Origin of the sequence: Actinoplanes sp. NPDC026619, from assembly GCF_040638295.1 — a bacterium.
GTDB lineage: Bacteria > Actinomycetota > Actinomycetes > Mycobacteriales > Micromonosporaceae > Actinoplanes.
On sequence record NZ_JBEZYA010000030.1, the window covers coordinates 1 to 111,833 of the forward strand.

The following is a 111,833-nucleotide window of genomic DNA, read 5'->3' on the forward strand; positions in this document are numbered from 1 at the left end:
GGACGTACACGTGGTGCTGGACAACGCCTCCACCCACAAAACCCCGACCGTCAAACGCTGGCTGGCCGCGCATCCCCGCTTCGTTCTGCACTTCATCCCGACCAGCTCATCGTGGCTGAACCTCGTCGAACGCTGGTTCGGCGAACTCACCACGAAGAAGCTGCAACGAGGCACGCACCGCAGCGTCCGCGACCTCAACAAAGACATCCGGACCTGGATGAAGACCTGGAACGACAACCCCCGGCCCTACGTCTGGACCAAGACCGCCGACCAGATCCTCGACTCCATCGCCCGCTACTGCACCCGCATTAACGACTCACGACAGTAGGAGAACGGCCGGAGTCTTCACAGCGCAGACGGCCGGATCCTCGGCGCGTCGACGCTCGAGGATCCGGCTCTTGGTCGTCGTCTCCCTCAGTCGCTGCCCGTGGCCGTCATGAAGGCGAACACGGTTAGGAGAACCAGAACGGTGGCCCCGAAGGTGCCGCCGCCGGCGAGGACGGCGCCGGCCGGCCGATTCCCCGCCGCCCAGGTCAGCAGTCCAGCCGCGGCGCCGACGATCACCGCGGTGAGGGTGATCAGGGCGAGCCAGAGAGCCCGGTGATCATCCCGCGCGCGGTTCCGCGAATTCGTAGTCAATTTCTTCACCTCCTCTCATCGATGACCCACGTGTCGGCATCGGTGATCGAAGGCGCACTGTCTGGCCAAATCGTATTGTTGGAGGTCTCGGCCGCTCAATGTCGCCGACGGCCAGCTGCGCGGCCGACATGTGGCCGCTCACCCCCGTACGCGGCCACCGAGCCGCGAAAGCGACGGTCGTCACCGGCCGGTAAGGACTGTAGTGTCGTCGATTGTGGTCGTTCGGGCAGCAAAACAACGTGGCATAGAGCCCCTGCAGGCCGAGCTGGTTAGGGCCCTGAGAAGACCGCTTCCCGCCGTGTATCGCGACAGCAGGCACGACGATCCCAAGGAGTTGCCAGACCTCACCCGGATCGTGCGGGCGTTGCAGCCGGACGTCTGGGATATCGATCCGACCCGGGCCTTGCTCAACGTCGTGCGGAGCGCAGTTTCGCGGCTGCCCGATACCGCTCATCCACCCGGCTCCGCCGTCTCGTGGCGGGCGATGGGACAGACAGTGTGCGGATTGCGGACCGGTCTGCCGCCTCGACAGAACGGACAGCCGTACGGCTATCAGGCGTATGTCGAATGGTTCGAGGAGGAGTCCGGGCTTCAGGTGGCGCCGCGGACCTTGCGCCGGATTCTCGCCGAGTTTCGCGACCGGCTGGCCGGAATCCTGGAGATGCTCGAGCGTGAAGCAGAAGTCTCTGGCCGGGATCTGGTCGGCATCGCCGCAGCGGCATCAGTCAGAAGCGGTGGTCCGGCCGATGGCCGAACCTCGTATGTGTCACGCCCAGCCTATGAGCACGCCTTCCAAGCCCTGATCGAGCAAGGCGTCAAGGTCGTCGCGTTGGTCGGCGAGGCGGGCTGCGGGAAGTCACGGCTGGCGGCACAGCTCGTTCGAGGCGATCGCGACCAGCGAACCGTGTACCTCCGGTCAGCGGACGAGAAGCAGGCGTTACTAGATATGACGGCCGAACTGGCCCGTAACGGTGCCTCCACCACCGGTCTGGCGGCCGACGAGATTGTACGGGCTTTTGCGGGGTACCTCTGCTCCTCCGCTGCGCCCGCCTACGTGGTGCTCGACAACCTGGTGACAGCCGATCTTGCCGAGACGCTGGCCCATCCCGAGACGTCGAGCCGAATCGTGATCACCAGCAGGGAAGACCTCCTTCCCGCCGGGATGGCCGCGGTCCTAATAGTCAAGGACATGGAACCGGAGGAGGCGAGGAGCCTTGCGGTGCAGCTGCTCGGGCCAGCGGGCGGCGAGGAAGCCGCCTTGCTGGCTCGGGCGTTACACGGGCGGCCGCTGGCCATCACTCACGCCGCCGCGCTCGTTGACGCCGATGGCGCCTATTCCGTCGCTGACCTTTGCACCGACCTCGAGATCAGCGTTGCGGGTGTGTTATCGCGGGTGCCGAGGCCGATCGAGGAGACGCTGAGCCATGTGTACCGGCGGACTATCGAGACGCTCGAACAGGACGAACGATCCGTCGAAGCGTTGTGGCTGTGGGCCGTGACGGCACGGTTGTTACCGTCGGCGATGCCGACAGGCCTTGTCCGCGCAGCGTTCACCCTGCTGCTTCCCGAGGATAAACGGAGTCTTTCCGGCGCCAGGTTTGCTGGCGCGCTCCGCGAGCTGCAGCGAAGGTGCTTGGTCGAGTCGAAGGGCGACGAGATCTTCGTCCATCCGCTGACACACCGGATAGTGCGATCACACTTCTCCCGCCGGTGGGTCGAGGACGTTTGCATCGCCCTGTTGCGGGCGGCGTCGAGCAAGGTGCACCGTGCCTCTCCTACGGCGGATCCGTTGCTCGCGGCGGACACGATGAGCTGGACAATGAGCATTATCGCGGTGATTTCGGTGTTGCCCGAGATTGAGTTCGAGAAGCTCCGAGAATGCCGACTGCCGATCGTGTTTCTTGCGATGTCGAGTGTTGTCCGTCGGTTTGCCAACGAACCCGTGCTGGATTTGTTGCACTCCAAGTTCGACGATATCTTCCACCACGATGAATGGCGATCCGATGCTGACTTCAAGGAAGCACGCCGTGATCATCTAAACTACCTGTTCGCCAATGCTCGCGTCTCCGAGCCAGAATATCTGCTGCGCATAATTGGAACGTATTCGCGCTCGTTAGAGGGAACCAATGACATTGCCATTACCATCAAGCCTGACGTTGCCCGCGCTTGGCTCGCCGTCGGCGAGCCCGAAACTGCCGCTGAGTGGCTCCTTTCCGTAGAGAGTGCCGACCGGACGGCGCCCGAACAGATCGATTACCTGACCGCCGTAGGCGAGGCGCATGTCCGCCGGGGCGAATGGCGCTCTGCAATGAAGGTACTGCTTCGCGCCATCGAGATATCGGAGTCCGAGCCGGATTTGGTGGGTCGGTTGCTGACTCACGGGCGGGCCGTCCGTGAGCTTGTGGAGTGCCTCCTGCTCTTCGGGCGGCAACCCGATGAGGCGTGGGAAGACCTGCGCGCACTGGCTAGCGGCGTCTCCGCATCCGATGTGTTGTCGAATTTTGACGCGGCCTATGCGGGTGGCGTTCAACACGCCCTTTATCTCCGGCAGGCCATGGCCCGAGTCACCGGCGCCCGTTTCGTTGTCAGCTGGATTGCGGGCGACAGTGAGGAGGCCGCGCTTCGCCTGGCGGAATTTGATCTGCATGCGGACACGGTTCTCGAGACCTATCGGGCAATTGGCAAGGCGCGCGAAATCGGGTCCCTCCATTACGACGTTACAATAATCGACCTGCTTCGTAGTTCAGGTGGTAGCCGGGTGGCCGATTGTCGCCGGTCGGCATTCGAGAACACCTTCGCCCGGATCGCGGTGGGGAAGTACCTCGTCCTGCTGGGGAATCAGCCCCCCGAATTGGCCAATCTTTGGGGTACCTCTCGACATTGGGAACGTCTCTCCTGGGAAATAGCCGAGCAGACCGGGTCGCCGTACTGGTACTGCGAAGCAGCGGCGGTCATGTGCGCGATCGACGCCCAACAAGGGCGAGTGCGGCCCTCCGTCATGGCGGCGCTTAAGGCCGACTACGCCGCGATTGAACGTTCCGACCGGTACGCCCGTCTCGCGAACGCGATCGACAGCGTCGACAACCGTAGAGAGTTCCTGAATCACTATCGCTTCCTACTCTTACCGTGAAATGGCTATTCAGGTAGTGAATCTCGCTATGCCGATGCCATGTGGGTTGCGGAGCGGAAAACACAAGGAAACCGGGTTCCCTGGCGCCATTGTGGTCAGCCTCTTTTTGAAAGCTATGTTGCCTCATCTCGATGGGCGGGCACGCTTCAGAGTGCTGGCGGGATGGACAAGCGTCCGTATATCACGAATTGATTCAGGGTTTGATTAGTAGCTTCCGCACGGAATCGGGTACTTCGAATATAACTTAACTAATCGGGTGCACTATCACCGGATCCGGAAGCCGCTGGACTCGCCTACGCGTCGCATCGAGTAGTCGTTGACCTTGGCGTTAGGCCGTCGTCTCGTCGGCCGAGCGCGCGCACCCAGTTCGCAAGGCCATGATTGCTCTGTACGAGTTGGCGTACGCGGCTGGCAACTGAGCCCGTGCGCCGACACCAGGGTGCCAGCTATCTGGTGTGGCGACGACGAGGGCGGGATCCACCATCGGCGAATTTGCCGGCGGGGCCCCGCCCGTGGAAGTCGGCGTTAGCTTAAGGTTGGCCGCGCGTGGCCCGGCGGCCCTACGTTTCAGGACGTGGCGCTGGCAGTGTTCTCGACTCGGATCAGTCGGCGAATACTGGTCCGAGCTGCGGCTAGATCGTCGTGTGCCTCGTTGAGTTGCCCGGTCAGGTCGGTGATGAGTGCCCGCGCCCTTTCGAGATCGCTTTGGAGCCGCTGGTTCAGCACAGTGAGCTCATCGACGCGAGTGCCGAGATTGGCGGCGCCGAATTGGTCGAGTTGTTGGCCGAGGTTGCGGCGGACCGCGGCTTTGAGGCGGTCCACTTCTTCGCGTAGGCGCCGGTTGTCCTGTTGGAGCAGTTGTTGTTCGACCTTCCATCCTGCCGGGGCGATGACGGCCGCGCGGGCGTCGTTGGTGGCGGCGCGGGATTGGCGGCGGCGTGCAGCGTCGATGTACTCGCGCATGCCCGCGGCGTAGACGAGCCAGTGAGAGACGTTCGCGGCTCGAGCGACGCCGGTGAAGGTGATCGGCTCGTTGTCGGCGAGGAACCGGTCGACCGCCGACAAGACACGAGCGCGTTTGTCGCGGGAGTCCTTCTGGCGCGCATCGCGGAGAACCTCGGCGGGGATTCGGGGCTGGCTCATTGGGGGTTGCTCCGGGCGGGGATGGAGGGGATGGGAAGTAGAGGTAGTGGGGCCGCGGCGCGGGTCTTTCGCAGGACCGCTGAGGCTTCTTCCAAGTGGCGGCGTTCGTCGTCCGGCATGACGGCGAGCTGGGTACGAATCTTGCTGACAACATTTTGGAAGGAGTCGATTTGGTCCGTGAGGTTCCGCACGACGAACTCGGCGACATCCAAGGCGCGAGCGGTCTCGCGGTCGGCTTTGAGCGCCCGGATGTGGTCTTCGACCGCGGGGAGGAAGGACGGGTCGGGCCGGTAGAAGCCGCAGCCAGAACATTGGAATCGGATCGGGCACTGGCCGCCGCCGGCTTTGACGTTGGATGGTTCAGTGCAGTTGCCGAACGGCACGGCGACCGAGCGGGCTTCGTAGGCGGTCGCCGAGGTGGTCGAGGCTGGTTGGCCGTAGCGGTCGACGACGTGTTTGCGCATGGTCTCTACCGCGCTGCGGCGCCGCTGGACGGAGACTTTGAAGTAGCCCAGGGTGGTGTCGGCTGATTTGTGGTCCATGAGGTCACGCAGGGTGTGCAGGTCGGTGCCGGCGTCCGCGTGGCGTTGGGCGTAGGTGTGCCGAAAGGCGTAGGCGAACACGCGGCTGCGGTCGAAGGGCAGCGGCTGGCCGTCCTTGTCGACGGTGTCGGTGAGTAGTTCGGGCAGGCTGTCGACCCAGCGGCGGAGCATCCTGATTACGGTGTCGGCGTCGATGCACGCGTCGTGGCCGTTCTTGGTCGCTGGGAACAGGAAGGTCCGGGAGCGGGCCGGGATTTTCAGCGTCTGCCGTATGGCGAGCCATTCCTGGACGGCGAAGGCGGTCTGACGGCCGATCTCCAGCCGGCGTCGGTTTCTCCGGGACTTGTGGTTGTCCCAGATGAGGACGTACTCGCCGGCGTTGCCGTCCAGGCAGTCGACGCGCAGCCAGCGCACTTCCCACGGTCGGCGACCGGTGTCGCGCAGCAGGATGTAGATGGTGTGGAACATGGCCTGCACCGCCTCGGGCGGAAACTCTCCGTAGGCAGTGTTGCCACCGATCAGATGCGTGTGGGCGTCGAGTTGAGCGATGACCAGTTCGGGGATGGCCTTGCCGGCCTGATCTTCGGAGGAGTCCTCGTAGGGGATCGTGTGGTGCTGCTGACGGGCGAACGCGGAGGCGAGGTGGTCGAGCAACTGGAGGCGGCGGCCGGCGTCGAGCAGCTGGCAGAACGAGCTGAGGATTTCGGAGCGAGAGCCATATGACAGTGGGCCGCTGCCGTCGCGGCGCTGCCGGTTCCGGATAATTGTGACGACGGCGTCCATGTCGGCGGCCTTCAACGCGCCCGGGTCATGACCACCGCCGGGCCGCGCGGCCAGGGCCTGCGATGCCGCCAGGCACGCCTCGAAGGTCCGGCGGAACGCCGCGTTGCTCGGGTTGGTCTGCTTGACCCAGTCCGCTAGCAGTTGGCGCAGCCAGTCCTGGCGTAGCCGGGTGACGTCCAGCTGGCGCGGGTTGACACGGACACCGGAGCGGGTGCGCGAGCGTAGGCCCAGGTCACTCAGTTCCCAGACCGGCTGATCCAGCGGGTCGATGCCGCGGAACCGGCCGAACGCGCTGCGCACCACCCGGACGATGTCGTTCCAATGGGCCTTGCCGTTGCTGTCGATGCGACTGCGACCGGGAAGAGTCTTGTCGATCAGCGCGGCGATCGACTCCACGCCGGCCAGACCGCGGATCACCATCCGGGTCGCGTTCGGACTGAGCGTGTGTCGCTGCTGGTCGCGCTCGACCAGGGCGTAGAGCAACTCGTGGCGCAGCAACTCGGGTAGCCCGATCAGCGAGAACTGGAACCCGGTCAGGTAGGGACTCTGTCCCGCTACCCAGCCGTCCAGATCGGCGTCGATGGGGTTGACCAGGCCCGTCACTTTGCGACGGTGGTGCCACCGGAGCCGGTGGTAGGTGCACAGGGCAGCCGCTGGGTCGCGCCGCTGGTGCAGGCACCCACCCGGCAAGGCAGGTGAGCCGGCCTCGGCTCGGCGTAGGCGCGCAGCCAGTCCTCGAGGTTCAGCGATGTCAGGCCCCGCCGGACCCGATAGCGCCACTGTCCGTGGTGAGCCTGGCAGGCACCTCTGACGGACGCCTCCTGCGCGCACTGCACCCCATCGCGTTCGACCGAGCACGACGGCCGCGTTCCAGGCACCGACCGCACCATCGAGCGTCCGCCGGACGCGACGAACTCCTCCTGGCCCAACCCGCTGGCGAGCAGCTGATCTTCGCAGGAATGGCACAGGCTCCGGGCCCCGAGCACCGCGACGTGACAGCCGGGGCCGTCGCACCGCCAGATGGCAGTCTCCGTCTTCTCCGGATCCCCGGTGAACAGCCAATGTTCGCTGTCCCACTCATCCGGCCGCCAGTTCGACGGCGTGTTCTGCATCAGCCACGCCAGCCATGCATGCCGGTCGAACGGCAGAGCGATCACCTTCGGCGCCGGCGTGTACGTGTCCGTCGCGACGATCACCGGGTCACCTCCCGACGCCGGGCGTCCGCCCGCTCGACCGCGGCCCGCTTCGCACCGTCGGGCACGTGGATATACACGTCCATCGACGAGTCCGATACGTGCCCGAGCAACTCCTTGACCACCGCACGGTCGGTCCCCTGGCGAATCCACTCGGTCGCGGCGCCGTGCCGCAACATGTGCGGCCGCGCGATCAGGCCGGTCCGCTGAGCCAGCCGGTCGAACAAGCCCTTCACGCTCGAGTAGGACATGGCCCGCCCGAGCGGCTCCCGGAACAGGTTCACCAGCACCTGCACGGTGCCCTCCGCCTGCGGCACCATCGCCCGCTCGTGCAGATAGTCGGCGTAGCAGACACCGAGCTCACTGGTGACCGGCACGACCCGCGGACGCCGGGACTTCGCCCAGGCACCGTTGCTGTTCAGCCGACGCCGCACATGCACATGCGGGCCCTTGACCTGACAACCCAGGGCCTGCGAGTCGGCCAACAGGTGCATGTCCTCGCGGTGCAGCCCGAGCGCCTCACCGATCCGGATCCCCGTGCACCACAACAGCAGCACCACGAACTGGTCGCGGGCATGGCAGGTGACATCGACCAGCCGCGCGACCTGCTCGACCGTCAGCCACTCGATCCCCGCATCGACCGACGCGAACTTGATCAACCGGGACCGCACCGTCCGCCGCTGGTCACCCTCACCCGGGTCGAAGCCCGCCGGCAAGAAACGCAGGTAACGTGGCTCGCTCAACTGCCCGAGCAACTCGGGCTCGACCCAGCCCATCCGGACACCGAACCGCAGGAACTCGCAAACCGTCCCGACAATCGCGCTAGCGGTGTTCGCATCGCGGAAGCGGTCCGGCCCTTCACCACCGCGGACGCGTGACGGCAGCGGCGTCTCCACCAGCCAATGTAGAAACCGGGTGAGTTGCCACACCGTGACCCGAGGCCACTCCAGCCGCTGGAACGCGCAGTACGAAAGGAAGAGCGCCGTACGGCCCGCGTACGTGCGCTCGGTGTTGTAGGCCCGGCCGGCCTCCCGCAGCCCGGCAATGAACAGCGAGCCCTCGTGGTGCAAGACGCAGTCGTCGGCTCCCACGACCACCCATCCCGTCCGGTTCTCAGTGAGCTCCGCGCGCTCGGGACGGTACGACGTAACGAACATGCCTGAAATACCGAACACCCCTTGGATATCTATGAATCAGTCGGCCCCGCAGTCATGTACCTGACATGCATGGGGTGAAGATCATCATGAAGATAGGGACACTTGTACGCGCCCTGTGCGAGCTGATTGCCAACGCCCTCGACGAGGACCCCGCCGCCCGCATCTGCTGGGCGGACGGTGTCCTGACCATCAGCGACGACGGCCCCGGCATCCCCGAAGAGGGACTCGTGCTGGGCTACTCGACGAAAACCGACGCTCAGATCGGCCAGTTCGGCGAAGGCAAGAAACTCGCCTGTCTCGTCCTGGCCCGCAGTCCCGACGTCGGTCCGGTGCGCTGCGACACCGTCGGCTACGGATTCACCCCAGCCGTCGAGCGCCGCCGGCTGCTCGACGGCATCGTCCCGTCACGATCCACTGACGGCACCGAAGTCCTCGTCTACCGCTTGCATCGCAGCGAAGGTACGCGTGGAACGGTCTTCACCGTCGCCTGCTCCGAAGACCTCGCCGTCGAGGCCATGAGCCGGTTCAGGGCGCTGAGCGAACCCGGCTACCAGCAGCCGGAGGGACACGGCGATTGCGTGCTCACCGGCCAGCCCGGCCGGGTGTGGATTGGGGGTGTGCTGGTCACCACCATGCCCGGCTTGCTCGCCTCCTACGACCTGCCCCTGGACGCCAAGGGCCTGCAGAACCGCGACCGGGCCGTCATCGAGGCCGGCGCCCTGCGCGACGCGGTCCAGGCCATCCTCGCTGACAGCGAAGACCAGCAGGTCATCGACCGGTTCGCCCAACACGTGCTGGGCGGCGGAAAGCTGCACGAGCCCGAGCAGTACTTCGCTGACATCCGCCGCGCCCGGGCCCGGGCCGCGTGGCGGACGTGGGCGCGCACCCACCTGCCCACCCTGTGCTTCTACGCCGCCTCGGGCAACGAGGAAGCCACGCTCGACCTGGTCGATAAGGGCTACACCGAACTCACTGCCCCGGGCCTGTCACAGCGGCAGCTCTGGGTGTTCATGGACCGTCTCGGGGTCGAGATCGCCCGGACCCGGCGAGTGCGCCACTACGAACGCACCCGGAACAAGACGACATGGGTTCCTGTTCGGCAGCTCACCGCCGCCGAACGCACGGTACTGACCGAGACGCAGCAGCTCGTCCGCCGGGCGATCGGCGCGTTCGCGCTGGACCGGGTCAGGGTGTACTCCGACAGCGACGAATCGCCGTGCTCCGACGGCTTCTACCACCCGCGCACCGGCGACGTCGCCATCCACCGCAATACCCTGGTCAGCTGGCACCGGACCCGTCTCGTCCTGCTGCACGAGGCGGCGCACCGCGTGGCGCACCGCGGCGGCGGCCGGCGGCTGCCCGTCCCCGACTTCCACGACCGCAACCGCGGCTTCGAGGAGACGCTCAGCGATTTCGCCGCGGTGCTGCTGGGCTACCTCGCCGCCGGTGCCGCCCTGCCCGAGCTGCCCGATGCGCCGGTGGCGGTGTCCCACGCCCCGCGCCTGGCTCCTGCAGACGATCCGGCGGTGCCGGCTGTACGCCGCGAACTGGCCCACCTGCTCCTCGACCAGCTCCCACACGCCCTGACCGCTGGCGGCTTCGCCGACGAGAAAGACATGGTCGCCTCCACCGCGGTCCACCCGGACTACTGGCGCACGCTGACGCACCCGAAAGTCGCCGGACACCGCCAGCAACGCGGCGGCCGGGCCTGGGACTACGACAAAGTCGCCTTGCTCGCCCAAGCCGCCGGCGTTCATCCACCAGTCGTCTGGCTCGGCTACCACCTGTGCGAAGGGCCGATCTACGGCCGCGCACGCCGCCACGGACTCCGACTCCCGACCGGGGATGTCCACGGCTGCTTGTGCGGCATGGCTGGCTACGGCGCGCCCAGTCACGATTGCGACCCCAACGGGCACGTGCAGCATCACCCTGCGGTCCATCAGAGCGTCCCCTGGGCGAAGAAGATGCGCGACGCCACAATATGCGCCTGTACCGACCTGCAGTCGATCGGCGGGACCTACGCCGAGCAGGTCCCTGCTCTACACGCCCTGATCGACGGACGGACGACTGCAGCCATTGGGGACGACCGCTGGCACGCCCCCGCTCGGACACTGCTGGCCTTGGAACGCCAGCGTCTGCGGCTCGATCTCACGCCGGCCTAGCGGCGGCGCAGGGTCTGCGGCATCGCCGCCCTGCCGGGACCCGCAACCGACCCTTCCCGGTGCTCTACACCTGGGCGTGAACGCAGCGACACATCGCCGCCGGCTCAGGCCCAAGTGACCCGACCAATCATTCACTTCATCACGGAGGAAGACATGTTGACCAGGCTCGAACGGGTCGAGGCACAACACGACGTCACCGTCCTCGATGCCACAGAGACGTTCGCCATCTCCAAAGATGTCGACAAGCCCGATCCAGACGGCACGTACTCGATCATCACGACCAACGGCGAGGATGGCATCCGGGTCGCCGGCACTGAAGAGCAGCTGCACGGCTGGTTGAACCGCGGCCGCGGACGGCTCAGCGCCAAGACCGGCGGTCCTCGGATCATAAGCGTGCTCGACCTGTCGACGAACCACCTCCCCGAGCAGGTCTGCATTCAGCTGGGCGACTACTTCGGTGTCGCGGCCAACGACACGATCTACGGCTGGCTGCTGGTCGTGCCTGGCGACCTCGCCGCGCACCGCAATCAGCACCCCGACACCGTGCCGGAAGAGGTGTGGCGGCTATGGGGGTACGCGCATCGCTTCGGCGCCGAGTACATCCTGCTCGATGCTGAAGCCGACCGTCTCGATGCCCTGGCTTCATGGGACTGGTGACAGGCATGACACCCACATCGGTGCTGGCGAGTCTGACGGCCGTGGCGTGAACATCGACGCCGAGCTGGCTCGCTTCACCGAGATCGGGCTGCTCCGCCGGTGGCGTACAGACGACGCGGCGGGCAGCTACATCGTTGCGACCGGCGCCGAGGAGATCCTGTTGCGCGATCCTGGAAGGCTCGTGCGTTCATCGCCGGGATGCGCGGGGTGTTCCGTAGCACGCGGCGCACCGAGTTCCTCGAGGTGGTGTCGGCGCCGACACGATGCAGTCCGAGGCGGAACGGTGTGCGACGAAGCGAACGAGTCCGGGCTGGAGAACGACGAGTTCTCAGTCCGGCAGGCCGCCGACGAGCTACGAGCGCGAGCCCTGTGCGTCGCTCAAGGCATCCTCGGTATGCCGTAGGCGCGGCCCGCGGTGACCTGCGATAGGTCACCGCGCGGGCCGTGTGCGGTCGACCGCGCGGGATGGACTGGGCACGGTCCCGCTCGCGCGCGCCGACGTCAAGCCACCGGCCAGCCGTGCCCGCGCAGCATCGCCCGGGGGGTGAACGGCTGCGGCGACGTAGCCAGCCCGCGGGCCGGGGCTGGACACCGGCACCACGCCGGGCGGGCCGGGTCGCGCCGTCCCTCCCGGCAGCCACCGCAACGCTCGGCAGCCGGGACCGCACCGGTTACGGAGGCCGTCCTTGCGCACCATCGATGACAACACCCGCGACGCCCTCACGGGTCTGTCGCTTCCCCTGGACAGCGCCCGACCAAGGCAGCGATTCGCCACGGCGGCGACGCACCACAGCACCTGGCTGTCGCGGTGGTCGGCATGACAGCTTTGAGCGTGGCGACGGTGACGCCTAATGGCGGCAATCCGCGCGAAGTCGTCGTCCAGGTGAGCGCTCTGATCGGCGGCCGCAGTCTGATCGCCGTCGGCCCGGAAGGCACCTCATATCCCGAGCTGCGCGACCGTGTGTACGCCGGCATCACCAACAGTGGCCTGACCTGGCCGGATCGCAAATTCGTCATCTCCTTCGCCCCTGTGGGGCCGTGGTCGGTGCATCCCAGCACCGATCTGGCGGTCACCGCGGCGGTTCTGGCAGCGGCGGGGCACCTTCCCTTCACCGCGCTGAGCGAGACGGTGTTTCTCGGCGAAGTCGGGCTCGACGGCGCGGTACGCCCGGTCCCCGAAACGCTCGCTCTGGTCGCCGCAGCCGCCGAGCTGGAGTGCCGCACGGTCGTCGTGCCGGCCGCTAACGCCCGGCAGGCGATGCTCGTGCCCGGCGTGCACGTGATCGCCGTCAATTCTTTGTCCGAATTCGTCGCCTGGGCCAACACTGGCGCTGAGCCGCCGCTACCCGCCCCGCTCGACATTGGTGCGATGGCAGGTGGCGGACCTGCCGAGGCAGGCCTGGCGCACCTTCCGGCATGGATGTCGCCGGCAAGGTTCGCCCTCGAGGTCGCCGCTGCGGGCCGGCATCACCTCGGGGTCACCATTGCACCGGGGCTGTCGGGGACGCTCATCGCCGAGTGTGTGCGGTCTCTGCTGCCGGATCTCGACGATCGCCAGGCCGTTGAGCTCAGTGCGCTGTACGCCGCCGCAGGCCAACCAGTCGACGCGCTCATCCGGCGCCCACCATTGCAGGCTCCAGTGCCCGCAACATCGGTGACCAGCATGATCGGCGGCCGACGACCTGGCGCGGTCAGTTTGGCGCACCGCGGGGTACTGCTACTGCACGACGCACCCGACTTCTCGCCAGAGGTGCTGCAGGCGTTGCGCCAGCCTCTCGACCGCCGGATCGTTCAGGTGGCTCGCGCACGAGACACCATCACTTTCGCTGCCGACGTTCAGCTGGTCGCCACGTCCAGGCCCTGTCCCTGTTCGACAAGCCACATCCCAGTCGACGGATGCAGCGGGCCGGCTCGCCGGCGCTACCGCAACCAAATGCACTCAATCTCCGACCGCTTGGACATCGGCGTCACCGTCGAACCGGCGGCATTCGGCGGCATCCCGGGTGAGTCGATCACCACCGTCGCGGCGCACGTCGTCACGGCCCGAGCAGCCGCCGCCGCCCGATGGGCACAGGAAGGCTTCTCTACTAACGCAGAGGTATCTATCGACGTCTTGCGGCGGCCCGCTTTCCGCATCCCGGCGTCGGCCACCAGCGGCCTACGGCGGATGGTCGAGGTCGGCCAGGTGACCGCGAGAGCATACGACGCGATTCTGCGGCTCGCGTGGACAGTCAGCGACCTGCACGGCGCCGGCTACCCCGACAAGGAGGCTGTCAACGCCGGCGTCGAGCTTTATCACCCGCGACGACACACGGACTGATCCTGCGGCCCCGGCCACCCTGGTTCAACCCGGCATTAGTACCTCTTGCTGTTCGCCCGTCAGGGGCGCCCATCCACCCGGTGAGCGCGCCCGTTTTGATGCTCAGGAGCACCGTATGTTCCTCAAGGCCCTCTTCCGCATACCCCTTCCATGGCGGCGCGCCGAAAGCCGGACGGTGCGCTCAGCTACCGCTGAACTGACCGTCTGGGCTGATCTGGCCCGGCTGGAACAACTCGTAGCCGACGACACCGATGACGCTGAGTTGCCCAGTCTGTTCAGGCTGACGGACCCTGGCGGCCGTGACTTCGGCACTGAGGTCGCTGCCTTCATCGACCACTGCTGCGAGCAGCAGATCCTCCACATCACGGCACCGGTCACCGCAGTGGGTATCGAGGCGACCGTCGGTGGCGACCACCGCGACGGCGGTTTCCTGGTCATGGTCACTATCGCTGACCGGATCACCGTGGCCTCCGGACAGCTGATCCCGGAGGTGTTCCGTAGCGCCGACGATCTGCCGCAGAAGGTGCTCGCCGTGGTCGTCGACATCGCCGACCACACCTACCGCGAGTTCGTACTCACCGCAGCCGCCGTCGCCGGGATCCCGTCATGACCGCCCGCCAGGTCCTCCACCAAGCCCGGCTCCGTCCGGCTCATGCCACGAACGCCACGCTGCCGCAACGGCATCGTGGAAATGGCCCCTCCGTGCTCGTCGGGGTAGGTCACCATGGCTGAGCATCCCTGCGACGACCACCGGGCCGGCCAGCACACCGCGGCCTGCATGACCGGCCCGTGCGGGTTCTGCAGCACCGACCGGGGCACCACCGCTTCCGGTGAATGCCGCAGTTGCCTGCGCATCGTGTGCGAGATCTGCGACGCCGGCTACGACGCTGACCTCGGGCCGATCTGCCAGCCCTGCCACGACGCCGACAGCACGACAGCGAACACCCCGCCGCCGGATGCCCCCCGCGACCAGCACCGGCGCTGCGTGTTCGACCTCGACCTGTCCTGCGGCCACGTCGTCACCTACGCCGTGACCGGCTGGTACCCCGTGTCAGTAGGGTGCTGTGACCGGCTCGGCGTCACCATCATGGACGGAACGTACGTCGCCTACGACTCGCACGTCGACCACGTCCGGCTGCGTTTGGAGCGCTACGTCGAGGTCCCGGCAAGTACTCCGCCTCGCCCGAGCCGGGTCTTGCGTCGACTCTCGCGGACCGACGATCCCGCACGACCGTCGTATCCGGGTCACCGTGCCAGCACCGGGCGATACCCGGCTCGTGTCGGCGCCGCCTGGACCCTTGACGGGTCGATGCCGCGGCCGTCCTGAGACGTCATCGCAGAAGGCTCACGGCGAGGCAGAGTAACGGCACGTATGAAGCCCCCACCACCTGCTCGCCGATCAGGCACCGTGGGCGGGCTAAGCACCATCGGGAACGGAGAACGACACGGGCAGTTCCCGTCCTACTACCCCTCTCCCAGCGCGGGCGTCGAACGCAACTTTGACAACCGATCAACCGCATGTGTCGAGCTCGGTATGGCATGTCACCCGGCCACCGGGGTCCTCCCGGTCGATCAGCCATTTCTCAGCGTCTGAGGTTCCCGGTTCGGCAAGGCGGGGCAGCGGTGCTGGCCAGGCACGGTGGCCGACCCGGCGCCGGGCGCAAGGCGGTCCGAGAACATCTTGGCCTTCGGCCAGAGATCTTCTCGTCCTTTGCCACCTTGCCGCCCCGGCTGGCCGGGCACGGCCCCGGCACCGGCGGGCCAGCACGCGCTCGCCCCAGCCGGCCGAGGCCCGGGCGGGCGTGCCCGCCGACCGCCACCGTCACGGTGGCGGCCCCGCCTGGAAGGCACGATCTATGACTCAGCCGACGCTCGCCGTGGCACCAAATCGCCATATCGGAATGAACAGCCTGATCACCACACTCAGAGATCAACAAGCCCGGTCGGTGGACATTTACGCCAGCGCCGCCACCATGCACTCCGACGGCGGCAAGCTGATAATTGCCCGCGCAGCACCCGTTCTGACCTCGACGGGTGTGGACCTGACCACGGGTACCTTCGCTCTCTCCGACGTCGCAATGGGCGGTGTCGCCGCGAAGCTCGACATTCCCGTCCCCTATCTCCGCCGGCTGGCAGCCGAGAACGTTCCGCTGCTGGACACCAACGTCAACAGCTGGCTGGAACGCGACGACCGCCGGTTCCTGGTGCGCTGCCTGCGCCGAACCCCCGACAGCGGAGACGGCACCGCACGGGCGTTCCTGTCCGACCGGTATCTACGTATCAACAACCTCGACGTGCTGATGGCGGCGATCAAGGGCATCGAGAAAGCCGGCGTCGCGGTGCAGATCGCCTCCTGCGACCTGACCGACCGGCGCATGTACGTGCGGTTCGTCTCCCCCGACGTGCAGGTCATGGCACCGGAGCTGCTGCGCAACTACCGCTCGCCGTTCGACGGGCGCCGCGGCAGCGACCTGCCGGTCATCTCCGGCGGATTCCTCCTGCAGAACTCCGAGACCGGTGAGGGCCGGTACTCCCTGGCACCGTGGCTGCGCATCGAGGTGTGCAGAAACGGCCAGACCGTCGAACGTGGTGCGGTCGGGCGCACCCACATCGGTGCCCGCATCACCGACGAGGACGGCATCGTCGACCCTTCGGCGGAGACGATGCGCAAGCTGCTGGACCTGATCACCGCGCAGACCGTCGACACGATCCGCGCTTACCTCAACGTCGACTTCGTCGCCCGCGCGGTCGCTGATCTGGAACGCGCGGCCGGCGTCACGGTCCGCAAGCCGGAAGCAACGATCAAGGTCGTCTCGCAGCAGCTGCACTACACCAAGGACCAGCAGGACGCGATCCTCGCGCACTTCATCGCCGGGGCCGACCTCAGCGCCGGCGGCATCATGCAGGCCGTCACCTCCGTGGCCCGCAGCATCGACGACGCGGATGCGGCCTACCGGATGGAGACTACCGCGTCGAAGGCACTGCACCTGGCCGCCACAGCCGCCTAACCCCGGAGCTCGTCGACTTCGCACCGCCTTCCGCTGTCAGGGCGCCCACCGTGTCGGTGGGCGCTCTGTCCTGCGTTCCGGAGGAACTTCTGATGCCGCCTTCGCAGCACATCACTCACCTCGTACCCACCCCCATGCACCCACCATCGAGTTCCACCGCGGCGGGTAGCACCGACCGCCGCCCCGAGAACACTGCAGCCGCACCACCGGCTGGAGGGTTCGCATGCGGCACGTGCGGCAGCCCTCTCGACCGGTACGCCGAGTGGCCCTCCGGTGCCGTGTCATTTCACCACCCTGTGTGGAAGGACGCAGATCACCCGCCGGTGCCGGTGGCGGCCGATGCCCTCGATGCCACCTATGTCTGTGACTTCTGCACCGACGCGAAAATCCTGTACATCTACACCACGGCACAGCGCGTCCTGGTCCAGGTCGACACCGGCCACGGCACCGTCGTGCGGGACTACGGCACCCGCTGGGCGGCCTGCGCCGAGTGCGCCACCCTGGTGGAATCCCGTGACCTGCACGGCCTGCTGGACCGGATCCTGACCCACGGCATGGCCTTCGCCGCCGAAGTGACAGCGCACCTGTCCACCATGCTGCAGCAGGTACTGGCCACGCTGCGGCCCGGCCGCGCCCTGACCGTCGACGGGCGCTGGGAGCCCAGCCCGGTGCCGGCAACAATGCTGCCGAAGATCCGCGACCGGCTGGCCACGCTGATCGCCGGTGACATCGCGTTGCCCTTCGGACTCAGCCAACGCACGGTCCGCGGGCCGCTGGCGGCGAACTTGGCGACCGCCCGCCTGTACTGGGTCGATGAGGAGTTCACCCAGCTCACCCGCAACGCCGCCCAGGCCCTACCCAGGATGGGATTCGTCCCGGGTGATCTACCGGCCGCGCACGGTTTCGTCGCGTGGGCCCTGCCGGTCGATGATCGCCGTCGGTGCGTCGCCGCGTCGTGGAGCAGTCACGGCGACGCGGTGCAGCTCGTCGGCTACCGCAGCGTCGGTGACGGCCTGGCGCCGTCGCCGCTGCAGCAGCTCCGCGCGCAGGTCGGCTGGCTGATCCCCGCGTTCGCCGTCACGCTGCGCCCCGGACAGCCGGTCACCGCCACCCACCCGGCGGCCGCACTGGTGACGACGTGGCGGCTCATCCGCCAGCGCCTCGCCGAAACGACACCGGCGAAAATCGACAGGTCCATCCGCAAGAGCTATCAGCGCGCGAAGCGGCCCGAGCCCGAGGTCCAGCTGGTGCGGATCCGCGGTACGCACACGACCTCGGCACCCACCCGGCACCCCGGCACCGGCACCGTCGGTGAGCGTGACTACCGCTGGTGGGTGACACCCCACTGGCGGAACCAGCCGCACGGACCCGGCCGGTCGCTGCGGGACTGGATCGTCGTGCGACCGCATCTGCGGGGCCCGCAGAACAAGCCGATCAAGGCCACCACCACCGTGCGGGTGCTCGGCACGCTCCCACCACGACCCGGCGCCACCGCGCCGGCGCCGGCTGAAGGGTCTTGACGCCGGTCGGGGCGACGGCCTATCGGCCCTCTCGCCTGCGGCCCGCCGAATGGGAGGGGTGACCACGGCAGGCGTCTGCCCGGCCACGCCCCATGCCGGCGAGACCCATCAGCACGACGCCGAAGGCCATCGGATCTTGGCCTCCCATCACCGGCGCTGACGATCCGGCGCACCTCTTATCCCGTGATCCCGCTCGTCCGCGAAAGGAGCTCTCGATCATGACCGACTCTTTGCCCGACACCACCTTCCGCAGCCCGCAGGACCTGCTCGGCGCGGTGCCGTACCTGCTGGGCTACCACCCGAACGATGAGATCGTCGCGGTCTACCTCGGCGCCGATCAGCGCATCCTCACCGTGGCCGCTGAACCCCTGCGTTTTTCCGCCGAGACGCTCAGCGAGCGCCTGATGTTGCGGGCCCCGGCCAAGCCATGTGCGCAGGTCGCGCTGATCGGCTACGGCCCACCGGCGATGCGGCCCACCCTGACCACGATGGGCCGCATCATCGACCTGTTCCTGCCCCTGCACACGCTGCTGTGGGTCACCGGTTCCCGGTGCGTGTGCCTGCTCGACGGCTGCTCGTGTGAGGCCAGCCGCGGCGTGGACATCGACCCGGTCACCAGCCCGGTCGCCGCCCAGCTCACTGTCGACGGCATCGTGGCCCTGCCGTCGCGGCAGGCTCTGAACACCCTGGTCGCCCCTGACTTGGTTTCGCAGGCAGAGACGGAGGCCGCACTGACGGCCCTGGCACCGGATGTCACCGTCACCGGGCTGCTCGACGACGTCCTGGCCACGGCGAAGAAGGCCCAGCGCCTCAACCCAGGGCAGGTGGCGCCGCTGGCGTTGGCCTTGACCCACCGCGACGCCCTCGAAACGGCATGCGGCGTCGTGTGCGCGTGCATGTGGCAACGCGACCTGTGGCTGGATGTCACCCGGCGCGTCCCGGACCGCTACGTCGCCGGCCCGGCGACGCTGGCCGCCTGGTGCGCCTGGCGGCGCGGCGAACACGCGCTGGCCACCGTGGCGTGCAAACGCGCCATCCACCAAGGTCCCGGTGACCGGCTGACCCGGCTGGTGACCAGCGTCGTGCGTACCCACGTGCCCGCGCACCGTCTCCGGCGACCGGCCCGCACTGATTCCTGCTGTAGACCCGGGCGTTGACCAGCGACCGGCCTGCCAGCGCAACGGGTGCAAGCGGAGGCCAAGCCGCCTTGAAGAGCTGGACGTGTCGTCAGGTTGTGGCTGCGGGTCGGGTGCCGGCGTGGGCTGGCCACTGATCCTGGCCGCCCGCGTCGCGCCCCGCAAGCCCACCCCTACCAGCCACCACCTGGTCGATGTGCCCGCCGGGGTGGGCCCTGCGGGTCACGCCGATCGGCCGGCCCTTGGCGGATCAGGCCAGCCCCGCTCGGGCGCCTGCCCGAGCGCAACTCTCATCACTGCTCTATGTGGAGGTAATTCCATCGTGACCACGATGACCAACGACACCGAGGCTTTCCAGAACACCGACACCGCCGTGGCCGACGAGCTCGACACCACCGCCAGCACCGACCTCGTGGCGACCGATCCCGCACTGATCGGTGAGATCGTCGACGGGCCGGTCCACCTCAACACCGGCCTGGGCGGCACCCCGTTGCCGTTTCGCGCCGGGCTGCTCGACGCTCGCTTCCTGCACGAGCCGAAGGGCTTCAAGCGCACGAAGCTGGGCGACCTGAGCGACCTGATCGCCTCCGTGCGGCTGTTCGGCGTCCGCGGCCCCCTGGTCGTGCGCTCCCTCGGGTTCTTCCCGCCCACCGACGCCGAGGGCAAACCGGTCGAGGACGGTGACCCCGTCGAGCACTTCGCCGTCGTCGACGGGCTGCGGCGCCGCAACGCGGCGATCGAGGCCAAGCGCTTCGACCTGCCGTGCTTCATCGCCGACACCGACGACGACGTCCAGCTCATCCTGCACATGCTGGAGGTCAACGACCACCACAAGGACCTCGAGGGCATCGAACAGGCCGACGCCTACCAGATGCTGCTCGACCTGGGTCTCAGCGAACAGCAGATCGCAGACGCCCGCCGCACCGGCGTCAACCAGGTCCGCACCGCCATCAAGGCCCGGGCCCTGCCGTCCACCGCGCAGCGCGCCCTCAACCAGGGCACCCTCACCCTGGACCAGGCCCTCGCGCTGGAGGAGTTCGCCGACGACCCGGACGCCCAGCGCAAGCTGCTGGACAAGCTGGGCGATCAGTACGACTTCAAGCACGAGCTGTCGAGGCTGCGCGACAAGCGCGCCTACGGCCGCAACCGCGACGTGGCCAAGGCGCGCCTGGTGCTGGAAAGCGTCGACGTGACGCCGAAGCCGCGCGGTTTCGGCTACGACGGCACCGCGGTACCCGCAGATCTGCTCCGGGACGCCGATGGTCAGCCGGTCGACGTCGAGGCGGTCAAAACCCTACCCGGCTTCCACGCCTTCGTGGAGAAGGACGGCGGCCAGGCCCGCACCGTCGTGTACTGCGACGACCCGGACCAGCGCGGCTACACCCGCCGCAAGGAGGTCGCGGCGACGCACCGCGGTCTGAGCCCAGAACAGATCGCCGCCAAGGAACTGGCCGAGCAGCAGGCCGCCGAACGCCTCGAGCGCCTCAAGCTGGCGGCGACCGTACGCCGGGAATTCATTGTCGAGAAGTTCGGCACCGCCAAAGGAGCCCGCGCCCTGTTCGTCCCCGCGCTGCGGGCGGCCACGCTGGGCAAGGTCATGAACCGTTCCGCTGACCTGGACGAGCTATACCGCTCGCTCGGTGGCTCCGACGACGACACCCTCGCCGGCGCCGGCGAGGACCGGCTGCGCCGCAGCCTGGTCGCCAAGTACATCTGCGCGCTGGAGTACAACCTGGACAGCACGACCCAGCCGTACCGGATGTGGATCGACAAGGAGTCGGCCGTCGCGTGGTACGACGAGCTGCGTCAGCGCCGGTACCCGTTGATCGATGACGAGCAGGAGCTCTACCAGGGCTGGACGGCGAAGTCCGCCACTGAGGACGAAGACGACGAGGACGACGACCAGGCCGAGGACGCCACTGCGGAGGACGTCGTGACCCCTGACGTCGTGCTGGGTACCGACGCCGAGGAGATGCCCCGTGCCGACGAGAAGGACGAGGTCATCGAGGTGCTCGCCGTGAGCGGGGACGCGGATGGCGTGGTGATCGAGGCACCGTTCGACCGCACCCCGGTGGGCGCCGACGACACCCACGATCTGCACGACGCCGACGAGCTCTCCGACGCAGCCTGATACGAGCACCGTGCTGCGTCCCTGGCCCAGATGGGGGACGTAGCGCGGTGCCTCACCAGCGACCGTGCCGCGGTGGCGTAAGACGGGGGATGGGCGCTCTGGCCGTTATCGGATGTCCACCGCCGACCGTCGCGCCTGTCGCTTCAGGTAGGCCCACACCAGGGATCGTGCTGCGCGGGCGCCGCAGCATGAGTCCCCAAGCGCCACGGCCAACGCCGTTGATTTCCGTTGCCTGGGCGCCAGGGCCGGTTCCCTGCCGAGCCGTTCGCTGTCAGCGTCCCGCGACAGCCTCCCCGCGGTGGGTCGCATCGCGATGACCCGCCCACCAGAACCTGCCATCCACGGTCCCGGCCCGCCCCTATGGCGGGCTGGGATCTTCATTTCTCGGAGTTGCGCCATGAATCCTTGGTTCACTGCTACCTCACCCACGCCGGCCGTCTCCACGGTTCGGCGTCCTTTGACACCCGCCGAGCTGGAGTCGATCCGTGGGCAGATCCACGGTGACGCTGCCGGCCCACATGAGTTGGTGGAAGCTGTCGTCGCCGCGGTGTTCGACGCCCTGCTGACCGACCAGGGGCGGACGTACCGCGACCACCAGGATGATCCGCTGTTTGACCGCAGCCTCTACGCGATCCCGGTCAGCCAGTGGACCGCGATCGTCACCACCGTGACCGACCGCGCCTACACGTGGGGCGCCGCCACGTCCACCGGCATGAACCTCGCCGCACTGCTACCTAGCAGTTACGACGACCCGGCCGTACCCACCCCGCTGCTGCGGCCCATCGGCGGCAACCCCCACCTGGTACGCCTGGACATCAGTCGGGAGGCCACCGCCGCCGTCGCCTCCTGCCAGCAGCACCTGATCGAGCTGGCCGACGCCTACGGCACCGACAGCGACCACTACCGCGACGCCGCCGCGAGCTGGTCGCTGCAGCTCACCGCCCTGATCAGCGCCCCACCCGGCGTCCACCGGGTGCTGCTCCCCGACGGACCGCTCTCGTTGTATGTCAGCACCGACGACGCCGGCCACTACGGCATCGTCTTCGAGCCCCTCGCCCGGCACTGCACCGTCGCGGGCTGCCACGCGGTGACCGCGGCAGACGGCCAGTGGCAGCCCAGCTGTCCCGATGCCGTCGTGATCGATCACGAACACCAGCCCAGCCATCCGGCCGACGGCCCGCAGCCCGGCCGTTGGACAACCCGGTCCTGACCGCGAGCCGGCCTACGGCACGGCACCGCCACCGCGGCACGCGCCGTGGTCGACGACCGCGTACGGCCGCCGACCACGGCGTTCGCGTGACGGTGACCGCCGCCGGTCACCGTCACCAACCCGGCATCCAGCACTGGCCACCACCGTTCGCCAGTCACACCGGCGGACGAACTGATCGTCGTCGACCTATCCGCCTCCGCGGTCGTAGCGCCGCCGTCACCTAAGGAGCCGTTGTGCCTCGCCCTTGTCGTCTTGCACTCAGACCTGGCATCTGTGATCCGCGTTCGGCGCCGGCGCCGAGGTCGGGTCACCGTTGCTCCGCCGCGCCCTACGGCAGCGTCGTGTCTCATATACGCCTCGCCGGCCTGCTCCAGCGACCTGCGCGTTCGACACCGCGCCTGCTGGTTGCAGGTCGCCGGCCACCCGACCGTGACAGCACCACCAAGCGGACTCTGCAGGTGTGCACCACTTCCCGGCCGTGCCGGCGTTGTGCAGGTGGGCGGTGAACGTCTCCTGGGCTGCCGATCCGGTTGACAACGGTGATCCGCGACCGCCGGTCACGACAGCGGACCTCGTGGCCGCGGCGATCGGCTACGCCGCGGCCGGTATGGCAGTGCTGCCGCTGCACACCCCCGGCGCCGGTGGTGTGTGCAGTTGCCGAGCCGGCGCGGTCTGCGGCTCACCGGGCAAGCACCCCCGCGTGCGTCGCGGCCTGCACGACGCCTCCCGGCAGCCGCAGGTCATCCGGGCGTGGTGGTCACGGTGGCCGGACGCGAACATTGGCCTGGTCACCGGGACGGTGCTGGATGTCTGCGACATCGACACCGCCAGCGGCCTGCATGTCGTTCTCGACCTCCTCGATGTCATCCGCCCGCCAGGACCGCTGATCCGTACCGGTTCGGGGTGGCATTTGTGGTACGCCGCCGGTGAGCTGCCCAGCCGGGTAGCGATCGCACCCGGGGTGGACTGGCGCGGTCACGGCGGCCTGGTCGTCGCCCCGCCGTCGCTGCACACCACCGGAAACCGGTACACATTCCAGCAGCCCTGGCAGCAACCCAACCTGCCAGTCTGCCCACCGCACCTACGCGCCCTGGTCCTTCCGGCACCGCCGGTGCCGGCAGCCCCGCCGGCAGCCCCGATCGCGGACCTGGACCGCTACGTGCAAGCAGCGCTCGACGGGGAAGCCGAACGCGTGCGCCGCGCGCCACGGCCGGTACTCAGCGGCGGCCGGCGCATCAGCGGCGGCGGCCGCAACGACGCCCTGAACCGGGCCGCGTTCCGGCTCGGGCAACTGGCCGCGAACACCCCCATGGACGAGACGGCCGTGCACCGCGAACTCACCGAAGCCGCCCTGAGCGCGGGGCTGGGACGCGCTGAGGTCCAGCGCACGTTGTCGTCCGGGTGGCGAGCCGGGCTGCGTCATCCCCGGCGTCTCGGTGACCGGCAGATTGCCGCCGGACGTCATGTCAGGAGGGCTCCGGTGCACACCTGGCCGGGACCGCACAGCTGACGCCCTCCTGCCCGGCCGTCATCACCGTGGGCAACCAGCTCGGTCTGGCCAGCGGTGGGACGCCGTCCGCCCTCGATGCGGGCGGCGAGGCGACGTGCGCTCGGCCGTTGTACCCGAGACCTGCGGTGCGAGTTTTGGGCCGGCGCAGAGTCGGCCACCCGGCGGGCAGGCGACGACAGCTGTTCCGCGAGGGCTGCGCTCTGCGGTCCTGGCATCCCGGCTGGGCCGGTCCGTGGACGTCGGCTGGTTCCGCTGCTGAGGGACCCGAAGGTCAGCCCACCCAGGCCAGGGGTGCAAGCCCCAGCAGAACATCTTGGCCCACACCGTCTCGCTCCGCTCGACACCAAGATCTTCTGACTCGATCAGGGCTTGCACCCCTCGGCCCACGTGCGGGCTCTGACCGGCCCCGTCAGCGCGGCACCACGGCGCCCGGATCACCCGATCCGAACGGCGTGCATGGGCCGCACCGCATCACCTGAACGGGAGCCAGCACATGTCGCAGTTCACCCTCTCCTTCGAGGGCAACCTCGCAGCCAAGCCCGAACTCGATTACACCGCCACCGGGCAGGCGCTGTGCCGGCTGCGGGTCGCCCACAACCGCCGTCGCAAGACCGAGGGCCAGTGGGTCGACACGACCCCCATGTGGGCCCAGGTCACCGCCTGGGGCGAGCTCGCCGAACGATGCGCCGAGCTGAGCAAGGGCGACACCGTGGTCGTGAACGCCCGCGACGACCTGAACGTGTGGCCGTTCATCCGGCAGGACGGCACAGCCGGCGGCGTCCTGGAGGTCACCGCCGAGAACGTGTCGTTGTCCCTGCGCTTCGCCGGTGCCCAGCCGGTGGCTGACGACCGGCCGGCGACCAACGCCTGGGACCCCACCACCGCTGAGCCCACCACCGCTGAAGCGGAGCGCGAGCTGCAGGACGCCTGACCGCCTCCCGGGGCCGGTCACCCGGCCGGCCCCGGTCTCCCACTGACACATCCGATCCATTCCGGGGAGTCTCGTCATGAGCCAGGAACCGTCGAAGCAGATCTTCAGCAGTCTCATCCAAGGCACCGTTCGTGGCCGCAGCGAGCAGGGGCACACCAACAGCGGCGGGCGGGCCTTCGTCAAGTTCCGCATCGTGCACCGCACCGGCTACTTCAGTAGCGGCAAGTGGGTAGCCACCGCCCCGATGGAGTTCGAGGTGACCTGCTGGGACGAGCAGCAGATGCTGCTCGCCCGCTCACTGCGCCCCGGCACAGACGTCCTCGTCACCGTCAAGAAGATGACTCCGTACCTCGACCAGGGCGAGGAACCCATCATCAATATCACGCCGGCCAACATCACGCCCCTGCCCAGCAGCAACGCCCCCACCCCAAGCGCACCGCGCCGGCAACGCAGTGGCGACCTGGTCGTCAGCCCGCACGGCGAGAAGATCGCCGCGGACGCCTGGCCGGACACCGTCACCGACCCGCAGCTCGTACATCACCGCTGAGCCCATCCGCGCCAAGGCCGGCCCGCACATGCGGGCCGGCCTTTCGTCGTTCAGGAGGTTTGCCCTTATGACCTCGAACCTGAAATCCACCCTGCGTCGAGACCTTGGTCGTGTAGCCCGCTTTGGCCGGGACCGCCGACAGCGCGTCGCCGCCATGCACCGGCTCACGCCGGTCCATGTGCGAGTGGTGACCTGTTGCCGCGGCTGGTACTTCGAGCACAGCGCCCAATGCCGTACGCCGCACGTGTCACGGCCGTGCAGCGACTGCTACGCCGACCCCGGCATTGCGCACATCTACCCGTGCTGCTCTTGGTTCGATGTCGAGCCCGTCGGCGGCCCGGATGAGGCGTCGCTGTGGCCCGATGCTGCCCGCTGGCCGGGCCACCCCATCGCCGAGTAGCCCGCCCTTCGTCGTTAACGATCGGCCTGTTCGGCTTCGCCGCTCAGCGGAGCACCGTCAAGGGCGCGATGCTCGGCGATGTCACCCGATTCACCCTGGCGCCCGACGTCGTGGGCGACAGGCCCCACGGCATCTGCGCGTCGCCACGATCGACCCACCGGACAAGAGTCCGCGCCGCCCACAACACCGCGATGAGGTTGAGGCCCGTGCCGGACCGGCGCCGCGCGATGCAGCCACCCTGGTGCTCACCGGGTGTGTCAGCTCGGCGAGCCGACCGGCGCAGCCGGCCCGGCGAACGCGGTGGCTACACCCGGCCGCCGCGTTCGCCAGTCCTCAGTGATGACCGACCCGGCGACGGTCAGGCAAGCCGGCAAAACATCTTGGAAGCGCAGCACCAACTCTCACTCGCGCCTCCCGTGCTGCGCTTCCAAGATCTTTTGACCTGAGTGCTGGCTTGCCAGCCGCCGCCGTGCCGTTCCCCCCATGGCCTGTCAGCGCGGCAACCCCGGTGCCAACCGGCAGACGCCGCTAACCGGAAGGCAGCGCCATGAACGACAACACCGAGGTCACCACCACCGAGCCGACCACCACCACCACCACCACCACCACCGCCACCACCGACCGCCGGTCGCTGCGCACGACCACCCGTCACCTGACCCACCCGGTGGTGCACGTCGCCGGCCTTCTCACCGCCCACGTCGCCGCGCTGGCGGTGCTGGAGAAGACGCCGCTGCTCGCCCTGCTCTCGCTGCACTGACCTCCCGCGGGTCCTGGTGGGGGTGCCGCATCAGCAGCACCCCCACCCAGGGCCTACGCGCGTGCACGCAGCGCATCTGCAAGCCGGCGTCCAGCGCGCAATCTCCGCAGCGCTGCTACGCCGCGTCGCCGGCATTACCACCGGACCGCCGTCACGCAGAGCCAGCAAGGAAGAGACGATGGACAACGCCATATCCGTGACCGGCCCCTACCCTGCATCACCCACCGTGCGGCACTGCGACGCCGGTGGACACCGGCTCGGCCCCGGCCAGCCATGGTGGCTGATCACCGACCCCAGCCGCGGCTGGCACCACCACACGGGCGCGTCGTGCGCAGCCCATCTCCCCGCCCAAGGCGCCGTGGACCAGGGTCACCTCTACCGCGTCGGCGACATATTCGACGCCGACCGCACCAGTTGGCCGCAAGGCTCACACCTGTGGCTGGACTCCGACGGTGACACCCGGCTGGCCATTTTCCTGACCGACCCGAGCCGGCGTGAAGTATCTGCCGTCGAGTCCGGCACACCACGCTTCGCCTGGACCGAGCAGGACGTCAACGGGTTCCTGTTGTTCAAGTACGGCGACTCACCGTGGAACAACGCCTCGTTCAACCCGCACCGGCTCAGCGAACCATTCACTGCTCAGCCGATGCCGCGCGGCACCCACAGCCGCACCTTCACGTTCCTGGTGCACGCCGACACCGGACGCATCGCCGCGATGCGGATGTTCACCTGGCCCGCCTACTTCCTCAACCACGTCGTCAGCTCCGTGCACCGGCTCGCCGCACGCGACTACAGCGCCATCGCAGCGCACACCGAGTTACAGGACTTCTACCGCCACTACCCCGACGGCCCGTCGCTGTACCGCCTCGTCCGCACACTGCCGCCCGAGGCCACGTGCACAGGCGGACAACGCGAGGACCGTCCTCACTGATCTTCGACACCACGGTCGCCGACCGTGGCGCCTCGACACCGGCGAGCAGCAATTCAGGCTGACCGCCCGCGTCTCCTGCGCCCAGCCAGCAGCAGCCTCGACGCCTGTACATCGCGCACACCCGCAGCGAGCAAACCCCGGAGCGCCTGGAGCCGCTTGCTGAGGAACCCGAGGTCAGCCCACCCAGGCCAGGGGTGCAAGCCCCCGGCAGAACATCTTGGCCCACACCGTCTCGCTCCGCTCGACGCCAAGATCTTCTGACTCGATCAGGGCTTGCACCCCTCGGCCCACGTGCGGGCTCTGACCGGTCCCGTCAGCGCGGCACCCCCAGCGCCGGGATCACTCGATCCCGCAGGGCGGGCCGCATCAGCTACAGCCTGATGGAGGCACCCACCATGACGGAGAACGTCATTGACCAGACAACGTCCGCCACTCCGGTCGACCAGACCTCCGCCAACGGCGACCGCCCGGCCGCTCCGGAGCGCTCGGTCTACCTGTCCGACGTCCTGACCAGGATTCGCCGACACGCCAGCGACAACAGCTGGTGCTCCGATGCCGAGGACGTCACCACCCGGGCCTTGAACGACGGGCTGTCGTTCAAGCCGTTCCGCTCCTCGTCCAGCGGGTGCGGCAGTCCGTCCTGCTCGATCTGCTACCGCCAGGGCGCCGCCGCGACCAACCCGGACCTGGCAGTCGAACGGTTCACCGCGGCCGAGGGCGTCGACCCGTTCGTCACGAAAGCCCGCCTGAAGAACGCGATCAGGAAAGCCTGCGACCTCGGCTACGACGGGGGCCAGTACCGCCACCTGTACCGCGAGCTCATCACACCTACCACCTGGACGAGGTCCCGCTGCCGGTCTCGAAGTACACGGTCACCTTCACCGTCACTGACGAGCACCTGAGCGGACAGACAGCCGACGAGAACGGCATGGCCTATGCCCTGCGCTCCGGAGTCACGGCCGGCTTCACCGTCACGACCGAAGCCACCGAGCGGGCCACCCCCACGCTGCGGCCGTAGTCATCACCGGTTGCCCGGCCGGTTCGTACCCGGCCGGGCAACGCCCCGGTGACCTACCACCGTCCCGGCGCCGAAGCCCGCAGGCCACCACGTCTCGTGCGCTGCGCCCGCGAAGACGTATCTCGCGGTCATCGAGCCGCGCCACACCCCAGAACGAAGGGATTACTCATGAGCGCCTGGATCGTCAGCCGTGACCACCTCGACCTGCTGCTGACCGCCGCCCTCGCGTGGGAGATCACCTCACCAGGTGAAGCCGACGAGGCCGGTCGGATGCTGTGGAAGGAGAACCTCGCCAGCGTCGCCCACCGCTACCCGTACGACCGCGACGGCGACCGGCCCGGCCCGATTGACTTCCGCGACCGGCACGTCGACAAGTACCGCTTCCAGCCCTACCCCGGCCCGGTCGACCCGGAAGTCGTCGCCGCGGCTGCGGCTTCGCTGGCCTACCAATCCTGCGAACACCCCGGCTGGATCTCCAGCACCGCATGCCGGTGGACCACCCAACTACGCGAGCAGGCCACCGCTCGAGTCGAGGCCTACCTCGACGAGCACGGGCCGGTGGATCCGAAGCGTCAGACCCGCGGCGAGCAAGGGTGGTACGTCCTGGTCGACCTGCACGGGCAAGAGCAAGTCCGGTGCGGTGACGGCTGGAGCGTGCCCGACCGCGGCGTCTTCACTCGCGCCATCGGGCTGCGCACCCTCGCCGCGGTCAGGCCATGACCGAGACGACGCCGCCCGCCACTGACGGACACGGCGAGCGCTCCGCCCACATCAACCTGACCGCCGGCGGCGAACCGCCCGCGACCCCGCGCCGGGCACCGAACCTGGCAGACACCCTGCACGTCGTGCAGTTCTCCGGCGGCATCGGCAGCTGGGCCGCCGCCATGCGCGTCGCCGAAAAGCACGGCACCGACAATCTCATCCTGCTCGCCGCCGACACCAAAGCCGAAGATCCCGATCTGTGGCGCTTCGTCGCAGACGCCGGCGCCCACTTCGGCGTCGACCCGGTGATCGTCGCTGACGGCCGTGCCCCGTGGCAGGTTTTCGCCGATCAACGCTTCGTCGGAAATTCCCGCATCGCTCCTTGCTCAGTGCACCTTAAGCAAAAGCCCTGTCGGCGATGGCTGACCGAGTACGCCAACCCGGACCGCACCGTGCTGTACGTCGGGATCGACTGGAGCGAGCAGCGCCGGGTGCCTGCCATCGAGCGGGGCTGGTCACCCTGGACCGTTCGCTTCCCGATGTGCGAGCCGCCCTATCTCAGCAAGGACCAGATGCTCGAGTGGGCGACGGCTGTTGGCCTAACGCCACCGCGGCTGTATGCACAGGGCTTCTCGCACAACAACTGTTTCGGTGTCTGCGTACGTGCTGGGCAACGCCAATGGCTGCATCTGCTTGAGGTGGCGCCCGAGCGGTACCTGGCAGCCGAAGCCCACGAAGACGAACTGCGGCGCTTGCTCGGTGACGTGGCGATCCAGAAGGAACGCCGCGCCGGCGTCAGCTACCCGCTGCCGTTGCGCGAGCTACGTCGTCGCGCCCAGCGTGACGACAAGCCTGCCTGACCAGCTTCAAGACCGCCCGAAGCGGCCGCGTCCGCGACGCCGTGCGCAGATCGTGCCGCGCTAACGCCACCCCATCCACCGGCGGTCATCGCAACTGCACCGGCTACGACCGGGCGACTGAGGCAGACGCTGCGCAGGCAGAGACCGCCACGGTAACAACCGAACCCAGACCGTCCCGACGCTTCTCGGCGCTCGATCCCACCGCGGGTCGGGCGTCGAGTGGTTTCGGCGCACGGCCGGCCACGGACAAGAACCAGGAGTCCGGCCATGAACAACATCGAATGGGGCGCAGTCGAGAGTCAACGCGCTCACCTGATGGCCCCCAGCTACTTGGCCGGCTACGGCCGCCTGCACAACGGCGAATGGGGCGCTGCCGTCGAGAACGTCGTCGTCTACAGCAGCCGCGAAGGTTTGCGCGCGTGGGCGCAGTCGATCGTCGACCGGCTGCCCGGTGCCCGGACCGGCAAGCCGCTGGTCATCGTCAACCAAGATCAGCAGCAGGCGTGGCTGACCGGGAGCCACGTGCTAGGCGCCGAACCTGAGGAACGCGCCGAGTGGACCGCGACGGTCGAAACCGTCTGCGACCTGATGCAGGCGGTCGCCAAGAACCCGGCCGCCTTCGGGTGGACGTTCGGCGATGGCGTCACCGAACTCTTCGCCCAGGTCGACGAGGACGGCGGTGACGACGACGCCGGTGGGATGGTCGCCGGCGTAAAAGTCGATGGGTTCTGGATCGGCTGCGAGCCAGTCCACGACGACGACCTCGTGCGGACCGGCCGCGAAAGCAGCGGGATCGACCTGGCCCACGCGGTACTCACGGTGATCGCCGACCGCATCGACCGCGCGTACTAACCGGGCGTTCCCAACCAGGTCGTACCCGTCAGCCACAAACTCATCACGGCACGACCAGCAGTGGGCACAGACCCGCGCCGCTACATCGGCCATCGGCCATCGGCTGGACCATGCCGCAGACCGCTCTGCCGGGCGACTCGGCACGTCCGGCAACGCACCGCAGCGCTCGGCTGACGATGCGCATCGGCGTAGGCCTCTGCGATGTAGAGCAGAACTGGCGAATGCGGCGGCCATCACTGCGGGCCGCCGCATTCGCCGGTCCGCAGTGATGACCGACCCGGCAGTGGCCAGCAAGCCGGCAAAACATCTTGGAAGCACAGCACCAGTCATCAACTACCGGCAGCAGCGCTGCGCTTCCAAGATCTTTTGGCCCAAAGACTGGCTTGCCCGCCACCGCCCGCGCCGTTCCCCCCGTGGCCTCGTCAACGCGGCAGCGCCGGTGCAACCGGCGCGAGTCGCGCCAGTTCGCACCACGGAGGCCACTGCATGAATGCGCACACCACCGCCAGCTGCCGCGCCACCACCGGGCTGCGCGTCGCGGTCGTCGGCGGATCGCTGACCGGCCCGACAGCAGCACTGCTGCTACAACACGCGGGATTTGACGACGTCACCCTCTACGAGGCCGTCCCCGCCAGTGCCCCCCTCGGCGGCGGGCTGATCGGCCTGGAGCACTCGTCGCTGGACATCCTCGACCAGCTCGGCGTCCCCCAGGACGAGTTCGTCCGCTACGGCTCCGAGACGGTCATGGACATCACCGTCCGCGGGCGCCGGCCCGAATCCGAACACCGCCACCTGTACGCCGGCCGCAACACCACCTGGACCCTGCTGCACGCGGCCCTGACCCGCCGCCTGCCCGCCGGCACCCTGCACACCGGCCAACGGGTCACCGGCCTGACCAGCGAGCCCGGACGGCCGCTGCTGCACTTCGCCGACGGCAACACCGCGCAAGCCGACCTGGTGGTCTTCGCCGACGGCCGCGCCTCAACCGGCAGGCGGCTGCTCGACCCCCAGCGGCAGCTGCGCTACGCCGGCTACGTCGCACACCGTGGCCAGACCAGCAGCACCCAGCCGGGCCTGCAAGACTTCCTGCGCTTTGAACCCTCACACAGCGGCGTGCAGTTCAACGTGGCGCCCATCCCCGGCGGCGTCGACTGGACCTTCTACCTGGGAGCCACGCCCGCGCAGTACAGCGACTTCTTCGGTGCCCCACCGACCCGGCGCGTATTCGCCCTGCCCCAGCACGTCACCGACACCGCCCGCGCCGCAGTCGACACCAGCGCCCAGCAGTACCTGCCCGACGCGCAAGCCGCCCTCGTGCACGCCACCGGCACCCGGATGGCTGCCGCGGTCATGGACATCGACCCCCCGACCCGGATGGTGTGGCCCGTCGGTGCCGGTCACGCGGTGCTGCTCGGCGATGCCCTCGCACCGGTCCGCCCGCACACTGCACGCGGAGCGAACAACGGCATCGAGCAAGCAGCCGGTCTGACCGCCGCGCTCACTCAGCACCGCAAATACGGCGCCGACCTGACCGCCGCCCTCGACGGGTGGCAACACCGCCACCTGCCCGCCGCAGTCGCCGCCGTGAAACTCGGCCCGGAGCTCGGCCGCAAGTTCGGCCTCGACGCCTAGAACTTTCCGGGTCTGGTCGGCCCGGACACGGCGGCGCTTGATGGCGCTGTCACGTCTGGGCCGACCGGCCCGCACTCACGACCTCGCGTCCGGTGCGAACGAGTCCAGCTTGCCGGTGACCCACCCCACCGTGCGATGTTGAGGCCAAGCCAAAGCCGCCGCGTCGAGACCCTGCCCGCTAACCAGGAAGCGCCTGTCAGGTCGGTAGGCCGCAGTAGCCTGCGGCCCCACTGCAGAGACCATTTCCCGGCCACCGGCTACGCCGGCAAGGCAGGCGGCCGCCCGGCACGGCTCGGAACAATTCGGCCGTCGGGATCACCGGGCGCGACCCGCGTACCTCGCCGTCCGGCACGCAGCAGTGGTGACGCTCGCGGCCGTGCCGCGCTGACGGCTGGCGAAGCAGTCCAGTCCTTGGCTGCCGCCTGGCGGCGATCGAGATGCGGTCGGCCACCGAGCGCCCGGGTGCCGCGCTCGTCGATTCCGCAGCGATGACCGACCCGCCCGGCGGTGGCAAGCCCGGCAAAACATCTTGGAAGCGCAGCACCGTCATTCACCGTCGGCCAGGAGTGCTGCGCTTCCAAGATCTTCTGACGTAGGAGCTGGCTTGCCGCCGCCCGCGCACGCCGATCCCACACCGGCCCGTCAGCGCGGCAGCCCCGGGGACTCACCGGCGGCCGTCGCACACCGATCGCACCGCCAGGAGGCGACGCCATGTACCAGAGCCTGCCCTTCGCCGACCGCCGTCAGCGCCAGGACGCCCGCCCCGAGCGCCACCACAGCCGCTGCGTGCTGGTCGGTGAGAAGGAGTTCTTCAACCCGGCCGACCCCGCCGACTACCGGGAGTACCGCGTCGTCCAGGGCTACGGGCGCCGATAGCCGAGCCTCCCGCGGAGGGCCACCGGCCCTCCGCGGACTGCCGGGCAACGACCGGCCGCAGAAACAGGCCGGCGCCTGGACCCGCTCACCCCGGCCGGCCCTAGCGGGCCGGTAGACCGGAGCGGCCTTCGGCCGCTCTGCAGAGACCTTTTCCCGGCCACTGGCTACGCCAGGAGGGTAGGTTGCGCGACGACGTCCACCAAATCCGCCGCGGGCGGGGAAATAATTCTGCACACCCCACAGAATTTTTTCCCCGAAACCCCCCGCACCGAATTTGGCTCCCGCCGCCACACAACCTGGCGAGCAAGCTCGCCGCCACCGGCCGAAAAAACGCCTCCACCCCAAAAGCCCACGCCATTCCAACTGCGACAACAGCACCGATCGCGAGTTACGGCATTAACAAAAACAAATAGGGAATAGCACTTCTTTTCCTGCTAATAGTAGACAAAAGGCGCTTGATACTGATAGGCTTCTATTTGTCAGCGAGGGCAAACGCTGACACACCAGGAACACAAAACCATAGGAGACCAGGCGTGAGCACTCACGAAATCGACGTGTGCAGCGAGACCGTCAACAGCGTAGTCATCGGGTGGGAGAAAGCTTTCGGCTCGTTCTGGGCGCACGTCTACCTCGCAGGCGACGGCAGCGGCTTCCCCTGCCCGAGCTTGGAGATCGGCGGAGACTTCCGCGAAGTCAAGGACCCCACGATCGTGATCGACTTCGTCCGCCCGTACGCGCACGTTCCCGAAGACCTCGCCGCCATCCTCACGGCCGACGCCGAGACCGAAGGCATCTGCGACCTACCCGCCATCCTCGGTATCCAGGAAGGCGCGTCGACCGCGTACGACCTCGACGAGGCCGACATCCCGTTCTAACCCGCGCACCGGCCGGGGAGTCCTTGACTCCCCGGCCGCCGCTCGTCTAAGCCCGCCGTTCCGAGGTGAGCAGTCGCGCGCCGACTGCGGCCGGATCGGCGCGCATCGAGCACGCCGATCCGGGCTGCCGCGCCGACCGCTCACGGCCGCACCACTCAGGCCCGCATCCCTGCCGGACCCGCGCACGTAAAAGGCCGACGGCCCCCCGAAGGAGGACACCCCTCGCGGGATGTACCGGGCAAGGTCCGTCGGCCAACACCAGGCAACACACCAGCGCTCACGCGCTGGTCTGAAGACCAACCGCCAGGTTAGCGCGCCGCGCCTCCCCGTTCAACCGACAAGCACTCACCATCGGGAGTCCACCATGCTCACCAAGCCGCATCCGGGCGCCACTATCACCCTCGACGTCCTAGCCACCATCGCCGCACGAATCCAACCCCTCACCCAAACCGCGAACCCCGGCGACACCCGGACCACCCGCCGCATCGAAGCGATCTTCGCCAGCTACGGAATAGCCTTTACCGACACGCCCGCCGCGCCGGACCGAGAGACACCATGCCGCTGATCAACAACGACGAGTGGGGCCGCCGCATCGCACGAGTCGGCCCCGCCGTCGCCCTCATGGGTAAATGGCTCGCCCTCACGGCCGCCGCCGCCCTACTCGTAACCGCCCTCATCTTCCTTCGCTAGGCGGCGCACTTGCCGACACTGCCGGACTTATCGCCACTGTCGGCGCACTCAACGCACTCCCGCCGCCAAACGACCTAGGCGCCCCGGCCACCTCCACACTTGACGGGGGCCGCGCACTCCCACGGGGACGGCCGCGCCGCCGCGCCACCGCCACCACGGAATCGGTCAGCTCACCCACCCGCGCCGCGACGTCCTGCGCCGACGCCCGCTGCTGCCCCTGCCGCACCCGCGCCGGAGTTTCCTCCGTCAGCAGCGCCGCCACATCCGGGGCCACCAGCGACGCCAGCACCGCCAACGCGACATCCGCGCCCTGCTCCGCCTCCGCCACGACCGCATCCAGCCGCGCGAGCTCCGCCGCGCGTCGCTCCTGCGCGCGGCGGACCGCCGCACCGGCATCCGTCGCCGCTTTCAGCGCCGTACGTTCCGCCACGTGCCGCCGCTCCAACGCCTCAATAGCTTTGTTCGTTCCCTTGCTAGCCATACCATCGACGCTACCTATCTTGTAGGCCAGCCCTCCACACCTAGCAATCGTTGAATGTTAGTTATAAATGGTCACCTAGTCGTTCAACATTGCTTACACCATCTCTGATCAGCACAGATATCAGGTCACTCTTAACCCCTTCTCAGAACTAGCACACCCCCTGGCATTCCAATGTCGAAAAGGCGCCCCGTCGGTGCCTACGCTCGGCGGCATGCTCTCGGTAACCCGCATCTCGCCAGGAGCCGGGATCGCCTACCTGACCCGGCAGGTGGCCACCGGCCGGCACGACTTCCGGCCCGCCGCACCCAGCGCGGTGGTGGCTTACCACGCCGACTCAGGCGCGCACGGCGAGGCGCCCGGGTGGTGGGCCGGCCAAAGCCAGGTCCTGTTCGGCGGGCACGGACAGGTCGCCGAGAAGCAGTTGCAGAACCTCATCGGCGAAGGGCGGCACCCGGACACCGGCGAACAACTCGGCAGGCTGTGGCGCAAATTCGAGGCACTCGACGACGATGCCCGCCAAGCCGCCGTCGAGAAAGCGTGGAAAGCGCTACCCGAGGATGCCACCTACGAACAGATCGCCCAGGTCTGGTTGCGGATCTGGACCGCGCCCGAACGGCACCCGGTCGCCGGGTTCGATGTCACCGTTTCTCCGGTCAAGAGCGTCAGTCTGCTGTGGGCGTTCGGCGACGACCAGGTCAAGCGCGAGGTGATGGCGTCGCACCACGACGGTGTCCGCGCCGCCCTGGAGCATCTGCGAGCGCACGGGGCGTTCACCCGGCTGGGCACCAACGGCATCGTGCAGGTCGATACCGACGGGCTCGCCGCCGCGGTCTTCGACCACCGGATGTCGCGGGAGAAGGACCCGCAGCTGCACTCGCACATCATCGTCTCGTCCAAGGTCCGCGTAGTCCGCGACGGCCGTGAGACGTGGCTCGCGCTCGACAGCAAAGCGTTTTACCAGGCCACCATCGGTGCCCGGATCGCCTACGAACGTGCCGTTGAACACCAACTCGGCCGGCGGCTCGGCGTCCGGTTCGCCGCCCGCGTCGGCTCACCGATCCGCGAGATCATCGGGTTCGACCCGCGCGCGATCCTGCACTACTCCAAGCGGCGCGGCGCCGTCGAGACCGAGCTCGACAGCCGCCACAGCGACCCCAGCACCGGCCGCGAGTGGATCCCTACCGGGCGGTGGCGGCGCTCCGCGCAGGACGCCACCCTGCGCACCCGCCGGCCCAAGGACGGTCCCGAATCCACCAACGAAGCCGTCACCCGGTGGCAGCGCGAGGACCGGCAGGCCGGTTTCGACACCGCCGCGGAAGTCCGCCGCATCACCGCAGGCCGCACGGTCGACCCCGTCGACCAGCAGGCACGGCAGGTCATCCGCCTCGCGCAACGCCACCGCGCCGACCGGCCGGTCCGGGTTCAAGACCTCGACGCCGCGGCCATCCAGCTCGAGCTGGAACGCGAGGAGCAGCGTTCGCCGGTCGTCACCGCCGCGATCCGGCGGCTGCCGCACCTGGCCGTCGAACGCGCCGTCGACGAGCTCAGCGCCGAACGCGCCGTGTTCAGCATCAACCATCTCGAACTCGCCATCGGCCGTCAGCTGCACGTCAGCCCGACCACGGACCGCCGCTCCGACTGGCGGCAGGTTCAGCGCTACGCCGCCCACGCCATCCGGACCCGGGCCGGCGGGCTACGGGTGCTGACACCGCCCGCTTTGCTCAAGTGGGGTGAAACCCTGCTCCGTGGCTCCGACCGGCAGAGCATCTACAGCCGGCACCGCGACCTGAAACTGTCCACCGAACCGGTCCTGGCCGCCGAGAAAGAACTCATCGCCTACACCACCCGCCACGGCGCCACCCCCGCACCCAAGGCCCTGCTCGATGGGGTCGCTGACCGGCTCGACCTGTCCGACGAAAAGCGCACCGCGCTGCACTTCGCCGTCGGTGACGACCGCCGAGTCACCGGCATCGTCGGCCCGGCCGGCACCGGCAAAACCTACCTGCAGCGCGCCATCGGGGTCGCCGCCCGCCAGGCCGGCATACCCGTGGTCGGGCTCACGGTCGGGCAGAACGCGGCGTTCGTCCTGGCCGACGCCACCCGCGACGGCGACCAGCCGGGCATCCGTACCGAGAACATCGCCATGTGGCTGCACGCCCAGAACATGCCTCCGGAAGGCACGACCCCCGATGACTGGGCGTTCGGGCCGAGTCAGTGGGTGATCGTTGACGAAGCGTCGCAGGCCTCCACGCTCGACCTCGTGCGCCTCAGCCAGCTCCTCGAACCCGTCGGCGGGAAACTCATCCTGGTCGGTGACCCCGAACAGATCTCCGCTATCGGGCCCGGCGGAATGTTCCGCTACCTCGCCTCGCTGGGCACCACCACCGACCTGCGCGAGGTCCGCCGCTTCACCGACCCGTGGGAAGGCCCCGCCTCACTACGGCTGCGCGAAGGCGACACCACCGTCCTCGCCGAGTACGACCGCCGCGGCCGGGTCATCGCCGGACACCGCACCGAACTCATCAACCATGTCCTCGACGGGTGGGCCGCCGACGTCCTGCAAGGCCGGACCAGCCTCATCCTCGTCGAAACTCAGGCCGAAGCCGCCGACATCGCCACCCAAGCCCGACGCCTGCTGATCCGCGCCGGGATCGTGCAACCCGGGCCCACCGTCGCCCTGGCTGACGGCACCCACGCCGGTGTCGGCGACCTGATCGTCACCCGACGCAACAACCGCACCCTGATCGCCGGCGACGCGTTCGTCGCCAACCGCACCCAATGGCGCATCCTCGAACACGGACCCGACGGCGCCCTGCTCGTCGAGAACACCACCAACCACGCCACCACAGCACTGCCCGCCGACTACGTCGCCGCACACGTGCAACTCGCCTACGCCGCCACCGTCGACTCAGCACAAGGCCGCACCGTCGACGTCGCTCGCGCCATCATCGACCAAGCCACCACCCGCGCCCGGCTCTACGTCATGGCCACCCGCGGCCGGCTCCTCAACCAACTCGCCGTCGTCACCGCCGACGAACCCCCCGAAGCCCACCCGCCCGCACCGGCCACCGCCGGCGTCACCGTGCTCGCCGGGATCCTGCGCGAGGACGGCGCCGACCGCTCCGGCACCGAAACCGAGCAGACGCTGTGGGCCGACGCCGACACCCTGCGGCACTGGGGGCCCATCTTCGACGACCTCACCGCCCGCGCCAGCACCGACCGGTACATCGACGTAGTTCGCGGTGCGGCCGGGCGTACGGTCGCGGACAACCTGGCCGCCGACCCTGCCATGCCCGCCCTCGCCGCCCGCCTGCAGGCCCTCGCCGCAGCCGGATACGACCCCGAACAGGTGCTTGCCGCAGTCGCATCCGAGCGGGAATTGAACAGCGCCCACGACACCGCCGCCGTCCTCGCCTGGCGCATCGACCAGGCCTACCGCGACCTGCAACCCGACCCCACCGTCGCGCTCAGCCCCACCCAAGCCGGCACCTACACCCAGCGCGCACCCACCGCCGTCGGCGATATCGCCGACGCGCTGCGCCAGGTCTCGGCCATCTGCGACACCCGCATCGACGCCCTCGCCCACCAAGCCGCCACCGAACAACCCGCCTGGACCACTCCACTGGGGCCGCCACCCGACGATGAGCCCGGCCGTAACCAGTGGACCGGACGCGCCGCGGTCATCGCCGCCTACCGCGACCGCTACACCGTCACCGGCGACGACCCGATCGGTCCCGAACCCTCACCCCGCGACGTCGACCGGTGGGGCGTATGGCAACGCGCACAGACTGTCCTTGGGGTTGCCACCCTCGCCGGGCAGATCAGCACCGCCACCGACGGGCAGCTCCGGATGCTCATCGCGGCGCAACGCGACGCCGACCAGCACGCCCCCGCCTACGTCGCCGGACAGCTCCGTGTCGCCCACACCCAACTCGTCGGCGCCGAGAACCACCTCCGTGACGCCCGCGTCGACCTGGCCACCGCCCAAACCGCCGCCGCGTCCGCGGCCCGGCACGCCGACACCATGACGCCCCGGTGGTGGCACGCCGGGGCCCTGCACACCCGCGCCGCAATCCGCCACCAGCACGCCAGAACCGACGCGCTCCGCGCCAACACCACCGTCGACGAACTGCAGGACCGGCTCGGATCCGCACGCGTCCGCATCGACACTGCTCGCGAACGCGTCCACGGCCTCGAAGGCCAGCACCAGACGTGGACCGGCTGGTACACCGAGGCGCTACCCACCCGCTACGCCGGACTCGCAGCCGCCGCCGAGGCCGCCCGCCGCGCACAGAGCCTCGCAGGCGATGCCAGCACCCTGGCCGACACCGTCCGGGCGACCGCGGCCCGCGTCCGCGCCGTCGGGGCCACACGCCCGCAACCACACGCAAACCCGGTCCCGGATTGGCTCGCGGAACACGCGGACGCCGCCGCCGATCGTGTCCTAGAGGAGACGAACCCGGCTGTCGATCGCGATGAGGCGGAGCCGGACTACCTCTAGCTGACCGGTCGCGGGATGGGATGGGGCATTAACAGATCAGGCGCAATGACCGTCGGTAGGCCGTTCAGCCAGTCGGTGAGTTCCTCGGGATGCCGAGGCACGAAGGTCCCGAGCGGCCGCAGCTCTTTCGAACTCAAAAGCGCTGCCCGTACAGCCTTGTCAGGGAACACCGCCTCGCAGTATGCGTACGCTACAGATACCGCGTCGATGTCGACGATGTCGTTCACCGTCCACTTGTGCAGCGGATCCTTGTGGTACCTGGTCTTCAGGCTGATCGCTACCTGCGTGTGAGGCATCGCGCCCATAAGCGACCGCATCTCGTGCTCCGATGCGTCGAAATCAGGCATTCCAGCTTCTCTTCGGTCCATCCGCAGCCGGGTAAAAATGTCCAGCCACTCGTGCAAGATCTCGCGAGCGCCGATGAAATCTCGGAGCCGGCCACGGCGCCATCTTGGGCGCTCCTTGAGCAGTCTTTCGGTCTCCAGCTCGAATTCGACCCGTTGCTTCTCGCTGTCGATCGCCACCTGGGGCTTGAATTTCGGATCGGCTCGGAGTCCCTCAAGGTCCTCATCAGATGGACCCCGAAGCATTCCGCGCTCCATCTCGTAATGCATCCTCGCCATCAGCTTGTCGAAGTCGGCGTCGGTCATCTGTGCTCGAACGGCGTCAGAACCGTCGGTGCCGTCACTGTTGCGAATTTTCATCCCGCCGACCCACCCGAACGCTTGGCCGAAGGTCGGCCGGACGAGCTGCACGCTCTTCGCGGAGATGTCTTCACCCATGATCTTCGCCATGCCGGCCTCGAACTCGAGCTCCGCGATGGACGTCCGGCCCAACAGGTAGTTGTAGTCGGACAGGGTCTCGAGGACGTCCGCGAGGTCGCCGCGCTGCTTCGGATCGGTGATCTTCGAGATCTCCCACAGGTGCTCTCCGCTGAGCGGGAACATGGCCCGCCGCTCGGACTTCGCTCGCCGAGCCGCCCTGTACAGGTCGCCATAACTTCCCGGAACCCTGGTGTCACCGCTTAGAAACCGGGCGAAGTAGATGATCGTGTTCAAGTCCAGGTACACAAGGGGGATGCGGGGGCGCATGACGTTCGCCCACACGAGCTCCTCGGTCATCGGAGCCTTCAACTCGGCGGTCACGCGACCCCACCCTTCTGCATAAAGCAGCACAAGTCTGGACCCGACCACCAACATTCGCCTCAAATTTTCCGTGGTGGCTCACGCGCCTGAAATTCCGGCGGGATCCCCCGACGCTCTGGCCGTCGCGCCGAGGTGACTTCGCTCAATGTCCGATACGCAGTGAGATTGCATCGTTGAGCCCAACTCGCACGCGATCTTGGACAGATCGGCCTCCCCTTGCTCGTCGTTGCCGAGCTGATGCGCCCCGGCGCGATCGGTATGTTCGGGCGGTCATAGTGCGGGCCACGCACGGGTGGACCCTACGAAGATCCTGGCGGATGGATCCGTTGGTCCGAGCGAGGCGCAGGTCAGAGGTTGTTTGAGAAGGAGTGTCCGAATGCCTAGGAGGCCGTACCACATCGCTCGCCAAGAGCATCTGGGAGACATGCTCGACCGGCTGCAGCGTCTCAGCCTGATCACCTGGAAGTGGGACTACGAGGTCCGCAAGGGGCGTGAGAGCGGCAGTGCCGTCTACTGGGTCACCGAACCGGGGCGCCGCATGCGGAAGCTCGACACGAAGCGAGCTGAGGAGCTCGCGCTCAGGCTATGCCAGCAGGAGAGCATCGTGTGGCTCGCTGTCCCGCATCCGGGCGGCGAAACCCAGCGTGCCGAGACACTGCGAAAAATCGAGCAGCTCCAACGAGGCATCCAACCGGCTGAGGCCAGCACAGCGGCACCGGTTCACCCCATCGAGCCAGTTCCATTCGACCCCGCCTCCTACCCGGAACTTCAGCGACGTCTTCACGACGAACCGAGCAGCGACCGATCCGCTCAGACATTCAGTGCAGCCTGCCGTTGCGTCGAACTCGGTCTGCATGACGGTCAGGTCAAATGGTTCCTGGCTCAGTACCCGCCCCTCCTCGATAAGTACGGACGGCGCGCCGGCGGGGCCGACCGAGAGCTTGACCGAGTGATCGCCAAAGCGCGCGAGGACACATCAGGATGAAAAGTCTCAAGATCGGAGGGCCCGAGGCTGGGTCGGCATGCCGACCCGGGGCCTTCCGGTGGGGTGAGTAGCGCCCCGGGTAGGGCGGCTGCGGGAGTCATCGCCGCTCGACGACGACCAGGGACCGGGCAGACGCCGGAGCGCGCGACTGATCTAGAAAACCATCGGCACGCCGAGGCGAAGCCCGGCGAATGAGTCGAGTTCCGCCGAGGGGCCGGGCGAGGATGGCGGGGTGAAACACAAAGGGCGAGATGGAGGCCTCCGCCGACAAACGGGACAGCAAGGCCCGGTGCTCTGGGCGATCATCGACGAGTCCCTGTCGACCTTCACGGCCGATTCGGTGCTCCCGGTCGTGGCCGCCGCGATGGATGCGCCGGGCGCCGCTGCCTGGACATCGCACCTCGCCGCACTGTGGCTGCGAGTCCTACGCCGGCCACCGCGCGGCGCCACCATCGCTACCGCGAACCACGCGGCGCAGCTGGCCGACGCTGCCGTCCGGGCTGTGTCGGGACGCCCCGTCTTGGCATCGCGACCTCCGAACGATCCCCGCGAGAACGTCGGATTCAGTCTCGGTGACCGCCGCTTCCGGATCCATCCGGGCGACCACGAACATCCCTTGATGACCCTGCGCGCTCTGGCCGCGACTGCGCAGGCCGTGGACGACGACGTGCTTGCAGCTTTCGGATTTACGTTCTCAGACGTCCTCGACGTCGTTCTGGCCCACGGCCACCGCACCCTGACCCAGCTCGCCGGACAGTGGACGCCTGCCCACCGGACTGGCAGCGACCTGCTCCAGCCCCCGCTGGTCGATGCAGCGCAAGTCGCCGTCGTCGCCGCGGTGCAGGCCGCGAGCAACACCGGACTCTCGACCGTGTGCCGGAACCCGCAGCGAGCAGCGGCCGCCCTGCAATGGCTGACCCGCGATGCCCGGAAGGTGCAAGCTCGCCCGTCTGCGTTCGCGGCACCTCTGGGCCCGGTGTTGTTCGTCAGGACCGCAGACCGGGCCGTGGGCGTTCCGGCGTGCCTGACCTTGGACGTCCTCTCCGCCGCCGGCGAGGCGCTTGTTCGCCGGATCGGCAAGCGGCCGGCGGCAGTCCAGCGGATGCAGGCGCTGACGATGGCGCACGCCCACGCGCTGTACTCGAAGAAGGTCGTCGACCGGTCCGCGGACCTCCCACTGTCTGAGGCGCCGCTGATCATCGGGCCGCGAACGGTGACAACGGTCGGCAGCGGCCTGACCCAACCCGGCCTCAGCCACGCCCTCGACCAGGCCGCCGCGCGGCTCCGCGAACACGTAGGCCCGACCGACCCGGCGCCGGGCAACGCGGCCCCGGCGAAGGTGATGGTGTTCGGCGCCCCCCCCGTAACCCCGCACACCGGTCTACACGAAGCCGCCCGCGCCAACCGCCAGCTCGACACCGGCCCGCCCAGCATCCCGCCGCCCGCCATAGCCGAGCCCTTGCCGCCGGCAGCGGCGACCCTGCATGCCCGCGTACGACGCACCGACGTTAAAGGCGGCGCCACCACAAAGATCCCCATCACCCTCGCGCGCGGGCTCGTGGCGGAAGTTGAGCAGCTGCAGAACGAAGTCGCGCAACTCGCCGCCAGGATCAACGATGCCGCATCCCGGGTCGTGGACCAGCCCCGCGGCGATGCCCAGCCGGTGGGTCGGTGGCAGCAGGAGACCTCCAGCCGACTCGATCCGGACGCTACGAGATCGAGCCGAGACCAGCTGCAGGCTGATCCGGGGCATCCGGAAATCGCCTAATTTCGACTTGCTTCAGCTGGAGACAGCGGAATGAGTTAGGCCTGATCGGTGCCACGATCATTTGCCATCCGCGCCTTCATCTCACCGATCACCTCGGCGCGCGCCGCATCCAGATGACGTCTGCGCAGCACGTAGATAAGCCAGAAGATCAGCGCTAACGCCAGGTGGAGCAGCGAAACGGTGCCGAGGACAGACCACAAGATCCAGATAGCTCGCATGAGTGCCGGCGGCGGGGAGCCGTCGAAGGCCGAGCCGATCACGCGCGTTCCGCCTGCTCCCAGAGCGGTCATGACTAAGCCGGAGATCCCGCGGATCGCCATCTGCCGGATCAGCGCGCGAATATCTGCGGTGTGATCATGACGGTTCGGGACGCCAAGCATGTATCAAGTCTCCCAGGTTAACGGTACCGAGCGGGCAGAGAATGCATTGATCAGAATCGTCGGCACACCGGGGCTTCCGGCACGCGCGTAGGGGTCGCTGTTCCCAACGGCGTTGGTGTTGTTGAACTGGGTTGCCTCGCGCTGCTGCTGAGCCCGCGCACGGCGATGATCTGCAGGTCGGTATCACCGGCGGGTCTGTCGGTAGTGGGCGGCTGGTCTCGCGGCGGTTGCGTCATCGCGCCGAAGCTGCAGAGATGGCGTGCCGACGAGTTCGGTCAGCTCGCCGGTCCCGGTGCACGCCCGGCCTGGAGTACTTCGCATCAGCCGCCAGCGGCTGCGTTCCTGCGCTTTGTCTTTGCCCTACCACCCTTGCTAGCGAGCCAATGATGAGCATCAGCGCGGGTAGAAACAGCATGGCGCGAGCGAGGTCGAGCAGGTTGGCGAGTCCTCCGATGAGGGCGGGACCGCCCACGAAGCCCAGGTAGCCCAGCGCGGCGACGTAGGACAGACCGCGGCCTGCGTGTTTTTCGTCGATGTTGCCCGCGGCGGAGTAGACCTGCGGCACGACGCACGCGAGGCCGGCGCCGAGCACGGCGAAGCCGGCGAGAGCGGCTGCGGGATGGTTGGCGAGCAGTCCCGATCCGAAGCCGAGCGCGGCGAGCAGGCTCGATGCGCGCAGGAGTCGCACGGGGCCCAGGCGGGCGAGGATCCGGTCGCCAGTGAGCCGGCCGATGGTCATCGTCAGGGCGAACAGCGCGTAGGCGGCTGCGGCGGTGGCGCTGGAGCTGCCTAGGGTGTCGTGCAGGTACATGCTGCCCCAGTCCGCGGCGGCGCCCTCGTTGATCAGCGAGCAGAAGGCCAGCAGGCCGAGCAGCATGACGCGTCCTCGAGGGAACGGGCGACCCGCCGAGAGGGCATCGCTCGTATGCCGTTGCTCGCCGGTCCTCTTGGGCGCAGCGGTGGCCAGTGCCCACCGGATCGCGACGACGGCGAGCACCGTGGAGGCCGTGCCTACGGTGAGGAATGTTGCTGCGGCGCTGCGGTCGGCGTGGGCGAACGCGGCGCCGGCGGCGGCTCCGGCGACGCCGCCGATGCTGAAGAAGGCATGACAGAAGGTCATGATGGGCCGCTGGTAGGCGCGTTGAACCTCGACCGCGTTGGCGTTCATCGCCACGTTCAGCACGCCGTGGCAGATGCCGAAGGCGAGCAGAGCACCGAGTAACGCGGTCAGATTGGGCGCGTATGCGGGTCCGACGAGTCCGCCGCCCACAGTGAGCATGGCCGGGATGAGGACTCGGCGGCTGCCGAGTCGGTCGACGAGCCGGCCGGAGCCGCCCATGCCGATCAGGCCGCCCGCGGCGAGGACGACGAGGGCCAGGCTGAGCTGGCCGTCGGAGAGGTCGAGTCCGTGCATGATGGCGGGTATCCGGGCGGTCCAGGTGCCGATGGCGGCTCCGGCGACCAGGAACATCAGGCATACGGCGATCCGGGCACGCTTCAGCTCACCGCTGCCCGCGTCCTGGGCGTCGCTGGCAGCGCTCGGCGCGACCTCGGTGAGAGGTGGCCGTCGGCCAGGCACGTGCGCGACCGTGAGGTGCCGACGAGCACGCGGGCGATGTCGTCGGGTGGCTGGAGGACGTTCTTGTCCGCGAAGTTCGGCGGCGGAGCTAAGTCCGGCGACGGACGCTCGGGTGGGCGCGGTCGACGGGTGGTCGGCCCGCGCGGCGGCGGAGGTAAGGGCGGGACGAGTTCTGCACGGCCGCCGGTGTCGTCCTGCGGGGACGGTGTGGAGCTGGTGAATGGTCCAGGCTCCGGCAGTCACGGCGATGCTGATACCGATCAGGCCGAGTGCCAGGTGGGTTCGGCGGGTCCTGCCCGCGGCTGGGTTACCCGGGGAGGGCGTGGCGCGGGCACGACCCGCCGAGACCGGACGGCGACGCTGGTCGGCATGCCCATGCCAGGAGACCGGGCCACCTCGGACATCGTCTCCACCGATGGCGGTGCGCCGTTTGACGGACGGTGTCTTCGGCGAGGGTTCGAACCTGGCCACGGTGGTCTCCTGTCGATCCGTGAAACAGATGGGACGCTGGTCAGCGTCAGGTGACGAGGCGGTGCAGCACGGCGGTTTGCTGGTTGCCCGAGCCTGTACTGAGGAGCAGGGCCAATTCGGTGACCAGTTGTGCGCGTAGCCGCTGGTTGAGCTCCCAGCCGGCAACGGTGGGGGTCAGAACGGAGCGGCGCCCGTCCTGCTTTGGGGTGGTGCGCCTGAGCAGTCCCCGTTTGGTGAGGTCGGCGGCGGCGCGGGTGACGGTGCCTTTGGAGACGTTCGCCAGGGCCGCGAGCACGCCGGTATCGATTGGCCGGTGCATGACGGCCAGGTGCAGCACGTCGTAGCTCGTCCAAGTCAGGTGCGCGTCGCGCAGTACGGCGGTCTCGAGGTGCCGGCGGACGTAGTTCGCGGTGTGGCACAGCGTGGTGACCCGATCGAGACGGCGCAGGCCGGTGTCGTCTCCCGGCGCTCCGGCCTGGCCGGCCGCCAGATCCCGCTGGGCGGTGGCGCTCATGACCGCGTCCATACGGTGCTGGAGGTGGGCGGTGTGCGTGTCCGGGATCGGGTGCGGCGGTGCCGGTGATGGTCCCCGGACGGCCAGCCGAACGTCCGCAGGCCGGGCCGAAACCAAGCTTCCGGTCCGGCAACGGGCGAGGGCGCAAAGCAGAGTCGGCCGAGCCAGGCCGGCCAAGCGGGTGATTCGGGTGTGGAACGCATGCCTGGTCCTTCGGTGTGCGGGAATGGGTGGTGTCCGCGGTCGCTGCGGCGGGTCAGCGCCGGCAGTCGGCGAACTGCGGTCGGTGGTCGGGCCCGTTGTCGAGGTCGGCCAGCCAGCGGTTCATCAGCGCGAAGGCCAGTGGGGCGGTGGGGTGCAGGTTGATCGAGTGACCGGTTGCCGGCAGGATCGCGGCGGTCAGGTCGGCGCTGTGTGGGAAGGCCGGGCGTTCGCGCTGGCAGATGTCGGCGGGGGTTGCGCAGGGCTGGGCAGCCCCGCAGAACAGGGCGTCGGTGGCGCCGAGCACGAGCAGTACGGGGATCTGGATGGCGCGGCTGTAGCGCAGTTCGTCTTCGGGGGTGAAGGTGAGTTCGCCGGTGGTGGCCGTGGTCTTGGTGCTCTCGTCCCACGCCGCTACGTCGGGGCTCGTGTCGGGATTGAGGAAGTAGTCGGCGCGGCTGCCGGGCCGGGTGGTGAGGTATCCGTCCGGCGGGGCACTGGCGGCGAATTGGGGGTCCTGACCGGCCGGGTAAAGGTCGGTGGTGAAGCGGGTCATCGCGTCGAGGTTGATGTCGTGCAGCAGGCCGGTGAGTACGAGCGCGTCGACGTCGCGGTAGGTGGCGGCTTCGGCCATCCAGATGACGGTGCCGAAGGAGTGGCCGACGCCGATGACTCGCGGGTAGTGGCCGAGGGTGCCGTTGCGCAGTGCGTGGAGGATCTGGTGGGTGGCGGCGGCTTCGCTGGTGGTGGTGACCTGCGCGGCGGGTGGCCGGTCGCTGTCGCCGGTGCCGAGGCGGTCGAACAGGTAGACGGCGTCGCCGGCGGCGAGCGCGGCGGCGACCTGGTTGTTGTTCGGGCCGGGGCCGGTCCAGTAGCGGTGGGTGTAGGTGAGTCCGGAGACCAGCACCTGCACGGTGGTGGTCTGGTGGCGGGGCTGGCACAGCCAGCCCGCGATCCGGTACGGGACAGGTCTGGGCGTGGTGAGGGTGACGGTCATTTCCTGGCGGGTGCAGCCGCTCGCGGGGCGCTCGCGCGCCGGCGCGGCCTGGGCAGATGACACGGCAGGCAGCGCCGACGCCACCAATGCCATGAGAAGCACGGCCAAGAGATGGTGGCGCGGCGGACGCGGGGGGGTCGTGTCTGCGGTTGCGGGGTTCGCGGTCATGGCGATTTCTCCTTCATTCGTGCACGTGGGCGTGCCTGGGGGGTCGGTATCGGGCGGGCTAGGGCTGGCCGATGGGAGCTCCGAGTTGTTGCATGAACGGGGTGGGGTCGATCGCGTTGAGGCTGCGCAGCTGGCATCGGTTCTTGCCGCAGGTGACGCCGGTGTGGACCTCGAAATGCAGGTGCGGTCCGGAGGAGTGGCCGCTGGTGCCGACGAGACCGATCGGGTCGCCCACGGTGACCTGCTGGCCGTAGACGACGTCGGGTTTGCGGACCATGTGGCAGTAGCGGGTGGCGATTTGCCCGGCGTGCAGGATCTCCACGAACCAGCCGCAGCCGGGCGTCTCGGGGCTGCCGTCGATGTCGCAGTTGCCGGTGTCGCCGTCGCAGCCGGCCCAGACGACCTTTCCGGCGGCGGCGGCGCGGATGACGGTGTACCGCTTGGCTCCGAGGTCGTCGCCCTGATGCGTCGGCCGCGACGGGGTGCGGAACCCGGACACGACGGTCGCTCGGACCGGTGGGGTCCACCCGTCCGCCGAAACCGCCGGGCTGGTGCCGCAGTCGGCGAGACTCGCCCCGGGTAGCCCGCTGATCGACGCTTTGCCCGTGACGGCGGCGACGACCTGTTCGGCGTCGTTCTCGAAGTCGGCGTACCGGTCGGGGTATCCCGACTTTTGGACCTTCTGGGCGGCGACGGTCAGCGGCAGGCTCGGCCAGCCGGAGATGCGCTGCAGGGCCTTGTAGAACGCCGTTGAGGCGTAGATGGGGTCCTGCAGCTGTGCCGGCGTGCCCCAGCCTTGGGAAGGGCGCTGCTGGAACAGGCCGAGCGAGTCGTGGTCGTTGCGTGGACCGAGGTTGCCGTGGTTGGTCAGCCGTGATTCGGTCATCGCGGTCGCCACCGCGATGACCCAGCCGCGCGCGGGGACACGATTGTGATCGCCGGTGGCGACGATGATCGCGGCGTTGCCGACCTGCGTCGAGTTCCACCGGCCCACCGCCTCGGCCGGCCCGCTGAACGAGACTCGATCGCCGTCGGGGGTGCTGGTGCAGGCCGCGGCCGCGGGGGCGTCGTCGAGGACGGCCGCCAGCGGCAGCCCGCACAAGGCGAGCAACGCCAGCGGGGTGGCGATCCACGGCCAGGCCCTCATGGCGTCGCGGTAGGTCGGGCGGCGGCCACCAGCCACCGGCCGCCGGTGTTGACGACGGTCACGCGGATCTTGCCGGCGTCGGTGGGCACGTCGGCGACGAGCACGGCCGTCGTGGACGACACCGGGTCGGGTGCGCCGGTGACGGCGTGGGCGGGCACGTTGGCCGGGTCGGTGTCGGCCAGCAGCTGGGCGTACGGCGGGGTTGCCCAAGGCTGGACGCCGGCATACCAGGCGGCTTGTTCCACTGACGGTCGCGCCCACTGGCGGACGAAAGTTTGTGCGGCCAGCAGCGCCTCGTCGGTTGGCGCCGTACTCGCGGCTGGGCTGAGATCCTCGTTGTCGTCCTCCGGCAGCGGCATGTGTTGGCTGCTCGCGGCTGGCTGGGCCGTCGTACCGGAGGATCGTGTGGTGCCGCATCCCGCGGTGAGCAGCAACAGCACCGCCGCGACGGCGAGGGCGACAGGTCGGGTCATCGCGCGTCGCCCTCGTCTGGCGGGGTAGCGAGTGCCGCGTTGGTGACCGCGGCCATCCCGCGCAGCCGCGTGTGCAAGGTGGTCAGCGCAGCAACGCGGCGGCGCGGAGTGTCGGCGGTATGGGCTTCAGCCAGCGCGGTGTTGACCGCGAACCCGTGGGTACCGAGCTCGCGCAGGATAACGAGGTAGCGCAGTACCTCGTCCGGATCCGGATCCGGGTCGCCGGAACTGATGCCGGTGGACGCGGTCGTGGTGTTCATTCCCAGTCCAGGCCGGGTTCGTCGCGCGGGTCGATCTGGTGGTCTCCATCGAGCCGGCCGTCGGTCGCGACGTCCTCCTCGATGCGGCGCCGGTTCTCCAGCTCCTCGTCCACGGCATCGGCGTCCGGGTCGTAGCCTTCGTCGGGGTGAATGCTCGGGTCGGTCATCGGTTCGCTGTCCTCCAGCTCCTCGGTCTCGGCTTCGGGGTCGGTGCCGGTGATGCGCTGGTAGAGGCCGTCGATGTCGCGGTACTGGGCGCGCAGCAGGGCGACGAGCCGGTCCCAGTCGGTGGCGGAGCTGACTTCGGCGGGCATGGTCATCGGCGTGGCTCCGTCCTGCTTGCCGGCTCGGCGTCCGGGCGGCTCGGGCGGCCGGTGAGGTCGTGGTTCGCGGCGTCGACGGCGTCGTCGCGCCAGTCGGCCGGCCAGCCGAGGTCGATGTGCCGGTCGTGGTGTTCGCCGTGGCGGCAGCGGGTGTAGTCGTCCCACGCGCGGAGCCGGTCCCGGGCGCGGCCGAAGCGTTCGTGCCACAGCAGCGGCCCGTCGGCGGTCGCGGTGTCGTCGTAGCTGACCTGCCATGCGGCGCCGAGCGCGGTCAGCTCCTCCACCAGGGGTGGATGCCGGTACCAGCAGGCCGGCAGCTCCTCGGCGAGCTGGTACCGGTCAGTCATCCAGGAGACCCAGTCGATCAACCACGCCCACGTTTGGGCGGCGGCGTCGCGGTCGAGGTCGTCCCAGCGCAGCGGCCACGGCACACTCGCCGGTGCCCTCCGCGGGCCGGCCTGCTGGCGGGCGACGGCGTCGGCGAGCGATTGGTACTGCTCGTGCAGGGTCTCGACCGCGGCGGTCAGCGTCGCGAGAGAGGCAGCGAGCTGGGCGACGGCGGCGAGGTCTGCGGGCGCGTCGGGAGGGAGCTGGAAGTCGGCGGCATCCATCTCACGCCGCCTTCGCCAGGCGCCGCCGGAACACGTCACGGCCGGCGGCAAGCTCGGCGGCGTCGTCGCGCTCCCACCAGGCGGGAACGGTGAGCTCGACCGGCGGCAGGTTGCCGACCAGGGCGATCGCGCGTCCTTCCGGCAGGGTGCGCAGGTCGGCCAGGTCGATCAGGTTTTCCCGGCGCTCGTTCTCGCTGGCCGAACCAGGCCGGCCGCCGCCCCAGGAGGCATTAGCGGTGATCTCGGTGACCTGCCCGGCCAGGGCCTGGGCATCGCGGAGCCCGGCAACATCAGTGGAGCCGCCGATGTAGAGGCGGGCGCTGGCGGAGTCGGCGATCGCCTGGCCGCCTTTGTCGCCCCACCTGTCCCGCAGCTGGTGCAGGTTCTGCGCGAACACGCTCACGGCGATCCCGGAGCCGCCGCCCTCGTTCATCAGTGACGGCAGCGAGGGCAGCGGGGCGATGTTCGCGATCTCGTCGCCGATGAAATACAGGCAGGGTTCGATCCGCCCGCCGGGCGCGGTCAGAGCGAGCCGCTTGGCCTGGTAAAGGATGTCCTCCGAAAGGGCGGCGAGCAGCGGGGCGATTAGCGCCTGCGCGTCGCGCGTGCCGACCAGATAGATGGTTCCGGATTCGCGTATCCAGTCGACCGGCCGGAACTGGGTGCCGCGCGGCGGCGAGCACGCCTGCAACACCCTCGGATCGTTGAAAGCATCGAGTGCGCCGGCGACGACGGTTTGGATGGTGTCGCGAGCCCGGCCAGTGGTCTCACGATGGCGGGTGAGCCGGTCCGCCCAGGCGTCAACGCCATGCGCCCGCAGGATCCGCTCAGGCCGTGCGTTCGCCGGGTTCTGCGACCAGGCGAGGACGTCGAGCATGGTGGCGTGCTCGTCCAGGGCGGCGGCGTGCAGCAGTCCGCGCAGGATCGTCGCGGCCTGATCCCGGAACCATTTGCCGTTCTCGACGGACTCGTCGCCGATACCGGAGCCGGCGGCGAACCCGTTCGCGCGCAACATGGCCACGATCTGGTCGTCGGCGCCTTCGATCGGAGACCACGCCATGCGGGGCACGCCGCGGACCTCGCCCTGCGGTTCGAAGATGTGCGTGGGGCCGATCTGCGCGCGCCGCTCGTAGGTGATCTCCGCGACGTCGAGACGGGTCGAGGTGGTCAGGACCGCGCCGCGCGCGTCGGCAACCGCCGGGATCACGTACCTCGTGGTTTTGTTCCCGAACCGCGGCACCGCGGCTGCCAGCAGCGTGTACTCGTTGGCCAGATACAGCGGCCGGCCGCCGGTGGCGTCATGGCCGAGGAACCGGGCCGCTTCGAGAGGGTCGCGGCGCCGGGCGTTTTTCGCGGCTCTGGCGGGTTCGTCGTCGGTGTCGGTGATCGTCAGGCCGGGCCGGACGACGTCGACCCGGGCGAGGACGGCGTCGGCTGTCAAGGCGCGATGCAGCTCGCCGGTGGTGGCGAATCCGCGGCGCCGCAACCGGATCCGGGCCAGCCGCACGGCCGGTGCCCCGACCGCGACGAGCGTGCCGGTAAACAGCAGCGCCCACATCAGGTAGATCAGCCAGGCCGGGCCGACGGCCGCGCGGGCGCGCACCGGCCACGCCGCGGCAGGTTCCGCGAGACGACTGGTCAGGCGAAGCGAGATGCCGACTGCGTCGCCGAGATCGGTGGCCGGCCATTGCTGACGGGCCAGCAGACCGGACATCTGTCCCGCCGCCCACAGCGACAGCACGGCGACGGTGGCCACGACGACGATCAGGCCGAGCAGGAAGGCCCGGACGACCAGGTCGGCGCGGCGCAGGCCCTGCCGCGGCGGGCGGTGGCCCGGCGACGAGATCGGCGGCCGGCTCATCACGACGCCACCCCGTTCGTGGCGGCCTCTAGTCGAGCGGCGTAGTCGCCGGCAGGGTGGTCGCCGGGTTCGTCGGTGGTCATGCGGCTGTCGGTGTGCACCATCGCCGTCTCCACCTGGCTGAGCTGGTGCTTGACGACGAACGATCGGGTGCCGATCTTCCACAGGCCGACGCCTTGGCGCAGGTATCGCAGCAGGTCGCTCTCCACGTCGGAGGTGCCCAGGAATTCGCGGGCCTGCTCGACGCTGCCGGTGGCCTGCCGGTAGGAGACGCGTACCCCGGAGTCCTCGATCAGGCCCCGCGCGATGCGCACCTGTTCGGAGTCGGCCGCCCCGGACGCCGCCAGATCGGAGAAGCGATGGAACGCCAATACGTTCGCGATCCCGAGAGCGCGGGCCAGTTTCATCTGTTCGCGCATGCGCCGGATCAGCGGCAGATGGCGGGCGATCAGCGCGAACTCGTCGTAGAAGCACACCCGCGGCGGCGAGTCCGGCGCCGAAAGTTCCGTCTCCAGCCACGACTGGGCGCACGTCATCGCCATCGCGCTCATCTGGTCCGACGCGCGGATGGCACGCAGGTCCAGAATCGCGCCCGGCTGGGCGAAGTCGAGGTGGGCATTGGAGGAGACCGGCCCGTCGAAGACACCGCCGAGCGCCCCGCTGATCAGCCGTTCCAGGGCGAGGCGGACCCGGCGGGAGTCGGCGGTGAACACCTCCAGCGGATAGGCGAGCGGGGTGAGCCGGTTGCGCCAGAGCTCCGGGTTGCCGGTGGCGGCGAGCACCCCGGACAAGGTGGGAGTGGCCATCCGGTCCGGGCTGGCGTCGTTCTCACGGGTGACCGCGTCGACCGCGAACTCGAGAAGGGACCGTTCGGCTTCCTGCAACGGTCCGCCGAGCTGGATCTCCAGGAGCCCTTCCAGCAGCAGCAGCCGGCGGGAGCGTTGCACCTGACGCCACTGCGCCTCGGTCTGCCCCGGATGCCGGCGGATCCCCGCCAGGGGATTCATGATGACCCCGAGGCCCGGGCCGACGCGCACCGGCGTGATCCCGGCCAGCGCGGCGAGCTGTTCGTATTCGCCTTTGTAGTCGGTGCCGTAGAACCGGACGCCGAACGGGATCCCGCGAAACGCGAGCGTCTTGAGCAGCGACGATTTCCCGGAGCCGATCTCACCCGTGACGACCATGTTCGGTGCCGTGATGATCTTCGCCCGGTATAGCTCGTGCAGGCTGAAGGTGAACGCTGACCTGCTGTAAACCTCAAGACCGATCAGCGGCCCGTCGACCGGCAACCCCGGGTCGGCCACGAACGGGAACACGCTGCACAACTGCGCCGAGGTGGTCACCAGCGGGGGCAGTTGCATCGGCCAGAACACCCGGCCTGCGGCAGTGCCGTACGCGCCGCGCCGCCCGGCCGGGACCGGCCCCAACAGCCGGTCGGTGTGCCGGTCCAAGGATCGCTGCTCGCGGGCGAGGGTGGCTTGCGCTCGGGCGAGGTCACGGGCGGCGGCCTGCTGGGTGATGCGGTCGCCGAGCGAGCCTTCCCGGCGCAGGACACGGCGGCTCACGCCGACCATCCCCGCACCGGCTTCAATCCGCGGGCGAGCGGAAGCGCCCCGGCGGCGAAAGCTTGATCCTGTTCGCCGGCGAGGCTGACGGCTTCGCAGCCGGCCCGCGACAGGATCCGCCGGACCGCGCGGACATCCCGGTCAAGGTCCGGGATCGAGGCGGCGGTGACGGTGACCAGCAGCGCGTACCGGTAGCGCACGTGCCCGGCGGCCTGCTCCCGGTCGATCTGCTCGACCGCGCGGGCTTCGTCGTCCTCGCGGGCGGTCCTGACCAGGCGCAGCTTGCGTTTGGTGACCTCGTCGCCGGCCCGGGAGACCTTTTCGCGGCGGGTTGCCAGCTGCGCGAGCGCCGCCGGGACCGGCTGCGCGACCAGGGTGACCGTCCGCCGGGAGGTGGTGCGCAGGTACAGCGGGGTGAGCCAGGTCGCCGCGACCTGCTGCCGTGGCATCTGCGCGAGCCACAACGTGCGCGAATACGCGGAGTCGTGCTGGTAGGTGTTCCAGCCGACCGTCCGGGCGGCGACCGGCCCGGCCAGCCGTGGCTGCACCCCAGCCGACACCGGCCCGCCGTCGCGGGTGGGGGTGCTGGAGCGCAGGTCGACGACTTCCTGATCGTCCGGGTCGAACTGGGTGCGGATGACCGCCGCGTAGGCACGCGGGGACAGCCAGCCGCCCGTGGCGACATCGGCCTCGCCGACGGCGGCTTCGATGCCGGTCAGCCGGTCCAGGATCACCGCGGCGATCGCCGCGTCCGTCCCGCCCGCCCGGGTGATCTCGCCCGAGAGGCGGGCGATGTCGAATACCACCGACAGGTAGATCTCGTGGCGTTGCGCGGCCGGTGCCGCCGCGGCGGTCAACTGCGCGAGCGACCGGTACGCCTCCGAGCTCGTGTCGACGGCCCGGTTGACCAGGAACCGTTGCGCGGCGTTGCCCGTGTCGGGGACCGCGCGGGCGGTCACCGACCAGCGGACCAGGCCGCTGTCGGCGTACTCGCTGCCGAGGATGTTGAGTAGTTGCGCCCAGTCGGTCAGCCGCTGGTCTTGCACGTCCAAGTCGGCCAGGATCAGGTTGGCGCCGTGGCAGGCCAGGGCGGCCGTCACCGTCTTCTCGGCGCGGTGGTGCAGGAGCCCGACCTGGGTGGTGCCGTCGGCGGCGGTCGCGGGCAGCCACACGTAGGCCGCGGCCGGGCCGGGCAGGTCCATCCACTCGTCGACGCTGTTGGGCGCGTACGGGCCGCCGCGGTACTGGCCCTGCCCGGCCCAGCGTTGCAGGACCGCGCCGGCCACGACCGGCGTCCACTCGGTGACTCGGCGGCCCTTCAACCGCAGCAGGCCGAGCGTCAACAGCAGCACGCACCCGGCGAACGCGCCGATTGCCAGACCGCGGTCGCCGGCGACCAGCAGGTTCAGCGCGACCACCGCGCAGATGACCCCTGCCAGGACGAGCATGATCTGTGACCAGGCGAACCCGAGCACCGCGCCGCGTGTCGAACGCGGAGGAAACTGGAACCTCATCAATTCTCCTCGACAATTGATCGTCTAGAGCGGCACGATCGGCACGTCGGCGGCGACCGCCGCGGCGCCGTCGCTGCCGCCGGAACCTGCTGCGCCCGTGCGGCCGGGCGACCGCGAGCCGCCACCGTCCGCGGGTTCACTCGAGGGCGTTTGCGTTGATTCGGTGGCCGAGTTCGGCGAGGCGCCGCCGTCCGAGCCGGCGCCGATCGGCCCGCTGTCCGCGGGAGACAGCGGGCCCGCGGTGTTGCTGCCGGTCGGGCCGGGGCCCTGCGCGCCGCCGGGGGTGACCGGCACCGAGCCGTGCGCGCCCGTGGCATCGCCGGGGGCGGCGGCGTGTCCGGTCGCCACGTCGTGGCTGGCGCTGTCCGCACCGGCCTGAAGGCCGTCGACTTCCTGCTCGTTCGGGCCGCCCGAGCCGGCCCCGTCGTTCTGGGCGGCAGGATCCGAGGACGTCTGGCCCACCTGGCTGCCGTCGCCACCCTTCGCGGCCGCGTCTGCGGCCTGGCGTCCTTTGCCGTCGCCGATTCCGGCGGCCTCGCCGAGCGGTCCGCCTGGCGTGGTCGGCACCCCGGCGCTGTTCTCGTCCATCAGCCCGGCCGCCCCCGAACCAGGGCTGGAGTCGGAACCACCGGCACCGGCCTGCAGACCGCTGGCGAAATCGGCACCCAGTTGCAGGGGATTGCCAGCCACCGACAGCAGGGCGTGCCCGTTGACGTCAGAGAGATAGCCGTCCCACAGCGTCGTCAGCCGCAGCAGAATCCACGGGGCGGCGACCATCAGCCAGATCATCAGCACCGCGCGCAGCGCGTTCATCAAGCTGTCCGACCCGTACGCCGACCGCGACGAATAGATCCACAACTCGGCGATGAAGAACTTGCTGGAGCCGAGCGCATTGACCGTCCAGAACCACCGGCGACCCCAGTGCCGGGTCTCCTCCATCGCCTGCCCGGTCATCGCCATCGCCCCGAACAGCGCTGCACCGGTCGCCAGCACACCGCGGAACAGCATGATCACGAACAGGAGCAGCAGGCCGACAGACGCCATACCCGACAGCACCAGCGCCGCGAGCAGCGTCCCAGCGCCTCCGGTGAGCTCGGTGAAGCTCGTGACCAGCCGCGACGGGTCGTACGGGGTGCTGCCGTTCGCGTCGAGGACGGCGTTGGTCGCCTGGTCCCAGGCCGCGACGATCGTGTACGCGATCCCGCCGGCGAACGTGATGCCCAGCACCGCACGGACCAGCCCGCCGAGCGATGCGACCGGGCCGGGTCCGCCGCGGGTACGTAACCCGTTGATGACCGTCGACAGGATGAAGAACACGAAGATCAGCGCGACGAGGACGCCGGCCAGCGAGTTGTACGTCGAGTAGAAAGCGTCGTCGGGCGACGAGATCGACGTGGCCGTGAAGACCAAGCCGGCCAGCTTGGACAGCAGGAACACGGTGCCCTGAACCACGACGTCAACCAGGCCCTGGATGCCGGAACGGATCCCGCTGGTCAGCGCCTCCTGAACACCGCGCTGCACCTTGCAGTTCACATCGGCGATAGAGCAGTCGGCGGGCTTGGGGTCCGGGTCGTAGACCTGGGCCGCCCACTCGGCGACGCGTCCCGAACATGCTTTCTGCTTGCTGGTCCAGGCGGTCTGCTCCGGTGAACCCGGCCCAACGCTCGGCGCCGTCATCAGCCCGCAGTTGATCAGGCCGGTCGCGCCGCTGCCGGTGCTCGGGCCGTCCATCAGCACCGACGCCGTGCCCTCGCGCGGCGTCGGGTCGAGCGTGATCGACGCGGCCGTGCACGACTGCTTCTCGTCGTCGCCGACGGCCTTGCTGCAGGTGGTGGCCCAGTGCGACCGGCCGCCGGGCGGCACCGTGTCGAGGCGGACGGACCAGGGCATGCACCACGCCACCGCCCCGGGGGCTTTCGCCGCGCAGGCGCTGGCGCCCGGTGGCGTCGACGGGGCCGGACTCGGGCCCGGAGCGGCGTCCGCACGGACCGCGCCAGCGGCGATCGCGGCCAGCACGGCGGCGAGCAGCAGCACGACACGCGTCGACCAGCCGTACCGCGAACGTGCGTCGGCCCGGCGAACCCTGCGATTGCCCTCCGGTGTGGTCACGGTCGCCATGGCGGGCCTCACAGCACCAAGAGCCCGGCGATGATCGCGGTGGCCGAGCCCACGACGATCGCGACGAGACCGTTGCGCCACATCATCGACTTGCCGCGATCCGAGACGATGTGCGCGCCGAAGATCGGGCCGACACCGAACGCAATCGCGCCGGCGACCAGGCCGCAGAAAGCCGCGACGATGCCGAGCCACATGGACGCGTTCATGAGCGCATAGAAGATGCCGGACTTCGGGATCGCCGAGCCGTCCGGGTGAACGCGATCCCAGTCGAAGCCGGGTACCGGCGCAGGTGTCGTCGGTGTTGGCGCCGGGGCCGCCAAGAGCTGCTGTGCTGTGGCCGGAGCCGAGACCGTGACCCACACGGCGAGAGCCGTCAGCATCACGCACCATCCCCGCGTACACGGATCGGCGGTGTGCGGCCGGGGTCGGCGCAGCGTTCTGTCACGGCGTCGGCCAGCTGCACCAGGGCGGTCCTGGTCGCCTTCCGCAACCGGCGCGGATCGACGGGCTCGGGGCGAGCTAACTGCGCGTCGAACGGCACCGACACCACGGACGCCGCTACCCCGGCTGCCTGCTGCAGGACCGCGCGTACCTCGCGACCGACGTCGGGAGACGTCGCGACGACCGCGAGCACGACACGATCGGTGACCGGGCTGTAGCCCGCGGCGCGCAGGTGAGCCAGCAACCGCAAGGTGTGGTTGATGCTGTCGGTCGTGGCCCGGGCCACCAGGACCGGCGCGTGCGCGACGGACAGGGTGCGCCATACGCCCGTGATCAGGGCGGGCATCACGTCACACAGGGTCAGCGGGTACAGCCGGCGGACCATCTCCACGACAGCGGCGGCCTCGTCGTGCCGCGGCGGGCGACGCCCCTGCCCCTCGGTCTCTCCGACGATAGCCAGCAGACCAGCCGGCCCGTGCTGGGTCCATCGCTCGACCTCTCGGCGGCTCGTTAGCCTGGCCAGGTCACGCACCGTGTCCCAGACGGTTCCCGCGCTCGTGCGGCCGATCCGGTCGTCCAGACCGCCCCACGGGACCGGGTGCATGTCGATCGCGATCACTGGGCCGGGCACGGCCAGTGCCAACACACCTCCCAGCGCCGCGACCAACGTGGACCGGCCGACGCCCCCGTCGGCCGACGAGACCGCGACCATGGCGGCCGGCCACAGAGACGGAGCGCGCAGCCACACTCGTTCGGCGAGCTCAGCGGGACCGAACTCGCTAGGCACCGGCCTCGGCGACACGGCCCGCGGGGGGTGGCCCGGCTCGGTCGCGGTGAGCGCGGGCAGAAGCCAGCCGGTGCCTCCGCCGCGGGTTAGGGCAGAGCCCAATTCCTCGGCATCGGCGGGCGGCCCCGAGATGGCAGTGGACGGAAGCGAAAATGACACAATGCAGCCCCCAGGCTGAATGGATAATTCCCCAGGAATGGCCGGCCACGGCGGCTGATGGGGCAACCGCACGTGGCCAGCACTTTCCGGCGGCCGGTAAATCCGGCCGATCATCGGCGACGCAACATCAGGCACAGGAATCGCCTTCGGCATTCCCCGACACCGGTGTCGGACAACGACCGGCACCCCCCTCGGGCCTTTTACCGCCGGTCATTTACAACCCACCAGGTTGCCGCATACGCGGCGGCCTAGAGGGCCGCGCCGATCACATATTTGATACTGCCCAGCGGAATGGGACACCGCTAGCTGACCACCGTTAGCCAGGGCTATCCCGCGATCGGACGTACCTTTCCCGAGAATCGATGGCAGACCAATGCCGCCCGCGTACAACGCGGGCTACGGCGCACTGGTGCTATGGGCGATGAGCAACTCATCACTGAACCGTGGGTCTGGCGGCGGCGCGACCGCATAGAAGAGACCATGACGAAGGCGATCTGGGATCTCTTCGATCCGGGCAGCGATCCGCTCCTCGCGCATGCGGCAGCGGAAGCACTGCTCGGCGGCGTTGAAGCACCCACACGCACGTCCGTCACGAGCAGGCCGCTTTGGGGATATCTGTCCCAGGCTCATGGCGGCCCCGACCTCATCCTGGTCGCCGATAATCGCGTTCGCGTGGTGGTTGAGCACAAACGAGGCGCGCGGCCGAATTACACCGGCCTACCGCTGTTCGCCGGCAGCCAGCGTTTCGATGATCCGATGGCTCGCGCCGTCAACCCGATCGGCGACAGCACCCGGCATGGTCATGCCGACTGCGACTGCTACTGGCACACACAACGCGGCCGCGACGGTCTCGTCACGGCCGGCATTCCGCAGATCGACGCCTACCGCACATTCCGCCGGTGGGTTCGTCCCGAGATCAGCCTCGACGACGCGAATGACGTGATCTGGCTCCTGCTGGACCAGAAGTCGCGAGCGGCTCACACCGCCTTCCCTGAATCCGCGACCGCTGGCGCGTGGCACACCCACCGGATACCCGGCCTTCATCGACCGGCTGTCGAAAGAGCACCAGCGGGAAAGAAAGGAAAAGCGAGAAAAATCGGCCGCACTGGTCGAAAAAGTGATTCGAATGGCGTCATCGTAGCTGCGCGACCAGGGCGTCGACGCTCGCCCTGGTGACGCCGGGCATGCAGATCACATGTGACCAGCCGCCAGCGGTCGGCAACGGCCACCGGGCGGCGATCGGCGCCGGCAGGGCGCGCAGCATCACCGTGAGGGCGTTCGGGTTGCGCCAAGCCGGCCAGCCGATCGACTCCAGCGTATGCAGCGTGTAGTCGGCGAGCTCTCGCGCAGCGCGGGCTCGCTCGGCGAACCCGGCGGAGCCGAGCTTGTCGATGGCGTACCAAAGCATCGCGGCCGCCAGGCCGTTGCGGGAGCCGCTGATGGTGGTGTCGCGGCTGGCGATGTACGGCACGACGGATCCGGGGTTCTCGACGTCCCGGCGGGTGATGACGACCCCGCATACCAGCGGTGTACCCGGGAACTTGTGCCCGGAGATGGAGATGCTGTCGGCGCCGTCGGCCAGGTCGAACGCTGGCCGCCCCGATGCGGACGCGAGCGGGATACCGGACAGCGCGGCGTCGCTGTGGACGTAGCGGTGGAAGATCCCTGCGTCGTCGAGTACCGCGTGGATGCGGGCGACGTCGTCGACGGCTTCGGTCATGGTCGTGCCGATGTTGGCGGCTACGATCGCCGGCCGGCCGCGGCGCCGGGCGGCGTGCCGGTGCAGGTCAGCGTAGTCGATCTCTCCGGTGTCGGTGGTGGCGACGATGGCCGACGGCATCCGGAGCAGGTCGAGCGCTTTGGGGATGCTGTAATGGGCTGCGGCCGAGTGGTAGGTGATGGCGTTGGGCAGCAGCGTGCGGGCCTGCCGCAGGGCGTAGAGATTGCCTTCGGTGCCGCCGCTGGTGAGGTAGCCGCTCCAGCCGGGCGGCGCCCGGAACAGGTCGGCAAAGAAGGCAAGGACGTCACGTTCGAGGTCGTTGACGTTGCCTGGGTAGAGCGGGTCGGTTTGGGGGTCGCCGACGTTGTTGAGCAGATGGCCCAGCAGCGGCGCGAACAACCGGTAATCGATGTCGCGGGCGGCCGGGAACCCAATGTTCGTGAAGGCGGCGACCTCATTGCGCCGGGTGATTGCCGGCACGAGGGTGTCTGCCGTGAGATCGGCGCCGCTCTCGAGGGCGGCTGGTGCCGTATGCACGAGCGCGAGGGCAGTCTCGGTGGTCATGACGACGATCCGGAGCTTGCCGGGTGGGCGACGGGGCAGCGGGTCGTACGGACGGGCAGGGCGGTGGGAATGCGCAGCACAGCGTTGGGCCGGAACCGGATCTGGGCATCGGTGAGCGCGAGGTCGGGCAGGCGCTGGGCCAGGGTGCGCAGGGCGGTGGCGAGTAGGAGGCGGGCCACGGCGGCGCCGATGCACCGGTGCGGACCGGCGCCGAACCCGAGGTGCTGTCCGGCGCGGGGTCGGCGGGGGTCGAAGAGCTGGGCGTCGTCGTAGACCTCGGGGTCGTGGTTCGCGGCCCCGATGAGCACCAGGCAGCGGCTGCCCGCGGGGATGGCGATGCCATCCACCGTGACATCGGTCGTCGTCACGCGCAGCCAGCCATCGATGGCCGGGCTGTGCCGCAACGATTCCTCGACATGCAGCGCAAGGTAGTGATCGTCGGTGAGGTGGGCCCAGCGTCCCGGGTCGGCGAGTCCATGACGCAGTGCGTGGCCGAGCGCCGCCCCGGTCGTCTCGCCGCCGGCAGCGACGAGGTTGAAGGTGAGCGCGGCGATCTCCGCGACGGTGAGTGTGGCGTCGTCGCCGTCGCGGTACCGCAGCATGTCGCCGATCAGCCCGCTGCCGTGATCGCCGTCGGCCAACCGCTCGGTGACAGCAAGCTCGCAGTAACGCCGGAGCTTCACGCGGGAGCGGACGCCGGCTAGCTGCGCACTCGGATCGGGGTTGCCCCACATCAGGTCGGCGAGGTCGGCGATCCACACGCGCAGGTCGTCGGCGTCAGAGGTGGGCAACCCGAGGATGTCGAGCATGACGCGCACAGATAGGCGGGTGGCGAAGGTCATCAGGTCGGAGTCGGGCTGGCCGGCCAGTTCGGTGACGAGTTCGCCGATCCTGCCCTCGATGAGGTCGCCCCACTGCTCTTGGGCGCGCAAGGCGGTGGTCCCGAACAGGGAATGCAGGATGGCACGCGTGCGTCGCTGCGCGGATGTGTCTGCCGCGATTTCGACGATCGCGGCGTCGATACCGGTCAAGTCTTCATCGGCGGATGGGCTAAGCGAACACAGCGGGGAAAGGGGAGGACTCATGCCGAATCGGGAGGTATCCGACAACACCGTCCGGACGTTGTCGTGCCCGGCGATTACCCATGCGGCGAGGTCGGCGTCCCAGCTGACGAGCTGCCCGGCGCCGTATAGGTGCCGCCACGTGCAGGCCGGGTCGCGGATGTAGGAATCGTTGAATGGATCGAGTCGCATCGGAGCTCCAGGAGAACGTTGGCCGAGCGGCAATGCGGTCAAGCCAGGCCAATGGCTGCCCGGTGCAGCCCTACCGGGGTGTGCCGGACCAGCTCGCCGGGCAGAACTTCGGCGATGTCCCGGATGCCGGGCCCCGGTGTGCAGACGGGGGCCAGGGCGATCGGCTGGTCGTGCCCGCTGGCGTCGACGGCGGGTTTGAGTTCGGGGTGTGCCAGCAACGCGGTCGCTTGGCTGGCGAACACCACGCCTCCGTCGAGCAGACTGAAGAAGACGGTGCGGGCGCCCAGCGGATCGCGGATGAGTAGAAGTTCGCGCGCGAGGTTGTCCCAGACGGCGATCGAGTAGGCGCCGTCGATGCGTTGGACCATCGCGGCACCCCAGGCCCGATAGGCGTGCAACAGCACCTCCGCATCACTGCAGAGCGGCCGGGGCCGCTGGTACAGCTGCTCCTCCAGATTCCGGCGACTACTCAGCCGGCCGTCGAGGACGACGGATAGATCGGGATCGGGGCGTTCGGGATGCCGCCAGTCGGCGTAGCCACTGGGGTGACCGCGGTGCCCGAGCGCGGCTCGGCGGGCTGATCGGATGACGTCGGTCGGCAAGGCAACCGGGGCCAGCACGACGGCCATCGCGGTGAGGGCGGGCTCCGCGTCGCGTAGATCGCGGGCCAGATGGATCCAGCCGGTGATACCCATCGTCGTCTCTTCCTGGCTTCGAGTCAGCCGGCCTCGGGCGGCCAGATCTGCGATCGGCTGCCGCGCTGCCCTGCGGGCAAGCGCCACATCGACCAGACCTGGGGCCTCCCGGAAGGGCGCTGAGCCTCGTCGGGTCGATATCCCGCAGCGGCCAGGACGGCCTGCTCATCCGAGGTGCCGACGTCGGTGCAGGCGACGACGCCGGCCCGGTCGAGGCGGCGATGCCGGTGCGCCAGGAGATCCAAAGCGTCTTGGGTATTTGCGGCGGCCAGGATCACCAGGTGCAGGTGCGGCAATCGGTCGTGCGTGCGTGGCGCTGCAACGCCGAGCCCGTCGATCAAAGCGTGCGCATGCCGGCCGAGCGCCGCCCCCAGCAAGTCACGGATGTCAGCATCTCCTGGAGACGCGACGACGGTGCGATCCAGCCAAATTGCTGCGGCGCGATCGCCGATCACGTCGACGTTGCCGTGGCCGAGGGCGTGCTCCGCGAGAACGGCCGCGAGCACATAGAGCACTTGCCGTCGGGTGTCATCGTCCGGAATGAGCTGTCGCGCCCAGGCTCGTCGTGAAACGCGCCGGGCAGCGAGGTCCGCGACGACGGGAACCGCCGCGCGCGTGGCGCACACGACAGCCTCGAAGTCGTCCGTGCGCGATTCAGCGACCTGCTGGTCGGGCCCGCTACTCGACGCGGCTCCGCTCGGTGCGGAGTCGTGCAGCGAGAGACCGGGCAGGTCGGTTGCGTTCGTCGGTGCCGGCGAGCCTGGCACCTTAGCGGACAGCAGAATCACGAGGATCCCTTCCTGGAGAACTGAGTTGCGGATATCGCCTTCAACCCGCGATAGCGGGAGAGCAGCCCTCACTGAACGTCACCCCGGGCGAACATTTCCGTTCGGCTCAGCCGAACAGGCGATGTCACCGTCGGATCCCACAACGTCTACAGTCGAGGCAGCCTTGGGCACGGGTTCGACACTGGTCGCCGAGCACTTGCCGAGGTAGCTGACCGGCACTAACCCGGGCTAACCCGAAGGCAGCCATGACTAGCGTCGCCACAGTCATATATCGATGGAAGTCGATGGATCAGTGCCTGAAGAGGCCAGGCAAGGACGCCGACCTTTAGGGGAGATAAGCATGGCCGTGGGACCTCAGCAGCTATTGCAACCCGACATGGGCAGACGGCTGCCTGTCGATGTTCGCTCGGCGCTGGTCGCCATGGGCATGGCGTGCAATCAGGCGACGATGCTCATGCATAACGCTTTCGGCTTCTCCATGCAGGTCCAATCACTGCTCGACAGCCAGCGCGCTTCCGAGCCGGCCAGCCGCCTGGCCGTCCAGGTCGCCGAGGATCTCCGCGATCTGTCCGACCAGAACTTCGAGCAGGCCATCGTCGTGCTCGCCAGAGCCGGCGCGGTGTACGCCAACTACGCCTCGCAGGTCGCAGTCGCGCTCGCGGAAAACACGAGCCCACCGCTACCACAGTTGGAGCCGATCCGGCCATCTGACGTGATCACCGCCTGCGGACACTATCTGCCAGAGGTCAGTTTCGAAAAGGACAGCGACGAACCATCAATCGTCGGGGAGCAGAACCAGGCCATCGCTGACGCCCGCAGACACCTCAACAATCTGATCACTCATCACCTGCAGAGTGAAAACGTCCTCGCCTACGACGAGATCGCCGCGGTCGCCATCACCAGGGCCGATGACGGCGACCGCGGCAGGTCCGCCGAGTTTGCCGACGCCCTGCACGTCTATGCAGGCGTGCTCGTGTGGGCGATCGGCGTCTTCAGCGGAGCCGATCCCGACGATGCCGGCCCGACTCGTACGGCATGATCGCCACGACCGAAGGACGACGGAGGCCTGCGCTGGTCGCAGCGTCCACGAACAGCTAGAACACAAAATCAGCATCGACAGGTAGGCCGAGGTTCGCCACCGGCACTCCAAGCGCCGCAGCAAGCAGATGCAAGCTGTATTGGCTGGGGACCTTATGGTTGTTCTCCCACTTGCTGATCATGATCAGTAGTGAAGGCAACTCGGCCGAGCCCCGGTGCATGCCACCGACCTCACGGATCCGATGCGCGAGCTGCAGCTGAGACCACCGTCGCCACATCCGCTCCCGGCGCAGACGCCGGCCAAAGGTCAATGGCTCCGCTGACTCACTGCCGGTTCTCGCCGGCGCCGAAGCCATGGCAGAACGATCTCCTCCCGTACGTGTCCCGGCACGCAGATGCCAGGTCGTTGGACATCGCCGTCGAATCGGACGACCTTCGTGTCGTTAGCCTTCCTCGGCTCAGATGCAGGATGTGGCCCTGGCTACCGGCATCGGCTTGTACAGCTCACTGGCGCTGGTGAATTTCGCTGGGATCGCGGTCAGGATGGGGATGTCGCGTGCGGGGCCGCGGGCACTGAGAGGCCTCGGCTGATCTCGGCCAACGGCGGATCGGAGGGTGACGGCGTACAAGTGCGTGCCGACGCGGTTGCCGCTTTCCGCCTGGACGATGGCGGGTTGGTCGGCCGCGCAGCCGGCCGGGCTCGTGGTGGCCCGCTGCCCGGCTGCGGCGCCCAGCGGGGCCGCCACGGCGAGCAGGATGATGGCCAGTGTTTTCATCGTTATCTCCTTCGGTTGGTGTGGTGCCGGGCTCAGGGGTGGATGCGCACGAGCGCGCCCAGGGGGACGCGGGCGAGTACGGGTAGCGCCGACGCGGGTATGGCCAAATTGCCGTGCCCGGCGCCGGCGGCAATCGCGATGGTGACCGCGCCGCACTGGTGTGTGGTGTGTGCCGCGAGCTGCAGGAAACGCCGGCCAGGCTGCGTTTCGTCAGGGGCCACGGCCAGGACGAACGTGCGGCCGATCGGGACGTGGTCCGTTCCGCTGGCTATCTCGAGATGCCAACCGCGTGCGAGGCGGCCGCTGAAGGCCAGGTTTAGTTGTCGATCCCGCAGGTGAACGTGAATCTCGTGACGGCTGTAGCCGGTGGTCACCCGCTCCGCGTCGAGCCAGCCTGTTGCCCCGCGCGTCCGGCCAGGCAGAAGCACCTGGACCCAGCCGGGTTGCTGGTCGACGACCGGGAGCCACAACGGCTGCCCTTTCAACGTGCCCGACAGCCTTGCGAAAGCGACACCGCCCGGCTCGGCGCGGACCTCCAGATCGGTATTGGCCTGTATGAGCAGACCACGATGTCCTTGATGCGGGTATTCGTCGAGCGGCGCCATCGAGTAGGCGTTCTGCGGGGTCGCCTCGGGCAGGTTTTGCAAGGCCGCTGCCGTATACGCAGTCGGGGGCTGTGCATGCGGCCGCTGTCGTGACCCGCAACGCACGGACGGCTCCCCGGCGCCGATGTCGGCGGGAGGCCGCCGAATACCTGTCTGCGCCAGGAGCCGGGCCGTCAAGTAGCTGGCTGTGGCCACAGCCACAGTCAGGACGACCAGCGCCGCATCGACTCGCTGCGGCCCAGACGTCGCGAGCCCCGCCAGACTGCCTGGCCGCCTCCCGGTCATGACTTCCCGGTTCGACGAACCGTCGCGTCGGGGCCAGGCGGATGCGTGAGCTTCTGACCTGGCCTAGCGACCGCCACTAGCGAGGAGCTCGACACGAACGTCCGTTGATCTGTCATGCGGCCTAGACTCGCCCGTCACCCGCAATCCCGCTACGGCCAATACATTGCGCACTATCGAGTGCGTAACCAGGAGCTACACGCGAACGGGACGGCTACACCGCTCATAGCGAGAGGCCGCGATCCTCTGTTAAACCAAGATGCCTCCTCGACGTCGAGGCACCCGAACGGCCGTGCTCAACGTAGTTGGAGCCTATCCGGGCGTGCCCGAGTGGCGGCAAAGCGCCTGGTCTGATAGTAAATGTCCAAATGTTAGGAACTAGATGATCATCAATTGCTTTCGCGCAAGGCATGCCGTTCTTTAACGGCCCAACCATGCCTATACTGGCCGCTTGAGTCGCCACCCGGGCATCTCGCGGCAAGGCCGGCGGGCGACTCCTCGTAACGCCGCGAGCAGCAAAGGAGGGGTCCGACTCGTGTCGCGAGAGCTCCGGAAGAGGTGCCAGCGTATCGTTGACGGACTCGGCCTCCCGCAGCCATTCTCACTCGAATTGTTCCTCGGGCAGCTAGAGAAACGGCGTGGTCGGCGAATCCGCACTCTGCCGATTCCACCCCGTCTCGCGCCCTCCGCTCCGTGCGGGCTGTGGATTGAAACAAAAGATATTGACTTCATCTTCTATGACGCGGGCACGACTCCTTTTCACCAGAGGTTCATAATCGCGCATGAATGCGCCCACCTGGTCTGCGCGGATCAGGAGTCAAGCATGTCCGCCGGCTCCCTGGATCTGAGGCAGATACTGCCGCACCTGGACCCTTCGTTGATTCAGCGCGTTCTGGGACGTGACGGCTACACGGACGCGGAAGAAGAAGAGGCTGAAATGATAGCGAGTCTAATTATGGACCACGACATCAAAACCGCAGGCGCAAAGCCGGGTGCCATGGGGAGGCTCGAATCGGTGTTGGGGTCACGATCCCATCGACCTCTCAAACAGTGACACCGACTCGTTCACGCCAGCCGCTATTTCGCCACGATTGAGTACGATGGATTTCTATTCTCAATTAGCGGTACTCGAAGCCGCAAACCTCATTGCGCTATGGGCAGTCGCGATCGTTCGTGTCCCGATCGCCATTCGCTCATCGCAGTCCTTCATCTCGTGCCTCGCAATCATTGTCGAGGCGCTGTCGATGACGATTGCTCATCCGCCAGTTGGTCAGGCTATCAACAGGATCAGCGGTATTGCGAATATCGAGACCCTATTGAAACACCTACTGTATGTCGCATTCGAGGGACTGATCATCCTTGCTCTGCTTATCATTCTCGACCGGGATACAAAGCGCAACCACGCCATTCTTTGGACATGCACCGGCTTTACGGCACTGACGATGATCGCCGGCTTCAGTTACGACCGAGAGACGCCAAATACGTTCTTACTCCCCGAACGCCCGGGCATTTCCGTCCTGTTCCTATACTCTCTCGTCTATGTCCTATACACGGGCGGCGCAAACATCGTCGGACTGGTCTTGTTTTCGCGCTTCGGGCGTCGAGCGGAATCGGGTGTCCTGCGCGTGAGCCTCAGATTTCTCTCCGCCAGCTCTGCGGCAGGAATCTGCTACTCGGCGCTCCGTGCTTCTCTGCTATTCGATCTGATGTCGCCACTACTAATCGTGGCATTACTCGTGACAATGTACCTGGGTCTATTGTTGTGCTCCACCGGAAGCCTGCTCTCCGCGCTGCCTGAGTATTCCAAGCTGGTGTGGACTTATCGGTCACACAGAAGGCTGTATCCGCTATGGAGGGACCTGACAGCCGCCACGCCCGGGATAACGCTCATCAAGCGACGCGGCTTCCTTCGGGAACTATCGTCAGGCAGTCTCGACCTTCGATTCCAGCGACGCGTGGTCGAGATCCGCGACGGGCTGATAGCACTGCGCAAGCACGTTCCGGCGGACATTCCTCCCTTTGCGCTGCAATTCGTAGAGAACAAGATAGTTTCTTCTGATGGTGTCGACGCTGCCGCGGACGCGATTGTTTTGGAAGTGGCTCGTCGCGCCAAGGTGCTAGGTCAAGCAGCGCCAGACGCGATCGCGGGTGAGCCATATCGCATAAAGGCAACCGGGCCAAGCCTGTTCGAGGAGGTCCAGATTCTGAGCAAGCTTGCCGTCGCTTATCGGCATTCTTACGTCGAAGAATTTGTGCACGACTACAAGCTGAATGAGTGGCCGAAATCTACGAGATCCGGCCAGATTGATGCTCGATAGGCAAACGGCGCGTACGACAGGAATTGCAGGGAAATCCATATTACCCGAGTGAAGAAGTGGGTGGCGTCAAAATGGCAGCCGAAACATCAGACACGAGATACGCCTTCGACAACGACAGCATGGAGGCCAAGAACCAACTCGAACTCATCAGTCAAACGGTGGACTCCCATACTTTCAGCGACTTGGAGTCGATCGGGGTCTCCTCCGGCTGGAAATGTTGGGACGTCGGCGCGGGAGCAGGCACCATCACCACATGGCTGTCCGAGCGAGTAGGGCCGGACGGTTACGTTCTCGCTACCGATATCAAGCCCCAGCACATCACCGCGCACGCAAACGTGGAAATCATGCAGCACGACATCCGGACGGACCCCAGTCCGGTCGAAAAGTTCAACCTGATCCACGCAAGACTCCTCCTGATGCACCTACCAACCCGGGAGGAGATCCTCCGCCGACTAGTTGATTCGCTGAATCCCGGCGGACTGCTAGTCATTTCCGATTGGGAGACCAACTATCTCGACTTGATTCTCGACAGCCCCGATGAAATGAGCACGCAGATCGTCACGCGCTTGCTTGAAATCCTGCGGGCAGGAAGCCCCATGTTCGGCATCGACCCCCGCTGGGCCGCGCGAGCCGCTGGCGTGATGCGCAGGGCGGGTCTATCCGACGTCAAGACCCACATTCATGCGCGGTCATGGCAGGGCAATACCGGAGCCTGCCTTCTCCACCGCAGCAACGCGATCCAACTCCGGCCACAATTAGTTGAGGGCGGCGGCTTCACCGAGGACGAAATTGACACCCTCCTAGAGGTACTTGTCGACCCCCGCTTCCTTATTTCCTCCCACCTGATGTTCACGACGATCGGAGCACGCCCCTAGAGGATGCTCTGGGTGTGGGTCGCTTAATCTGATGAAGCGCCATTGCTCATCAGCGCAGCAAGGTCGGCACGCCTGGCAGCACGTCGGCCAGTGTCGCGCCTGCCGTACACCGACATGCAGCGTCCGGGACGCTGTCGTACAGACCGGTGGTGGCGCTGCCGGATCATTCCCACCGTGGAACCCGGTCCCGGGGCTCAGCTGGCACCTCCACTATGGCCTCGCATGGGCCGGCGAGGTCGCGGTCGCGCAACGCGCACGCCGGCCGGCCGGGCCGGCCGGCCGCGTCTGCAACGTGGTTGTTCTGGAGGCAACCCTTCTCAGCTACGGTCACGTGCGGTCACCCGCGTCGGTACCCGCCTGAACCGGCCCGCGCGCTCTAGCGTTGTCGGGGTGGCCGCGAGGGGACCGATCACCAACCTGCATGTACGGCCCGCAAGCCCTCACGAACAGCAGCCGATCACCGACCTGATCCGCGCCCGAGCCTTCTGGCTCATCGAACGGGGCCTCGCGGATTAGCACGCATCCGCCGACGAGCTCGCTGCCCAGGCCGCCGACCCGGACATCCCGATGTGGGTTCTCACCGCCGGACGGTGCCGTGGTCTGCTGCACCATCCTTCTATGAGCAGTCATCCCCGGCCTGGTTCTGGACCGAGCAGGAGCGTGCCGAACACGCCTTGTTCAAGGCGACCACCGTTACCCACCCCCGATGCGCCGAGCAGCGGCTCGGCTGCCACTTCGCCTGGTGGGTGCTCGACTACGCGGCCCGCACCGGCCGGACGTGGGCACCCCTCGGGACGACCGAACCGGGCCTGGTCAGCTACCACCGCGAGGTTCAGGGCTGGGACGTCGTCCGGGTCATGGACCGCGTCGACGTCAACCGCACCGGCATGGCCTGACGGGCAAAACCCCAGTCGAACCTACTGATCTAACAGCGAGGCCCAGCTCTTCTCGGCCCGGCCGTCCACAGATCATTCCCGCCATCCTCGATCGAGGGCGACCCCGGCAGCCGAGCGCACGGCCCTTCGACGGACGGTGCGGGAACGGCCGCTGCGGACGTTCAAGCGAGGGAAGCGTGTTCCGGACGTCGGCAACGCGCCGCCCGCTCAGACCGGCGGTCTAGCCAGCAGCCACGCCGGCGCTTCCGAGCGCGCCACAAGGAGCTAATGGGCTGGGAAGTGCTCAGCTTGGCCGGCCACCTGGAGCTATCCGTCGTTCTGGTGGGCGCTCGTCTTCGGATCCGTCTCCTGGATCGCAATCATGTGCTCAGCGATGGCCAAGAGATGTTCGCGGAGGCTCGGTGACAGATCGGCAAATCGGGTTGCGATTCGTCTGACGCCAGCGTCGGCAAGCAGGTTCAGCACGTGAAATTCATCAGCGATCGCCCTGGACTCAGCATCATCAAAGAAATAGGCGGGGCTCCGAGAGAAGAAGGCAGCGAGGGATGCGAGCACGTTCTTCGTCGGGTTGACCTGGATCCCGCGGCGCAGCGACGAGAGGTACGCGCCGGAGATTCTGTCGCCGAGCTCGCTCATCTTGGCAGCGACCTCGTCGTTGCTATACGGCTTCCCGTCGGAACGCAGCTGGGTGGCGAAGAGCAGGTTGATCTTGCCGGCCAGCGTCAAGTCCGGCTCGCCGGCGGTCGGGGGGCCACTAGGCTTCTCGGCCGACGAGGCTGACCTATCTGCAGTCATGCATGTCCTCCCGACGCCAAGTTCAACTGGCAGGAATCTGCTTGCACCTAGATCGCTACTATAGTTGACAAGATAGGTAGCGATCACTCTAAGCTAGCGGCGGTTCCACATCAACCCGTCGTGATCGCAGTCAACACAGGATGACAAACGCCCCAGTGAAGGGAGGAGGTGTAGAGGGTCGGGCGGCACGGCATGCACCACTGGGCCTCTCAGCGCCGACACCGACCTTACGGTAGCAAATCCACCTACCTAGGACCATACGAGTCAGCCTCACCTGTGCGTCGCGGCTGGTCGGTGAACTGGTGCCGCCAGCATCATCACCGTCGCGTCCTTGGCGTACGGCTCACTCAGAAGCGAATCATCAACTGTCACGGACCGGCGCACCGGACGCCGGACCACGATGGGATCTTCCGGGGCGTTGGTGCAGGGCTTTCATAGAAAGAGGGTCCTGGCGGCCCGCCCCCACGCCCAAGCCGAAGCCGGCCAGATGCGCCATCGGGGGTGGCGCCATGACATCTGCAGACGGGTCTGTTCATCGTGACCGAGCCGCGTCTGCGCACCCGCCAACCGCCGCCCCCGTATAGCCGCCTGACGAATTCCGCCGGCCACCCCGCAGCGAGCAATCCGAGCAAGTCGACTTAGGTCGCAACCAGCGGAATGTCAGTCGGTGCTGTGATCACCAGGCGCGCAGGCCACTCAAGAACAAATCACCCTTTCGCAAGGGAGGATTGAGGGACGGTGCAGGCGTGAGGCTCCCAGACACTGAAGAGGGTCGCAGACAAATACTCCAGCACATGACACATCAGTGGCGGGAACCCATACTGCGGTTATTCGCCATCGGTCCGCTCCGCTACCGAGAGGTCAAAGAACGAATCATCGACGAATACAACCCAGCGCCACTGGATGGTCAGGTCAGCAAGGTACTCGGATCCCTCGGCGCTCTCGGCTACATAGAGAAAGCCGCCGGGAAACGCAGTCCATGGAACATCACCGTTCTCGGGAAGCGAGCCATAAGCGTCCTCGACCACGCATACCGGGGAGGCAACGCCGATCGGGCCAATCCTGCGCCCACGGTGGACCGTGGTGAACCCACACGCTACAGGCGCGCTGGGGTGCATGACATGGACGGCCTAACCTTCGACACCACCCGGGCACACTCAGCCCGCCGGTACGACTACTGGCTTTGCGGCAAGAACCACTTTGAGGCGGACCGGATCTCCGGTCAAGAGTTCGAGGCGTTGTTCCCGACCGTGCGACTGGCCGCTCGCGAAAACCGGGATTTCCTCGGCCGCGCCGTTCATTACTTGACGGCGAGGGCCGGCATCCGCCAGTTTCTCGACATCGGCCCAGGTCTGCCCACTGCCAACAACACGCATGAGGTCGCCCAGAACGTCGCCCCCGACTCCCGCGTCGTCTACGTCGACAACGACCCGATGGTGCTGCGGCATGCTCAAGCGCTGCTGACCAGCAGGCCAGAGGGGAAAACCGCGTATATCGGCGCCGACCTGCGAGACCCGCAGGCCATCCTGAACCACCCCTTCCTGGCGAGCACTCTGGACCTGTCTCAACCGGTCGGCCTGATGCTTGTCGCCGTCCTGCACTTCATCCATGGAAAAGGCGCCGCCAAGAAGATCGTTGACACGCTGCTCGGTGCCCTGCCAACTGGCAGCTTCCTGGTCGTCTCGCACGGCACGCAAGATTTGGTCGGAGAGAGCGTGCGGGCTGTTCACCGCCAGTACGTCATCGATGGGAAAACCGACGTTTGGCCACGTGACCAGGCCGAGTTCGCCACTTTCTTCGACGGACTCGACCTGGTCGATCCGGGCATCGTCCAGGTCAGCGACTGGCGTCGTGATCTCGGCTCGCCGACCCCTCGCAAAGAGGACGTCGGAATCTGGGCGGCCGTAGCAAGAAAGCCGTAAGGCGGTGATTTCCATCGGACTTGGCCGAGGGAACTCGCGGCGAAAGGAGGCTGCTGCCAGCTTCGGACGCCGGGCGCCGCGGCCGGGAGATGCTGAGGATGCTGGCAGTATCAACCCGGGTGCTGCCAGTTGAAGGAATTTCCCGGGCGTGTGCCGAATCCCTGGCGCCGGCGTCGCGGCAGTAAGTCCGCCCCGTCAGCCCTGACTAGCCACCGTGCTCGGTCCGGCCGCTGGCTCGGGGCGTTGCCAGCCCACCGTCGGACGTCCCAGCAGGCCCGTCAGGGGTTAGCGTCGTTACCGGCACCTCCGCCCGGGCCGGGTGCGTTCGGTCGAGAACCGTGATTGACGATGCCGAGTTGCCGCCAAGACCGCGCGGCGGCCGCACTGGCAGGCAGGGGCCAGCGGCTTGGCGACCCGAACCGACGACCGATCATGATCATCGGCATTGGGGTGATGTTCCGACGCGACTCCTCAAAATCACTGTCGCCGATTCCCGAAAATTGACCCCCTGTGGGTTGCTGGGTCCACCGGGGGTCAGTCTTCAGGGAGCGGCGACAATCACCCGACCGTGATGGCGATTCCTCCACACGCACAAACGGTCGTCGCATTCCGAATGCTGAATTTGTCGCCCGGTCAGTGACAGTAGCGCTAGGTGGCAGGTGACAGGTGAGCCTCACTTTCAGGTCCACCGCTATCGTGCGCGCACCACACGCCCGCGCGCACGCGCGCGTAAGCCGCCAACCCGGGAAAGTGCGGTACATCCGTCACCTGTCACCCGCCGCCGACCACGAGCAGCCGCTAGGGATCACGGCTCCACCGGCAGAACGCCCTGTCCGTCCTCGCCGGTCAGCAGCAACGTCCCGCTGTAGAAACGCTGGCCTTTCCCGCCGCGCACAACAACGACCGCGAACCGCGTCTGCATCTCCTGTGTCAGCCGCTTCGCCGACACCGGCCGCTCGCCCAACTGCTCGCACCACTGCTCGTAGGCATCACGGAGCACGCCGACTGGAGTGCGAACGTGCGCCGAGCCGGGCTGGAGCCGGCATTGCTCGTCGACGAAACGTCCGACCGTGTCCTGATCACGGGCGTACGCCTCGGTCGCCGACGACACCGATGCCGGCTCACGCAGGCCGCCCTCGTGGTACGCAGCAGCCCCGCCTACTATCCACGCCAGCACGACCGGCGCGTCCTGAGCCAGACGCTCGCCGAGAGTCTTGTCCTGACGTTCCGGCGGCACCACTCGCGTGAATGGCAGCACCCGCAGCCGCCTCCAAAACGCTGGGCCGCCGGCCCGCGCTACCGGAAGATGGTTACCGAGCAACCACAGCGTGTGGCTCGGCTCGAACGTGAACCAGTCGCGTCGCATGAATCGCGCCGACAAGGAATCCCGGCCGGTCAGCTGCTTCACTCGGGCCTCGGCGAACCGTTGCCCTTCGTCCAGCTCGGCGCATACGACTAGCCGCGCGCCGGAAAGCTGTGCCAGCTCCGCGGGGTGCTCCGCATGCTTGCGCACCATCAGCATTTCCGATGACCCGGCTCGCGCGTATCCGTTCTCACCACGACCTAGCGCGTGCATCGCCGCCTCGAGCAGCGTCGACTTACCGTTCGCCCCGGGCCCGATCGCGAAAGGCAGCAACTGCTCGAGGACGCTGCCGATCGCCGACACCCCGATCAGCCGTTGCACATACCCAGCCAAGTCCGTGTCGTCGCCGAAAGTGTCGTGCAAGAACTGGTCGAAGGCGTCCGACCGGCGCTGGAAGTCCGGCGCAGCAACCGTCGAGCGGGTGTGCAACAGAGCGGGATCCGCCTCTCGGACACGCCCCGTCCGTAGATCGACCACGCCGGCGGGCGTATTGAGTTCGTACGGCCGAGCATCCAGCGCGGCGAAAGACACCGTAACCGCGGGATCAGAGCGAGCCAGCCGCACGACGCCGGATACGCCACCGGCCGACAGTGCCTGAGTCCGGAATCGTCGCCAGCTGCCCGCCGTCGGCAACTGACGAGCCATGCCCCGGACAAACTCGCGGTGCCGTTCGGCGTCGTCCCATACCCACCGATGCCCCTGCCACAGCAGCCACTGCCCGCGCTGCGGGCAATATCGAAGTTCATGCCCGTGGTGTGCCACCAAGGCTCGTGCAAGCCCGTCCTCTGTTGGCCCCCACGCGGCGGGCGTTGGCAGCGACTCCCTCGCCACATGGACGGTACTGTCCACCGGATGTTGCCGTTGATCCATGACGGCGTCTCTGACGGTTTTGTCCGCCTCGGGATCGCCTGGAGAAATTGCGGATCCGAATCCGGCCTGCTTCAGCGCCCGCGCCGCAGCAGCGTGGTCTCCGCAATGTTGAAGCACAGCCAGAACGTGAAACTTCGTCAGAGGAGTTTCCGACTCCAATGCCGTGCTGGTGCTGAAGATGAACAGGCGATCCCGGTCGTCGGCCCGCCCTGTCGTGGCCGAGATCCCGTGTTGCTTTCCCGGCCGGCGCCAATAGCGCGTGCGGCCAACTGCATGCACAAACGCCCATCCCGCTGGGAGCAGGATATCCTTCCAATCCGTTCGACGTTCGAAATCATCCCCGGGCGTAACGTCGAGTTGAGGCGGGCTGGGTGACTCTCGTTGAGGCCTCGGCGCCGCGGGTGGAGGCATCTCGTCGAGCGCGCGAACGGCGTTCAGGAGAGCGGCCCGCTCCCCGGATGAGATCGTAGGAACGCGCTGCGGCGATGAGTCGGCTAGAGCGACCCAGGGCCGCCCGGTTTCATGGACGGCTCCGTGCGAAGGCGCAACGATCGTGTATCCGCCCTCGCCTCGGGTTTCGGCAAGCGTCTTGATCCGGTCTGCCGGCTCCCTTAGGAGTTCTTCCGAGGTTGCCGGCCGACGGGCGAGTTTGAGGTTGCGGTCGATCGGGCTGCCGTCAACGCGATAGAGAACATGCACCCCGCCCGACGGCGTCCGTTCCCAATAACCAGACGCAGTGAGGCGATTCCAGAGGTCGGAAAGGCCGGCCACCTCGAGAAGCTCCACAAGTCTCTGCCCGAGTCCCTCGGCCACGGCGCGGCCTTCGAGTTCTAGCATTTCGAGGTCCCCAGACGTGGCGCCGCAAATGACTCCGATACCTGGCTGGCCGGTTCTGAACCAGTTCTCCACTTGTGAGCGGTCCGGCCTCGAAGTCTGATACGACTTCCAAGCGACTAAGGGTGCTTTGGTTCCGTCGGCACGTATCGGGATGACAGCGCAGCCGGCCTCATGCCAGGCGTTTGCGGCCGCAACCATGTCAGATGTGTGTTCCACCCAGTCCCCATCGAGTGCCTGCTGCCCCGGTCGAACACTGGCAGCGACTATCCCTGCGAGATATGATGACCTTGCGCGAAGGGTCTGCAGAGCCGTCCTGAATCGCGCGCCGGAGGCTTGACCCCCACAGAAATCTTTGTGAAGGTCGTGAACGACGAAGCGGTTCTCGGCTCCTCAGACTGGTTTAACGTCGGCGTTGGGCGCGATCCCGCTGAACGCGCCTTACTGCGCGCTCGTAACCTCGTTCCTGGTCCGCGACTTTGGCCGGTTGAACCGTGTGCGTATCGAGCAGCTTCTGGACCTGCGCGCGGGTGAACTTCCGCTTCCTCGCGATATGCACGTGCTCAACGCGCCCCTCTCGGCATTGATCGGCGAGCCACCGCGCTGAGACCTTGAGTTGGCGCGCCACCTGCTCAACGGAGAAGTAGAGCTCCTCCTCGTCGGTATCGACTGGAGGGGCATGCTTGGCATCTCGGTTCGGCATCGTCTACCTCCTGCCACGTTGTAGACGCCGACGGGTGGCATTGCGGAGGCGGCAGTCGCAGCCTCGAAATATCTACCAGCCGTCGTCGGCTCCCAGCAGGAACCGTCATGCAGGTTCCTGTCGTCTACGTCGAGCCTTGACCAGCGAGACCGTCCAGGGCAGCTCAGACACCCCTGACTGGGGCTGTCCTCCGCTGTCTCGTCGCCTGTCCGACCGCAGCGGTAGGGCGGCGCGTGACAGCCGTGCGTCGCCTTCGGGATCGGACGGCTGTCACGCGCTCGGGGCCGCAGCCAGTCGCCTGCAGCCAACTGTGATATGCACCACTGAATCCCGGAGTCCGGGCAGCCGCTAGGGAAGGCGTAAACACCCCTAGAGGTCGTCGGCCCCGAGTTGTTTCCCCAGCTCAAGGGCACTTCGGGGCGAACAAAGGCGACTCGATTGGGTGGCGGCCCTGGCCATCGTCAAGATCATAAGGTGTGAGCATGTGTGCACAAACAGAAAACGCACTGTCCACTCTGGAGAGTGCGACAGCGCGTTTTGCCTGCTCAAAAGGGGTGGAGCTGAGGGGACTCGAACCCCTGACCCCCACACTGCCAGTGTGGTGCGCTACCAGCTGCGCCACAGCCCCTTACCGTCCCCGGAGTTATCCGGGCACGGAGGAAATACTACACACCCCGGTCGGGTCAGTTCAGGAGGGGGTCGGGAGGGAAGTGAGCGACGGCCGCGAGGATGTCGCCCTGGCGGCGCAGCACCATGGCCCACAGGTCGTCGGGGCGGTTGATGAACGGGTCGCCGGGCAGGGCGTCCAGCAGGAACCAGGAGCCGGCGGCGATCTCCTCCTCGAGCTGGCCGGACGACCAGCCCGAATAGCCCGCGAACACCCGGATGCCGGCCACGCTCTCGCGGATCCGGTCGGGGTCGGCGGAGAGGTCGACGGTGCCGAGCGCGCCGGACACCTGGTGGAAGCCGGTCACCCGTTTCTTGACCTCGGGGCGGGTGCGGGCCAGGCAGATCGCCGACTCGGGCTGCACCGGGCCGCCCTCGAACAGCACCGCCGGCTCGCCGGCCAGCGAACCCCAGTCGCCCAGGACCTCGGCGACCGGGACCTCGGTCGCGCGGTTGAGAACCACGCCCAGGGCGCCGCCGGCCTCGTGGGCCACCAGCAGCACGACCGTCCGGTCGAAGTTCGGATCCTTCAGGGTGGGAGTCGCCACCAGCAGTCGGCCGGTCATCGACTCCATCGACCGGCCTCCGATCCGCTGGCCCTCGCTATGCACGAGTGACCCATCGCGCCAACGCCATGCCCAGCACATTAGCCCGTGATTCTCCGCCCCGATAAGGTCTGCCCATGAACGCAGCCGCGGAGATCGGGGTTATCGGCGGGTCGGGGCTTTACGCGCTCCTCGAGAACGCCGAAGAGGTCGAGGTGTCTACGCCCTATGGTCCACCCTCCGACGCCGTGACGGTGGCGCAGGTGGGGGACCGCAGGGTCGCGTTCCTGCCGCGACACGGGCGCGATCACCGGTTCCCGCCGCACAAAATCCCCTACCGGGCGAATCTTTGGGCGCTTCGCGCCCTGGGAGTACGCCAGATCGTGGCCCCCTGCGCGGTCGGTGGCCTGCGGCCGGAGCTGGGGCCGGGCACGTTCGTGGTGCCGGACCAGTTGATCGACCGCACGAGTGGCCGGGCGCAGACGTTCTACGACGAGGGCGCGGTGCACGTGTCGTTCGCCGACCCGTACTGCCCGGCCGGCCGGGCAGTGCTGCTGGAGGCGGCGGGCGACGTCGATCCGGTGGACGGCGGCACCATGGTCGTGGTCGAGGGGCCGCGGTTCTCGACCCGGGCCGAGTCGCGCTGGTTCACCTCGATCGGCGGCGCGGTGGTCAACATGACCGGGCATCCGGAAGCCGTGCTGGCCCGTGAGCTGGCCCTCTGTTATTCGGCGATTGCGCTGGTCACCGACCTCGACGCGGGGGTGGAGGGCGACCAGGGGGTGACGCACGAGGAGGTGTTCCGGGTTTTCGGGGAGAACACGGAACGGCTCCGGGGCGTACTCCTGGATGCCGTGACCAAACTCCCGGCCGTGCGGGAGTGTCCGTGCGTGACCGCTCTCGATGGCATCAAGCTTCCGTTCGCCCTGCCTTAAGAGGCCTGACACCCTCCACTGAGAGGGTGCAGCCGTGCTCAGAGATCACACCTCGGCGCGCGCCGTCGGATTCGCCGGATCGACCCTGATCGCGGTGGGTGGTCTCGGTGCGGGGGCGCTCCCCATCGGAGCCTCCGGCCGGCACGCCCAGCTCGGGATCGTGTCTGTCTACACCGGACTGTTGCTGCTCGTCCTCGCCTGGTGGTGGTACGGCCGGGTGGCCCGGGAGCAGTCGCACTGGGGCACGCTCGCGTGGTGGGCTGCACCGCTGCTGCTCGCGCCGCCGCTGTTCAGCCGGGACGTCTACAGCTACCTCGCGCAGGGGCTGATGATCGATTCGGGGATGGACGTCTACCAGCACGGGCCGGCGCTGCTCGGCGGCGAGGTCGCCGACCAGGTGCCGGACATCTGGCAGCACACCCCGAGCCCGTACGGCCCGGTGTTCCTGCTGGTCGCCCGGGCGGTGGCCGGCCTGCTCAGCGCCCATCTCCTGCTCGGGATCATCGCGATGCGGCTGGTCGCGGTCGCCGGCCTGGTGCTGCTGGCCCGGGCGCTGCCGGTGCTGGCCCGCTCGGCCGGGGTGAGCCCGAACGGCGCGACCTGGCTGGCCCTGCTCAATCCGCTCGTCCTGATCCACCTGGTCGGTGGCGCGCACAACGACGCCCTGATGGTCGGATTGCTGGCGGCCGGCCTGGCCGCGGCGGTGCGGCAGCGGCCGATTCTGGGAACGGTGCTGGTGGTGGCGGCGGCCCTGGTCAAGTGGCCGGCCGCGCTCGGGTTGTTCGCGATCGTGGCGATCTGGGCGAACGGCCGCTGGGTGCTGCTGAAGGTGGCGGCGACCGCGGTGACCGCGACCGTGGCGATCACCGCGGTGGCCGGCACCGGCTACGGCTGGATCAGCGCCCTCGCCACCCCGATCAACACCGAGAACTGGTCGCTGACCGGCCTGCTCGGCCGGTGGACGGCCGGTCTGCTGGGCACGCACCTGGCCGCCGAGGCGTGGCGGTGGGCGGGGCTGCTCGCGATGGTCGTGGTGGCCGGCGTGGTGTGGACCTATCGGGCCCGGCTCGGGCCGGTCTACTGCCTCGGCATCGTGCTGACCGCGGTGGTGCTGTTCGGCCCGGCGATCCGACCGTGGTACCTGGTGTGGGGCCTGGCCCCGCTGGCGGCGGTGGTCGCGAACCACGTCGTGCGGCGCGTGCTGGCCGGCTTCTGCGCGGTGCTGGTGCTGGTGGTGCTGCCCGACGGCTTCGCCGCGGACGCCGACCGCCTGCTGCTGGCGGTGCTGGGCGGCCTGATCGGGGTGGCCGCGTTCCTCGTCGTACGCCTCGTGGTGATGCCGGTGAAGGCGCTGCGATGATCTTTCGATCCAAGGCTTTCGTCGTCGTTGCGGCGATAGCCGTGGCGGTGTTCCTCGCGACCGTCCCGACGTTCCGGCACTTCTTCGATCTCGGCGTCTACCGGGGTGCGGTGCACTACTGGCTGATCGACGGCGGCGACCTCTACGACTACCGCTACCAGGGCACCGAGTACGGCTTCACCTACCCGCCGTTTGCCGGCTTGGCGATGAGCCCGCTGGCGATCACCTCGTGGCCGGTCGCGGTGGCGGCGAGCGTCGTGCTCAACTGCGTCGCCGTGATCCTGCTGATCCGGTGGTATTTCGTGCCGATCCTGCAGAGCCGCGGCTGGCCGGTCTGGACCCCGTGCGCGCTGATGTTCCTGGGCTTCCTGGTGTTCGAGCCGTCCCGCGACACGTTCAGCTACGGCCAGGTGAACCTGCTGCTCCTGGTGCTGGTCGGCAGCGATCTGCGCAACAAGCGCTTCGCCGGCGTGGGCATCGGCCTGGCCGCGGCGATCAAGCTGACGCCGGTGATCTTCATCGGTTACCTGATTCTGGCCCGCCGTTACCGGGCCGCCGCCACCGCCGCGATCACCTGCGCCGCGGTGACGATCCTCGCGCTGCTGGTGGCCCCGGACGCCTCCCGCGCGTTCTGGACCGACGCGGTCTGGGACACCAGCCGCATCGGCCGCCTCTACTACGTCTCCAACCAGTCCCTGCGCGGCGTGCTGGCCCGGCTCGACGCGCCGTCGATGTGGTGGCTGGCCGGGGTGGCGCTGATCGTGGCGTACTGGTGCTGGTGGGTCCGCACCCGTCAGCCCGGCCCGGCCGCCGGCTTCGCGGTGACCGGCGTGGTCGCCTGCCTGATCAGCCCGATCACCTGGGTGCATCACCTGGTGTGGCTGATCCCCGGCCTGTTTCTGCTGCTCGACCGCACGCTACGCACGCGGGACCGCCGCCTGCTGGCGACGCTCGGCGCCGGCTTCGTGCTGATGAGCAGCAGCATCGTCTGGATCTGGTGGGCACACCCGCACGGCTGGCCGGCCTTCCCCGGCAGCAACACCTACGTGTGGCTGAGCATCGCGGTATTTCTCACCCTCACCAGAGAGAAAACCCGAATCGGGGAGTACGCCGAGAAAAGCTGACAACCGCAACACCGGCAGCCGGCGTATTTCACGGCTTCAAAGCAGGCAGCGGCAGGGTGAACGTCATGCGCGACCCGCCGCGGTCGTTGCCGGCCGCGGTGATCGTGCCGCCGTGCCGTTCCACGATCCGTTTGCAGATCGCCAGGCCCAGGCCGGTGCCGGCATAGCCCGCGCCGGTGTGCGCCCGATGGAAGTTCTGGAAGATCGCCTCGTGCTGCCCGGCCGGGATCCCGATGCCGTTGTCGTCGACGTTGACCCGGACGAACCCGTCCGTGGCCGGCTCGCAGGAGACCGCGATCCGCGGCACCACGCCCGGCGCGGTGTACTTGATCGCGTTGCCGATCAGGTTCTCCAGCAGCTGCCTGGTCAGCACCGGATCGGCGTCGACGGCGGTCAGGTCGTCGATCTCGAAGCGGGGCATCGGCGCGGACATCCCGGCCGCCTGGTCGAGCCGCGCGGTGGCGATGTCGCCCACCACGTCGTTGAGGTCGACCGCGGCCGGCGACAGGCTCGCGTCCCGCGCGGTGGTGTAGCCGAGCAGTCCGTTGATCATGTTCCGCATCCGGGTCGCGGCCCGCTGGATCCGGGCCACGCTGTCCCCCTGCGGCCCGCCCAGGTCGTCGGCGAGCGCCTCGGACCAGCCCTCGATCGTGGTGAGCGGGTTGAGCAGGTCGTGCGCCACCACCCCGGCGAACGAGGCGAGCTCGTCACGGTGCCGGCGGTCGGCGGTCACGTCGTGGAAGACGATCACCGCCTGCCGTCGGCCGTCGGCGGCGCGCACTTCGGAGCCGCTCATCTGCACGATGCGGCCCTCGGGCACCGCCGGGTTGCGGATGAGCAGGTCGATCGGCTCCGCGTAGCGGCCGTCGAAGATCTGCCGGTAGATGAAGTCGTCCTCGGCCAGCGGCGTGCCGTCCGGGTGGAACAGGCCGTAGAACCGGTTGTCCCGGACCCGCCCGTCGGCGCTGGCCACGCCGAGCAGCCGGGTGGCGGCCGGATTGCGGACCAGCAGGCGCCCGTCCTCGTCGATGACGCCGACGCCCTCGGCCATCGAGTCGAAGATCGCGGTCATCGTGCTGGCCTGCTCGACGGCCGTCTTCTCGGACTCGCGCAACTGCTCGAGCAGTGCCGCCCGCTCGTCGCGGCCGAGCGCCAGGGCCAGGCCGGCCACCGCGACCATGCCGACGAACACCTGCGCCACCAGGGCGCGCATCGCGTTGGATTCGAGCTCGGCGAACGGGCCCATGCCGTTCAGCGTGAACAGCATGGTGACGGTGCCGAACGCGAGGTCGTGCAGGATCACGAAGCTGGTGCGCATCCGCAGGCCGGCCCAGATCGTCAGGCCGATCAGCGCGAAGACCAGGGGCGCGCCGTCGGTCAGCGTGAAGACCAGGCCGTAGGCGGTCATCGAGACGGCGACCAGGGCGATGTATTCGATCCGCCGGGCCGGGCCGAGCTGCGACCAGACGCTCGGTCCGGTCCGCTGCCGCCGGGAGTGCCAGAGCCAGGCGATCCGCCGGAAGCCGACCCCGATGAGCAGGATGCTGACTGTGTTGCGGGCCAGCCAGACCAGCGCCGACTCGTACGAGAAATGGTCGGTGACCAGCCACATCCCGGCCGTGCCGAGGCCCGCGCCCACCACCGTGCTGGCCGCCGCGGCCGCGATGAACCGCCACAACTCGGCGAGCCGCGTCAGCGGCGGCCCGCCGGAGATCCACACCTGGGGCAGCCACCGGTCGAAGAGCCGGACGAAGAAGATGCCCTGCACCAGGTTGGCGAGCATGAACACGACCGCGGTCCGGGCGCATGCGCCGGTGGCCATGTTGACCGCCATGGTGATGGCGGACAGCGCGACCGCGTCCACCCACCGCCACGGCGACCGCCGCTGCGCGGTGAACCAGACCGCCAGGACACCGGCCGCCGGCCAGACCAGGCTGAGGTTGCTGGCGTCCATCACGGTCAGCCGCCCGGCGTACGTGGCGAGCAGGTACAGCACGGTGAAACCGAGGGTGCGGCGCAGCGATCGGCTCAACGTGTCGGACATGTCAGCCCTTTCGGCAGCTCGGGCGGAATGGCTCAGGAAAACGTCAAGGTCGTCCGGACGCCATGAGCAGCCAGTTGACCCGGCGCAGCATCTCGATCTGGCTGAACGGCTTCGGCAGGTAGTCGTCGGCGCCGATGGCGAAACCGCGGTCGACGTCCTCCGGCCGCTGGTTGCCGCTGATCATCAGCACCGGGATCTGCACGGTCTCCGGCCGGGCGTGCAGCTCGTAGCAGACGCTGTAGCCGTCCATCTGCGGCATGTTCACGTCCAGGATGATCATGCGGGGGCGGCTCTCGACCGCCATGTTCAGCGCCGAGCGCCCGTTGTCGGCGCTCAGCGTGCGGAAGCCGGCCACCTGCAGCTTGAACGCGATGACGTCACGGATGTCGTCATCGTCGTCGGCGATCAGGATGGTCGAGGAGGGCGGCGGCGCGATCGGGCTCCCGATGAGCGCACGGGTGAACTCGTCGGCCTGCGGTTCGGTGAAGACTGCGGTCGTCATCGGTTAACCCCTCTTTGGCGAGCGACGGTTGGTGATCAGGTCTTGCATCTCCACGACGAGGCGACGCGGCGACAACGGTTTGGGCAGATAGCGATCGGCGCCGGCGCCGAGACCGGCGTCCACGTCGTAGGCGTGCGCGTTCGAGGAGATCATCAGGATCGCGGTGTCGCGGATCTCCGGGCTGCGCCGGGCGAACTGGCAGAGTTCCATGCCGTTCAGGGCCGGCATCCGTACGTCGGTGATCAGCCCCACCGGTTTGGCCACCGTGAGGATGCGCAGGGCGGTGTTGCCGTCCTTGGCCGCGACCGTCCGGTATCCGGCGGACTCGAGCGCGAACGCGAGCATGTCGCGGACGTCGCCGTCGTCCTCGGCTATGAGGATCAGGTTCTCGTTCATCGGGGGACTCCTTCCCGGGGCTGACAGCGAGTTGATCGTCCGCGTCGGGTGAGCCATGAACGAGATTTCGGTTGCATCCCGGGAGCGAGCTACGCCCGCGGCGAAACGGGGTGGAAGGATCGGGCGGACATCGGCGAGGATCGACCGATGGTGACCTTCGCGCTGCAGGCCCTTCCGACCACCGCCGCCGAGTGGCTGGCTCTCGCCCGCCGGGCCGAGGAGATCGGCTTCGAGTCGCTCTACGTGCCCGATCATCCGGGCGCGCGGGCCACGCCGTTCGTGTCGCTGGCCGCGGCCGCCGCCGTGACCACGAAGATCCGCCTCGGGTCGTACGTGTCGAACGCCGGCGTCCGCGAGCCGATCCTGCTGGCCGCCGACGTCGCCACCCTCGACGTCGTCTCGGGCGGCCGGGCCGTTCTCGGGCTCGGCGCCGGCCACACCCCGGCCGAGTGGGCGGCGGTCGGCAAGGTCCGGCCGGGCGTGCGGGCCCGGGTCGACCACTGCATCGCGGTCGCCGGGCACACCATGGCCGCGCTGGCCGGGGAGGGCCTGGAGCAGCCGCGGCCGGTGCAGGAGCGGGTCCCGCTGCTGATCGGCGGCGGCAACACCCGGCTGCTGCAGTGGGCGGCCGGGCACGCCGACCTGATCGGGCTCTCCGGCCTCGGCCGCACGCTCGACGACGGGCACAGCCACCAGACCCGCTGGAGTCAGGATCAGGTCGACATGCAGGTCGAGCTGTGCGGCGACAAGCCGATCGAGGCGCTCGTGCAGAGGTTCGAGGTCACCGACGACGCCGGCGCCAAGTACGCCGAGTGGGCCAAGGACGAGATGGAGGAGACCGAGGCCGACCTGGCCGCCGCGCCGTTCGTCTTCGCCGGCACCCAGGACGAGATCATCGCGAAGCTGCGCACGGTCGGGCAGCGGTGGGGGATCACCCGATTCGCGGTGCGACGGCCGGCGATCGACGCCATCCCCAAGATCCTGGCCGCCTACTGATCTTCGAAGAGCTCGTGCTCCACCCGATCGCGATATTCGACGTAGATCTGCCGGTAACGGGCCAGAGCGCCCGGCCGGTCACCCGCCTCGAGCAGCGCGATGATCGCATCGTGCCCCTCGATCCACACCTTCCACAGGTTGCTCTCGGCGGTCATCGCGAGGATCCGCATGGTGCGGGCGACCACCAGATCCACCATGGACTGCAGCTCGCGGTTGCCGCTGGCGAGGATCACGGTGGTGCTGAAGTCGGCACCGGCCGCGCTGGCGGCAAGCACGTTGCCCGAGCGCAGCGCCTCGACGAACTCCTTCTGCCGCTGCCGCATCAGGTCGAGGTGGGTGTCGGTGAGGTTGTCGACCCCCCACTCGAAGCCGGCGCAGGCCAGCACGCTCATCACGTCGATCAGCTCGAGAGCGTTCTTCTGGGTCACCCGGGTGACGTGCCGGGCCCGGTTCGGCGCGATGTCGATCAGGCCCTCGACGGAGAGCTGGGCGATCGCCTCGCGGATCGGCGTGATGCTGACGCCGAGGCGGGCCGCCAGCTCGGCATCCTTGATCAACGTGCCCGGTGGCAGCTCGCCCGTGACGATCTCGTTGCGCAGCTGCCGGACCACGGCCGCGGTGCGGGTCGGTGGGACCGCATAAGACATACCCGGCAGCGTACTCACGGTGACCGGATGCCGCCGCACGCACCGCCGGGCATGCTGAACCCATGGTCGCCGACCCCGCGCGGCGAGACTACCGTCTGGGCGGTTGCCTAACTGGCGACCTTGCACGTCTCGCTCTTGCGGCAGAACGCATTGAGCACGATGTTGGCCGTGGCGGACGTGCTCGACGCGATGTTCAGGTCGACCGAAGTGATCAGCACGGCCCGAGTCTGCGCGGTCTGGAACTGCTTGAGGACCTTGCTGATGTTGGCCGGCGGGCCGGTCACGGTCAGCGTGATCGGCACCGAATAGACCGTGGTCGACCCGGTGATCACCTGGGCGGCGCTGACGCCGACCGCGTTGACGCTGACGGTCACCGACTTCTCCGAGGTCTGCAGGGAGCGCAGGTAGGCCGGTAGGTCGTAGTTCTCCGGCAGTGCCGCCTGCTTGACCTTCAGCTGGGCCTCGTACGTCGCGATGTTCTTGGCCTTGGCCTGGAGGTCGCTCAGCTGATGCTTGAGTTCGACGAGTTGGAGGTCCTGGTCGGCGGACTGGCTCTGGAGGTCGGATTTCTCGGTGTAGATCGGCTTGATCGCGAGGAGGAAGGTGGCCACGACGATCACCACGATCGCGACGACGCCGCCGAGGAGCCACAGCCGGTTGTTCTGCCGCGCACCCATCATTTGCTCCCGCAGGTCTTGGTGCTGAACCGGCCGCACACGTAGTCCTTGTCGACCGCGGCGGTGATCGTGAAGGCCCACTTGTTGGTGCTGTCCGCGCTCGCCGCGGTGAGGAACACGTCGGTCACGCCGTCGACGCCGGCCAGCGCGTCGATCACGTCGGCGACGGCCGCCTTGTCCTTGGCGGTGCCGGCGATCTGGAGCGAGCCGACGGTGCCGGTGGACGCGGCGGTGGTGTCGTCGGTCATGGTGGCGGAGACGGAGGTGAGCGTCCCGCCCTTCTTGCTCGCCGCGCTGCGCATCGTGTCCATCAGCGTGTACCAGGGCAGATCCTTGGCGAGCACCGTCGTGAGATCGGTGGTGATCGCGGTCTGGTCGTTGATCACCGTGGTGACCTGGCTGTACTCCTTGTTGGTGCGCATGGTGTTCCGGATCGTGTCGGCCTGCTCGGTCGTCGAGGTCAGGTCCTGGGAGACCAGGTCGCGTTGCTTGTCGGCCAGGACATACCAGCCGCCCATCACGGCGACGACCAGCACCACCGCGCCGATCAGCAGGAATCGGGTGCGGCGGGCGTTGCGTCCCGAAGTGACCTCGGGGGGCAGCAGGTTCGCGCGGATCGGCAGGATCCGCATCGCGTGGTCGGGGGAGACCGCCGGGTCGAGTGGCATCAGGGCCGTGCTGCTGGTGCTCATCAGGCTGCCGCTCCCAGGGTCAGGCCGATCGATACGGCGGCCGACGGCACGAAACTGTCGAATCCGCCCTCCCGCCCCTTACGTGTGTCACGCAGCCGGCTGGCGCTGTCGGCGTACATCACGGTGATGCCCAGCTGTTGCTGGAGGTGTTCGGCGAGGCCCGGCATCAGCGCGCTGCCCCCGCAGAGCGCGAGCCGGGTGACCTGCTTCTGCCGCTCGCCCGAGGCGAGGTAGGTGAACGAGCTCCGCAGCTCGCTGGCGATCGAGCGCACCGCTTCGCTGGCGGCGTCGACGGTGACCGGATTGCCGTCGCCGTGCAGCCCGAAGCGGCACTTGACCATCTCGGCCTCCTGCGGCGAGATGCCGAGCCGGGTGGCCATCGAGGCGGTGATCTCGTGGCCGCCGCGTGGGACGGTCCGCACGATGAGCGGCTCGCCGTCGGCGTGCACGACCACGCTGGTCACCTCGGCGCCGATGTCGACGATCGCCTCGACCTGGGTGTCCAGCCGGGAGGCGGCGCGCAGCAGGGCGAACGAGGCCAGGTCGACACTCTTGACCGTGAGGCCGGCCTTCTCGGCGGCGTCGATCGCGGCGAGCACGGCGTCCTTGGGGGTGGCGATGAGCAGCCCGCGCACGGTCGGGTTGCTGCCCGGCTCCTCGAGCGGATAGAAGTCCAGCACCGCCTTCTCGACCGCGAGCGGCAGCGCGTCCTTCACCTGGAACGGCAGCGCCTGGCGCAGCTCCTTGGCCGGCAGGTTGGCCACCGACATCTCGCGCACCACCAGCTGCGGGTTGGTGACTCCGATGATCACCTGCTTGGTGCCGAACTTCTGCGTGGTCCAGAGCTGCTTGATCGCCGCGGTGACCGCGATCGGGTCCTGGATGACTCCACCGGTGACGGTGCCCGGGGGCAGGCCGATCTGACCGAAAGCGGCCAGCGAATAGCCCTCCTTGGTGCGGCGGACCTCCACGGCACGGATCGTGGACGAGCCGATGTCCAGCCCGATCGGTATTGCGCCGGCCATGGAGGTCCCTTCGAAGTCAGGCGGTGGGGAGGATGAGGTTCGCGTACCAGTCCGCGATCGGCGCGGCCGCGAAGACCGCGAGGAAGGCGCCGGCGAGCATGTAGGGGCCGAACGGGATACGGGTCTTGCGGGTGGCCACCTTGGCCGCCATCAGCAGCACGCCGGCCACGCCGCCGATCAGGAAGCCGGCGAATGCGCCGACGATCACCGAGCTCCAGCCGAGCCAGCCCAGGTAGAGGCCGAGCAGGGGGGCGAGCTTGACGTCGCCGCCGCCCATGCCCTTGGGCAGCACGGCGAGGATCCAGTAGCCGGCGTAGAGCAGGGCCGCGGCGATCAGGCCGCGGACGGCCGCGGCCCAGCTGTGCTCGGCGAGGACGGCCGGCAGGAGCAGGAGCGGCGCCACCGCGTACGACGGCAGGACGATCTTGTCCGGGAGCCGCATGAGGTCGATGTCGATCGCGGCCAGGGCGATCGACACGGCGGCCAGGTAGAGGTAGGCGGGCAGTTCCCAGGACCAGCCGAACTTCGCGGCGATTGCCACGAACAGCACGGCAGTGCCCGCCTCCACCAGCGGGTAGCGGGCGCTGATCGGCGCGGCGCAGTCGGCGCACCGCCCGCGCAGCAGCAGCCAGCCCAGCACCGGGATGTTGTGCCGGTTGCGGACCGCGTTGCCGCAGTGCGGGCAGTGCGAGCCGGGCCGCACGAGCGACTCGTCGCGCGGCACCCGGTAGATCACGACGTTCAGGAACGAGCCGATCACGAGCCCGAGGAGGCCGGCCGTGCCGAGCAACAGCAGAGTTGGCACGGCTTCCTCCTCGGGCTCGTGATGAATGGGTGCCGCTCGGCGATCGGGTCAGGCGGCGGCGATGCAACCGGCCAGGTCGGCCGCGGTCGTGGACTTGACCGAGCCGCCGTTGGCGCTGTTGTAGGCGTAGAACTTGCCCGAGCCGTCGGCGTTGGTGGCGCACATGACATAGGTCCCGAGGGCTGTTCCGGTGCCCTTCTTGTACTGGAACCGGGTGCCGGCGGAGAGCGTGATCGTGCCGTCGGTGGCCGAGGTGATCTTGGTCAGCGCGACCTTGTCGACGTTGGCGGTGTTGGCGGCGATGTCGGCCGGGTACTGGTTCCCGTTGTCGGTGTAGAACTGCTCCACCGCGCTGACCGCGCCGCGCACGTCGGACTGCGCTGACTTGTCGGCGGCGCCCTTGCGGTAGTTCAGGTACACCGGGACGGCGATCGCGACGAGCACGCCGATGATGACGACGACGACCAGGAGCTCGATGAGGGTGAAGCCTTCGTCGCCCTTCTTCGAGCGCAGCCGGTTGATGGTGTCGGTCATGTGGGGGTGCCTCCATGGCTCAGTTGATGCGGGGAAGGGGTGAAGTTTTGATTTGTCCGGCTTGGCGCATCCGGTGACCGCAAAATCGGCAGCTCGCGGCGTGACTTGAGGCTCAGTTGGACTGGATGTTCTGATAAATCGTGAACATCGGGAGGTATAGACAGACCACCATTCCGCCGACCACGGCGCCCATCACGAGGACCATGATCGGTTCGATGGATGCGGTCAGGGATTCGGCCGCGCTGTCCACCTCTCGGTCGTAGAAATCGGCAATTTTGTCAAGCATTTGACTGATTTGACCGCTTTCTTCGCCGACCTCGACCATCTGGGTGACCATCTGCGGAAAGATCTTGTGGTGCCGCATCGCGGACGACATCGGCTGGCCGTCGCGGACCGCGTTCTGCACGTCCTTCAGGGCGACGTTGATGACCTCGTTGCCGGTCGTCTCGCCCACCACCGCCAGCGCCTGCATCACCGGCACGCCGACGTTGAGCAGCAGGCCGAGGTTGCGGGAGAAGCGGCTCATGGCGAGCTTCTGGAACAGCGACCCGAAGACCGGCGCCCGGACCTTGAACTTGTCCACCGCGAACCGGAAACTGGCGCTCGTGCGCATCTGCTGCTTGTAGACGATCGACGATCCGACCAGCACTCCGACCACGAGCGGGCCGATCCACCACATGTTGTGGCTCGCGTCCACCAGGAACTGGGTGATCGCCGGCAGCTCGCCGCCGAGGCTCTTGAACATCGCTTCGAAGATCGGAACGATGAAGATCAGGACCGCCGCGATGAGTACGAATGTGAAGCTCAGCACGATCGCCGGATAGGTCAGCGCACCCTTGATCTTGCCGCGGAGCGCGGTGTCCTTCTCCAGGCTGTCCGCGATCTGCTCGAGAGCGCGGTCGATCATGCCGCCGGTCTCGCCGGCCCGGATCATCGCGATCATCAGGCGCGGGAAGACCTTGTCGTGCTTGGCCATCGCGGCCGAGAGCGAGACGCCGCCGGACACGTCACTGCGGACCTCGCCGAGCGCCTTCTTCAGCGCCGGCGCCGAGGACTGATCCTCCATGATCGCCAGCGACCGCAGCAGCGACATGCCGGAGGCGGTCATCGTGGCGAACTGGCGGGAGAAGATCGCCAGATCCTTCAGTTTGGTGCGGCCGCCGAGGCCGGGAATCTTCAGGTCCATGTTCAGGCCCTGACCGGCCACCGAGACCTCGAGCGGCACCTCCCCGCGCTGGCGCAGCGTCTGGGTCGCGGCCGCCTCGTTCGGCGCCTCGACCGTGCCCTTGGCCTTGCGGCCGGAGGCGTCGATGCTGCTGTAGTGGAATGTCTTGGTCACAGGCATGGCATCACATCCGGCCGATGAGTCGCTTGAGTTCCTCCTGGGAGTGGCAGAGCTCGAGGGCGACCTGCAGGGTCACCAAGCCCTCCCGCACCTTCTCGGCCAGGTGCTGGTCGAACGCGAGCATGCCCTCGCTGCCACCGGCCTGCATGAACGAGGGGATCTGGTGCGACTTCCCCTCGCGGATCAGTGCGCGGATGGCCGGGGTCGCGGTGAGGATCTCGGCGATCACCACCCGGCCCTTGCCGTCCGCCTTGGGCGCCAGGGCCTGGGTGACCACGCCCTGCAGGGACGCGGCCAGTTGAGCCCGGATCTGCAGCTGCTGATGCGGGGGGAAGATGTCGATGACCCGGTCGATCGTCTGGGTGGCGCTCTGCGTGTGCAGGGTGGCCAGCACCAGGTGGCCGGTCTCGGCCGCGGTCAGCGCGGTCGACGTGGTCTCCAGGTCACGCAGCTCGCCGACCAGGATGATGTCCGGGTCCTGCCGCAGCGCGTGCTTGAGCGCGCTGGCGAAGTTCTCGGTGTCCGAGCCCACCTCACGCTGATTCACCACGCTGCGCTTGTGCGGGTGGAGGAACTCGATGGGGTCCTCGATGGTGATGATGTGCGCGGCGCGGCTGCGGTTGGCGAGGTCGAGCACCGAGGCGAGCGTGGTCGTCTTGCCGGAGCCGGTCGGGCCGGTGACCAGCACCAGGCCACGGGGCAGGTGGGCGAAGCGGGAGACGGTGTCCGGCATGCCGAGCTCGTCGAGCGGCTTGATCTCGTGCGGGATGGCCCGGAAGACCGCGCCGCACGAGTTGCGCTGCACGTAGAGGTTGCCGCGGAAGCGGGAGACGCCCACGATGCTGTGCGCGAAGTCCAGCTCCTGCTTGGTCTGGAAGGCCTGCCACTGCTCGGCAGTGATGGCCGCCCGAGCCAGCAGGGCGGTGTCCGAGGAGTTGAGATTGCCGTAACCGGGCAGCGGGCGCAGCGAACCGTGCACCCGGATCATCGGCGGCGTGCCGACGGTGAGGTGCAGGTCGGAGCCCTTCGACTCGCACAGCGTCACGAGCATCTGGTTGAGCACGGCCAGATCGCCCGACGCGGGGGCGGGCGGCGCCTTGGGCGCCGTCTGTTGTGGCGGCGCCGGCTGGTCGGTCGTATACATCGCACCGGCAATCTGTTCGCGGAACGTTGCCCCTAAATTCGGCACCGTTCGGGGTCGCTTTAGTAGGCATTTCGGAGCAATCGGGCGAGATCGATCAGCCGGGGGTATGCTGCGCGGCCTAGATGGCCACCCGGGAGATCTCGCGAACCGAGGTGAGACCGCCGGCCGCCTTGGCCAGGCCGTCCGCCCGCAGGTCGTACATGCCCTGGTCGAGGGCCACCTCGCGGATCTCGTTGGACGAGGCACGGCGGATGGTGAGCGACTCGATCTCCGGTGAGATCGGCATGACCTCGTGGATCGCGAGCCGGCCGCGGTAACCGGTGTTGGCGCAGTTGCGGCAGCCCATCGGACGGTAGAGCGCCTCCGGCACGACCAGGTCCTCGAACGGCCAGCGGGCGCCGACCAGCTCCTCCTCGCTCGGGGTGTAGGCCTCCTTGCACCAGTCGCAGAGCCGTCGGGAAAGGCGCTGGGCGAGCACGCAGTCGAGCGACGAACCGACCAGGAACGGCTCGATGCCCATCTCGGTGAGCCGGGTGACCGCGCCGGGCGCGTCGTTGGTGTGCAGCGTGGAGAGCACCAGGTGGCCGGTGAGCGACGCCTCGACCGCGATCTGGGCGGTGTGGCTGTCCCGGATCTCACCGATCAGCACCACGTCCGGGTCGGACCGCAGGATGGCCGGCAGCACGGCCGCGAAGGTCAGGCCGGCCTTCACGTTCACCTGCACCTGATTGACCCCGCGCAGGCGGTACTCGACCGGGTCCTCGACGGTGATCACGTTGATCTCCGGCTTGCTGATCTTGCCGAGCGTCGCGTAGAGCGTGGTCGATTTTCCGGAGCCGGTGGGGCCGGTGACCAGCACCATGCCGTGCGGCTTGCTGAACGACTCGGAGAAGCGTGAGAGGTTGTGCTCGGTGAAACCGAGCTTGTTCATGTCCAGGTCGATGCCGCCGGTGTCGAGCACCCGCAGGACGATCTTCTCGCCCCACACCGTGGGCAGCGTGGCGGTACGCAGGTCGACCGGCCGGCCCCGGATCAGCGTGGTGATCCGGCCGTTCTGCGGCACCCGCTTCTCGGTGATGTCGACGCCCGACATGATCTTGACGCGGGAGGTGAGGGCGGCCATCACGCCCTTCGGCACCAGGTCGACCTCGTGCAGCACGCCGTCGATCCGGTAGCGCACCCGCATGTCGTCCTCGGTCGGCTCGAGGTGCAGGTCGGAGGCGCGGTTCATGACCGCCTGCTCGATCAGGTTGTTCACGTAGCGGACGATCGGCGCGTCATCCACCGTCGATGACTGGGCGGCCATCCCGGCCTGGTCGTCGAGGTCGTCCTCGGCGATCTCGCCCAGGTCGCTGGACTCACGCTGGAGCCGTTCGATGATCCGGCGGACCTCGGAGCGGGCCACCATCACCGGCCGCAGGCTCATGCCGGTGGCGGCCCGGACGTCGTCGAGCGCCACCACGTCGCCGGGGTCGGTGACGCCGACCACCAGCTCGCCGTCGGAGATCGAGATGCCGAGCACCCGGTGCCGCAACACCACCGAGAGCGGGATGCGCTTGAGCGCCTGCGGGTCGGGAGTGACGGCGGCCAGGTCGAGCGTGTTGATGCCGTACGCCATCGCCGCGGCCGCGGTCAGCTGTTCCTCGGTGACCACGTTGTCGTTGATCAGGACGGCGCGCACCGACCGGCCGCTGCGCTGCGCCTCCTCCGCGGCAGCGTCGACGGCGCGCGCGTCTATACCGATCTGCTTGAGCGCGTCGAGCAGCGGTCGGAACGTCTGATCCATTGCGTCCTCAGGGAGACAATTCGGTCTTGTCTCTCATATCGGACGTCAGTGGGTTGAACTGAGCGGCACCGGCCGGAACGTCTTGCGGTACGCGCTGGGCGCCACCCCGATCGTGGACTGCATGTGCTGCCGGAGCGCGGTGGCGCTGCCCAGGCCGGACCGGCGGGCAACCGTCTCGATACCGAGATCGGTCGACTCCAGCAGAAGCTGAGCGTGGGCGACCCGCTGGCGCAGCAGCCACTGCCGCGGGCTCAGGCCGGTCTCGTCGCGGAACCGCCGGGTGAACGTGCGCACGCTCATCCGCGCGTGCGCCGCCATGCCCTCCAGGGTGACCGGCTCGGCCAGCCGGTCGAGCGCCCAGTTCCGGGTCGGCTCGGTGCCGATGCCCGCGCTCGACGGCACCGGGCGCTCGATGTACTGCGCCTGGCCACCCTCCCGGAACGGCGGCACCACGCAGCGGCGGGCGGCCCGGTTGGCCACCTCGGTGCCGTGGTCGTTGCGCACGATGTGCAGGCAGAGGTCGACGCCGGCGCCCACGCCGGCCGAGGTGAGGATGTCGCCATCGTCCACGAACAGGACGTCGAAGTTCCAGTTGACCTGCGGATAGAGCGGGGCGATCTCGCCCGCCCAGGCCCAGTGGGTGGCGGCCGGGCGACCGTCGAGCAGCCCGGCGGCGGCGAGCACCGAGGCGCCGGTGCAGATCGAGACGATCCGGGCGCCGCGCTCGTGGGCGGCCCGCAGCGCGTCTTTTACGGAAGGATCGAGCGTGCCGTCGGTGAGCGGGCCGCCGCGGCCGATGCCAGGGACGATCACGGTGTCGGCTCGGGCCAGCTCGTCGAGACCGTAGTCGGGGATGACGGTGAAGCCGCCGGTGCTGCGGACCGGGCCGGCGCCGCAGACGTGCACGCGGTAATAGCGCTCCAGGTCGGAGCGGCGGGCGGCGTTGAAGACCTGCGGCGGGGTGCCGAGGTCGAAGCCGACGACACCGTCGAGTACGAGTTCGGCGACGAGATGCTTCATGGCCCAATTCTTGCGCATGATGGCCTTCCGGCCACTCGTCCTTCCGGCTGTGAGAATGGAGGATCGGAACGTGCAGAAGACGTACCGCATTCATCCGGCCTGGTTCGTGGCCGTCATCGCCTTCGTCGCCCTGGTCGGCGCGGCCGGGTTCCGGGCCACCCCGTCCGTCATGATCCGCCCGCTGCATGACGAGTTCGGCTGGTCGCTCGGCACGATCTCGGCGGCCGTCTCGGTCAACCTGCTGCTCTACGGCCTGACCGCCCCGTTCGCGGCGGCGCTGATGGAGAGGTTCGGCATTCGCCGCGTGATCATGGCGGCCCTGGTGCTGGTGAGCGCGGGCTCCGGCCTGACCGTCTTCATGCGGCAGAGCTGGCAGCTCATCCTCTGCTGGGGCGTGCTGGTCGGGCTGGGCACCGGCTCGATGGCGCTCGGCTTCGTCGCGGTCATCACCAACCGCTGGTTCGTCAAGCACCGCGGCCTGGTCACCGGCGTGCTGACGGCCGGCGGCGCGGCCGGCAACCTGGTCTTCCTGCCGGTGCTGGCCCGGCTCACCGAGAGCCAGGGCTGGCGGGTCGCGGCCCTGACCGTGGCCGGGGTGGCGCTGCTGGTCGTGCCCCTGGTCGGGTGGCGGCTGCGCGATCACCCGGCCGAGCTGGGCCTCGGCGCATTCGGCGGCGAATACGAGGAACCCAAGCCGATAGCTCCGGCGGGGGCCGCCCGCACCGCCTTACGCGCTCTGCGGCAGGCCGCGAAGACCCGGCCGTTCTGGCTGCTCGCCGGTGGTTTCGCGATCTGCGGCGCCACCACCAACGGCCTGGTCGGCACCCACTTCATCCCGGCCGCGCACGACCACGGCATGACCGAGACCACCGCGGCGAGCCTGCTCGCCCTGGTCGGTTTCTTCGACATCGCCGGCACGATCGTCTCCGGCTGGCTCACCGACCGCGTCGACAGCCGGGTGCTGCTCGGCATCTACTACTTCGGCCGGGGCCTGTCGCTGCTGGTGCTGCCGTCGCTGTTCGCCGCGACCGCGCACCCGAGCATGGTGGTGTTCATCCTGTTCTACGGCCTCGACTGGGTGGCCACCGTGCCGCCGACCGTGACCCTGTGCCGGGAGTACTTCGGCGCCTCCGGCCCGGTCGTGTTCGGCTGGGTCTTCGCCTCGCACCAGTTCGGCGCGGCGATCGCGGCCACCACCGCCGGCCTGCTCCGCGACCAGCTCGGCACCTACAACGCGGCGTGGTACGGCGCGGGCGCCCTCGCCATCCTGGCCAGTCTGCTGAGCCTGATGCTCTTCGCCGGCAAGCGGCTCAAGCCGATCGCGCCGGGCATCGGCCTCGTCAACGAACCGGCTACAGCGTGACCTCGACGACCTCGAGCAGGCCGCTCAGCATCAGGATCTGATGAACCGTGCGGTTCGGGTGGGCGAGCCGGAAGCGCATGTTCGCGTCGCGGGCGCGCTGGAAACCGAAGATCAGCGCGCCCAGGCCGGTCGAATCGATGAAGGTCAGCTCGCGCAGTTCGACCACGATCTCGCGAGGACGCCCAGCCAGGGCCTCCTCCAGGGCGACTCGGACCTGGTCGACGGTGAGCACGTCAACCTCGCCGGTAAGGGTCACGGTGATGGTGTCGGCGTCGCGGTCGAGATTCGTCACGATCTCGTCAGGCAACGGGTCCTTCTTCCACAGTCGTCATGGTTCCACGTACGGTAATCGGCATCACCAAACACGTGAGGAGCGTGGTGTGCCGATCCTGGGCGGTCTGCCGTCGCGGAACCCCCGCTTCGTGGGTCGTGAGGAGCTCCTGGCCCGGTTGCGGAGCCGGTTGGCGACCGGCCCGGTCGTTCTGCTGCCCGGCGAGGAAAATCCGCTGGGCGGAACGGGACGTACCCAGTTGGCGGTGGAATATGTCTACCGTTACGCCGAAACGTACGACCTGGTGTGGTGGATCCCCGCTGAGCAGTCCGCGGGCACCCGGGCCGCGCTGATCGGCCTGGCCCAGCGACTCGGGCTGGCCGAGACCGGCGACATGAACCGCACGCTGGCCGCGGTCCGCGACGCCCTGAGCCGGGGCGAGCCGTTCCGGAACTGGCTGGTGGTCTTCGACGACGCCAACCGGCCCGAAGAAATCAAGTCATACCTGCCGAGCGGGGCCGGGCACGTGCTGATCACCAGCCGCAACCCGCGCTGGCCGGCCGAGGTGGCCCAGTCGATGCCGGTCGGCGTCTTCGACCGCGCGGACAGCGTCGACCTGCTGAAACGACGTACCCCTGATCTGCCGGTGCCGGACGCCGAGCGGCTGGCGAGCCGCCTCGCCGATGTGCCGATGGCCCTTGATCTGTCCGCCGCGGTCCGCGCGGCGACCGGCTGGTCCGTCGCCGACTACCTGCAGCGTTACGAGACGCTCGGCGAGGAGCTGGCCTTCCCCAGCCCGATCCGGGTGGCCTGGGGGCTGGCCGCTGACGCGCTGCGGGCGCACGCGCCCGCCGCCTACCAACTGCTCGAGCTGTGCGCCTTCCTGGGCAACGCGCCGGTCTCCTGGCGGCTGCTCTGGGGCGCCCGGATGCTGCCGCTGCCGGCCGAGCTGGCCCGCACGGTCGGCATCGAGCGGCGGCTCAAGGCGGCGCTGCGCCTGATCGGTCGTTATGGTCTGGCCGAGCTCGACCCGCCCGGCGAGCGCCTGATCGTGCACCCGCTGGTGCGCGGCATGCTCGGCCAGGGCCTCAGCTCCGAGCGGCACGGCATGCTGCTGTCCACCGTGCGGGGCATGCTGGCCGCGGCCGACCCCGGCGACCCCGACGATCCGGGCAGTCACCCGCGCTACGCCGAGCTCACCCCGCACCTGATCCACTCCGACGTGCTCGGCGCCGGCACCGAGGAGATCCGCCAGCTGGTGATCAATTGCGTGCGGCACCACTACGCGGCCGGCGACTTCGACTCCAGCCGCGCGCTGGCCGCCGCCGCGGTGGCCCGCTGGCGCGACACCCTCGGCGAGCACGACGAGCAGACCCTGCTCGCCTCGTTCCACCTGGCCAACGCGTTGCGTGCGGTGGGCCGCACGGCCGAGGCGCGGGTGCTGAACGAGCAGACCCTGCGTGCCCAGCGCGAGGTGCTCGGCGGCGGCGACGAGACCACCCTGGCCACCGCCAACTCGGTCGGCGCCGACCTGCGCATCCGCGGCCACTTCGGGCAGGCCCGCCAGCTCGACGGTGACAACCTGGTGCGTTACCGCCGGTTGTTCGGTGAGGGCTTCCCGACCGCGCTGCGCTGCGCCAACAACCTCGCCGCCGACCTGCGCCTGCTCGGCGACTTCCGGGGCGCCCGCACGATCGACGAGCAGACCCTGCGGCAGCGCCAGGCGATTCTCGCCGACGGCCACCCGGAGATCCTGTCGTCCCGGGCCGGGCTGGCCTTCGACCTGTTCGGGCTGGGCGACTACGCGGGCACCGGCGAGGTGCTGGCCGCCGTCCGCGGCGACGTTCCTGAGGACCACCCGTTCGCGCTGTGGGCGGCCCGGGTCGCGGCCATGGCGGCCCGCCGCCGCGGGCTGGCCGACGGCCTGGTGCTGGCCGAGACGACCGCGACGCTGACCCGCCGCCGCTTCGGCGACCTGCACGTGGAGACGCTCGCCGCGGTGGTGACGCTGGCCAACGCGGCCCGCTCCGGCGGCGATCTCGACCGGGCCCACGAGCTGCTCGAACGAGCGGTGATCCGCTACCACTCGGTGCTCGGCGACGATCACCCGTTCACGCTCGCCGCCTCGGCCGGGCTGGCCGGGGTGGTGCGGGGCACCGGGCGGCCCGCCGAGGCCCGCCGGATCGACCAGGAGGCGCTGCACGGCCTGCGGCGCAGTGTCGGCACCGACCACCCGTTCACGCTGGCCTGCGCGAACGGCTACGCCATCGATCTGTTCGGGCTGGGCGAGCGGCAGGAGGCCCAGCAGATCGCCACCGACACCTGGCAGCGGTCCGCGCTGGTGCGCGGCGCCGAACACCCGGACACCCTGGCCTGCGGCTGGAACGCGGTGCTCGACGGCGGCGACGAGGAGGCCCGGCACCAGGCGACGGTCGCCCTGGCCAAGGCGTACGGCGAGGGCCATCCGGCTCTCCTGCGGGTGGCCGCCGGCGAGCGCCTGGAGACCGACCTCGACCTGCCTCCGCTATAGGCTTTTTTCGAAGATTTGCTGGGTCAGCAGGTCGGTGAGGTCGGCCGCGGGCATCGGCCGGGCGAAGTGGTAACCCTGCGCCTGCGCGCAGTCCAGGTCGCGCAGCCGGGCCGCCTGCGCCTCGTCCTCGACGCCCTCGGCCACCGGCGACAGCCCGAACGTGCGGGCGATCTGCAGCACCGCCTCGGCCACCGACGCGCCGGTCGGGTTCTCCGGCATCGCCTGCACGAACGAGCGGTCGATCTTCACCACGTCGACGGGCAGCGCGCCCAGGTGGCTCAGCGACGAGAAGCCGGTGCCGAAGTCGTCGAGCGCGATCCGCACGCCGAGGGTCTTCAGCGAGCTCAGCACCCGGGCCGACTCGTCCAGGTCGGTCAGCGCCATCGTCTCGGTCAGCTCCAGCACCAGTAGGTGCGGCGGCATCCCGGTGCGCTCCAGCACCGACCGGACCTCGTCGGTCAGGTGCGGGTTGGCCAGCTGCGAGACGGACAGGTTGACGTTCAGCTCGAAGCCGGGGCTGTCCCGCTGCCACCCGACGGCCTGGGTGCAGGCCTCCTCGAGGATCCAGCGGCCGAGTTCGGGCATCATGCCCAGCTCCTCGGCCAGGTCGAGGAACGCGCCCGGCGGGAGCAGCCCGCGCTCCGGGTGCTGCCAGCGGACGAGGGCCTCGACGCCGACGGTGTGCTCGCCGGCCAGGTCGACGATCGGCTGGTAGTGCACCTCGAACTGCTGCTCGGCGAGCGCCTGCCACAGTTCCTGCTCGTCGCTGCGGCGCTTGGCGGCCTCGGCGAACCGGGCCGGGTCGAACCGGCGGGCGACGCCCTTGCCGTCGGCCTTGGCCTGGTAGAGCGCCTCGTCGGCCTCCCGCAGGATGCCGTCCACGTCGTGGCCGCCGCGGGTGATCGCGATGCCGGCGCTGGCCCGGATGGTCAGCACGACGTCCTCGACCACCAGCGGCTGCAGCAGGTCGCGCAGGATGCGGTTGGCGACGGTGTCGGCGATCAGGTCGTCGGCGAGCCGGGGGAGCAGCACCACGAACTCGTCGCCGCCCAGCCGGGAGACGGTGTCGTTGGCCCGCACGTTCGCGTTGATCCGCTCGGCGGCGACCCGCAGCAACTCGTCGCCGGCCGCGTGCCCGTAGGTGTCGTTGACACCCTTGAACCCGTCCAGGTCGAGCAGGATCATCGCGGTCATCGTGCCGTCCGCGTCGGCCAGCGCGTCGCGGGAGTGGTCCATGAACATGGCCCGGTTGCCGAGCCCGGTGAGCGGGTCACGGTAGGCCTGGCGGGCCAGGATCGCGCGCTGCCGGGTGAGGTCGCGCATCAGGCCCTCGTTGGTGTGCGTGCCGAGGAACTGCCGCAGCAGGATCATGCCGGCCACCACGATGATCAGCCAGACGAGACCCTCCTCGGCGCCCTTCTTGCCGGCGTGCAGGATCGCGGCCAGCACGATGGCGGCGGCGACCGGTGCGTATTGAGCGAGCGGCCAGCGATCGGCGAGCTTGGCGATGGCGAAGCCGAGGATCAGCACGCCGGCGAGCGGCAGCAACCAGTCGATCGCTCGGGCGCCGTCCGCGGTGAGCCGGCCGAACACCACCGGCCACGCGAGCACCATGAGCGACGCGAAGATCATGATGTCGTCGACGCCGTGCCGGAGCCGATCCAGGATCTTGCCGGGGCTCATGCCTCACCTCCGGGCCTTCCATCGGTCGGCGTCAGGCGGACATGAGCGATCCACTGAGCCAGGCGGCGACCTCGTCCAGTCCGACTTTTCCCAGCGCCAGCCACACGGCCCGGACCAGTTCGGGGCGCTCGCGGAGCGCCTCGTGCGACGACCGGACGGCCATTCCGGACCAACGATCAAGATCATCATTTGTGTACGCGGCCCGCGGAGTCCCGGCCTCGTCGTGCAGGTAGGGGTCGTCGCCGCCCTCGCGCAGCGCCCGGTGCACGAGTGTGAGGCGCTCGCTGCTCGCCAACCGCCGCCCGGCGCTCGGCCGGAGCTCGGCCGCCACGCCCGCCGGCGGTGGCCGGCCCTGCTGCCAGGCGGCCACCAGCTCGGCCACGGTGTCCGCGCCGACGACCAGGTTGCTCAGCCGCCACCGGGCGGTGTGCTCGGCGTTGGCGGCGGCGGCGAGCCAGGCCACCCGGGGCTCGACGGCGTCGCCCGCCCAGCCGGCCATCTCGTCGCGCATGACCTGCGCCAACCGGGTGCCGGGGGCGGTGAGACGACCGCTGGCCAGCAGGGTCTCCGCGGCCGAGCCGACGGCGGGGCGCCAGCGGGCGAACTCGAACTCGGCGAGTCGCCCCCGAAGCTCCGCCGGCCCGCCACCTGCCGGCCGAGCTCCGGAGGCGCCCGGGCCCGATCGCTGGAGCGGGATCCGGGCGGCGGCCTCGGTGCGCCAGAAGCGGGTCACCGACTGGTAGGCGTAGGCGCCGTGCAACAGGCCGGACAGCGGGCGCGGATCGTCGCGCCACGGCGAACAGACCCGTGCGCCACCCGAGGCGACCAGGTCGAACAGGGTGCCGATGGCGTTAAGCAGGCTGTGCTGGCACTCGTGCAGCAGGCCCACCGCGAACGAGCGCGGGTCGGCGGGGGTGGAGATGGCCACCGCGCCGAACGCCTCGGCCGAGGTGGCGCTCAGGCCGTTCGAGCCGGGGTCGGGCTCCACCGGCACGATCACCCGCAGGGTCGCGGCCAGCACCTCGGCCGCCGACCGATGGCGGATGGTCAGGAGCTCCCACGCCGAGGAGAGCAGGCGCTGCCACTGCGCCACCTCCTCCGGCGTGAGCTGTCGGGAAGGTGCCAGGCCCAGGTGCGAGCGGAGCGGGTCGGTGTCCTCCAGGCGCACCCGGAGCGTCCGGCCGTCGTGGGTGGCGGTCAGCAGATGACCGGCGGCGACCCGGGCCGATGGGGGAGCGGCGCCCGCGCGGAGTGCCGCCAGGCTCACCGAGGTGTGCAGCGCGGCCATCGGGTCGTACAGCTGGAGGGGGTCGGGGATGGGGCCGCCCAGCTTGCGGATCTCGCTCAGCAGAAGCAGATGGCGGCTGGCCTGCGCCCGGCGCAGGACGCCGACGGTGGCGGGCGACGGGCGGCCGGCGGCGAGCTCCCCGAAGGCGGTGTCAGTCAGCCGAAAGGTCTTCATGGCGCCGGTCCTCATCGGGCCCGGAACTCACAGCGCCGAGTTGAAGCCGGCGATCGGCTCGCTGGGCTCGGTGCGCTCGGCGGACAGTCGGCGCATCGCCCTGACCAGGGCCGAGTCACCCTCCTGAGCGGCCAGCTCGTCGAGGGACAGGCCGGAGACATCGACCATGGGCGAGCGCCATTCGGCGGTGCCGTCCTCGGTGGTCCGGTCCACGACACCCTCTCTCCCGGTTGGCGGTGTCAATCAATGTATTGCCTTGAGGTTACGGTGGTCGCCGAAGCGGGTGGTGCCCGGGCGACGTCCGGCCGGGTACAGATGCCGTCGTTGCGTACCCGTGATCTCATAGGACGCCAACAGCATGAAAGTCGGCAACGGAGGACAAAACTGTGCCGGGTGGAAATCTCGCGGATCGGCTCGCGGCGCTCAGCGCGTCCGCGACCGGCGACGACGGTGTGGTCACGGTGACCGTGGCCGGGTCCGGTGTCGTGACCGAGTTGCAGCTCGACGACCGCGCGCAGCGGTTGAGTGCCGCAACGCTCTCGAACGAGATCCTGCGGACCATGCGCCGCGCTCAAGCATCGTTGAATCAGGAGGTGGCGGTGACTGTCGAGGAAACCGTCGGGGCCGACACCGAGGTCGGTCGCGCGATGCTCGACACGCTGATCCGCGCCGAGCCGGAGCAGCCGGCCATGCCGGTGATGCCGTTCCCGTCGTTCCAGAACGTGCCGACCCTGCCGCAGCAGGCGCCCGGCAACGGCTTCGAGAGTGGCAGGGACAGCCGTGCCCGGTGATTTCCCGCAGCTTCCCCGGCGTGGCCCGGCCCCCGCGGTCGATCAGATGAGCAATGCCGATCTGGCCCGCATGGTCGAGGCGGAGCACCCCTACCGGGGGAAGGCGCTGTTCGAGCTCTGTGACCGGATCGCGCTCGACGACGACGCGGCCACCAAGGTGGCGATGCTGAGCAGGCTGTCGTCGCTGCGGAAGGCGCGGCTCTTCGATCGGGTCTCATTGGCCTGGTCGGGGATAATCGCGCTGCTCGCGGCCGAGACGGAGCACTCCCGGCAGGCGGCGTACGAGGCGTTCGGCGCACTCGACTCGGAGGAACGGCGGGACATGCTCGATTACCTCGAGGTGTCCGCGATCGAGGAGGCCCACCCGCGCATCGCGTGAGCGGGCCTCACATGGTCAGGCTTCTACTCGGACTTCTTTGTTTCGGAAGGCCACCCGGTCTCGTACGGCCTTGGCATCCGGCTTGGGCTCCGGGTAGAACCAGACCGCGTCGGGGGCGAGGTGCCCGTTCGATGAGAGCGAGTAATACGACGCCTTGCCCTTCCAGGGGCAGACGCTGTGGGTTTCCGAGGGCAGCAGCACTTCGTCGCGCACTGACGTGCGTGGGAAGTAATAGTTGCCCTCGACAACCACGGTGTCGTCGCTCTCCGCGATAACTTCGTCGTTCCAGATGGCCTTCGGCATACGTCCGAACGTAGCGCGCGCCGCGTTCGACGTCCGATATGCGAACGTATATCGCTATCGTGGGTGAAACGTAGCGATCGTCCCCACATTGTGGCGTCAGTGTAAGAAGATCTAGAGTCAATCCCGCCAGACCCCCGATCCGAGAGCGGCCCGGTGAACCATCTGAGCACGCTACCGACCACCGGTGAGCAGGCACGCCACGCGCTGCTCCTGCTCGGCGTGCCCGCCGGCGCCCGGCTTGTGGTCGACGTGCACATGGCGTTCTTCGACGGCGACCTCTCGATGGCCGGCCTGGCCCAGCTGATGCGGGGCGGGGCGGCGGGCGGGTTGTGCGCGGCCCTCGGGCTCGAGCTGAGCGTGGTTCCCGGCCTGGTCGCGCTGGCCACGTGGCCGCTCGACCGGCGCATCGTCACCCCCGCCCAGCGGCGGGCCGACGAGCTGGCCATGATCGTTCGGGTGGCCGAGTTCGCGGCGATGCGCCCGGGGCAGGCCGCGGCCCGGCTCCTGCGGGAGCTGGCTCATCGCGTACCGGATGGGGCGGAAGCAGTTGATCTGGCCGACGCGGCGCGTGCGGCGCTGACGTCGCCGCAGCTCATCGCGTCGATCGCGGCGGAGGCGGAACTCCGGGCGGAAGCCGTGTCGCGGGCCGCCCGGCTCGACCCGCGGCAGCAGCTCTTCGGCCTGCCGAGCGTGCCCCACCAGCGAGGACCGGAGTGAACCGGATAGATCGGCTGCGCGGTCCGGGCCCGGCGAAGAGGCACAATGCGCGAACTCTGGCGGCGCTGACCGGCAATCCCGGCTGCGCCCGGCGCTCGGTGCTGGACGCGGCCGGCGTCGACAAGGTCGCCCTCGCCACCCGGATCGGTTTTGCCGGAAATTTCGGGCAGTCGCGGTTTGCGCTGGCCCGGGGCAACGCGTTCGAGGCGATGCTGAAGGCGGACGATTGCGAGTTGCTGCGGTCGGTGCTGGACGTCGGGGTCGTCGGCTATCAGGATCTCGGCGAGGACGCGGACGACACGCTCGGCGCCCGGCACGGGCGCACCCGGGAGCTGCTGGCGTCGGCGACATCGGCGCTGATCGACCATCCGCTGCTCACCCTGTCGATCGCCGGCCAGACGGTCTATCTCGAGCCCGACCTGATCGCCTTCCAGAGCGAGGGCCGCCTGCGGGTCGTCGAGATCAAGTCGTTCGCGATCGTCGACGGCCAGGCCGACTCGGCCAAGGTCGCGGCGGCGGCGGTGCAGGCAGCGGTCTACGTTCTCGCCCTGCGCGAGCTGCTCGGCGCGGACCGGGTCAGCCACGAGGTGGTGCTGGTCTGTCCCGAGAATTTCTCGCTGCAGCCGGTCGCGGTCGTGCTGGACGTGCGCAAACAGCTCTCCACGCTGCGCCGTCAGCTCTCTCGCCTGTCGTCGGTCTCGGCGCTGATCGACGCCCTGCCCGACTCGGTGTCGTTCGACCTTGCCCTGCCGCCCGCCGTGCTGATCGAGTCGTTGTCCGAGGTTTCTGCCCGCTACGTTCCTGAATGTCTTTCTTCGTGTGAGATGTCGATTTATTGCCGCGACGAGGCGGCGGGGACGACGGCGTCGCTCGGTCGCTCGGTGCGCGAGTCCCTCGGCGGCGTCGACACGGTCGAGCAGGCGCTGGCCCTGTCGACCGGCGCGGCTGCGCCGACCCCGAAGCAGACCGAGGCAGCGATTCTGTTGCGCACCGCGGCCCGCTTGCGCCGAGAGGCCCTCGGCCTTTCGTCCAGTCGCTCCGACGGATGAGCACGCTCGTTGCCCTGGCTCGGGCGCAGGCCTTCGCGGCCGGCCGGGCGCAGCCCATCGCCACCGTGCGCCACCTGCACGTGCACGACCACCCGTTGGTGCTGATCCCGCTGGCGATGGCCGGCGAGGCGAACGCTCCGCTCGCGGCCATGCTCGGCACCTCACCCGACCGCCCCCGCCTGCTGTTCGTGGCGCAGCCCCGCAACCGGGCGGAGCGCTTCGCCTTCGCCGCGACCCTCGCCGCCGAGTTGGTGCCCTACCTGACGTCGTTCGCGGGCGAGACCGAGGCGGTGGCGGTGGACCGCGGGCGGGACGTGCGGCACCGCTACGTCGACGCCCCGCAGATCTGGGTGCCGAACACGGGCGGCATCGACTTCCTGCGGTTGTTCGGCCGCTCGACCCGGTTCCGGCGGGTGGACGGCGATCACCCGGTGCCGCCGACCGTGCCGCTGCTCGGCCAGTGGCTGACGTTCCTGGCCGGCGCGTCCGAGGTGCCCGGCTCGTCGCTGCTGCTCAATGCGGTGCAGGCGCTGGGCCTGCACTGGGCGAGCGGGCAGAGCGGCGCCGAGGACGCCCACCTGGCGGCCCAGTTGGCGTGGATCGAATCGGGTGCGGCCGCGGCCCGCGAGGCCGAGTCGGGCCCGGTGGCCGGCCCGGCCACCGACCCCGACTTCGACAACCGGGTGCTGGCCCCGCTGATCTCCGATAGCGATCCGTCCCTGCCGGCCGTGCTGCACGACCTGCTGCTCCCGGCCTGGCAGCAGATGTGGCGGGTGCTGTCGCTGCTGCGCACGCTGCCGCCCGGCGACCGGGTGGCGCTGCGCTGGGACGGTGACCGGGACGCGTACTCCTCCTTTGTGGAGCACCTGGCCGAGAGCGGCGTTCCGCAACCCCGCCGCGACGGCGCGGTGGCCGCCGCCGCCCGCCTGCAGCGCCTGGAGAACGCGGCCGCCCGATACGCCGTTCAGCGGGCCTTCGACGACCCGCTGGTGATGGCCGAATACCGGCTGACCGGCGCGGCCTTCGTCGGCGTGGTGACCCTGGCCGCCCCCGACCGGGTGGACGACACCGGCAAGCGCCCGGTCCTGCGCCCGCGGATCATGGTCGCCACCACCGAGCCGGTGCGGGTCGAGCCGGGCGCGAACCTGACCTCCCCGGCCCGCCCCGCCCAGAAGGCCAAGGTCATTTCGATCGCCCGCACCGAGTCCGGTTGGGACGTGCTCCTGGAGCTGTCCGGCGGCATGGGCCGCAAACTGGTGGCCGAACCCGGCTCGGTCCCGCTGGCCGGCGAACAGCTCCTGCTGACCACGTTGAGCGAGGCCTACCGCCCCGGCGCGGCCTTCCCCGAGCCGGCCGAGACCCCATGGACCCATGGCGGCCCGCCGGAGCCCTTCAGCCCAGGCGAATGACCAGCATCGCGATGTCGTCGTCGCGGCGGGTCGCGGTGCTGAGAATGCGGGCGCACAGCTCGTCGGTGGCGAGGGTCGCGTTGTCCTGCAGGGCAACCCGGATCCGGCGGATGCCCTCGTCGATCAGCTTGTTCGGGTGTTCGACCAGGCCGTCGGTGTAGAGCAGCAGCGTCGAGCCGGGCAGGAGCCGGCGGCGGTGGGTGCTGCGGTCGTCCCGGGGGACCAGCCCCAGCAGCGGCTCGGGTTCCTCCCACCAGACCTCGACCTCGCCGTCCGGGCGGAGCAGGACCGGCGGCGGGTGGCCGGCGTTGGAGAAGGTCAGGTCGTAGTCCGATTCGTTCTTCCGGAGGCGGGCCAGGACCGCGGTGGCGGCGGCCGGCATGCTCAGGCCGTGCAACGCCCGGTCCAGTTGGGACAGCAGCGGGCCGGGCTCGTCATCGCGGCCGTAGGCGTCGCCCCGCACCAGGTTGCGGACCTGGCCCATCGTTGCCGCCGCCTCGATGTCGTGGCCGGAGACGTCGCCGACCGCGAGCATGACGCTGCCGTCCGGTTGGCGGAAAGCGTCGTACCAGTCGCCGCCCACGGCCGCGCCGACCTGTGCCGGCAGGTATCGGGCATGCAGCTCGATGCCGGGAATGTCGGGCAGTTGGGGCAGCATGCTGTGCTGCAGGACCTCGGCCACGTGGCGCTGCCGGCCGTAGAGGCGGCTGTTGTCGACAGCCAGCCCCGCCCGGCGGCCGATCTCGGTGGCGGTGCGCTCCTCGGCCTCGCCGAACGGGCCTCGCGCGGCGCCGTTGACCAGCATCAGCACGCCGACGGTGCGGCGGCCGACCGGCGCGGTCACCGGGGCGACCAGGTAGGAGCCGAAACCGAGCCGGGCGGCGATCTCGGCGATCTCCGCCGTGTTCAGCCGGGCTTCCAGCGATTTCGGGTCGGCGATGTCGCGGCGGATCGGGCCGGCCGCCCGCTGCACGGCCGCGACCAGGGATTTCATCTCGCGCGGCGCATCGGCGGCGAGCTGGGCGAGGCGAGCGGTCTCGGGCGCGTGCGCGGGGTCGAAATGCGCCGCCGACACGTGCCGCAGGATGCCGGACGGTTCGGCCAGCGCGACCACGCACCAGTCGGCGAGCCGGCCCGCCACCATCTCGCCGAGCCGGCCGAGCGCCTCGTCGATGTCCATCGTGGCCGACAGGGTCTCGGTCAGCTCGCCCAGCAGGGTGAGCTGGTCGTGCGCCGACTCGGCATGCCGGCGCGCCTCGTCGGCGATCTCCCGCGCGATGCGCAGCCGCAGCTCCGAGGAGCAGACCTCGCCGAGGTCGACCAGGAGCGCGATCTCGCTGGCCGTCCAGGTGCGCGGCTCGCGGTCCATGACGGCGAGGGTGCCCAGCACCTGCCCGTCCGAGTCGGTGAGAGGCACGCCGACGAACGCGATCGCCCCCAGTTCGTGAACGGCCCGGTTGTCCCGCATCAGCGGATCAACCCGGATGTCCTCGACGATCATCATCCGGCCGGCCTCGACCACGTGCCGGCTGAGCGAGTGGCTGAGCGGCATCTCCCGCACCGTGGCCAGCGGTTCCGGCAGCCCGATCTGTCCGGGCAGGAACTGCTGGTCGGCGGTCAGCACGGTAACCAGCGCGACCGGCGCGTCGACCAGGCGCTCGACGAGAACGGCGATCCGGTCGAAGGCCACGTCGGCGCGCGGACCGAGCCCAAGACGCCCGACCGCACGCAGGCGAGCCGGGTCTCCAAGAACCCCACCCGCAGCTTTCTCGACCAAGTCTCCCCGCAGCACGTCGCCCCCCGGCCGCTTCAGCTCCGCAAGGCTACCGGCTCCGCAACCTCGGATCGACCCCCCGTTCATCCCTTCCTACCTGCCTAAATCCTGGGTATGACCTCAGTTGTCCGGCGACGGGTCGTTCGCCGTGGTCACCTCGGCGCCGGCCGCGGCGGGCGCCCAGCGTTTCGTCCACTGCTCGCGCAGCGACTCGAACGCGGCGTCGTCCAACCCGTACGTCGAAACCGTCACCTCCATCCGCCCCGCGTCGTGGTCGTCGAGCGGCAGCCGGGCGGACACCACGACCAGGAAGCCGTCGCCGTCGACCGTCCATGCCACCCGCGGCCCGAACTGCTGCCACTCACCCGCGCCCTCGGCCAGCGCCAGCGCCTGCCGGCCGGTCGTCTCGCCGGTCAGGTAGAGCGTGCGCCGCCGCCCCGTCGGCCGCCGGTCGAGCAGGAACCGCAGCTGCACCAGGAACGCCCGCCAGCCCTCCTCGATCGCGTCGTAGCGTTCCGGCCCGGTCGGCCCCGAGCCGTCCCGGATCACCCGCACGGTCGCGCGGTCGTCGCCGCCGCTGACCTCGAGGTAGGACCCGTCGGCCCAGCCCATCCGCTCCGGGGCGAGCAGAGCCGCCTGGTCCACGAAGATCTGCTGGATCTCCGCGCCGAGCCCGTCGTACTCCCAGCCGAACCACTGGCGCAGCACGGCCGGCTGGGTGACGGCCTCCCAGGTCTCGTCCCGCCCGGCCGCCACCGCGACCTCCACGTCGTAAGGCTTCAAGCCTCGTCGATCCGTCATGCCCTCAATAGTGGAGTACGCCCCGACTCGGCATCGATCGGCATGCGTCGTCCCGCGGTGAGCCCGGACCGGATCGTGCGCCGCACCTCGGCCCGGCCCAGACCGGCCCGGCGCGCGGCCGCGTCGAGCTCGCGCACCACGTCGCCCTGGTCGAGCAGGCCCGCCCCGACCAGCCGGCCCAGCGCGAACGCGGCCCGGTTGAGCGTGTCGTTGCGGCTGCCCACCGGCGCGGCCGCCACCCGATCGGCCTCGGCCGTCAGCGCGGCCGTCGCGTATCGGTCGGGGTGGGCGATCGGGCGGTGCCGGGCCGACGGCGGTGGCGGGCCCTCGATCAGTGCGAGCAGCGAGGCCGGGCCGGCGGGCAGGTGGTCACCCGGCCGGCGGACCCACCGGTAGTCGCCGCCGCGGGCGTGCCGGGAGGGCGGCGCCACCACGTAACCGCCCACGCCGCGCCAGTCGAGGCCCGGCAGCAGGTGCACGCGATTGCCGAAGCCGGTCGGCCGGAACCAGAGATGCCACCCGCCGCCGCCCGTGCGCACCCGCGGGCCGGCCGGGAGGAACCCGCCGAGCAGGTGGGTGAGGCCGTGCCGGCCCTCTTCGGAGTCGATGTCGGCCACGTCCATCGCGATGCCGGTCCGCAGGCCGATGTTTGCCGACGGCCAGCGGGCCCACCACATCTCGATCTGGCGCGGGTCGGTGCTGGCGTCGGTCAGGCCGTGGCGCAGGCGGGGGTGTTTGCCGGGTCGCTCGCATCGGGCTCCTCTGTCGCAAGAACAGCCGCGCAGGTCAGGCGTGTGCAACGGCAGGACGGGGATGCCATGCCGTGCGTATGCCAACGCGGCTGTCAGTGACATTAGAACAAGCGTGCCATTTAGCGGGTTGGTGTGGGTAGTTCTGTGGATAACCCGCCGTGGCAGAGGTGGATCATTTCGATGAGGTTGTCGAGGTTGGCGTAGCCGTGGGCGCGGCGTTGGATGAGGCGGATGCCGGCGTTGATGGC

General features: G+C 68.8%; 101 protein-coding genes and 1 tRNA gene. 47 read left to right on the forward strand and 55 right to left on the reverse strand.

What is annotated here, in order from left to right:
• Positions 1–328: transposase (locus AB0E90_RS42180; RefSeq protein ID WP_360417942.1), on the forward strand; the 328-nt coding region annotated here is incomplete at its 5' end.
• An 86-nt stretch (positions 329–414) separates the two neighbouring features.
• Here the strand turns inward: AB0E90_RS42180 and AB0E90_RS42185 are convergent.
• On the reverse strand, positions 415–639 hold the full coding sequence (locus tag AB0E90_RS42185; RefSeq protein WP_360417943.1) for a hypothetical protein: 225 nt from the start codon (positions 637–639) through the stop codon (positions 415–417).
• A gap of 298 nt (positions 640–937) precedes the next feature.
• Here AB0E90_RS42185 and AB0E90_RS42190 point away from each other — a divergent pair, with 298 nt between their 5' ends.
• Positions 938–3,769, forward strand: coding sequence for a hypothetical protein (locus AB0E90_RS42190; RefSeq protein ID WP_360417944.1), 2,832 nt, complete (start codon positions 938–940; stop codon positions 3,767–3,769).
• A gap of 567 nt (positions 3,770–4,336) precedes the next feature.
• Here the strand turns inward: AB0E90_RS42190 and AB0E90_RS42195 are convergent.
• Genes AB0E90_RS42195 through AB0E90_RS42210 form a run of 4 tightly spaced genes read right to left on the reverse strand, consistent with a single transcriptional unit; the run spans position 4,337 to position 8,521 of the window.
• On the reverse strand, positions 4,337–4,912 hold the full coding sequence (locus AB0E90_RS42195; RefSeq protein ID WP_360417945.1) for a DUF6262 family protein: 576 nt from the start codon (positions 4,910–4,912) through the stop codon (positions 4,337–4,339).
• Entirely contained in the window at positions 4,909–6,840 is a 1,932-nt protein-coding gene (locus tag AB0E90_RS42200; RefSeq protein WP_360417946.1) for a site-specific integrase, read from the reverse strand. The genes AB0E90_RS42195 and AB0E90_RS42200 overlap by 4 nt, the downstream gene beginning before the upstream one ends.
• Positions 6,837–7,433, reverse strand: coding sequence for a hypothetical protein (locus tag AB0E90_RS42205; protein WP_360417947.1), 597 nt, complete (start codon positions 7,431–7,433; stop codon positions 6,837–6,839). Before AB0E90_RS42205 ends, AB0E90_RS42200 begins: the two co-directional genes overlap by 4 nt.
• A complete protein-coding gene (locus AB0E90_RS42210; RefSeq protein WP_360417948.1) occupies positions 7,430–8,521 on the reverse strand; it encodes a tyrosine-type recombinase/integrase in 1,092 nt (363 codons plus the stop codon). Before AB0E90_RS42210 ends, AB0E90_RS42205 begins: the two co-directional genes overlap by 4 nt.
• A gap of 140 nt (positions 8,522–8,661) precedes the next feature.
• Between AB0E90_RS42210 and AB0E90_RS42215 the strand changes: the two genes are divergently transcribed.
• From AB0E90_RS42215 to AB0E90_RS42330, 24 genes are all read left to right on the forward strand, one after another.
• The gene (locus tag AB0E90_RS42215; RefSeq protein ID WP_360417949.1) at positions 8,662–10,749 is read left to right on the forward strand and encodes a hypothetical protein; all 2,088 of its coding nucleotides are present in this window, start codon (positions 8,662–8,664) and stop codon (positions 10,747–10,749) included.
• A gap of 153 nt (positions 10,750–10,902) precedes the next feature.
• Positions 10,903–11,406 carry a hypothetical protein gene (locus tag AB0E90_RS42220; protein ID WP_360417950.1) on the forward strand — a complete coding sequence of 168 codons (504 nt, stop codon included), beginning with the start codon at positions 10,903–10,905 and terminating at the stop codon, positions 11,404–11,406.
• 817 nt (positions 11,407–12,223) lie between these two features.
• Complete coding sequence (locus AB0E90_RS42225) at positions 12,224–13,726, forward strand: ATP-binding protein (RefSeq protein ID WP_360417951.1); 1,503 nt, start codon at positions 12,224–12,226, stop codon at positions 13,724–13,726.
• A gap of 115 nt (positions 13,727–13,841) precedes the next feature.
• Complete coding sequence (locus tag AB0E90_RS42230; RefSeq protein WP_360417952.1) at positions 13,842–14,336, forward strand: hypothetical protein; 495 nt, start codon at positions 13,842–13,844, stop codon at positions 14,334–14,336.
• A gap of 114 nt (positions 14,337–14,450) precedes the next feature.
• The gene (locus tag AB0E90_RS42235) at positions 14,451–15,053 is read left to right on the forward strand and encodes a hypothetical protein (RefSeq protein ID WP_360417953.1); all 603 of its coding nucleotides are present in this window, start codon (positions 14,451–14,453) and stop codon (positions 15,051–15,053) included.
• A gap of 619 nt (positions 15,054–15,672) precedes the next feature.
• Positions 15,673–16,734, forward strand: a complete 1,062-nt coding sequence (locus tag AB0E90_RS42240; RefSeq protein WP_360417954.1) for a DUF932 domain-containing protein — start codon at positions 15,673–15,675, stop codon at positions 16,732–16,734.
• A gap of 296 nt (positions 16,735–17,030) precedes the next feature.
• Positions 17,031–18,254, forward strand: a complete 1,224-nt coding sequence (locus tag AB0E90_RS42245; protein ID WP_360417955.1) for a hypothetical protein — start codon at positions 17,031–17,033, stop codon at positions 18,252–18,254.
• Positions 18,255–18,472: 218 nt separating this feature from the next.
• Positions 18,473–19,411 carry a DUF4192 domain-containing protein gene (locus tag AB0E90_RS42250; RefSeq protein ID WP_360417956.1) on the forward strand — a complete coding sequence of 313 codons (939 nt, stop codon included), beginning with the start codon at positions 18,473–18,475 and terminating at the stop codon, positions 19,409–19,411.
• Between the two features lie 310 nt (positions 19,412–19,721).
• A complete protein-coding gene (locus tag AB0E90_RS42255; RefSeq protein WP_360417957.1) occupies positions 19,722–21,521 on the forward strand; it encodes a ParB N-terminal domain-containing protein in 1,800 nt (599 codons plus the stop codon).
• Positions 21,522–22,047: 526 nt separating this feature from the next.
• Positions 22,048–22,731 carry a hypothetical protein gene (locus tag AB0E90_RS42260; protein ID WP_360417958.1) on the forward strand — a complete coding sequence of 228 codons (684 nt, stop codon included), beginning with the start codon at positions 22,048–22,050 and terminating at the stop codon, positions 22,729–22,731.
• A 502-nt stretch (positions 22,732–23,233) separates the two neighbouring features.
• Entirely contained in the window at positions 23,234–24,241 is a 1,008-nt protein-coding gene (locus AB0E90_RS42265; protein WP_360417959.1) for a bifunctional DNA primase/polymerase, read from the forward strand.
• 493 nt (positions 24,242–24,734) lie between these two features.
• Entirely contained in the window at positions 24,735–25,172 is a 438-nt protein-coding gene (locus tag AB0E90_RS42270) for a single-stranded DNA-binding protein (protein WP_360417960.1), read from the forward strand.
• A gap of 76 nt (positions 25,173–25,248) precedes the next feature.
• Positions 25,249–25,719 carry a hypothetical protein gene (locus AB0E90_RS42275; protein ID WP_360417961.1) on the forward strand — a complete coding sequence of 157 codons (471 nt, stop codon included), beginning with the start codon at positions 25,249–25,251 and terminating at the stop codon, positions 25,717–25,719.
• 67 nt (positions 25,720–25,786) lie between these two features.
• Positions 25,787–26,119, forward strand: a complete 333-nt coding sequence (locus tag AB0E90_RS42280) for a hypothetical protein (protein WP_360417962.1) — start codon at positions 25,787–25,789, stop codon at positions 26,117–26,119.
• A 547-nt stretch (positions 26,120–26,666) separates the two neighbouring features.
• Positions 26,667–26,876 (forward strand): hypothetical protein, encoded by a 210-nt coding sequence (locus AB0E90_RS42285; protein WP_360417963.1) that lies wholly within the window; start codon positions 26,667–26,669, stop codon positions 26,874–26,876.
• Positions 26,877–27,054: 178 nt separating this feature from the next.
• Positions 27,055–27,807 (forward strand): hypothetical protein, encoded by a 753-nt coding sequence (locus AB0E90_RS42290; protein ID WP_360417964.1) that lies wholly within the window; start codon positions 27,055–27,057, stop codon positions 27,805–27,807.
• 395 nt (positions 27,808–28,202) lie between these two features.
• Entirely contained in the window at positions 28,203–28,709 is a 507-nt protein-coding gene (locus AB0E90_RS42295; protein WP_360417965.1) for a hypothetical protein, read from the forward strand.
• A gap of 284 nt (positions 28,710–28,993) precedes the next feature.
• Positions 28,994–29,545: a hypothetical protein gene (locus AB0E90_RS42300; protein WP_360417966.1), complete on the forward strand. Its 552-nt coding sequence runs from the start codon at positions 28,994–28,996 to the stop codon at positions 29,543–29,545.
• Complete coding sequence (locus tag AB0E90_RS42305; protein WP_360417967.1) at positions 29,542–30,387, forward strand: hypothetical protein; 846 nt, start codon at positions 29,542–29,544, stop codon at positions 30,385–30,387. The genes AB0E90_RS42300 and AB0E90_RS42305 overlap by 4 nt, the downstream gene beginning before the upstream one ends.
• A 267-nt stretch (positions 30,388–30,654) precedes the next feature.
• Complete coding sequence (locus AB0E90_RS42310) at positions 30,655–31,239, forward strand: hypothetical protein (protein WP_360417968.1); 585 nt, start codon at positions 30,655–30,657, stop codon at positions 31,237–31,239.
• 486 nt (positions 31,240–31,725) lie between these two features.
• Positions 31,726–32,871, forward strand: a complete 1,146-nt coding sequence (locus AB0E90_RS42315; RefSeq protein WP_360417969.1) for an FAD-dependent monooxygenase — start codon at positions 31,726–31,728, stop codon at positions 32,869–32,871.
• A 711-nt stretch (positions 32,872–33,582) separates the two neighbouring features.
• Positions 33,583–33,747 (forward strand): hypothetical protein, encoded by a 165-nt coding sequence (locus tag AB0E90_RS42320; protein WP_360417970.1) that lies wholly within the window; start codon positions 33,583–33,585, stop codon positions 33,745–33,747.
• 533 nt (positions 33,748–34,280) lie between these two features.
• On the forward strand, positions 34,281–34,622 hold the full coding sequence (locus AB0E90_RS42325; protein ID WP_360417971.1) for a hypothetical protein: 342 nt from the start codon (positions 34,281–34,283) through the stop codon (positions 34,620–34,622).
• A 364-nt stretch (positions 34,623–34,986) separates the two neighbouring features.
• The gene (locus AB0E90_RS42330) at positions 34,987–35,187 is read left to right on the forward strand and encodes a hypothetical protein (RefSeq protein WP_360417972.1); all 201 of its coding nucleotides are present in this window, start codon (positions 34,987–34,989) and stop codon (positions 35,185–35,187) included.
• A gap of 108 nt (positions 35,188–35,295) precedes the next feature.
• Here AB0E90_RS42330 and AB0E90_RS42335 read toward each other — a convergent pair whose 3' ends face one another.
• A complete protein-coding gene (locus tag AB0E90_RS42335; protein WP_360417973.1) occupies positions 35,296–35,793 on the reverse strand; it encodes a hypothetical protein in 498 nt (165 codons plus the stop codon).
• Between the two features lie 211 nt (positions 35,794–36,004).
• Here AB0E90_RS42335 and mobF point away from each other — a divergent pair, with 211 nt between their 5' ends.
• Positions 36,005–40,294, forward strand: a complete 4,290-nt coding sequence (mobF, locus tag AB0E90_RS42340) for a MobF family relaxase (RefSeq protein ID WP_360417974.1) — start codon at positions 36,005–36,007, stop codon at positions 40,292–40,294.
• On the opposite strand, the gene AB0E90_RS42345 is transcribed toward mobF, so the two are convergent.
• The gene (locus AB0E90_RS42345) at positions 40,291–41,439 is read right to left on the reverse strand and encodes a hypothetical protein (RefSeq protein ID WP_360417975.1); all 1,149 of its coding nucleotides are present in this window, start codon (positions 41,437–41,439) and stop codon (positions 40,291–40,293) included. The genes mobF and AB0E90_RS42345 overlap by 4 nt on opposite strands.
• Positions 41,440–41,863: 424 nt before the next feature.
• Here AB0E90_RS42345 and AB0E90_RS42350 point away from each other — a divergent pair, with 424 nt between their 5' ends.
• Entirely contained in the window at positions 41,864–42,424 is a 561-nt protein-coding gene (locus AB0E90_RS42350; RefSeq protein ID WP_360417976.1) for a hypothetical protein, read from the forward strand.
• Positions 42,425–42,713: 289 nt separating this feature from the next.
• The gene (locus AB0E90_RS42355) at positions 42,714–44,192 is read left to right on the forward strand and encodes a hypothetical protein (protein ID WP_360417977.1); all 1,479 of its coding nucleotides are present in this window, start codon (positions 42,714–42,716) and stop codon (positions 44,190–44,192) included.
• A 35-nt stretch (positions 44,193–44,227) separates the two neighbouring features.
• On the opposite strand, the gene AB0E90_RS42360 is transcribed toward AB0E90_RS42355, so the two are convergent.
• The 15 genes from AB0E90_RS42360 to AB0E90_RS42430 form a co-directional block, all read right to left on the reverse strand.
• Complete coding sequence (locus AB0E90_RS42360; RefSeq protein ID WP_360417978.1) at positions 44,228–44,572, reverse strand: hypothetical protein; 345 nt, start codon at positions 44,570–44,572, stop codon at positions 44,228–44,230.
• 232 nt (positions 44,573–44,804) lie between these two features.
• Entirely contained in the window at positions 44,805–46,043 is a 1,239-nt protein-coding gene (locus tag AB0E90_RS42365) for an MFS transporter (protein ID WP_360417979.1), read from the reverse strand.
• Positions 46,044–46,668: 625 nt separating this feature from the next.
• Positions 46,669–47,136 carry a MarR family transcriptional regulator gene (locus AB0E90_RS42370; protein WP_360417980.1) on the reverse strand — a complete coding sequence of 156 codons (468 nt, stop codon included), beginning with the start codon at positions 47,134–47,136 and terminating at the stop codon, positions 46,669–46,671.
• Positions 47,137–47,392: 256 nt separating this feature from the next.
• Positions 47,393–48,334, reverse strand: coding sequence for an alpha/beta hydrolase (locus tag AB0E90_RS42375; protein WP_360417981.1), 942 nt, complete (start codon positions 48,332–48,334; stop codon positions 47,393–47,395).
• Between the two features lie 226 nt (positions 48,335–48,560).
• Positions 48,561–49,649: a M23 family metallopeptidase gene (locus tag AB0E90_RS42380; RefSeq protein ID WP_360417982.1), complete on the reverse strand. Its 1,089-nt coding sequence runs from the start codon at positions 49,647–49,649 to the stop codon at positions 48,561–48,563.
• The gene (locus AB0E90_RS42385; RefSeq protein WP_360417983.1) at positions 49,646–50,122 is read right to left on the reverse strand and encodes a hypothetical protein; all 477 of its coding nucleotides are present in this window, start codon (positions 50,120–50,122) and stop codon (positions 49,646–49,648) included. The genes AB0E90_RS42380 and AB0E90_RS42385 overlap by 4 nt, the downstream gene beginning before the upstream one ends.
• Positions 50,119–50,382, reverse strand: a complete 264-nt coding sequence (locus tag AB0E90_RS42390) for a hypothetical protein (protein ID WP_360417984.1) — start codon at positions 50,380–50,382, stop codon at positions 50,119–50,121. The genes AB0E90_RS42385 and AB0E90_RS42390 overlap by 4 nt, the downstream gene beginning before the upstream one ends.
• Entirely contained in the window at positions 50,379–50,702 is a 324-nt protein-coding gene (locus AB0E90_RS42395) for a hypothetical protein (RefSeq protein ID WP_360417985.1), read from the reverse strand. The genes AB0E90_RS42390 and AB0E90_RS42395 overlap by 4 nt, the downstream gene beginning before the upstream one ends.
• Positions 50,699–51,316, reverse strand: a complete 618-nt coding sequence (locus tag AB0E90_RS42400; RefSeq protein ID WP_360417986.1) for a hypothetical protein — start codon at positions 51,314–51,316, stop codon at positions 50,699–50,701. The genes AB0E90_RS42395 and AB0E90_RS42400 overlap by 4 nt, the downstream gene beginning before the upstream one ends.
• A gap of 1 nt (position 51,317) precedes the next feature.
• Positions 51,318–53,177: a TraM recognition domain-containing protein gene (locus AB0E90_RS42405; RefSeq protein ID WP_360417987.1), complete on the reverse strand. Its 1,860-nt coding sequence runs from the start codon at positions 53,175–53,177 to the stop codon at positions 51,318–51,320.
• A complete protein-coding gene (locus AB0E90_RS42410) occupies positions 53,177–54,742 on the reverse strand; it encodes a hypothetical protein (RefSeq protein WP_360417988.1) in 1,566 nt (521 codons plus the stop codon). The genes AB0E90_RS42405 and AB0E90_RS42410 overlap by 1 nt, the downstream gene beginning before the upstream one ends.
• Positions 54,739–56,256: an SCO6880 family protein gene (locus AB0E90_RS42415; RefSeq protein WP_360417989.1), complete on the reverse strand. Its 1,518-nt coding sequence runs from the start codon at positions 56,254–56,256 to the stop codon at positions 54,739–54,741. Before AB0E90_RS42415 ends, AB0E90_RS42410 begins: the two co-directional genes overlap by 4 nt.
• Positions 56,257–56,280: 24 nt before the next feature.
• On the reverse strand, positions 56,281–58,365 hold the full coding sequence (locus AB0E90_RS42420; RefSeq protein WP_360417990.1) for a hypothetical protein: 2,085 nt from the start codon (positions 58,363–58,365) through the stop codon (positions 56,281–56,283).
• 17 nt (positions 58,366–58,382) lie between these two features.
• A complete protein-coding gene (locus AB0E90_RS42425) occupies positions 58,383–58,754 on the reverse strand; it encodes a hypothetical protein (RefSeq protein ID WP_360418042.1) in 372 nt (123 codons plus the stop codon).
• Positions 58,754–59,602: a hypothetical protein gene (locus AB0E90_RS42430; RefSeq protein ID WP_360417991.1), complete on the reverse strand. Its 849-nt coding sequence runs from the start codon at positions 59,600–59,602 to the stop codon at positions 58,754–58,756. Before AB0E90_RS42430 ends, AB0E90_RS42425 begins: the two co-directional genes overlap by 1 nt.
• Positions 59,603–60,175: 573 nt before the next feature.
• On the opposite strand from AB0E90_RS42430, the gene AB0E90_RS42435 reads away from it, so the two are divergent.
• Positions 60,176–60,937: a hypothetical protein gene (locus AB0E90_RS42435; RefSeq protein WP_360417992.1), complete on the forward strand. Its 762-nt coding sequence runs from the start codon at positions 60,176–60,178 to the stop codon at positions 60,935–60,937.
• Here the strand turns inward: AB0E90_RS42435 and AB0E90_RS42440 are convergent.
• Genes AB0E90_RS42440 through AB0E90_RS42455 form a run of 4 tightly spaced genes read right to left on the reverse strand, consistent with a single transcriptional unit; the run spans position 60,894 to position 64,853 of the window.
• Entirely contained in the window at positions 60,894–62,045 is a 1,152-nt protein-coding gene (locus AB0E90_RS42440; RefSeq protein ID WP_360417993.1) for a histidine decarboxylase, read from the reverse strand. The genes AB0E90_RS42435 and AB0E90_RS42440 overlap by 44 nt on opposite strands.
• Complete coding sequence (locus AB0E90_RS42445; RefSeq protein ID WP_360417994.1) at positions 62,042–63,340, reverse strand: cytochrome P450; 1,299 nt, start codon at positions 63,338–63,340, stop codon at positions 62,042–62,044. The genes AB0E90_RS42440 and AB0E90_RS42445 overlap by 4 nt, the downstream gene beginning before the upstream one ends.
• Positions 63,337–63,993 (reverse strand): hypothetical protein, encoded by a 657-nt coding sequence (locus AB0E90_RS42450; protein WP_360417995.1) that lies wholly within the window; start codon positions 63,991–63,993, stop codon positions 63,337–63,339. The genes AB0E90_RS42445 and AB0E90_RS42450 overlap by 4 nt, the downstream gene beginning before the upstream one ends.
• 23 nt (positions 63,994–64,016) lie before the next feature.
• A complete protein-coding gene (locus AB0E90_RS42455) occupies positions 64,017–64,853 on the reverse strand; it encodes a hypothetical protein (RefSeq protein WP_360417996.1) in 837 nt (278 codons plus the stop codon).
• A gap of 268 nt (positions 64,854–65,121) precedes the next feature.
• On the opposite strand from AB0E90_RS42455, the gene AB0E90_RS42460 reads away from it, so the two are divergent.
• Positions 65,122–65,820 carry a hypothetical protein gene (locus AB0E90_RS42460; protein WP_360417997.1) on the forward strand — a complete coding sequence of 233 codons (699 nt, stop codon included), beginning with the start codon at positions 65,122–65,124 and terminating at the stop codon, positions 65,818–65,820.
• 55 nt (positions 65,821–65,875) lie between these two features.
• Here AB0E90_RS42460 and AB0E90_RS42465 read toward each other — a convergent pair whose 3' ends face one another.
• The 3 genes from AB0E90_RS42465 to AB0E90_RS42475 form a co-directional block, all read right to left on the reverse strand.
• On the reverse strand, positions 65,876–66,175 hold the full coding sequence (locus tag AB0E90_RS42465; protein ID WP_360417998.1) for a helix-turn-helix transcriptional regulator: 300 nt from the start codon (positions 66,173–66,175) through the stop codon (positions 65,876–65,878).
• 102 nt (positions 66,176–66,277) lie between these two features.
• Positions 66,278–66,595, reverse strand: a complete 318-nt coding sequence (locus AB0E90_RS42470) for a hypothetical protein (protein ID WP_360417999.1) — start codon at positions 66,593–66,595, stop codon at positions 66,278–66,280.
• Between the two features lie 32 nt (positions 66,596–66,627).
• The gene (locus tag AB0E90_RS42475) at positions 66,628–67,242 is read right to left on the reverse strand and encodes a hypothetical protein (protein WP_360418000.1); all 615 of its coding nucleotides are present in this window, start codon (positions 67,240–67,242) and stop codon (positions 66,628–66,630) included.
• A 775-nt stretch (positions 67,243–68,017) separates the two neighbouring features.
• Between AB0E90_RS42475 and AB0E90_RS42480 the strand changes: the two genes are divergently transcribed.
• From AB0E90_RS42480 to AB0E90_RS42495, 4 genes are all read left to right on the forward strand, one after another.
• The gene (locus AB0E90_RS42480) at positions 68,018–68,536 is read left to right on the forward strand and encodes an ImmA/IrrE family metallo-endopeptidase (protein ID WP_360418001.1); all 519 of its coding nucleotides are present in this window, start codon (positions 68,018–68,020) and stop codon (positions 68,534–68,536) included.
• A 46-nt stretch (positions 68,537–68,582) separates the two neighbouring features.
• The gene (locus AB0E90_RS42485; protein WP_360418002.1) at positions 68,583–69,800 is read left to right on the forward strand and encodes an MAB_1171c family putative transporter; all 1,218 of its coding nucleotides are present in this window, start codon (positions 68,583–68,585) and stop codon (positions 69,798–69,800) included.
• Between the two features lie 71 nt (positions 69,801–69,871).
• Complete coding sequence (locus tag AB0E90_RS42490) at positions 69,872–70,675, forward strand: class I SAM-dependent methyltransferase (protein ID WP_360418003.1); 804 nt, start codon at positions 69,872–69,874, stop codon at positions 70,673–70,675.
• Positions 70,676–71,265: 590 nt separating this feature from the next.
• Positions 71,266–71,571, forward strand: coding sequence for a hypothetical protein (locus tag AB0E90_RS42495; protein ID WP_360418004.1), 306 nt, complete (start codon positions 71,266–71,268; stop codon positions 71,569–71,571).
• Between the two features lie 306 nt (positions 71,572–71,877).
• Here the strand turns inward: AB0E90_RS42495 and AB0E90_RS42500 are convergent, their stop codons facing one another.
• Positions 71,878–72,297 carry an XRE family transcriptional regulator gene (locus tag AB0E90_RS42500; protein WP_360418005.1) on the reverse strand — a complete coding sequence of 140 codons (420 nt, stop codon included), beginning with the start codon at positions 72,295–72,297 and terminating at the stop codon, positions 71,878–71,880.
• A gap of 863 nt (positions 72,298–73,160) precedes the next feature.
• Between AB0E90_RS42500 and AB0E90_RS42505 the strand changes: the two genes are divergently transcribed.
• Positions 73,161–74,288, forward strand: coding sequence for an SAM-dependent methyltransferase (locus tag AB0E90_RS42505; protein ID WP_360418006.1), 1,128 nt, complete (start codon positions 73,161–73,163; stop codon positions 74,286–74,288).
• Between the two features lie 805 nt (positions 74,289–75,093).
• On the opposite strand, the gene AB0E90_RS42510 is transcribed toward AB0E90_RS42505, so the two are convergent.
• The 4 genes from AB0E90_RS42510 to AB0E90_RS42525 all read right to left on the reverse strand — a co-directional run bounded on the left by AB0E90_RS42510 (position 75,094) and on the right by AB0E90_RS42525 (position 79,299).
• Positions 75,094–77,556, reverse strand: coding sequence for a phage/plasmid primase, P4 family (locus AB0E90_RS42510; RefSeq protein ID WP_360418007.1), 2,463 nt, complete (start codon positions 77,554–77,556; stop codon positions 75,094–75,096).
• A 202-nt stretch (positions 77,557–77,758) separates the two neighbouring features.
• A complete protein-coding gene (locus AB0E90_RS42515) occupies positions 77,759–78,058 on the reverse strand; it encodes a helix-turn-helix domain-containing protein (protein ID WP_360418008.1) in 300 nt (99 codons plus the stop codon).
• Positions 78,059–78,613: 555 nt separating this feature from the next.
• Positions 78,614–78,686, reverse strand: a tRNA-Ala gene (locus tag AB0E90_RS42520).
• A 55-nt stretch (positions 78,687–78,741) separates the two neighbouring features.
• The gene (locus tag AB0E90_RS42525; RefSeq protein ID WP_360418009.1) at positions 78,742–79,299 is read right to left on the reverse strand and encodes a YqgE/AlgH family protein; all 558 of its coding nucleotides are present in this window, start codon (positions 79,297–79,299) and stop codon (positions 78,742–78,744) included.
• Between the two features lie 107 nt (positions 79,300–79,406).
• Here AB0E90_RS42525 and AB0E90_RS42530 point away from each other — a divergent pair, with 107 nt between their 5' ends.
• Genes AB0E90_RS42530 through AB0E90_RS42540 form a run of 3 tightly spaced genes read left to right on the forward strand, consistent with a single transcriptional unit; the run spans position 79,407 to position 82,688 of the window.
• A complete protein-coding gene (locus AB0E90_RS42530) occupies positions 79,407–80,204 on the forward strand; it encodes an S-methyl-5'-thioadenosine phosphorylase (protein ID WP_360418010.1) in 798 nt (265 codons plus the stop codon).
• 34 nt (positions 80,205–80,238) lie between these two features.
• Positions 80,239–81,564: a polyprenol phosphomannose-dependent alpha 1,6 mannosyltransferase MptB gene (gene mptB, locus AB0E90_RS42535; protein WP_360418011.1), complete on the forward strand. Its 1,326-nt coding sequence runs from the start codon at positions 80,239–80,241 to the stop codon at positions 81,562–81,564.
• Positions 81,561–82,688 carry a glycosyltransferase 87 family protein gene (locus AB0E90_RS42540; RefSeq protein WP_360418012.1) on the forward strand — a complete coding sequence of 376 codons (1,128 nt, stop codon included), beginning with the start codon at positions 81,561–81,563 and terminating at the stop codon, positions 82,686–82,688. Before mptB ends, AB0E90_RS42540 begins: the two co-directional genes overlap by 4 nt.
• Before the next feature lie 28 nt (positions 82,689–82,716).
• Here AB0E90_RS42540 and AB0E90_RS42545 read toward each other — a convergent pair whose 3' ends face one another.
• The 3 genes from AB0E90_RS42545 to AB0E90_RS42555 are packed head-to-tail and all read right to left on the reverse strand — an operon-like array spanning position 82,717 to position 85,630.
• Positions 82,717–84,732 (reverse strand): ATP-binding protein, encoded by a 2,016-nt coding sequence (locus AB0E90_RS42545; RefSeq protein WP_360418013.1) that lies wholly within the window; start codon positions 84,730–84,732, stop codon positions 82,717–82,719.
• A 43-nt stretch (positions 84,733–84,775) separates the two neighbouring features.
• Positions 84,776–85,234, reverse strand: coding sequence for a response regulator (locus AB0E90_RS42550; protein ID WP_360418014.1), 459 nt, complete (start codon positions 85,232–85,234; stop codon positions 84,776–84,778).
• A gap of 3 nt (positions 85,235–85,237) precedes the next feature.
• Positions 85,238–85,630: a response regulator gene (locus tag AB0E90_RS42555; protein WP_360418015.1), complete on the reverse strand. Its 393-nt coding sequence runs from the start codon at positions 85,628–85,630 to the stop codon at positions 85,238–85,240.
• 147 nt (positions 85,631–85,777) lie between these two features.
• Here AB0E90_RS42555 and AB0E90_RS42560 point away from each other — a divergent pair, with 147 nt between their 5' ends.
• A complete protein-coding gene (locus AB0E90_RS42560) occupies positions 85,778–86,626 on the forward strand; it encodes an LLM class flavin-dependent oxidoreductase (RefSeq protein ID WP_360418016.1) in 849 nt (282 codons plus the stop codon).
• Here the strand turns inward: AB0E90_RS42560 and AB0E90_RS42565 are convergent.
• From AB0E90_RS42565 to AB0E90_RS42610, 10 genes are all read right to left on the reverse strand, one after another.
• Entirely contained in the window at positions 86,620–87,273 is a 654-nt protein-coding gene (locus AB0E90_RS42565; RefSeq protein ID WP_360418017.1) for a GntR family transcriptional regulator, read from the reverse strand. The two genes, AB0E90_RS42560 and AB0E90_RS42565, sit on opposite strands and share 7 nt — an antisense overlap.
• Before the next feature lie 107 nt (positions 87,274–87,380).
• Complete coding sequence (gene pilO / locus AB0E90_RS42570) at positions 87,381–87,989, reverse strand: type 4a pilus biogenesis protein PilO (protein ID WP_360418018.1); 609 nt, start codon at positions 87,987–87,989, stop codon at positions 87,381–87,383.
• A complete protein-coding gene (locus AB0E90_RS42575; protein ID WP_360418019.1) occupies positions 87,950–88,642 on the reverse strand; it encodes a PilN domain-containing protein in 693 nt (230 codons plus the stop codon). The genes pilO and AB0E90_RS42575 overlap by 40 nt, the downstream gene beginning before the upstream one ends.
• Positions 88,642–89,667 carry a type IV pilus assembly protein PilM gene (gene pilM / locus AB0E90_RS42580; RefSeq protein WP_360418020.1) on the reverse strand — a complete coding sequence of 342 codons (1,026 nt, stop codon included), beginning with the start codon at positions 89,665–89,667 and terminating at the stop codon, positions 88,642–88,644. Before pilM ends, AB0E90_RS42575 begins: the two co-directional genes overlap by 1 nt.
• A gap of 16 nt (positions 89,668–89,683) precedes the next feature.
• Positions 89,684–90,472, reverse strand: coding sequence for a prepilin peptidase (locus AB0E90_RS42585; RefSeq protein WP_360418021.1), 789 nt, complete (start codon positions 90,470–90,472; stop codon positions 89,684–89,686).
• Positions 90,473–90,520: 48 nt separating this feature from the next.
• Positions 90,521–91,006, reverse strand: coding sequence for a prepilin-type N-terminal cleavage/methylation domain-containing protein (locus AB0E90_RS42590; protein WP_360418022.1), 486 nt, complete (start codon positions 91,004–91,006; stop codon positions 90,521–90,523).
• Positions 91,007–91,118: 112 nt separating this feature from the next.
• Complete coding sequence (locus tag AB0E90_RS42595; protein ID WP_360418023.1) at positions 91,119–92,351, reverse strand: type II secretion system F family protein; 1,233 nt, start codon at positions 92,349–92,351, stop codon at positions 91,119–91,121.
• A gap of 4 nt (positions 92,352–92,355) precedes the next feature.
• The gene (locus AB0E90_RS42600) at positions 92,356–93,495 is read right to left on the reverse strand and encodes a type IV pilus twitching motility protein PilT (RefSeq protein WP_360418024.1); all 1,140 of its coding nucleotides are present in this window, start codon (positions 93,493–93,495) and stop codon (positions 92,356–92,358) included.
• Between the two features lie 118 nt (positions 93,496–93,613).
• Positions 93,614–95,281, reverse strand: a complete 1,668-nt coding sequence (locus AB0E90_RS42605; RefSeq protein WP_360418025.1) for an ATPase, T2SS/T4P/T4SS family — start codon at positions 95,279–95,281, stop codon at positions 93,614–93,616.
• Between the two features lie 45 nt (positions 95,282–95,326).
• The gene (locus AB0E90_RS42610) at positions 95,327–96,301 is read right to left on the reverse strand and encodes a helix-turn-helix domain-containing protein (RefSeq protein WP_360418026.1); all 975 of its coding nucleotides are present in this window, start codon (positions 96,299–96,301) and stop codon (positions 95,327–95,329) included.
• A 55-nt stretch (positions 96,302–96,356) separates the two neighbouring features.
• On the opposite strand from AB0E90_RS42610, the gene AB0E90_RS42615 reads away from it, so the two are divergent.
• Entirely contained in the window at positions 96,357–97,664 is a 1,308-nt protein-coding gene (locus AB0E90_RS42615) for an MFS transporter (protein ID WP_360418027.1), read from the forward strand.
• On the opposite strand, the gene AB0E90_RS42620 is transcribed toward AB0E90_RS42615, so the two are convergent.
• Positions 97,654–97,971, reverse strand: coding sequence for an STAS domain-containing protein (locus AB0E90_RS42620; protein ID WP_360418028.1), 318 nt, complete (start codon positions 97,969–97,971; stop codon positions 97,654–97,656). The genes AB0E90_RS42615 and AB0E90_RS42620 overlap by 11 nt on opposite strands.
• 73 nt (positions 97,972–98,044) lie before the next feature.
• Here AB0E90_RS42620 and fxsT point away from each other — a divergent pair, with 73 nt between their 5' ends.
• The gene (fxsT, locus tag AB0E90_RS42625) at positions 98,045–100,465 is read left to right on the forward strand and encodes an FxSxx-COOH system tetratricopeptide repeat protein (RefSeq protein ID WP_360418029.1); all 2,421 of its coding nucleotides are present in this window, start codon (positions 98,045–98,047) and stop codon (positions 100,463–100,465) included.
• Here the strand turns inward: fxsT and AB0E90_RS42630 are convergent.
• Genes AB0E90_RS42630 through fxsA form a run of 3 tightly spaced genes read right to left on the reverse strand, consistent with a single transcriptional unit; the run spans position 100,460 to position 103,823 of the window.
• On the reverse strand, positions 100,460–102,148 hold the full coding sequence (locus AB0E90_RS42630; RefSeq protein ID WP_360418030.1) for a bifunctional diguanylate cyclase/phosphodiesterase: 1,689 nt from the start codon (positions 102,146–102,148) through the stop codon (positions 100,460–100,462). The genes fxsT and AB0E90_RS42630 overlap by 6 nt on opposite strands.
• A gap of 31 nt (positions 102,149–102,179) precedes the next feature.
• Entirely contained in the window at positions 102,180–103,610 is a 1,431-nt protein-coding gene (locus AB0E90_RS42635; protein WP_360418031.1) for an HEXXH motif-containing putative peptide modification protein, read from the reverse strand.
• A gap of 27 nt (positions 103,611–103,637) precedes the next feature.
• Positions 103,638–103,823 (reverse strand): FxSxx-COOH cyclophane-containing RiPP peptide, encoded by a 186-nt coding sequence (fxsA, locus tag AB0E90_RS42640; protein ID WP_360418032.1) that lies wholly within the window; start codon positions 103,821–103,823, stop codon positions 103,638–103,640.
• Between the two features lie 173 nt (positions 103,824–103,996).
• Here fxsA and AB0E90_RS42645 point away from each other — a divergent pair, with 173 nt between their 5' ends.
• Together AB0E90_RS42645 and AB0E90_RS42650 are read left to right on the forward strand one after the other, a co-directional pair.
• Positions 103,997–104,401: a YbaB/EbfC family nucleoid-associated protein gene (locus AB0E90_RS42645; protein WP_360418033.1), complete on the forward strand. Its 405-nt coding sequence runs from the start codon at positions 103,997–103,999 to the stop codon at positions 104,399–104,401.
• Between the two features lie 46 nt (positions 104,402–104,447).
• Positions 104,448–104,780, forward strand: coding sequence for a hypothetical protein (locus tag AB0E90_RS42650; RefSeq protein WP_360418034.1), 333 nt, complete (start codon positions 104,448–104,450; stop codon positions 104,778–104,780).
• 15 nt (positions 104,781–104,795) lie between these two features.
• Here AB0E90_RS42650 and AB0E90_RS42655 read toward each other — a convergent pair whose 3' ends face one another.
• Complete coding sequence (locus AB0E90_RS42655; RefSeq protein ID WP_360418035.1) at positions 104,796–105,083, reverse strand: DUF427 domain-containing protein; 288 nt, start codon at positions 105,081–105,083, stop codon at positions 104,796–104,798.
• A 153-nt stretch (positions 105,084–105,236) separates the two neighbouring features.
• Here AB0E90_RS42655 and AB0E90_RS42660 point away from each other — a divergent pair, with 153 nt between their 5' ends.
• The 3 genes from AB0E90_RS42660 to AB0E90_RS42670 are packed head-to-tail and all read left to right on the forward strand — an operon-like array spanning position 105,237 to position 108,258.
• Positions 105,237–105,800, forward strand: coding sequence for a hypothetical protein (locus AB0E90_RS42660; RefSeq protein ID WP_360418036.1), 564 nt, complete (start codon positions 105,237–105,239; stop codon positions 105,798–105,800).
• The gene (locus AB0E90_RS42665; RefSeq protein ID WP_360418037.1) at positions 105,797–106,849 is read left to right on the forward strand and encodes a hypothetical protein; all 1,053 of its coding nucleotides are present in this window, start codon (positions 105,797–105,799) and stop codon (positions 106,847–106,849) included. The genes AB0E90_RS42660 and AB0E90_RS42665 overlap by 4 nt, the downstream gene beginning before the upstream one ends.
• The gene (locus AB0E90_RS42670; RefSeq protein ID WP_360418038.1) at positions 106,846–108,258 is read left to right on the forward strand and encodes a hypothetical protein; all 1,413 of its coding nucleotides are present in this window, start codon (positions 106,846–106,848) and stop codon (positions 108,256–108,258) included. Before AB0E90_RS42665 ends, AB0E90_RS42670 begins: the two co-directional genes overlap by 4 nt.
• Here AB0E90_RS42670 and AB0E90_RS42675 read toward each other — a convergent pair.
• The 3 genes from AB0E90_RS42675 to AB0E90_RS42685 form a co-directional block, all read right to left on the reverse strand.
• Positions 108,242–110,035, reverse strand: a complete 1,794-nt coding sequence (locus AB0E90_RS42675; RefSeq protein WP_360418039.1) for a SpoIIE family protein phosphatase — start codon at positions 110,033–110,035, stop codon at positions 108,242–108,244. The two genes, AB0E90_RS42670 and AB0E90_RS42675, sit on opposite strands and share 17 nt — an antisense overlap.
• A 117-nt stretch (positions 110,036–110,152) precedes the next feature.
• Positions 110,153–110,833, reverse strand: a complete 681-nt coding sequence (locus tag AB0E90_RS42680) for an activator of HSP90 ATPase (RefSeq protein WP_360418040.1) — start codon at positions 110,831–110,833, stop codon at positions 110,153–110,155.
• Entirely contained in the window at positions 110,830–111,687 is an 858-nt protein-coding gene (locus AB0E90_RS42685) for a bifunctional DNA primase/polymerase (protein WP_360418041.1), read from the reverse strand. Before AB0E90_RS42685 ends, AB0E90_RS42680 begins: the two co-directional genes overlap by 4 nt.
• Between the last annotated feature and the right edge of the window lie 146 nt (positions 111,688–111,833).

Coding starts and splice junctions, on each gene's coding strand:
- AB0E90_RS42655 (WP_360418035.1), bottom strand. CDS start 105,083: ATGCCGAAGGCCATCTGGAACGACGAAGTTATCGCGGAGAGCGACGAC.
- AB0E90_RS42525 (WP_360418009.1), bottom strand. CDS start 79,299: ATGGAGTCGATGACCGGCCGACTGCTGGTGGCGACTCCCACCCTGAAG.
- AB0E90_RS42285 (WP_360417963.1), top strand. CDS start 26,667: ATGAACGACAACACCGAGGTCACCACCACCGAGCCGACCACCACCACC.
- AB0E90_RS42235 (WP_360417953.1), top strand. CDS start 14,451: ATGGCTGAGCATCCCTGCGACGACCACCGGGCCGGCCAGCACACCGCG.
- AB0E90_RS42460 (WP_360417997.1), top strand. CDS start 65,122: ATGGCCGTGGGACCTCAGCAGCTATTGCAACCCGACATGGGCAGACGG.
- AB0E90_RS42195 (WP_360417945.1), bottom strand. CDS start 4,912: ATGAGCCAGCCCCGAATCCCCGCCGAGGTTCTCCGCGATGCGCGCCAG.
- AB0E90_RS42530 (WP_360418010.1), top strand. CDS start 79,407: ATGAACGCAGCCGCGGAGATCGGGGTTATCGGCGGGTCGGGGCTTTAC.
- AB0E90_RS42305 (WP_360417967.1), top strand. CDS start 29,542: ATGACCGAGACGACGCCGCCCGCCACTGACGGACACGGCGAGCGCTCC.
- AB0E90_RS42510 (WP_360418007.1), bottom strand. CDS start 77,556: ATGGTTGCGGCCGCAAACGCCTGGCATGAGGCCGGCTGCGCTGTCATC.
- AB0E90_RS42385 (WP_360417983.1), bottom strand. CDS start 50,122: ATGACCCGACCTGTCGCCCTCGCCGTCGCGGCGGTGCTGTTGCTGCTC.
- AB0E90_RS42360 (WP_360417978.1), bottom strand. CDS start 44,572: ATGCTTGGCGTCCCGAACCGTCATGATCACACCGCAGATATTCGCGCG.
- AB0E90_RS42405 (WP_360417987.1), bottom strand. CDS start 53,177: ATGAGCCGGCCGCCGATCTCGTCGCCGGGCCACCGCCCGCCGCGGCAG.
- AB0E90_RS42485 (WP_360418002.1), top strand. CDS start 68,583: ATGGATTTCTATTCTCAATTAGCGGTACTCGAAGCCGCAAACCTCATT.
- AB0E90_RS42555 (WP_360418015.1), bottom strand. CDS start 85,630: ATGAACGAGAACCTGATCCTCATAGCCGAGGACGACGGCGACGTCCGC.
- AB0E90_RS42515 (WP_360418008.1), bottom strand. CDS start 78,058: ATGCCGAACCGAGATGCCAAGCATGCCCCTCCAGTCGATACCGACGAG.
- AB0E90_RS42280 (WP_360417962.1), top strand. CDS start 25,787: ATGACCTCGAACCTGAAATCCACCCTGCGTCGAGACCTTGGTCGTGTA.
- AB0E90_RS42380 (WP_360417982.1), bottom strand. CDS start 49,649: ATGAGGGCCTGGCCGTGGATCGCCACCCCGCTGGCGTTGCTCGCCTTG.
- AB0E90_RS42310 (WP_360417968.1), top strand. CDS start 30,655: ATGAACAACATCGAATGGGGCGCAGTCGAGAGTCAACGCGCTCACCTG.
- AB0E90_RS42670 (WP_360418038.1), top strand. CDS start 106,846: ATGAGCACGCTCGTTGCCCTGGCTCGGGCGCAGGCCTTCGCGGCCGGC.
- AB0E90_RS42615 (WP_360418027.1), top strand. CDS start 96,357: ATGGAGGATCGGAACGTGCAGAAGACGTACCGCATTCATCCGGCCTGG.
- AB0E90_RS42565 (WP_360418017.1), bottom strand. CDS start 87,273: ATGTCTTATGCGGTCCCACCGACCCGCACCGCGGCCGTGGTCCGGCAG.
- AB0E90_RS42270 (WP_360417960.1), top strand. CDS start 24,735: ATGTCGCAGTTCACCCTCTCCTTCGAGGGCAACCTCGCAGCCAAGCCC.
- AB0E90_RS42425 (WP_360418042.1), bottom strand. CDS start 58,754: ATGCTGACGGCTCTCGCCGTGTGGGTCACGGTCTCGGCTCCGGCCACA.
- AB0E90_RS42375 (WP_360417981.1), bottom strand. CDS start 48,334: ATGACCGTCACCCTCACCACGCCCAGACCTGTCCCGTACCGGATCGCG.
- AB0E90_RS42650 (WP_360418034.1), top strand. CDS start 104,448: ATGAGCAATGCCGATCTGGCCCGCATGGTCGAGGCGGAGCACCCCTAC.
- AB0E90_RS42370 (WP_360417980.1), bottom strand. CDS start 47,136: ATGAGCGCCACCGCCCAGCGGGATCTGGCGGCCGGCCAGGCCGGAGCG.
- mobF (WP_360417974.1), top strand. CDS start 36,005: ATGCTCTCGGTAACCCGCATCTCGCCAGGAGCCGGGATCGCCTACCTG.
- AB0E90_RS42295 (WP_360417965.1), top strand. CDS start 28,203: ATGACGGAGAACGTCATTGACCAGACAACGTCCGCCACTCCGGTCGAC.
- AB0E90_RS42315 (WP_360417969.1), top strand. CDS start 31,726: ATGAATGCGCACACCACCGCCAGCTGCCGCGCCACCACCGGGCTGCGC.
- AB0E90_RS42610 (WP_360418026.1), bottom strand. CDS start 96,301: ATGAAGCATCTCGTCGCCGAACTCGTACTCGACGGTGTCGTCGGCTTC.
- AB0E90_RS42540 (WP_360418012.1), top strand. CDS start 81,561: ATGATCTTTCGATCCAAGGCTTTCGTCGTCGTTGCGGCGATAGCCGTG.
- AB0E90_RS42685 (WP_360418041.1), bottom strand. CDS start 111,687: ATGTCACTGACAGCCGCGTTGGCATACGCACGGCATGGCATCCCCGTC.
- pilM (WP_360418020.1), bottom strand. CDS start 89,667: ATGGCCGGCGCAATACCGATCGGGCTGGACATCGGCTCGTCCACGATC.
- AB0E90_RS42335 (WP_360417973.1), bottom strand. CDS start 35,793: ATGGCTAGCAAGGGAACGAACAAAGCTATTGAGGCGTTGGAGCGGCGG.
- AB0E90_RS42575 (WP_360418019.1), bottom strand. CDS start 88,642: ATGAGCACCAGCAGCACGGCCCTGATGCCACTCGACCCGGCGGTCTCC.
- AB0E90_RS42560 (WP_360418016.1), top strand. CDS start 85,778: ATGGTGACCTTCGCGCTGCAGGCCCTTCCGACCACCGCCGCCGAGTGG.
- AB0E90_RS42545 (WP_360418013.1), bottom strand. CDS start 84,732: ATGTCCGACACGTTGAGCCGATCGCTGCGCCGCACCCTCGGTTTCACC.
- AB0E90_RS42435 (WP_360417992.1), top strand. CDS start 60,176: ATGGGCGATGAGCAACTCATCACTGAACCGTGGGTCTGGCGGCGGCGC.
- AB0E90_RS42590 (WP_360418022.1), bottom strand. CDS start 91,006: ATGACCGACACCATCAACCGGCTGCGCTCGAAGAAGGGCGACGAAGGC.
- AB0E90_RS42630 (WP_360418030.1), bottom strand. CDS start 102,148: ATGAGCCCCGGCAAGATCCTGGATCGGCTCCGGCACGGCGTCGACGAC.
- AB0E90_RS42255 (WP_360417957.1), top strand. CDS start 19,722: ATGACCAACGACACCGAGGCTTTCCAGAACACCGACACCGCCGTGGCC.
- AB0E90_RS42600 (WP_360418024.1), bottom strand. CDS start 93,495: ATGTATACGACCGACCAGCCGGCGCCGCCACAACAGACGGCGCCCAAG.
- AB0E90_RS42220 (WP_360417950.1), top strand. CDS start 10,903: ATGTTGACCAGGCTCGAACGGGTCGAGGCACAACACGACGTCACCGTC.
- AB0E90_RS42550 (WP_360418014.1), bottom strand. CDS start 85,234: ATGACGACCGCAGTCTTCACCGAACCGCAGGCCGACGAGTTCACCCGT.
- AB0E90_RS42395 (WP_360417985.1), bottom strand. CDS start 50,702: ATGACCATGCCCGCCGAAGTCAGCTCCGCCACCGACTGGGACCGGCTC.
- AB0E90_RS42350 (WP_360417976.1), top strand. CDS start 41,864: ATGCTCGACCGGCTGCAGCGTCTCAGCCTGATCACCTGGAAGTGGGAC.
- AB0E90_RS42605 (WP_360418025.1), bottom strand. CDS start 95,281: ATGGATCAGACGTTCCGACCGCTGCTCGACGCGCTCAAGCAGATCGGT.
- AB0E90_RS42225 (WP_360417951.1), top strand. CDS start 12,224: ATGACAGCTTTGAGCGTGGCGACGGTGACGCCTAATGGCGGCAATCCG.
- AB0E90_RS42415 (WP_360417989.1), bottom strand. CDS start 56,256: ATGAGGTTCCAGTTTCCTCCGCGTTCGACACGCGGCGCGGTGCTCGGG.
- AB0E90_RS42320 (WP_360417970.1), top strand. CDS start 33,583: ATGTACCAGAGCCTGCCCTTCGCCGACCGCCGTCAGCGCCAGGACGCC.
- AB0E90_RS42490 (WP_360418003.1), top strand. CDS start 69,872: ATGGCAGCCGAAACATCAGACACGAGATACGCCTTCGACAACGACAGC.
- AB0E90_RS42450 (WP_360417995.1), bottom strand. CDS start 63,993: ATGGGTATCACCGGCTGGATCCATCTGGCCCGCGATCTACGCGACGCG.
- AB0E90_RS42230 (WP_360417952.1), top strand. CDS start 13,842: ATGTTCCTCAAGGCCCTCTTCCGCATACCCCTTCCATGGCGGCGCGCC.
- AB0E90_RS42470 (WP_360417999.1), bottom strand. CDS start 66,595: ATGAAAACACTGGCCATCATCCTGCTCGCCGTGGCGGCCCCGCTGGGC.
- AB0E90_RS42680 (WP_360418040.1), bottom strand. CDS start 110,833: ATGACGGATCGACGAGGCTTGAAGCCTTACGACGTGGAGGTCGCGGTG.
- AB0E90_RS42390 (WP_360417984.1), bottom strand. CDS start 50,382: ATGAACACCACGACCGCGTCCACCGGCATCAGTTCCGGCGACCCGGAT.
- AB0E90_RS42365 (WP_360417979.1), bottom strand. CDS start 46,043: ATGTTCCTGGTCGCCGGAGCCGCCATCGGCACCTGGACCGCCCGGATA.
- AB0E90_RS42465 (WP_360417998.1), bottom strand. CDS start 66,175: ATGGCTTCGGCGCCGGCGAGAACCGGCAGTGAGTCAGCGGAGCCATTG.
- AB0E90_RS42400 (WP_360417986.1), bottom strand. CDS start 51,316: ATGGATGCCGCCGACTTCCAGCTCCCTCCCGACGCGCCCGCAGACCTC.
- AB0E90_RS42290 (WP_360417964.1), top strand. CDS start 27,055: ATGGACAACGCCATATCCGTGACCGGCCCCTACCCTGCATCACCCACC.
- AB0E90_RS42300 (WP_360417966.1), top strand. CDS start 28,994: ATGAGCGCCTGGATCGTCAGCCGTGACCACCTCGACCTGCTGCTGACC.
- AB0E90_RS42635 (WP_360418031.1), bottom strand. CDS start 103,610: ATGAAGACCTTTCGGCTGACTGACACCGCCTTCGGGGAGCTCGCCGCC.
- AB0E90_RS42595 (WP_360418023.1), bottom strand. CDS start 92,351: ATGCCTGTGACCAAGACATTCCACTACAGCAGCATCGACGCCTCCGGC.
- AB0E90_RS42250 (WP_360417956.1), top strand. CDS start 18,473: ATGACCGACTCTTTGCCCGACACCACCTTCCGCAGCCCGCAGGACCTG.
- AB0E90_RS42505 (WP_360418006.1), top strand. CDS start 73,161: ATGACACATCAGTGGCGGGAACCCATACTGCGGTTATTCGCCATCGGT.
- AB0E90_RS42440 (WP_360417993.1), bottom strand. CDS start 62,045: ATGACCACCGAGACTGCCCTCGCGCTCGTGCATACGGCACCAGCCGCC.
- AB0E90_RS42275 (WP_360417961.1), top strand. CDS start 25,249: ATGAGCCAGGAACCGTCGAAGCAGATCTTCAGCAGTCTCATCCAAGGC.
- AB0E90_RS42330 (WP_360417972.1), top strand. CDS start 34,987: ATGCTCACCAAGCCGCATCCGGGCGCCACTATCACCCTCGACGTCCTA.